102 protein-coding genes and 1 pseudogene (2 of these 103 running past the window's edge) are annotated in these 115,343 nt (G+C 43.5%); 48 read left to right on the top strand and 55 right to left on the bottom strand.

Annotation, left to right across the window (positions count from 1 at the left end):
* Both tpiA and BSQ33_RS10130 read left to right on the top strand, forming a co-directional pair.
* Positions 1-36: the end of a triose-phosphate isomerase gene (gene tpiA / locus BSQ33_RS10135; protein ID WP_088134052.1), read on the top strand. 735 nt of this gene lie to the left of the window's left edge; only the last 36 of its 771 coding nucleotides appear in the window; its start codon lies beyond the left edge, outside the window; its stop codon occupies positions 34-36.
* 132 nt (positions 37-168) lie between these two features.
* Positions 169-1,548 carry an MATE family efflux transporter gene (locus tag BSQ33_RS10130; protein ID WP_088134051.1) on the top strand — a complete coding sequence of 460 codons (1,380 nt, stop codon included), beginning with the start codon at positions 169-171 and terminating at the stop codon, positions 1,546-1,548.
* 44 nt (positions 1,549-1,592) lie between these two features.
* On the opposite strand, the gene rraA is transcribed toward BSQ33_RS10130, so the two are convergent.
* The 7 genes from rraA to priA form a co-directional block, all read right to left on the bottom strand.
* A complete protein-coding gene (rraA, locus tag BSQ33_RS10125; protein WP_088134572.1) occupies positions 1,593-2,156 on the bottom strand; it encodes a ribonuclease E activity regulator RraA in 564 nt (187 codons plus the stop codon).
* 75 nt (positions 2,157-2,231) lie between these two features.
* Positions 2,232-3,149, bottom strand: a complete 918-nt coding sequence (locus BSQ33_RS10120; RefSeq protein ID WP_088134050.1) for a 1,4-dihydroxy-2-naphthoate polyprenyltransferase — start codon at positions 3,147-3,149, stop codon at positions 2,232-2,234.
* A 183-nt stretch (positions 3,150-3,332) separates the two neighbouring features.
* Positions 3,333-4,664 carry an HslU--HslV peptidase ATPase subunit gene (gene hslU / locus BSQ33_RS10115; RefSeq protein ID WP_088134049.1) on the bottom strand — a complete coding sequence of 444 codons (1,332 nt, stop codon included), beginning with the start codon at positions 4,662-4,664 and terminating at the stop codon, positions 3,333-3,335.
* A gap of 44 nt (positions 4,665-4,708) precedes the next feature.
* Positions 4,709-5,248 carry an ATP-dependent protease subunit HslV gene (hslV, locus tag BSQ33_RS10110; RefSeq protein WP_038178732.1) on the bottom strand — a complete coding sequence of 180 codons (540 nt, stop codon included), beginning with the start codon at positions 5,246-5,248 and terminating at the stop codon, positions 4,709-4,711.
* A gap of 142 nt (positions 5,249-5,390) precedes the next feature.
* The gene (locus BSQ33_RS10105; protein ID WP_088134048.1) at positions 5,391-5,939 is read right to left on the bottom strand and encodes an SPOR domain-containing protein; all 549 of its coding nucleotides are present in this window, start codon (positions 5,937-5,939) and stop codon (positions 5,391-5,393) included.
* 117 nt (positions 5,940-6,056) lie between these two features.
* Positions 6,057-7,061, bottom strand: coding sequence for a DNA-binding transcriptional regulator CytR (cytR, locus tag BSQ33_RS10100; RefSeq protein ID WP_088134047.1), 1,005 nt, complete (start codon positions 7,059-7,061; stop codon positions 6,057-6,059).
* Positions 7,062-7,310: 249 nt separating this feature from the next.
* The gene (gene priA / locus BSQ33_RS10095; RefSeq protein ID WP_088134046.1) at positions 7,311-9,515 is read right to left on the bottom strand and encodes a primosomal protein N'; all 2,205 of its coding nucleotides are present in this window, start codon (positions 9,513-9,515) and stop codon (positions 7,311-7,313) included.
* A 249-nt stretch (positions 9,516-9,764) separates the two neighbouring features.
* Here priA and rpmE point away from each other — a divergent pair, with 249 nt between their 5' ends.
* Together rpmE and BSQ33_RS10085 are read left to right on the top strand one after the other, a co-directional pair.
* A complete protein-coding gene (gene rpmE / locus BSQ33_RS10090) occupies positions 9,765-9,986 on the top strand; it encodes a 50S ribosomal protein L31 (RefSeq protein WP_072960545.1) in 222 nt (73 codons plus the stop codon).
* A 305-nt stretch (positions 9,987-10,291) separates the two neighbouring features.
* On the top strand, positions 10,292-11,569 hold the full coding sequence (locus BSQ33_RS10085; protein WP_088134045.1) for a malic enzyme-like NAD(P)-binding protein: 1,278 nt from the start codon (positions 10,292-10,294) through the stop codon (positions 11,567-11,569).
* Between the two features lie 87 nt (positions 11,570-11,656).
* Here the strand turns inward: BSQ33_RS10085 and BSQ33_RS10080 are convergent, their stop codons facing one another.
* Both BSQ33_RS10080 and metJ read right to left on the bottom strand, forming a co-directional pair.
* Positions 11,657-12,307, bottom strand: coding sequence for a glutathione S-transferase (locus BSQ33_RS10080; RefSeq protein WP_088134044.1), 651 nt, complete (start codon positions 12,305-12,307; stop codon positions 11,657-11,659).
* 160 nt (positions 12,308-12,467) lie between these two features.
* Positions 12,468-12,785, bottom strand: a complete 318-nt coding sequence (metJ, locus tag BSQ33_RS10075) for a met regulon transcriptional regulator MetJ (protein WP_072960538.1) — start codon at positions 12,783-12,785, stop codon at positions 12,468-12,470.
* Between the two features lie 213 nt (positions 12,786-12,998).
* Here metJ and BSQ33_RS10070 point away from each other — a divergent pair, with 213 nt between their 5' ends.
* The 3 genes from BSQ33_RS10070 (at position 12,999) to metF (ending at position 17,692) form a co-directional block, all read left to right on the top strand.
* Positions 12,999-14,165: an O-succinylhomoserine (thiol)-lyase gene (locus BSQ33_RS10070; protein ID WP_088134043.1), complete on the top strand. Its 1,167-nt coding sequence runs from the start codon at positions 12,999-13,001 to the stop codon at positions 14,163-14,165.
* Positions 14,165-16,570, top strand: coding sequence for a bifunctional aspartate kinase/homoserine dehydrogenase II (locus BSQ33_RS10065; RefSeq protein WP_088134042.1), 2,406 nt, complete (start codon positions 14,165-14,167; stop codon positions 16,568-16,570). The genes BSQ33_RS10070 and BSQ33_RS10065 overlap by 1 nt, the downstream gene beginning before the upstream one ends.
* Positions 16,571-16,801: 231 nt before the next feature.
* The gene (gene metF, locus BSQ33_RS10060) at positions 16,802-17,692 is read left to right on the top strand and encodes a methylenetetrahydrofolate reductase (protein WP_088134041.1); all 891 of its coding nucleotides are present in this window, start codon (positions 16,802-16,804) and stop codon (positions 17,690-17,692) included.
* 115 nt (positions 17,693-17,807) lie between these two features.
* Here metF and zapB read toward each other — a convergent pair whose 3' ends face one another.
* Positions 17,808-18,050, bottom strand: coding sequence for a cell division protein ZapB (gene zapB / locus BSQ33_RS10055; RefSeq protein WP_088134040.1), 243 nt, complete (start codon positions 18,048-18,050; stop codon positions 17,808-17,810).
* Positions 18,051-18,368: 318 nt separating this feature from the next.
* Here zapB and glpX point away from each other — a divergent pair, with 318 nt between their 5' ends.
* On the top strand, positions 18,369-19,376 hold the full coding sequence (gene glpX, locus BSQ33_RS10050) for a class II fructose-bisphosphatase (protein ID WP_088134039.1): 1,008 nt from the start codon (positions 18,369-18,371) through the stop codon (positions 19,374-19,376).
* A 145-nt stretch (positions 19,377-19,521) separates the two neighbouring features.
* Here glpX and pfkA read toward each other — a convergent pair whose 3' ends face one another.
* The gene (gene pfkA, locus BSQ33_RS10045) at positions 19,522-20,484 is read right to left on the bottom strand and encodes a 6-phosphofructokinase (RefSeq protein WP_088134038.1); all 963 of its coding nucleotides are present in this window, start codon (positions 20,482-20,484) and stop codon (positions 19,522-19,524) included.
* A gap of 538 nt (positions 20,485-21,022) precedes the next feature.
* Here pfkA and BSQ33_RS10040 point away from each other — a divergent pair.
* Positions 21,023-22,552, top strand: a complete 1,530-nt coding sequence (locus tag BSQ33_RS10040) for a M28 family metallopeptidase (RefSeq protein WP_088134037.1) — start codon at positions 21,023-21,025, stop codon at positions 22,550-22,552.
* 132 nt (positions 22,553-22,684) lie between these two features.
* Here the strand turns inward: BSQ33_RS10040 and fieF are convergent, their stop codons facing one another.
* Both fieF and BSQ33_RS10030 read right to left on the bottom strand, forming a co-directional pair.
* The gene (gene fieF, locus BSQ33_RS10035; protein ID WP_088134036.1) at positions 22,685-23,596 is read right to left on the bottom strand and encodes a CDF family cation-efflux transporter FieF; all 912 of its coding nucleotides are present in this window, start codon (positions 23,594-23,596) and stop codon (positions 22,685-22,687) included.
* Positions 23,597-23,864: 268 nt separating this feature from the next.
* Complete coding sequence (locus BSQ33_RS10030; RefSeq protein WP_088134035.1) at positions 23,865-24,365, bottom strand: Spy/CpxP family protein refolding chaperone; 501 nt, start codon at positions 24,363-24,365, stop codon at positions 23,865-23,867.
* A 218-nt stretch (positions 24,366-24,583) separates the two neighbouring features.
* On the opposite strand from BSQ33_RS10030, the gene BSQ33_RS10025 reads away from it, so the two are divergent.
* Complete coding sequence (locus BSQ33_RS10025; RefSeq protein WP_088134571.1) at positions 24,584-25,279, top strand: response regulator; 696 nt, start codon at positions 24,584-24,586, stop codon at positions 25,277-25,279.
* Positions 25,279-26,700, top strand: a complete 1,422-nt coding sequence (cpxA, locus tag BSQ33_RS10020) for an envelope stress sensor histidine kinase CpxA (RefSeq protein ID WP_088134034.1) — start codon at positions 25,279-25,281, stop codon at positions 26,698-26,700. The genes BSQ33_RS10025 and cpxA overlap by 1 nt, the downstream gene beginning before the upstream one ends.
* A gap of 106 nt (positions 26,701-26,806) precedes the next feature.
* Here cpxA and BSQ33_RS10015 read toward each other — a convergent pair whose 3' ends face one another.
* Positions 26,807-27,271, bottom strand: coding sequence for a tRNA (cytidine(34)-2'-O)-methyltransferase (locus BSQ33_RS10015; RefSeq protein ID WP_088134033.1), 465 nt, complete (start codon positions 27,269-27,271; stop codon positions 26,807-26,809).
* Positions 27,272-27,325: 54 nt separating this feature from the next.
* Positions 27,326-27,805, bottom strand: a complete 480-nt coding sequence (locus tag BSQ33_RS10010; protein WP_088134032.1) for an FxsA family protein — start codon at positions 27,803-27,805, stop codon at positions 27,326-27,328.
* A gap of 328 nt (positions 27,806-28,133) precedes the next feature.
* Here BSQ33_RS10010 and BSQ33_RS10005 point away from each other — a divergent pair, with 328 nt between their 5' ends.
* The 6 genes from BSQ33_RS10005 to BSQ33_RS09975 all read left to right on the top strand — a co-directional run bounded on the left by BSQ33_RS10005 (position 28,134) and on the right by BSQ33_RS09975 (position 36,860).
* A complete protein-coding gene (locus BSQ33_RS10005) occupies positions 28,134-30,005 on the top strand; it encodes a sensor domain-containing diguanylate cyclase (protein ID WP_232471918.1) in 1,872 nt (623 codons plus the stop codon).
* A gap of 189 nt (positions 30,006-30,194) precedes the next feature.
* A complete protein-coding gene (gene aspA / locus BSQ33_RS10000) occupies positions 30,195-31,640 on the top strand; it encodes an aspartate ammonia-lyase (RefSeq protein WP_088134030.1) in 1,446 nt (481 codons plus the stop codon).
* Between the two features lie 267 nt (positions 31,641-31,907).
* Positions 31,908-33,704 carry a protein-disulfide reductase DsbD gene (locus BSQ33_RS09990; RefSeq protein ID WP_088134028.1) on the top strand — a complete coding sequence of 599 codons (1,797 nt, stop codon included), beginning with the start codon at positions 31,908-31,910 and terminating at the stop codon, positions 33,702-33,704.
* 210 nt (positions 33,705-33,914) lie between these two features.
* Positions 33,915-34,544, top strand: a complete 630-nt coding sequence (locus tag BSQ33_RS09985) for a response regulator transcription factor (RefSeq protein WP_088134027.1) — start codon at positions 33,915-33,917, stop codon at positions 34,542-34,544.
* Between the two features lie 331 nt (positions 34,545-34,875).
* The gene (locus BSQ33_RS09980) at positions 34,876-35,142 is read left to right on the top strand and encodes a DUF4212 domain-containing protein (protein WP_088134026.1); all 267 of its coding nucleotides are present in this window, start codon (positions 34,876-34,878) and stop codon (positions 35,140-35,142) included.
* Positions 35,143-35,156: 14 nt separating this feature from the next.
* Positions 35,157-36,860, top strand: coding sequence for a sodium:solute symporter family protein (locus tag BSQ33_RS09975; protein ID WP_088134025.1), 1,704 nt, complete (start codon positions 35,157-35,159; stop codon positions 36,858-36,860).
* 139 nt (positions 36,861-36,999) lie between these two features.
* Here the strand turns inward: BSQ33_RS09975 and BSQ33_RS09970 are convergent, their stop codons facing one another.
* Together BSQ33_RS09970 and BSQ33_RS09965 are read right to left on the bottom strand one after the other, a co-directional pair.
* A complete protein-coding gene (locus BSQ33_RS09970; protein WP_088134024.1) occupies positions 37,000-37,671 on the bottom strand; it encodes a 7-cyano-7-deazaguanine/7-aminomethyl-7-deazaguanine transporter in 672 nt (223 codons plus the stop codon).
* A gap of 326 nt (positions 37,672-37,997) precedes the next feature.
* The gene (locus BSQ33_RS09965; protein WP_088134023.1) at positions 37,998-39,281 is read right to left on the bottom strand and encodes a dicarboxylate/amino acid:cation symporter; all 1,284 of its coding nucleotides are present in this window, start codon (positions 39,279-39,281) and stop codon (positions 37,998-38,000) included.
* A 434-nt stretch (positions 39,282-39,715) separates the two neighbouring features.
* Between BSQ33_RS09965 and gmk the strand changes: the two genes are divergently transcribed.
* The 9 genes from gmk to BSQ33_RS09925 all read left to right on the top strand — a co-directional run bounded on the left by gmk (position 39,716) and on the right by BSQ33_RS09925 (position 50,061).
* Positions 39,716-40,354: a guanylate kinase gene (gmk, locus tag BSQ33_RS09960; RefSeq protein WP_072960596.1), complete on the top strand. Its 639-nt coding sequence runs from the start codon at positions 39,716-39,718 to the stop codon at positions 40,352-40,354.
* 96 nt (positions 40,355-40,450) lie between these two features.
* Positions 40,451-40,723, top strand: a complete 273-nt coding sequence (gene rpoZ, locus BSQ33_RS09955) for a DNA-directed RNA polymerase subunit omega (protein WP_072960479.1) — start codon at positions 40,451-40,453, stop codon at positions 40,721-40,723.
* A 34-nt stretch (positions 40,724-40,757) separates the two neighbouring features.
* Positions 40,758-42,872: a bifunctional GTP diphosphokinase/guanosine-3',5'-bis pyrophosphate 3'-pyrophosphohydrolase gene (gene spoT, locus BSQ33_RS09950; RefSeq protein ID WP_088134022.1), complete on the top strand. Its 2,115-nt coding sequence runs from the start codon at positions 40,758-40,760 to the stop codon at positions 42,870-42,872.
* 202 nt (positions 42,873-43,074) lie between these two features.
* Positions 43,075-45,153 carry an ATP-dependent DNA helicase RecG gene (recG, locus tag BSQ33_RS09945; RefSeq protein ID WP_088134570.1) on the top strand — a complete coding sequence of 693 codons (2,079 nt, stop codon included), beginning with the start codon at positions 43,075-43,077 and terminating at the stop codon, positions 45,151-45,153.
* A gap of 275 nt (positions 45,154-45,428) precedes the next feature.
* Complete coding sequence (locus tag BSQ33_RS09940) at positions 45,429-45,893, top strand: MarR family winged helix-turn-helix transcriptional regulator (protein WP_072960474.1); 465 nt, start codon at positions 45,429-45,431, stop codon at positions 45,891-45,893.
* On the top strand, positions 45,890-47,338 hold the full coding sequence (locus BSQ33_RS09935; RefSeq protein WP_088134021.1) for an efflux transporter outer membrane subunit: 1,449 nt from the start codon (positions 45,890-45,892) through the stop codon (positions 47,336-47,338). Before BSQ33_RS09940 ends, BSQ33_RS09935 begins: the two co-directional genes overlap by 4 nt.
* 21 nt (positions 47,339-47,359) lie before the next feature.
* Positions 47,360-47,521 carry a hypothetical protein gene (locus tag BSQ33_RS21815; protein ID WP_198298093.1) on the top strand — a complete coding sequence of 54 codons (162 nt, stop codon included), beginning with the start codon at positions 47,360-47,362 and terminating at the stop codon, positions 47,519-47,521.
* Positions 47,518-48,549 carry an efflux RND transporter periplasmic adaptor subunit gene (locus BSQ33_RS09930; protein WP_198298092.1) on the top strand — a complete coding sequence of 344 codons (1,032 nt, stop codon included), beginning with the start codon at positions 47,518-47,520 and terminating at the stop codon, positions 48,547-48,549. Before BSQ33_RS21815 ends, BSQ33_RS09930 begins: the two co-directional genes overlap by 4 nt.
* A 12-nt stretch (positions 48,550-48,561) precedes the next feature.
* Positions 48,562-50,061, top strand: coding sequence for a DHA2 family efflux MFS transporter permease subunit (locus BSQ33_RS09925; protein WP_088134020.1), 1,500 nt, complete (start codon positions 48,562-48,564; stop codon positions 50,059-50,061).
* A 23-nt stretch (positions 50,062-50,084) separates the two neighbouring features.
* On the opposite strand, the gene envZ is transcribed toward BSQ33_RS09925, so the two are convergent.
* Together envZ and ompR are read right to left on the bottom strand one after the other, a co-directional pair.
* The gene (gene envZ, locus BSQ33_RS09920) at positions 50,085-51,404 is read right to left on the bottom strand and encodes a two-component system sensor histidine kinase EnvZ (protein ID WP_088134019.1); all 1,320 of its coding nucleotides are present in this window, start codon (positions 51,402-51,404) and stop codon (positions 50,085-50,087) included.
* Positions 51,405-51,474: 70 nt separating this feature from the next.
* Positions 51,475-52,194: a two-component system response regulator OmpR gene (gene ompR / locus BSQ33_RS09915; protein WP_088134018.1), complete on the bottom strand. Its 720-nt coding sequence runs from the start codon at positions 52,192-52,194 to the stop codon at positions 51,475-51,477.
* Between the two features lie 195 nt (positions 52,195-52,389).
* On the opposite strand from ompR, the gene BSQ33_RS09910 reads away from it, so the two are divergent.
* Together BSQ33_RS09910 and BSQ33_RS09905 are read left to right on the top strand one after the other, a co-directional pair.
* Complete coding sequence (locus tag BSQ33_RS09910) at positions 52,390-53,733, top strand: PLP-dependent aminotransferase family protein (protein ID WP_088134017.1); 1,344 nt, start codon at positions 52,390-52,392, stop codon at positions 53,731-53,733.
* A 335-nt stretch (positions 53,734-54,068) separates the two neighbouring features.
* On the top strand, positions 54,069-55,715 hold the full coding sequence (locus tag BSQ33_RS09905) for an RICIN domain-containing protein (protein WP_088134016.1): 1,647 nt from the start codon (positions 54,069-54,071) through the stop codon (positions 55,713-55,715).
* 179 nt (positions 55,716-55,894) lie between these two features.
* Here BSQ33_RS09905 and BSQ33_RS09900 read toward each other — a convergent pair whose 3' ends face one another.
* From BSQ33_RS09900 to BSQ33_RS09885, 4 genes are all read right to left on the bottom strand, one after another.
* Entirely contained in the window at positions 55,895-56,599 is a 705-nt protein-coding gene (locus tag BSQ33_RS09900; RefSeq protein WP_088134015.1) for a DUF1481 domain-containing protein, read from the bottom strand.
* A gap of 48 nt (positions 56,600-56,647) precedes the next feature.
* The gene (gene hupA, locus BSQ33_RS09895; protein ID WP_072960454.1) at positions 56,648-56,920 is read right to left on the bottom strand and encodes a nucleoid-associated protein HU-alpha; all 273 of its coding nucleotides are present in this window, start codon (positions 56,918-56,920) and stop codon (positions 56,648-56,650) included.
* A 238-nt stretch (positions 56,921-57,158) separates the two neighbouring features.
* Positions 57,159-57,734, bottom strand: coding sequence for a uracil-DNA glycosylase family protein (locus tag BSQ33_RS09890; protein WP_088134014.1), 576 nt, complete (start codon positions 57,732-57,734; stop codon positions 57,159-57,161).
* An 18-nt stretch (positions 57,735-57,752) separates the two neighbouring features.
* Positions 57,753-58,670: a D-2-hydroxyacid dehydrogenase gene (locus BSQ33_RS09885; RefSeq protein ID WP_088134013.1), complete on the bottom strand. Its 918-nt coding sequence runs from the start codon at positions 58,668-58,670 to the stop codon at positions 57,753-57,755.
* Between the two features lie 185 nt (positions 58,671-58,855).
* On the opposite strand from BSQ33_RS09885, the gene BSQ33_RS09880 reads away from it, so the two are divergent.
* Positions 58,856-59,443, top strand: a complete 588-nt coding sequence (locus BSQ33_RS09880; RefSeq protein ID WP_088134012.1) for a YjaG family protein — start codon at positions 58,856-58,858, stop codon at positions 59,441-59,443.
* Positions 59,444-59,487: 44 nt separating this feature from the next.
* Here BSQ33_RS09880 and wbaP read toward each other — a convergent pair whose 3' ends face one another.
* The 20 genes from wbaP to BSQ33_RS09780 form a co-directional block, all read right to left on the bottom strand.
* Positions 59,488-60,945 carry an undecaprenyl-phosphate galactose phosphotransferase WbaP gene (gene wbaP, locus BSQ33_RS09875; protein WP_198298091.1) on the bottom strand — a complete coding sequence of 486 codons (1,458 nt, stop codon included), beginning with the start codon at positions 60,943-60,945 and terminating at the stop codon, positions 59,488-59,490.
* A gap of 345 nt (positions 60,946-61,290) precedes the next feature.
* Positions 61,291-62,655, bottom strand: coding sequence for a phosphomannomutase (locus tag BSQ33_RS09870; RefSeq protein WP_088134011.1), 1,365 nt, complete (start codon positions 62,653-62,655; stop codon positions 61,291-61,293).
* Positions 62,655-64,061: a mannose-1-phosphate guanylyltransferase/mannose-6-phosphate isomerase gene (locus tag BSQ33_RS09865; RefSeq protein WP_088134010.1), complete on the bottom strand. Its 1,407-nt coding sequence runs from the start codon at positions 64,059-64,061 to the stop codon at positions 62,655-62,657. Before BSQ33_RS09865 ends, BSQ33_RS09870 begins: the two co-directional genes overlap by 1 nt.
* Before the next feature lie 24 nt (positions 64,062-64,085).
* The gene (locus tag BSQ33_RS09860; protein WP_088134009.1) at positions 64,086-65,177 is read right to left on the bottom strand and encodes a glycosyltransferase; all 1,092 of its coding nucleotides are present in this window, start codon (positions 65,175-65,177) and stop codon (positions 64,086-64,088) included.
* Between the two features lie 8 nt (positions 65,178-65,185).
* The gene (locus BSQ33_RS09855; RefSeq protein WP_198298090.1) at positions 65,186-66,223 is read right to left on the bottom strand and encodes a glycosyltransferase family 4 protein; all 1,038 of its coding nucleotides are present in this window, start codon (positions 66,221-66,223) and stop codon (positions 65,186-65,188) included.
* Complete coding sequence (locus BSQ33_RS09850) at positions 66,220-67,518, bottom strand: oligosaccharide repeat unit polymerase (RefSeq protein WP_088134007.1); 1,299 nt, start codon at positions 67,516-67,518, stop codon at positions 66,220-66,222. Before BSQ33_RS09850 ends, BSQ33_RS09855 begins: the two co-directional genes overlap by 4 nt.
* Positions 67,519-68,424 (bottom strand): glycosyltransferase family 2 protein, encoded by a 906-nt coding sequence (locus tag BSQ33_RS09845; protein WP_088134006.1) that lies wholly within the window; start codon positions 68,422-68,424, stop codon positions 67,519-67,521.
* Positions 68,425-69,399 (bottom strand): GDP-L-fucose synthase, encoded by a 975-nt coding sequence (gene fcl, locus BSQ33_RS09840; RefSeq protein WP_088134005.1) that lies wholly within the window; start codon positions 69,397-69,399, stop codon positions 68,425-68,427. It lies immediately after the preceding gene.
* A 1-nt stretch (position 69,400) separates the two neighbouring features.
* On the bottom strand, positions 69,401-70,519 hold the full coding sequence (gene gmd / locus BSQ33_RS09835; RefSeq protein WP_420070630.1) for a GDP-mannose 4,6-dehydratase: 1,119 nt from the start codon (positions 70,517-70,519) through the stop codon (positions 69,401-69,403).
* An 11-nt stretch (positions 70,520-70,530) separates the two neighbouring features.
* Positions 70,531-71,697 (bottom strand): glycosyltransferase family 9 protein, encoded by a 1,167-nt coding sequence (locus BSQ33_RS09830; protein WP_088134003.1) that lies wholly within the window; start codon positions 71,695-71,697, stop codon positions 70,531-70,533.
* Between the two features lie 7 nt (positions 71,698-71,704).
* Positions 71,705-72,658, bottom strand: coding sequence for a class I SAM-dependent methyltransferase (locus BSQ33_RS09825; RefSeq protein ID WP_088134002.1), 954 nt, complete (start codon positions 72,656-72,658; stop codon positions 71,705-71,707).
* 413 nt (positions 72,659-73,071) lie between these two features.
* Positions 73,072-74,010, bottom strand: a complete 939-nt coding sequence (locus BSQ33_RS09820) for a glycosyltransferase family 2 protein (protein WP_088134001.1) — start codon at positions 74,008-74,010, stop codon at positions 73,072-73,074.
* Between the two features lies 1 nt (position 74,011).
* Entirely contained in the window at positions 74,012-75,277 is a 1,266-nt protein-coding gene (locus tag BSQ33_RS09815) for a flippase (RefSeq protein WP_157721380.1), read from the bottom strand.
* Positions 75,274-76,125 carry an NAD-dependent epimerase/dehydratase family protein gene (locus BSQ33_RS09810; protein WP_088133999.1) on the bottom strand — a complete coding sequence of 284 codons (852 nt, stop codon included), beginning with the start codon at positions 76,123-76,125 and terminating at the stop codon, positions 75,274-75,276. The genes BSQ33_RS09815 and BSQ33_RS09810 overlap by 4 nt, the downstream gene beginning before the upstream one ends.
* Positions 76,126-76,129: 4 nt before the next feature.
* Positions 76,130-77,446 (bottom strand): lipopolysaccharide biosynthesis protein RfbH, encoded by a 1,317-nt coding sequence (gene rfbH, locus BSQ33_RS09805; protein WP_088133998.1) that lies wholly within the window; start codon positions 77,444-77,446, stop codon positions 76,130-76,132.
* Positions 77,447-77,448: 2 nt separating this feature from the next.
* Complete coding sequence (rfbG, locus tag BSQ33_RS09800) at positions 77,449-78,528, bottom strand: CDP-glucose 4,6-dehydratase (RefSeq protein ID WP_088133997.1); 1,080 nt, start codon at positions 78,526-78,528, stop codon at positions 77,449-77,451.
* Positions 78,529-78,532: 4 nt separating this feature from the next.
* Positions 78,533-79,306, bottom strand: a complete 774-nt coding sequence (rfbF, locus tag BSQ33_RS09795; RefSeq protein ID WP_088133996.1) for a glucose-1-phosphate cytidylyltransferase — start codon at positions 79,304-79,306, stop codon at positions 78,533-78,535.
* A 118-nt stretch (positions 79,307-79,424) separates the two neighbouring features.
* Entirely contained in the window at positions 79,425-80,426 is a 1,002-nt protein-coding gene (locus BSQ33_RS09790) for a Wzz/FepE/Etk N-terminal domain-containing protein (RefSeq protein ID WP_088133995.1), read from the bottom strand.
* An 82-nt stretch (positions 80,427-80,508) separates the two neighbouring features.
* Entirely contained in the window at positions 80,509-83,190 is a 2,682-nt protein-coding gene (locus BSQ33_RS09785; RefSeq protein ID WP_198298089.1) for an SLBB domain-containing protein, read from the bottom strand.
* A gap of 39 nt (positions 83,191-83,229) precedes the next feature.
* Complete coding sequence (locus BSQ33_RS09780; protein ID WP_157721379.1) at positions 83,230-84,603, bottom strand: capsule assembly Wzi family protein; 1,374 nt, start codon at positions 84,601-84,603, stop codon at positions 83,230-83,232.
* 844 nt (positions 84,604-85,447) lie between these two features.
* Between BSQ33_RS09780 and BSQ33_RS21580 the strand changes: the two genes are divergently transcribed.
* From BSQ33_RS21580 to BSQ33_RS09755, 5 genes are all read left to right on the top strand, one after another.
* Complete coding sequence (locus tag BSQ33_RS21580; protein WP_157721378.1) at positions 85,448-85,747, top strand: hypothetical protein; 300 nt, start codon at positions 85,448-85,450, stop codon at positions 85,745-85,747.
* 81 nt (positions 85,748-85,828) lie between these two features.
* Entirely contained in the window at positions 85,829-86,539 is a 711-nt protein-coding gene (locus BSQ33_RS09770; RefSeq protein WP_088133991.1) for a YjbF family lipoprotein, read from the top strand.
* On the top strand, positions 86,536-87,318 hold the full coding sequence (locus BSQ33_RS09765) for a capsule biosynthesis GfcC family protein (RefSeq protein ID WP_088133990.1): 783 nt from the start codon (positions 86,536-86,538) through the stop codon (positions 87,316-87,318). The genes BSQ33_RS09770 and BSQ33_RS09765 overlap by 4 nt, the downstream gene beginning before the upstream one ends.
* Entirely contained in the window at positions 87,315-89,525 is a 2,211-nt protein-coding gene (locus BSQ33_RS09760; protein ID WP_420070611.1) for a YjbH domain-containing protein, read from the top strand. Before BSQ33_RS09765 ends, BSQ33_RS09760 begins: the two co-directional genes overlap by 4 nt.
* Before the next feature lie 84 nt (positions 89,526-89,609).
* The gene (locus tag BSQ33_RS09755) at positions 89,610-90,578 is read left to right on the top strand and encodes an acetyltransferase (protein ID WP_088133989.1); all 969 of its coding nucleotides are present in this window, start codon (positions 89,610-89,612) and stop codon (positions 90,576-90,578) included.
* Positions 90,579-90,624: 46 nt separating this feature from the next.
* Here BSQ33_RS09755 and BSQ33_RS09750 read toward each other — a convergent pair whose 3' ends face one another.
* Positions 90,625-91,170: a sugar transferase gene (locus BSQ33_RS09750; protein ID WP_088133988.1), complete on the bottom strand. Its 546-nt coding sequence runs from the start codon at positions 91,168-91,170 to the stop codon at positions 90,625-90,627.
* Positions 91,167-92,117 (bottom strand): NAD-dependent epimerase/dehydratase family protein, encoded by a 951-nt coding sequence (locus tag BSQ33_RS09745; protein ID WP_088133987.1) that lies wholly within the window; start codon positions 92,115-92,117, stop codon positions 91,167-91,169. Before BSQ33_RS09745 ends, BSQ33_RS09750 begins: the two co-directional genes overlap by 4 nt.
* 196 nt (positions 92,118-92,313) lie before the next feature.
* On the opposite strand from BSQ33_RS09745, the gene BSQ33_RS09740 reads away from it, so the two are divergent.
* From BSQ33_RS09740 to waaA, 10 genes and pseudogenes are all read left to right on the top strand, one after another.
* Entirely contained in the window at positions 92,314-94,188 is a 1,875-nt protein-coding gene (locus tag BSQ33_RS09740) for a polysaccharide biosynthesis protein (protein WP_088133986.1), read from the top strand.
* 2 nt (positions 94,189-94,190) lie between these two features.
* Positions 94,191-94,949 carry a glycosyltransferase gene (locus BSQ33_RS09735; protein WP_088133985.1) on the top strand — a complete coding sequence of 253 codons (759 nt, stop codon included), beginning with the start codon at positions 94,191-94,193 and terminating at the stop codon, positions 94,947-94,949.
* Positions 94,950-95,503: 554 nt separating this feature from the next.
* Entirely contained in the window at positions 95,504-96,445 is a 942-nt protein-coding gene (gene rfaD / locus BSQ33_RS09730; RefSeq protein WP_088133984.1) for an ADP-glyceromanno-heptose 6-epimerase, read from the top strand.
* Positions 96,446-96,602: 157 nt separating this feature from the next.
* Positions 96,603-96,965, top strand: a pseudogene (locus BSQ33_RS09725) (UDP binding domain-containing protein); the annotation flags it as partial.
* 176 nt (positions 96,966-97,141) lie between these two features.
* The gene (locus BSQ33_RS09720) at positions 97,142-98,197 is read left to right on the top strand and encodes a glycosyltransferase (protein ID WP_088133983.1); all 1,056 of its coding nucleotides are present in this window, start codon (positions 97,142-97,144) and stop codon (positions 98,195-98,197) included.
* 78 nt (positions 98,198-98,275) lie between these two features.
* Entirely contained in the window at positions 98,276-99,298 is a 1,023-nt protein-coding gene (gene waaF, locus BSQ33_RS09715; RefSeq protein WP_088134567.1) for a lipopolysaccharide heptosyltransferase II, read from the top strand.
* A 17-nt stretch (positions 99,299-99,315) separates the two neighbouring features.
* Complete coding sequence (locus BSQ33_RS09710; RefSeq protein ID WP_088133982.1) at positions 99,316-100,338, top strand: glycosyltransferase family 9 protein; 1,023 nt, start codon at positions 99,316-99,318, stop codon at positions 100,336-100,338.
* A gap of 2 nt (positions 100,339-100,340) precedes the next feature.
* Positions 100,341-101,567 carry an O-antigen ligase family protein gene (locus BSQ33_RS09705; RefSeq protein WP_157721377.1) on the top strand — a complete coding sequence of 409 codons (1,227 nt, stop codon included), beginning with the start codon at positions 100,341-100,343 and terminating at the stop codon, positions 101,565-101,567.
* A gap of 9 nt (positions 101,568-101,576) precedes the next feature.
* Positions 101,577-102,356, top strand: coding sequence for a glycosyltransferase family 32 protein (locus BSQ33_RS09700; RefSeq protein WP_088133980.1), 780 nt, complete (start codon positions 101,577-101,579; stop codon positions 102,354-102,356).
* 1 nt (position 102,357) lies between these two features.
* On the top strand, positions 102,358-103,638 hold the full coding sequence (gene waaA, locus BSQ33_RS09695) for a lipid IV(A) 3-deoxy-D-manno-octulosonic acid transferase (RefSeq protein WP_088133979.1): 1,281 nt from the start codon (positions 102,358-102,360) through the stop codon (positions 103,636-103,638).
* Here waaA and BSQ33_RS09690 read toward each other — a convergent pair.
* From BSQ33_RS09690 to BSQ33_RS09680, 3 genes are all read right to left on the bottom strand, one after another.
* A complete protein-coding gene (locus BSQ33_RS09690; protein WP_088133978.1) occupies positions 103,616-104,596 on the bottom strand; it encodes a hypothetical protein in 981 nt (326 codons plus the stop codon). The genes waaA and BSQ33_RS09690 overlap by 23 nt on opposite strands.
* Before the next feature lie 97 nt (positions 104,597-104,693).
* Entirely contained in the window at positions 104,694-105,767 is a 1,074-nt protein-coding gene (locus BSQ33_RS09685) for a glycosyltransferase family 9 protein (protein ID WP_088133977.1), read from the bottom strand.
* A 3-nt stretch (positions 105,768-105,770) separates the two neighbouring features.
* Entirely contained in the window at positions 105,771-106,427 is a 657-nt protein-coding gene (locus BSQ33_RS09680) for a 3-deoxy-D-manno-octulosonic acid kinase (protein WP_088134566.1), read from the bottom strand.
* A 146-nt stretch (positions 106,428-106,573) separates the two neighbouring features.
* Here BSQ33_RS09680 and BSQ33_RS09675 point away from each other — a divergent pair, with 146 nt between their 5' ends.
* On the top strand, positions 106,574-107,626 hold the full coding sequence (locus tag BSQ33_RS09675) for a glycosyltransferase family 9 protein (protein ID WP_088133976.1): 1,053 nt from the start codon (positions 106,574-106,576) through the stop codon (positions 107,624-107,626).
* Between the two features lie 117 nt (positions 107,627-107,743).
* A complete protein-coding gene (locus BSQ33_RS09670) occupies positions 107,744-108,523 on the top strand; it encodes a glycosyltransferase family 2 protein (RefSeq protein WP_088133975.1) in 780 nt (259 codons plus the stop codon).
* Here BSQ33_RS09670 and BSQ33_RS09665 read toward each other — a convergent pair.
* The gene (locus BSQ33_RS09665; RefSeq protein WP_088133974.1) at positions 108,462-109,526 is read right to left on the bottom strand and encodes a glycosyltransferase family 9 protein; all 1,065 of its coding nucleotides are present in this window, start codon (positions 109,524-109,526) and stop codon (positions 108,462-108,464) included. The two genes, BSQ33_RS09670 and BSQ33_RS09665, sit on opposite strands and share 62 nt — an antisense overlap.
* 169 nt (positions 109,527-109,695) lie before the next feature.
* On the opposite strand from BSQ33_RS09665, the gene coaD reads away from it, so the two are divergent.
* Positions 109,696-110,190 carry a pantetheine-phosphate adenylyltransferase gene (gene coaD, locus BSQ33_RS09660; protein ID WP_088133973.1) on the top strand — a complete coding sequence of 165 codons (495 nt, stop codon included), beginning with the start codon at positions 109,696-109,698 and terminating at the stop codon, positions 110,188-110,190.
* Between the two features lie 12 nt (positions 110,191-110,202).
* Here the strand turns inward: coaD and mutM are convergent, their stop codons facing one another.
* The 6 genes from mutM to BSQ33_RS09630 all read right to left on the bottom strand — a co-directional run bounded on the left by mutM (position 110,203) and on the right by BSQ33_RS09630 (position 114,897).
* Positions 110,203-111,012: a bifunctional DNA-formamidopyrimidine glycosylase/DNA-(apurinic or apyrimidinic site) lyase gene (mutM, locus tag BSQ33_RS09655; RefSeq protein WP_088133972.1), complete on the bottom strand. Its 810-nt coding sequence runs from the start codon at positions 111,010-111,012 to the stop codon at positions 110,203-110,205.
* Positions 111,013-111,022: 10 nt separating this feature from the next.
* Entirely contained in the window at positions 111,023-111,517 is a 495-nt protein-coding gene (locus BSQ33_RS09650; protein WP_088133971.1) for a hypothetical protein, read from the bottom strand.
* Between the two features lie 138 nt (positions 111,518-111,655).
* Positions 111,656-111,823: a 50S ribosomal protein L33 gene (rpmG, locus tag BSQ33_RS09645; RefSeq protein WP_004728408.1), complete on the bottom strand. Its 168-nt coding sequence runs from the start codon at positions 111,821-111,823 to the stop codon at positions 111,656-111,658.
* Between the two features lie 13 nt (positions 111,824-111,836).
* Complete coding sequence (rpmB, locus tag BSQ33_RS09640) at positions 111,837-112,073, bottom strand: 50S ribosomal protein L28 (protein WP_072960344.1); 237 nt, start codon at positions 112,071-112,073, stop codon at positions 111,837-111,839.
* A gap of 360 nt (positions 112,074-112,433) precedes the next feature.
* Positions 112,434-113,108 carry a RadC family protein gene (gene radC, locus BSQ33_RS09635; protein WP_088133970.1) on the bottom strand — a complete coding sequence of 225 codons (675 nt, stop codon included), beginning with the start codon at positions 113,106-113,108 and terminating at the stop codon, positions 112,434-112,436.
* A 109-nt stretch (positions 113,109-113,217) separates the two neighbouring features.
* Positions 113,218-114,897 carry a methyl-accepting chemotaxis protein gene (locus tag BSQ33_RS09630; protein WP_088133969.1) on the bottom strand — a complete coding sequence of 560 codons (1,680 nt, stop codon included), beginning with the start codon at positions 114,895-114,897 and terminating at the stop codon, positions 113,218-113,220.
* Between the two features lie 194 nt (positions 114,898-115,091).
* Between BSQ33_RS09630 and coaBC the strand changes: the two genes are divergently transcribed.
* Positions 115,092-115,343, top strand: the 5' end (the start) of a protein-coding gene (coaBC, locus tag BSQ33_RS09625) for a bifunctional phosphopantothenoylcysteine decarboxylase/phosphopantothenate--cysteine ligase CoaBC (RefSeq protein WP_088133968.1). Its footprint extends 951 nt past the window's final position; only the first 252 of its 1,203 coding nucleotides appear in the window; it begins with the start codon at positions 115,092-115,094; its stop codon lies beyond the right edge, outside the window.

The following is a 115,343-nucleotide window of genomic DNA, read 5'->3' as shown; positions in this document are numbered from 1 at the left end:
GCAATTGCGAAAGCAGCAGCGGCAGCCAAAGCATAACGATCAAAGATTGACGTATTTTCAAGGCCGGCATTTGTCGGCCTTTTTATCACTCCGGGACTAAACTGGCTGTTTTAACCAGAATCAAGTATGCTGTCATCCCGGTTCCTCCGATAGACATCCTTCTTTTCTATGCATGATAAACACGGGCTGCTTTCGGCACCAATTCCCGTCGTACTCCGCCGGATGACAATCCCAATGACCTTCGGCATGATATCGGTGCTGATGTTCAACTTAGTCGATACCTATTTTATTTCTCTGCTCGGGACCCACGCTCTGGCTGCCGTCAGCTATACATTCCCTGTAACTTTTGCTGTGAACTGCATCACGATGGGGATTGGTATTGGTTTATCGACCAGTATTGCGCATTCATTGGGTCAAAAATCGATACATAATGCGGCTCGCCTGACAATTCATGGTTTGTTGCTGGCCGTGGTTTTAGTCAGTATTGCTTCTGGCGTTGGTTTGTTAACGATCTCACCTCTTTTTACCTTACTCGGTGCCCAGCCCGCATTACTGCCTTTGATACAGCAGTATATGTCCGTTTGGTATCTTGCCATACCATTACTGGTCATTCCTATGGCTGGGAATAGTGCTATCCGGGCAACCGGAGATACCAGAACACCGGCACTACTCATGATCCTATCTGGCAGTATCAACGGTATTTTAGATCCATTACTCATCTTCGGTTACGGACCTTTTCCGGAACTTGGGATTCAAGGTGCAGCGATTGCCAGTGCGATTAGCTGGTGTACAGCCTTGGTTGGCACGTTATATATTCTATTTTATCGGAAACGGCTAGTTACACGACCTGACTGGCGCTCATTATGGCAAGACTGGAAACAGGTTTTACGGATTGGTACACCCGCTGCCTTGTCCAACGCGATGAACCCGATTTCCGGTGCATTGTTGATGATACTACTCTCCCAACATGGCACCGTAGCGGTCGCCGCATATGGTGCAGCACAACGTGTTGAATCGATTCTGATTCTGGTGCTGATGTCGTTAACGTCAACACTCACACCTTTCTTAGCGCAGAATTTTAGTGCCGATAACCCACAAAGAGGCTTTGCCGGACTTTTCTTGAGCATCCGGTTTTCGGTGGTATTCCAAGGCCTTATTTTCTTAATGATGGTCCCGCTAAGCATCCCTCTTTCTGCGCTGTTCTCACAGGAAACACAGGTTCGAGAAATACTCTGGCATTATTTATTAATTGTGCCATTGAGTTATGGATTTCAGGGGATTGTGATGATGATTGTTTCAGCATTGAACGCGCTCAACCAACCACTGAAAGCCTTTAGTTGGAACTTTATGCGTCTGTTTCTTTTTACGCTACCTTCAGCCTGGATCGGCTCACAACTCTGGCAAATCAATGGATTATTTGCAGGGATTGCTATCGGCAATATTCTTGGTGGGGTATTCGGATATTTTCAGGCTTTATCTTTACGACGACAAAGCCTGAGATCCAGTGGCAAGAAAGCCAGTCACAGGAGACAAGACAACGAGCCGTAAGCAATAAACGGCTCTTACATCAGACAAACGCTTATATCAGGCGATTAAATCCGCTCTTCGTCTTCTGCTGCAATGACATCATCGTCATCATCGAGCTCTTCCTCATCCAACTCAGCCTCTTCAAGGTCAGTATTCAAAGGTTCCTGAGAAAGAATGATACCGGTACTGTCTGCATAAAGGTAGTCTTCAGGTAAGAAGGTAACACCGCCAAAATTCACGGGGATATCGATCTCACCGATACTTTGTGCAGCAGCGCCAACAGGAATTGATGTCATGGCCTGAATACCAATATTCATTTCTTCCAGTTCGTCCACTTCACGGACACACCCGTAAACAACCAGTCCTTCCCACTCATTTTCTTCAGCAAGTACAGCTAATTCAGAGTCAATCAGGGCACGACGTAAAGAACCACCGCCATCAATCAATAGCACCCGTCCCAAACCGTCTTGCTCAAGCACTTCTCGGATCAAACCATTATCTTCAAAACATTTGACCGTTGTTATCTGGCCGGCAAAAGAGGCTCGTCCACCAAAATTACTGAACATCGGTTCTACAACATCAACCTGATCGAAATAAATATCACAAAGTGCAGATGTATTGTATTCCATGGCAACCATTCTCACAGCGAAAGTATCTTAAACGAGTATATCGACTATGTAAGTCATTGCAATGACAAAGCTCAATTAACTGATCAGTGTTTGAGCAACGACCACCCCGACAAACAATAAATTTGTCACAATAGAACATCGGACGACGGCAGGTAACATCGGAGCGATATGCACTGGTTGTTCAGCTTCCCAAATGGCAACCGCATGTTTGACCATCGCCACCAAACTGAGTAGAAAAGGAAGAGCAAGCCAGAGCGGATCGGTCTGTAACCACAAATATAAACTAAACGTGAAAACAGCCCCTGCTAACAGAATAAAGTGATATTTTTTTGCCAGAATCGGGCCTAAACGAACCGCGATTGTCCGCTTGCCACAGATTTCATCATTTTCGATATCCCGCATATTATTGACATTCAATACTGCGACAGCCAATAAACCACAAGCGATCGATGGCAGGAGTAGCGTCGAATTCAAGTGACCGGTATAGAGAAAATAAGTCCCGGAAACCCCCAACAAGCCAAAGAAGATAAACACGGAGACATCACCAAGCCCGACATAACCATAAGGCTTATTCCCCATGGTATAAGCAACCGCAGCGATCATCGCCATAACGCCAAGACCTATAAAAACCAAAATATTGTCAAGCGAATCGAGGGCATACAGAATCAATGCCATGCCAGAAACAACCGTGAGCAGCACATTGATCATCATGGCATATTTCATGTCTTTCAATGTCACAGCACCCGACTGAATGGCTCGCATAGGACCTAATCGAGCGTCATTATCGGTTCCTTTCACCGCATCGCCATAATCATTGGCAAGGTTAGACAAAATTTGCAGTAAGATAGCCGTGACCAAAGCTAAAATTGCTATCGGCCACGAAAAATGCTTTTCAGAAAAAGCTAGGGCACTTCCTGTGAGGATCGAAATCAATGCCAAAGGCAAGGTTTTCGGTCTAGCCGCATCCATCCAAATCGAAATAGAGTTCATCATGATTACAGCCTAGTGGACGTCAAGGGCCCTAGTATACGATGAAATCATTGATAATAAAAAGCCCGCATAAAAATGCGAGCTTTTATATTCGGATGACATCAAAGTGACCAGTAAACAAATGATACCGAACCGGTAATGGAGAGCACGGATATCATTGTCTCTGTCACCTATCGAATGCCATGCTTACAGAATAAAGCGGCTGAGGTCTTCATCGCCAACCAACTCACCGAGACGCTCTTTCACATAGTCAGCATTAATGGTGAATGATGAGCCTGCTTTATCGGTCGCATCGAAGGAAATCTCATCCATCAAGCGTTCCATCACCGTATGCAAACGGCGAGCCCCGATATTCTCAGTCGTTTCATTCACCTGCCAAGCGGCATCCGCAATCTGCGCAATCCCATCTTCAGAGAAATCAATCGACACATTTTCTGTGGCCATCAACGCCTGATATTGCTCTGTCAGCGACGCTTTCGGTTCAGTCAGGATACGTTTGAAATCATCACTACTCAGCGCTTCCAGTTCAACTCGAATGGGTAAACGCCCTTGTAATTCAGGAATCAGATCCGACGGTTTAGCAACCTGAAATGCTCCGGAAGCAATGAATAGAATATGATCCGTTCTGACCATACCGTGCTTGGTCGATACCGTACTACCTTCGATCAATGGCAGCAGATCGCGCTGCACCCCTTCTCGCGACACATCAGGGCCGGAGACTTCACCACGCTTACAGATTTTGTCGATCTCATCGACGAACACAATACCGTGGTTCTCAACATTAAAGATGGCTTGTTCTTTCAGTTCATCCTGATTGACCAGTTTCGCAGCTTCTTCTTCCGTTAACGCCTTAAACGCATCTTTAATCTTCAGCTTACGTTTCTTTTGCGTGTTTCCGGCCAGGTTTTGGAACATGCCCTGTAACTGGTTGGTCATTTCTTCCATACCCGGAGGTGCCATAATTTCAACACCCATTTGCGGTGCTGCGACATCGATTTCAATTTCTTTATCATCGAGCTGACCTTCACGTAATTTCTTACGGAATACCTGTCTGGTATGGGAATTATCTTCAGCTCGTTCTTCTTCACCCCAGGAGTCACGCGGTGGTGGCAGCAATACATCAAGAATGCGTTCTTCAGCTAACTCTTCGGCTCGGAACTGCACCTTTTCCATCGCTTGCTGATGGGTCATTTTTACCGCGACATCGGTCAGGTCCCGGATGATCGATTCAACTTCTTTACCGACATAACCAACTTCAGTAAATTTTGTGGCTTCAATTTTCATAAATGGAGCATTTGCTAACTTTGCCAAACGCCGAGCAATTTCAGTTTTACCTACCCCAGTAGGACCAATCATCAAAATATTTTTGGGCGTCACTTCGACACGCAGACTTTCTTCCAACTGCATGCGGCGCCAGCGATTCCTTAAAGCAATCGCGACCGCTCTTTTCGCTTTGTCCTGACCGATAATATGACGATTGAGTTCATGAACAATTTCACGAGGAGTCATTTCAGACATGCTTATTTCCTTTGTTCTGTATTGCAGAGGCTATCGAATAGTTTCTATGATTCACTTTGAGGAATATCAAGCACTTCGATAGTCTGGAAATGGTTAGTGAACACACAGATATCCCCTGCAATTTGCAGCGCTTTTTCAGCGATTTCCTGCGCGTCCAGATCGGTATTTTCTAGTAAAGCTGTCGCAGCGGCCTGTGCATAATTACCACCAGAACCAATTGCGATCAGATCATGTTCTGGCTGAACAACATCACCATTACCGGTAATAATGAGTGAAGCGGTCTCATCAGCAACGGCTAAAATCGCTTCCAAACGGCGCAGGGCGCGATCACTTCGCCAATCTTTGGCAAGTTCAACAGCCGCCTTGACCAGATGTCCTTGATGCATTTGCAACTTGCTTTCAAAACGCTCAAATAATGTAAATGCATCCGCTGTACCGCCAGCGAATCCAGCCAGTATCTTATCGTTATACAGGCGGCGCACCTTGCGGGCATTTCCTTTCATCACGGTATTACCCAGAGAAACTTGACCATCTCCGGCAATAACAACTTTATTATCACGACGGACGGATACGATTGTAGTCACGAGTGGACCTCTTCCATTTTATAAAGTGTGTTAGAAAACTATATAAGGACAAGCTTGTTTGAATTCAAGTCAAAAGGCGGGATATCGTCGTTATTTCCTCCGGAATGCTGTAACCAGCACCGGAGGATAGGGAGAAATGTGTCTATTGTTTCTCTTTCCAAATCGCGCAGGGTTCAATCTTCGCGCGCTGAAGTTTATGCCGATCGCGTTCAGCATCACGTTTAAATTTGTAAGGGCCGATCACCACGCGATACCAGCTACTATCTTCCCTCTTGCGGATTTTACTTTTAATGCCTTGAAAAGCGATGTCCAGTTTCCGCTTTTCTGCCTGAGCCATCGTCTTGTATGCACCACACTGCATTATGTACGGAATTTTTGATACTTTCAGCGCCTTCGGGGTGACCTCAATCTCACGCTGAGGCAAGGTATCGACATAATCCCACTTTTCAGTCGGAGGGGGAGGAAGGATCTTTTGCTTGTCATGCGTCGATTGTTTCACTTTGGGTTTCTGAACCACAGGTGCATGCTTGACTGACGGAGACGGCTGTACACTCAGTGTATACAAGCCATATCCAAACACAGCTACCACAATCACAGCAAGCGTACCACTCAACCAAGGGCGCTTCTTCGGTGTTTTACGCGCAGTTTTCTTTGCTGCACTACCCCGTTTCACATAGTCTTTATTAGCCACTAAATTATGCTTACCTTACAAACAATGACTGTATGTTAAAGAAGACCATTCGGAAGCACAACTCTGAGCACAATACACACCAGTATATTGCGGTTCACCAATGTCATCCACGAAGAGTCATCCGCGAGGAGCAGCCACACTTTCACGAATGACCAATTTTGTTTCGAGCAAACGAGAGCCAGCCCGAACATCGTGACCCCGAAGCACCTCTAACATCATCAGCATCGCCTGACGGCCAATTTCATACCGAGGCTGAGAGACTGTTGTTAACGGTGGATCACAATACTGAGCAAAGTTGATATCGTCGAAACCAACCACTGATAGATCCTGAGGCACTCTGACACCTAAGCGTTTGGCTTCTTGAATGGCACCGATAGCCATCATGTCATTGTGGCAGAAAACAGCCCCCGGAGGCTCAGACAGCCCGAGCAGGAGCCGAATCGCTTTCACACCCGCTTCAAAGCTGAAATCACCTTTGTAATGATAAGCAGGGTTCATCGTAATGCCGGCACGTCTTAAAGCCTGCATATAGCCCTGATGACGAAAATGACACAAAGCCGCTGAATCGGGGCCGGCAATCTCGCCAATCTTTTTATGCCCCATCTGAGTGAGATAATTGACTACTTCAAATGCAGACGTCAGATTATCAATATGGACGGTCGGTAATTCCAGCTCCGGTGCATATTCGCAAGCCATCACCATCGGTGGTAGATTTTTCTGCTCTGACTTACTGGCATCAAACGGTAAATCGGTGCCAAGCAGTAGCATACCGTCGGCTTGCTTGGTAAAGACCAGATTCACAAAAGAACTTTCACGTTTCTTCTGTTGGCCGCTATCCCCAAGTAACACTAAATAACCATGTTCGACAGCAGCATCCTCAATACCTCGGATAATTTCAGTGAAGTACGGATCACAGATATCAGGAACAATCGCAACAATCGTCTTTGATTCGTTACGTCTTAAATTTCGTGCCAGTGAATTCGGAGAGTATCCGGCTTCAAGAACTGCATCTTCAACCCGTTTTCTTGTCGTAGGCGACACTTTTTCGGGATTCATCAATGCCCTAGATACGGTCGCGGTTGACACTCCCGCTAGTTGAGCAACATCCTTCATTGTCGCCATACATAAAAACCCTCTTTCAAAATGGTATTTGCTATAAAACTAATTGATGCACATACTTTTGATATATCTATCAAGAGCTTGATGTATGCGCTTCCATAGTTTAAGCATTTCTACGAATAAAGTTACGTTCTATTTAACACTTCTTACATCATAAACGAGAAATAGATCACGATACATAGGTTTTATCTCGTGACAAAAATACCAATCCACGCCGATAAGCTTCTGAAAGACCGGATAGAAAACGAGGGGTTATGACAGATCATGTGGTTCAACATCGAGCGACCAACGAACTTTCCCTGCGAGTGGTAAACTTTGAATAACAGGTTTAGCACTCATCAACAGTTTTTGCATCACCGGCCGACTCATCGTTTGAAGCAATAACTGCCAACGATATTTCCCAGCTCGTTTCGCCATGGGTGCCGGAGATGGCCCTAAGACCGTACAGGTTGCATGATCAAACAACGGATGAACCTCCAACGTCTGCCTGACCTGTCTGAGAAAATCTTCCCCAAGCTCAGCTTGATTTGACTCGGCCTTAAATAAAGTCAAGTAACTAAAAGGAGGTAACAATGCCAGTTTCCGCTCATGTAACGCGCTCATGGCAAAGTGACGGTAATCCTTTTTAAGCAATGCCTGAAGTAAGCTATGCTCTGGATGATGCGTCTGAAGAATCACTTCACCGGGCTGGCTGGCGCGTCCGGCACGACCTGCAACCTGAATAAATAACTGTGCCAGTCGCTCCGATGCCCGAAAATCATGACTGTACAACGCACTGTCAACATCCAGCAATCCAACCAGTGTCACGCGTGGAAAATGATGGCCTTTTGCCAGCATCTGCGTCCCGATTAAAATATGATACTCCCCCCGATGAACGGCATTGAGAGCCGACTCCAGCGTGCCTTTTCTTCGGGTGCTGTCCCGGTCAATCCGAATGGTACGATATTGGGGGAAGAGCGCTGCCAGTTGTGTTTCCAACTGCTCAGTTCCGACACCAACCGTTGCCATCTGTGTCGAGCCACAATCCTGACATTGATGCATGACCGGACGCTGGGAACCACAATGGTGACAGCGAAGTTCCTGTGTGACCTGATGATAGGTATAACGTGCATCACAGCGCTGACAATGAGCAACCCAGCCGCATTCATGACACATCAGCACAGGGGCGTATCCCCGCCGATTGAGAAATAGCAAAACCTGATTCCCGACCTGTAAATGCTTTCTCATTTCAGCAATCAGTGGCGCTGACAATCCGCCTTCAAGATAAAGTCCTTTAACATCCAAAACCCGATTGGTTGCCGGAACCGCATCACCAGCCCGTTGTGTCAAAGTTAAATGGTGGTATTTACCACTGAGTGCATTCTGTAGGGTCTCAAGTGCAGGCGTCGCCGAGCCTAGTACAATCGGAATCTGCTCAAGGTTGGCGCGCATAACGGCGACATCCCGTGCATGATACCGTAAGCTATCTTGCTGTTTATATGAGGTATCATGTTCTTCATCAACAATGATGATTCCCAAATCAGAAAACGGTGTAAACAGCGCAGAACGTGTGCCAATGATCACTCCCGCATGACCATCGCGGGCAGACAACCATGCATTGAGTCTTTCCGTTTCATTGAGCCCGGAATGCATCACGACCACAGGCACCATAAAGCGTGAGCGAAAACGCTGAATCGTCTGTGGCGTTAAACCAATTTCGGGCACCAGAACCAAAGCTTGCTTTCCTTGCTTCAAGACCGGAGCAATCAAGTTCAGGTAAACTTCCGTTTTTCCCGAGCCAGTCACACCTTCCAATAAGTAGCAACCAAATTCGTGCTGGCTGTTGATTGTTGCAATCGCAACGGACTGTTCCATATTGAGTTGCGGCTTTTCATCTTCGTCTTCCAGTAACTGAGGCCACGGTTGACGATCTGGTTTTCTGTCAATCGCTTCAATCCACCCTTTGTCCTCAAGCGTGTTCAAGACCTGACGACTAATCTCTTCATCGATGAAGACTTGATGACTTTGTGTACCGTTTTCGAGCAAACGCAGCACCTTAGCCTGCTGAACGGCACGGCCAAGCCCCTGCATCAGCTTATCTCGTCCGGCCGATGTCAGGCTCCACTCTCGCAAAGTCGCAAAATCAGCGGCTTTCCCTTTTCTCAATGCCGCGGGTAACGCATTTGACAAGGTATCGCCGAGTGGATATTGATAATATTGACTGCACCAAGTAAAGAGTCGAAATAGACTGGCTGGCCAGATCGGCTGCTCATCCAACACAGAGCGAATCGGTTTCAGCACATCAGGACTCATCTCAGAGTCATCGCCAAGTGCGACCACAATACCAATCAATGTCTGTCGCCCAAACGGCACGGATACCCGCCCACCGATCACAGGCTGACAATGCGCTGGTATCAGATAGTCGAACTGCTTATCTAAAGGGACAGGTAATGCCACTCGGGCAATGGATGGATGCATATCACTGAACATCAGATGTAAAAATAATGGACAACAGTCTAATCGAAGCTATCGTGAAATTCGAGACAGCAATAAGAATGGTGAAAATAACAGCAAAACTAGTTGATCACCGCTCATGGATTCTTTAATATAGCGCGCCTTGATGATACGGAGCCCGTATCACAACCGATGTAAGACGATATGATTAACTGACATGTGGTGTCCGGCAACGATCCGGATAGCGACATGGCCCGATTTTGAGGTTCTCCCATGAAAACTGGTATCCATCCAGAATACAAAGTTGTAAGCGCAACATGTTCTTGCGGCAACGCTTTCGAATTCAAAACAACACTGAACAAAGATTCTCTGCACTTGGATGTTTGTGACAAATGTCACCCATTCTATACTGGTAAACAACGTATCGTTGATACCGGTGGTCGTGTAGATCGCTTCAACAAGCGTTTCGGTGCGCTTAGCAGCGGCAAAAAATAATCTCTCTTCGCTGAGAATTTCAAAAAGGACACCATTGCGTGTCCTTTTTATTTTCCCAAACGCCTATGATTTCCCCCGACGCAAGACACACCAAGCGATTCCTGACTCTCTATTGATAGACTGGCATCTTTGTGACATCAACGTGATTGTTGCATAAAACAGAATATATCAGCATAAACTCCTCCTACCTCTACATATTTATGCAATTTTTAAACACATAATACCATGAACGCCTAGGCAGCTTCCCAGACATCCATTAGAATACAGTTTCTTTCCCTATCAACATGACAACGAGACACGACCCTATGTCTGAAGACAACCACCAAGATTTAACTCCCGAACAAGCATTTCGCCAGAAAGCTTTGGATTATCACGCCATTCCAACCGCAGGAAAAATCGCGATCACACTCACCAAACCAGCCGACACGGCTACGGATCTCGCTTTAGCCTATAGTCCTGGTGTTGCCGAGCCTGTCCGTGAGATTGCGCAGGATGTCGATAATATTTACAAATATACAGCGAAAGGAAACACCGTCGCCGTTATCTCTAACGGGACAGCTATCCTTGGGTTAGGTAATCTAGGGCCGATGGCATCCAAACCAGTCATGGAAGGAAAAGCATTGCTTTTCAAACGATTCGCAGGTCTGGACTCGTTCGACATTCAAGTGAAACACCGTACCATTGATGAGTTCGTCGAGACGGTTGCAAATATTGCTGATACTTTTGGTGGCATTAATCTGGAAGATATCAAAGCACCGGATTGCTTTGATATCGAACGACGTCTTATCGAACGTTGTGACGTCCCCGTATTTCATGATGATCAACATGGTACAGCAATCGTCACTGCGGCAGGCATGCTCAATGCAATTGAGCTACAGGGAAAGGACCTGAAGGAGTGTACGATCGTTTGTCTGGGCGCTGGTGCAGCAGCCGTAGCCTGTATGGAACTGTTGATCAAATGCGGTGCCATGCGTGAGAAGATCTATATGCTGGACCGCAAAGGTGTGATTCACACCCGTCGTACAGATCTGAATGAGCACAAACAGTTATTTGCTAATAATACAGATAAGAGAACCTTAGAAGATGTCATTCAAGATGCTGACCTATTCCTTGGTGTTTCCGGCCCGAACCTCCTGCCACCGGAAGCATTAGCATTGATGGCTGAAAAACCAATCGTATTTGCTTGCTCAAACCCAGACCCAGAAATCAAACCAGAACTGGCTTACCAAGTCCGCAACGATTTAATCATGGGAACAGGGCGTTCTGACTACCCAAATCAGGTCAACAATGTTCTCTGCTTCCCGTTCATTTTCCGTGGCGCACTGGATATTCGAGCCAGCGAAATTAACGATGAAATGAAAATTGCAGCAGTTGAAGCGATCCGCCAACTTGCCAAAGAAGATGTGCCGGCAGAAGTGCTGACAGCAGCTGGTATCGACAGCCTCTCATTCGGTCCCGAGTACATTATTCCTAAACCGATGGATCCACGGCTGTTGCCACGAGTCGCCAGAGCTGTTGCGCAAGCCGCTGTTGATTCAGGCGTTGCTCGGATTTCAATGCCTGAAGGCTATATGCAAGATTAATCGAACAAACAGGCAGAACATCACAGATACAAAAAGAGGATACACGATGTGTATCCTCTTTTTATCACTTGCATTTAAATTTTTGATTCAATCAGGGATCTTTTGCAGTGCTTGCTGATAGCTCGCCAGTTGAACAACCTGTTGATGATAGCGTTGAATATTGGGATAGGCAGACAAATCCGCCCGCATATCAGCAAGCTGTAAGACCAGATGCATCTGAAAGTCGGCACCACTGAGCTGCTCTCCGGCAAACCATGAACGTTGCGCAAGCGTATCATCAATATAACGCAAGAAAGTAGAGACTCGAGGCTCAATCACTATCTGATCCATCTTGTTGAGAAAAGAACCTATCAATGGACGTAACAAAAATGGCAGTTTTTCTCTCGATTTGATAAAGATCAGCCGCATCACCAGCCACATCATGAAAGAACCTTCAGCGGCATGCAACCAATAGCGATAATCCAGTAAAGCTTGCCCTGATTCTGGCCGGAAACGGCGTTGGTGGTCATAGGTATCGAGCAGATACTCGATAATAGCGCCTGACTCGGCAATCGTGTGTTCGCCATCAACAATCATCGGAGACTTGCCTAACGGATGAACCGCCTTCAAAGATTCCGGGGCCCCCCAAGTCTTTGGGTCCCGGCTATAATGAACCACTTCATATTCGAGTTCGAGCGCTTCCAACAACCAAACCACACGTAATGCCCGAGATTGTTCAAGGTAGTGCACATAGATCATATCAGACGTCCCTTATCTGCAAAGGAAACAACCAACCTGATGTATTGTTTCCTTTGTTGAAGAAATTGATTTCATATTCTCTGAGGTTAAAGCAATACGTCCAAATCAGCCAGCATGACGGAAAACACTTTATCAACCTGAGAAGTCCGCCCCCTGTGAATTAATCATCATAAGATTCAAATTCAATACCCATTTCGGTCATGATTGCTTTTGCTTCAGTGGGAATATCATCCGGGCGATCTTTACGCAGATCTTCATCCGTCGGCAAAGGCTGACCAGTATATGCATGTAAAAACGCCTCACACAAAAGCTCACTATTTGTTGCATGACGTAAATTATTGATCTGGCGTCTTGTCCGTTCATCAGTCAATACTTTGAGAACTTTCAATGGGATAGAAACCGTAATTTTCTTGACCTGCTCGTTTTTCTTACCATGTTCAGCATAAGGACTTATGTATTCACCATTCCAATCAGCCATTGCTTCCCCTCATTGCCGGAATTCGTCATTATTATCAAAAAAAGTAGGTGTTAATTTTAGCTTTATTTACTGCTACAAGCAAAGACATATAGACGTCTAGAAGTATTGACGTCTTATTAAAAAATCAGTAAAGTGAGCAGCCATGTCCAATCCGTATCGACTGAGATCTACAGTCATGAACGACATCTGTCATCAAGTAGAAAGGAATCACATATGAGCACTCATAAACCTGCAACCATCGCCGTTCGAACGGGTATTGAGTCAGACACGCAGTACCATGCTGTCGTTCCACCGATTTACCTCTCAACGAATTATGGATTTCCGGCATTCGGTGAAGTCCCTCAGTACGATTATACCCGTTCCGGTAATCCGAACCGCGGACTGCTGGAACAAACACTTTACGAACTGGAAGGCGGTCAGGGCGCCGTGATAACCAACTGTGGTACATCAGCGCTTAATCTATGGGTTTCTGCCTTTATCGGCCCCGATGATCTCATCATCGCACCGAATGACTGCTATGGCGGCACATATCGTTTATTCAATTCCCGCGCCAATAAAGGTGACTTCCGAGTGTCATTCGTTGATCAATGCGACGATGCAGCGCTCGCGGAAGCTTTCGCCCAGAAACCGAAACTTATCTTGCTGGAAACACCATCCAACCCGCTCGTTCGCATCGTTGATATCAAAAAAATCTGTCAGCAGGCAAAACAGGTCGGTACTTTAGTCGCTGTTGATAATACCTTCCTGACCCCAGTCTACCAACAACCTTTATCGCTGGGTGCTGACTTTGTGATCCATTCGACGACAAAGTATATCAATGGCCACTCAGATGTGATTGGCGGTGTAATCATCAGCAAAACCGAAGCGCATGCTGAACAGCTTTCTTGGTGGGCAAACTGTATCGGCGCCTCCGGTACCCCATTCGATAGTTATATGACACTCAGAGGGCTGCGCACCTTGAGCGCAAGAATGCGCTGCCATGAAGAAAGCTCACTGAAGATTCTCACTTACTTGCAGTCTCAAGCACTGATTGGAACCATTTATCATCCGAGTTTACCCAACCATCCCGGTCATGACATTGCGAAAAAACAGCAAAGCGGATTTGGTTCGATGCTCAGCTTTGAGTTCGCGGGAAGCTATGAAGCGCTGCAACAATTTGTAAGCCGACTCAATCTGTTTTCATTAGCTGAGTCACTCGGTGGTGTCGAAAGTTTAATTTGTCATCCGGCAACAATGACCCATCGTGCGATGGGTGAGGAAGCGCTCAACAAGGCCGGTATTTCGCTCCAACTATTACGGCTCTCGGTCGGCTTAGAAGATGCCGATGACTTGATTGCCGATCTGGATCAATCCCTAAACTGGGTAAAGGAGAATTGTTGATGACCACCGTACGCCACCTCCATAAATTCGGAGGAAGTAGTCTGGCTGATCCGGCATGTTATCGCCGCGTTGCTCAAATTCTCAAAGAGTATTCGCAAAGTCACGATCTAGTTGTGGTTTCTGCAGCGGGCAAAACAACCAATCAACTCATTGCTTTTATTGAAAATCTCACCGTCGAGCCACAACAGGCCCAAGAAATTTTGGGGCAGATTCAACACTTTCAACACCAGTTGATTGCAGACTTGCTCGAAGGAGAAGCCGCTCAAGCACTGACAAACCGGCTGACGGATGAGTGCATGACCCTCGCAGAACTCCGTGCACCACTGGATGACGCTCAACAGGCGTTCGTATTGGCTCATGGTGAGATTTGGTCATCCCGTTTAATGGCCGCATTACTCAATCAGCAAGGATTAATGGCAATTGCACAAGACGCCAGAGCATTTTTACGCGCTCACCGAGAGACCCAACCGGAAATCGACCGTGCTCAGTCGTACCCGCTGCTGAAAGAAATTCTGGCTCAACACGGTCATCAACGGATCGTGATGACAGGCTTCATCGCTCAAGACGAAGCCGGAGAAACCGTTTTGCTGGGGCGTAATGGTTCCGATTACTCAGCAACCATTATTGGCGCACTGGCCGAAGTCGAGCGGGTGACCATTTGGAGTGATGTCGCCGGTGTATACAGTGCAGACCCGAGACTCGTCACTGATGCCTGCCTGCTGCCGCTGCTCCGTCTGGATGAAGCCAGCGAACTGGCTCGTCTCGCGGCCCCCGTCTTACACAGCCGGACATTACAGCCCGTGGCGCAAAGTGCGATTGATCTGCATCTCCGGTGTAGCTATGACCCAGAAGCCGGCTCAACTCATATTGAACGGGTACTTGCTTCAGGACGGGGTGCCAAAATCATCACGTCTCTGGATGAAGTCTTGCTGATTGAACTGAGTTTCTCACGCGGACATGATTTTCAACGCCAATACAAACAGGTGATAGAACAACTCAAGCGAGCCCAGCTCACACCGCTTGCTTATGATAAACAAGAAGACCAGTATCGCATCCAGCTTGCTTACACGGCTGAAATTGCTGCTGGCGCTTTGTCCTATTTGCAAGATGCCGCGATTGAAGCGGAGATTCGCCTCAAAGAAGGCTATTCACTGGTTGCTGCTGTGGGGGCTGGCGTGACCAAAAATGCCAACCACTGTTTCGGTTTTTATCAACAGCTCAAACAAGCTCCGATTGAATTTCTCTGTGAATCAGAGCTGAGTCTGGTCGCGATACTACGTCATACATCCATCGACACATTAGTCAACCAACTGCACAATCACCTTTTTCAGGCACAGAAACGTGTGGCACTCGCACTCTGCGGCAAAGGTAATATTGGCTCAAGTTGGCTCAAGCTCTTTGCGGAACAGAAAGCCGAACTGGAAAAGCGCCGGGGAATGAATTTTGAACTGGTGGCGATCATCGATAGTCAGACCTACTGGTTTGATGAACGGGGGATTGACCCAACACAGGTCGAACAGCATTTTCTTGAAGAATCCACGCCTAACGATGGTCAAGGATGGCTGCTCAAACTCGGGCAGATCCGCGGCTATGATGATGTCATTGTACTGGATGTGACTGCCAGTGCTGAACTCGCCGGGCAATATATTCAAATCGCAGAACAGGGAATGCACCTTATTTCTGCGAACAAGGTCGCAGGCTCATCAAGCAGCGAATACTACTATCAGGTCAAAGACTCTTTTGCAAAGATCAGCCGTCACTGGTTCTACAATGCAACGGTCGGGGCTGGTCTGCCAATCAACCATACGGTGAGAGATCTGCGGGAAAGCGGAGATGAGATTGTCGCTCTGTCCGGGATTTTCTCAGGAACATTGTCTTGGTTATTCCAACAATATGACGGGACGGTTCCATTTAGTGAATTGGTTGATCTGGCTTGGCAACAAGGCTTAACCGAACCCGATCCGAGAAATGATTTAGATGGCTCCGACGTGATGAGAAAATTGGTCATTCTGGCGCGGGAGTCCGGTCTGGATATTGAACCCAATCAAGTCACTGTCGAATCACTGGTACCGGAAGAACTACAATGCCTCTCTTTGGATGACTTTCTTGACCAAAGTGCTCAACTCGACATTCAGCTTGCTGAACGGCTGGCAAAAGCACAGAGAGAGGATAAAGTGCTGCGTTATGTCGCTCGTTTGGAGAAATCAGGAAAGGCCTCCGTCGGAGTAGAAGCCTTACATCGGGAGCATCCATTAGCCAATCTTCTGCCGTGCGACAATATCTTTGCCATCGAAAGTAAATGGTATAAAGACAATCCTTTAGTGATTCGCGGTCCGGGTGCCGGGCGAGACGTCACTGCGGGGGCGATCCAGTCAGATATTAATCTACTTTCCAGCTTGTTATAACAAATCCATTCTCGATCACATATTTCATCGTTCAGGAGCCGAAAGGCTCCTGATTTGTTTCTAAACTAAATGAGTTGAGACACAAATAGATGTGAAAACCTTCATATCAACATGAATAATATTCATACTTATATTGTTGACATTAAAAACAATTCAATAGAATATCTAGACATATAGACGTCTAAACGTCGATTTGGATTCGATTAACCATCATTCACGGAGAGAGAAAAGATGGGATACTCATATGCTGGACATATTGATGCACTGAATCAGAACATTAGTGAATTATCCGGGGACCTTAATGTCTCTTTTGAGTTTTTCCCACCCAGTACTCCGCAAATGGAAGAAACGCTCTGGAACTCCGTTCATCGCTTGAAAACCTTACAGCCCAAATTTGTCTCGGTTACCTACGGAGCGAATTCCGGAGAGCGGGACAGAACCCATACCATTATTAAAGAAATTAAATCCCAGACTGGATTAGTAGCAGCACCTCACCTCACTTGTATTGATGCCAGTCGCGAAGAGTTGAGTCAGATTGCCGATGACTACTGGAACAACGGCATCAAGAACATAGTTGCGCTCCGGGGTGACATTCCTCCGGGCAGAGGTAAACCGGAAATGTACGCTTCTGATTTGGTGGCCTTACTCAAATCCCGGCATGACTTTGATATTTCTGTCGCAGCCTTTCCTGAAGTTCATCCTGAAGCCAAGAGTGCTCAGGCTGATTTGCTGAATCTCAAACGTAAAGCGGATGCGGGCGCGAACCGTGCCATCACTCAGTTTTTCTTTGATGTTGAATGTTATCTGCGATTTCGGGACCGCTGTGTCAGCGCTGGTATCGAGGTCGAAATCGTACCGGGCATACTCCCAGTATCCAACTTTAATCAGGCATCTCGCTTTGCCGCACAGAACCATGTCAAAGTACCGGGATGGATGAGTAAACAATTCGACGGATTAGACAATGACCCCGTGACGCGCCAGCTTGTCGGTGCGAGCCAAGCCATCGACATGGTCCGGATACTCTGTCGTGAAGGCGTGAAAGACTTCCATTTTTATACACTGAACCGGGCAGAGATGACCTATGCACTATGCCATACGCTGGGCATCCGGCCACAAGCATAAATCGTATATGGGCGCTCTCATGAAAAATGCCGACAGACATGTCGGCATTTTTCATATCGTGTTTGTGAGATAGAAAGCTTGGACCAGATCGCTTTGATATAGAAAGCCTCGCGACTTACTCCATCTCTTCCATCTTACCAAGTAAATTGCGAATACGTTCCTGCCATGCAGTCTGCTCTTGCTGCATGTCCTGTACGCGCTGTTCCAGTTCATCACGACTCGTTTTCATCTGAGTCGCTTCTTCAATCAATTTCTGTTTTTCTTCTTTTAATTCTTCAACTTCCATTTGAAGGAGTGTGATTGTATCAACGGCAGTTTGAATTTTGGCTTCTAATTTTTCTAACACTTCAAAAGACATGCTTATACCCTTTACGATTCTGCGCTTGCAATGATGATTGTACCTAGTTGTTCATTCTACTCAGCCATGGCTGGAGAAACACGCTCTATATTGAATATTTTCACTATTCGATTAAAAAACCGACGTCAATTGACACAATTCTTACTTTTGTTGTTCTTCGTGGCGGGTTTCATCACACTTGAGCACTAAAATACGGTTGAAGATCTGAGGATCGCTTGATCAAGTGCAATTATCCATAAGCATTTCAGCAAACGTTTTCGTCGGGATATGCTAAAATTCGACGCAAATTTCTCAGTTTTCCGTCAAGATGGAGTTCACATGAAACGTGATTTAGCAATGGCCTTTTCCCGAGTGACCGAAGGTGCAGCTTTAGCCGGGTATAAATGGCTTGGGCGCGGTGATAAAAATGCAGCGGATGGTGCTGCTGTCGAAGTCATGCGAAGCCTGTTGAATAAAACAGAAATCACGGGTGAGATAGTGATTGGCGAAGGGGAAATAGATGATGCCCCGATGCTCTATATTGGCGAAAAGGTTGGGTTGGGCGGCGATGAAGTCGATATCGCTGTCGATCCAATAGAAGGAACTCGCATGACCGCCATGGGACAGTCTAACGCGCTCTCTGTATTGGCGGCTGCGGAGAAAGGGAGCTTTTTGAAAGCACCCGATATGTACATGGAAAAATTGGTTGTCGGCCCGGGAGCCAAAGGATGTATCGATCTCAATCAACCCCTCAAACAGAATCTCGAACATGTCGCACAAGCACTAGGTAAATCACTGGATACACTGGTCGTGATTACATTGGCGAAGCCTCGTCACGATCAAATCATTGCCGAGATGCAACAGTGGGGCGTCCGCGTCTTTGCCGTTCCCGACGGTGACGTAGCCGCTTCAATTTTAACCTGTATGCCCAATAGTGAAGTGGATGTGATGTATTGTATCGGTGGCGCACCGGAAGGTGTGGTCTCTGCTGCCGTGATTCGTGCGCTAGACGGTGATATGCATGGCCGCCTTCTGCCTCGTCACGAAGTCAAGGGGGATAGCGATGAAAACCGACAGATCGGTCAGCAAGAGATCGAACGTTGTCAGATCATGGGCGTAGAAGCCGGTAAAGTGCTGAAGATGGAAGACATGGTCCGCAGTGATAATGTGATTTTCTCAGCAACAGGCATCACCAAAGGTGACTTGCTCGATGGTGTTACGCGTCAAGGTAATATTGCCGTCACTGAAACGCTGCTCATTCGCGGTAAGTGCCGGACGATCCGTCGGATTCAATCCACGCATTACCTGAACAGAAAAGATCCGGAAGAACGGATGTGGATCGTCTGATATAAGTGACAGCCCTCTCGATGCTACATATTGGGAGGCGCTTGTCAGCACAGACACAGTCCTAAAAAAAATCACTTTACTTAATATCCAATACAAAAAAAGACCGCTCTCTGCGGTCTTTATTAATATGTGCTACGAAAAAACCTTAAAACAGTTCTTCAGCAACTTTGTATAGATCTTGGCGAACAGGACGCTTCAAATTCTCGATCGCATCGATGATGTCGTGGTGAACCAGATCTTCTTTCTGAATACCGACACAACGACCACCATGACCTTCCAGCAGAAGGTGAACCGCGTAGTTCCCCATCCGAGACGCTAAAACCCGATCAAATGCTGTCGGACGACCACCACGCTGAATGTGACCAAGCACAGTCGCTCGTGTTTCACGTTTCGTTGCTTCTTCAATCTTCTTCGCCAGAACATTGGCATCCATCATCAGCTCAGTCAGCGCAATAATGGCATGTTTCTTCCCTTTCGCGATGCCATCTTTCAGATTGGAAATCAACTCATCCATATTCAATCCCGTCTCCGGGGTAATAATATATTCACATCCACCAGCAATCGCTGACATCAGTGTTAAATCACCACAATGACGTCCCATGATTTCAACAATAGAAATCCGTTGGTGAGATGATGAAGTATCACGCAAGCGGTCGATCGCATCAATCACGGTATTCAAAGCTGTCAAATAACCGATGGTATAATCGGTACCGGCGATATCATTATCAATGGTGCCCGGCAGACCGATACATGGATATCCCATTTCTGTCAGCTTCTTCGCACCCATATAAGAACCATCACCACCGATCACAACCAGAGCTTCGATACCATGCTTTTGTAGGTTCTCAATCGCTTTTTCACGAACGTGAACCTCTTTAAATTCAGGGAAACGCGCTGACCCCAGAAATGTGCCACCCCGGTTAATCACGTCCGAAACACTCGAACGATCTAACTGGACGATCCGGTCTTCATAAAGCCCCAGATAGCCATCATAGATGCCAAAAACTTCTAAACCAGCGCCTAATGCAGTGCGTACAACGCCACGAATCGCAGCGTTCATCCCTGGAGCATCACCGCCACTTGTTAATATCCCGATCTTTTTAATCATGCTCACCCTCTAAAATATTGGGAATGTCATTCTAATAGATAGTTGTATCCGGTTGTTGATGTCAAAACAAACCGATCTTCTCAGCACATCATGTCACTTTTTTTGCAATGTTACCCGATCTTTTTTTGCACCGAAGATTAAGTGTTCATATTGTGAATGAGTATTGCAACTTTGTCATTACTCTTTGTTGATTCACATCAGGGTATAGTTTTTTTCTTATGCGAATCAACAATAGTAAAGGGCAATATTGAATACAAAATAGTCTAAAAAATTGCACTCCCCCGACTCTTACAATAAGCAGTCTCGATGGCAACAAGAAATACGGACGGCTGTCACACATTCACAATTTTACACAAATATAAACAATATAAATATTTATTAACATTCTTATGCTCACTGTTGTTTACATTCTGATTATGAATTAATTTGCATTGATTCATTCCCTTATCTTGCTTGGGTTTGCTAGTTTAGTAACGCTGGCCTTTAACGCCTTTTTACCACTCAGATCAAGAGCCTACGATAGGGAGATCAGAACAATATGAAATACACAAAAACCGGTCTGGCGGTCATACTGACACTGTTCAGTACATCACTGCTCGCGGCAGAAGACTCGCAGACTGACGCCAACAAAGTCTGGATATCGATAGGTGCAGATGCAAAAGGCACGTTGCTGGAATCCGTCACTCAACCGATTCAGGCTCAGTCTGTGGTCGATAATCCACTTGTCTGGGTTGGACAGGTTGATCCACAGGATTTGGCCGAGCTATCGCACAACATGCATGAAGAACATCACCGCTGCGGTGGTTATATTGTTCATGATTCTAAGCAAAGTGCGGTTGAAGCGAGCCGGGTGCCATTAACCAGCAGTTCATTTGCTGCGGTTGGCATTGGTCAGCAAGATATTGTCAAACCGTTGATTCCATTGATCAGCGCGAATCAAATTACGGATACAATCACTAGCTTATCGGACTTTACGAATCGCTTCTATACGACCCTCAGCGGCGCACAGGCTTCGAACTGGATTGCCAGTGAATGGCGGGATTTATCCGCTTCATGGCGCAATGCTTCCGTGCAACAAGTCAGCCACTCCGGTTATCAGCAGAAATCCGTCATTCTCACCATTCGAGGGACGGAAAAACCCGACGAAATTGTTGTGATTGGCGGTCACTTGGATTCCACGATTGGTTCAAGAACCAACGCTCAGAGTGTTGCCCCCGGGGCGGATGATGATGCATCGGGCATCGCGAGTGTGACTGAAATCATCAGGGTACTGGCAGAAAACAACTTTAAACCGAAACGAACAGTTGCTTTCATGGCTTATGCAGCAGAAGAAGTCGGGTTACGCGGCTCTCAAGATATCGCCAGCCAATATAAGAATGAAGGCAAAAACGTACTTTCCGCCCTTCAGTTGGACATGACAAACTACCCCGGTTCTGCTGAAGACATTGTCTTCATGACCGACTATACCGATAGCAATCTGAATTCATTTCTGGCAAAACTGCTGGATGAGTATCTCCCAAATCTGAAATATGGCTTTGACCGATGCGGTTATGGCTGCTCGGATCATGCATCGTGGCATGGTGCCGGATATCCTGCATCAATGCCTTTTGAAGCCCGATTCTCTGAATACAATCCGCATATTCATACCTCACGGGATACACTCTCCAATTCTGATCGCGAAGGAAAACACGCGCAAAAATTTGCTCGGCTCGGCCTCGCCTACATTGTCGAAATGGCAAACTCAACGGTAGCAGATCAACAGGAACCGGTGTTGAAGGTTGGCAAACCACTGACCGGATTAAGTGGTCAGGCATCAGGTCAAAGCTGGTATACATTCGAACTGCCTGAATCTCGTTCTTTTAAGATCTCGATGTCGGGAGGCCGGGGGGATGCCGATCTTTATGTGAAGTATGGCGCGAAAGCGGGAACCCGTTCTTATGACTGTCGTCCTTACAAATCGGGAAATAACGAGTCATGCTCGTTTGATCGTGCCGCTGCGGGCACTTACTCAATCATGCTACGCGGTTATTCTGACTACTCTGGCGTCACGCTAGAAGCGAAGTTCTGATATAAGAAAGAGCGTCACGGATAACCTGAAATACCATTTTCAGGTTATCCGTTGTATTCAAATCACTGGTGCTGATACCACGTAAACCATCATCCGAATCAGAACCAATCGTCAGTCAAGTATTGACCGTCCTCACGACCATTCTGCCATTTTCTGCTCATATTCTGATTGTAGAATCACAGAATAAGGGTCTTGGTGAACCAGCACATCAGAACCGGGAAACTCCGCCAGCAATAGCGCTTCAACCTGATCAGAAATCTCATGTGCCTGAATCAACGGTAAATGATCATCTAGCTCCAGATGAAGCTGAATAAAACGCACCGGTCCCGACATTCGCGTCCGTAAACCATGAATCCCTAAAACGCCCTCAACCGATAAACTCAACTGACGGATGTGACTGATTTCTTCATCCGGCAGTTTGCGATCCAATAACGTCTGAATCGCTTCATGAATAATCTGGTACGCGCTATATAAAATATAAATCCCGATCCCGACGGCGAAGATTGCATCGGCTTGGGTCACCCCTTTCCAACTCATCGCTAATGCGATCATAATTGCAATGTTCATCCATAAATCAGACTGATAGTGCAAAGAGTCCGCTGCAATCGCCTGACTCCCGGTTTTTTTCACCACATACTTCTGATACCGAACCAACAGGAAGGTCACCACGATAGCCAGCGCACTCACGTAGATCCCCAGCTCCGGTGTTTGTAGCGGCTGAGGACGGAAGAAACGGTCAACCCCGTTCAGAAACAAGAAGCAGGCCGATCCCGAAATAAACATCGCTTGTGCCAGTGCAGCGAGAGATTCTGCTTTCCCATGACCAAATGTATGTTCCCGATCTGCCGGCTGAAGTGCATAGCGGACCACCCACAGGTTAACCACCGATGCGGCAATATCGAGCAAAGAGTCAATCACCGACGCAAGTAAGCTGACTGAACCGGTATGCCACCAAGCAAACATTTTAATGATCAGCAACGTAACCGCGACAATGGTCGCACTCCATGCTGCTGATTTCACTAAGCGAATATAATTTGAGTGCATCAAAAACTCTGAATGAATGTCATCAATAATGGTTAACTATATAACGAAATCAGCGCTATTGCAGGTGATTTATTTATCACCCATAAATATAATTATCTGATTTTAAACATGAAAATGATAATAATTATTGATCATGTAAACAAGAAAGAGGTGCATCCCTGTCACCCCTTTCGTCACCAACGCCATATGACTTCACAGACATTATTTTATTTCACGGACATCTTGCTTTCACCATACTCAACATTCCCTCAAAAACGCCAATGCGCTTCTACCATTGGTTCATCATGATGCGAGGACCACCGCCTTGACCCTGTCCTGCCATACGACCGAATGATCTTTCTTGAAACATCTTCCGCCATTGTTTTTGTTGCTCGGGGGTCAAAATATTCAACATCTCATGCCGTTGGCGCATCATCTCTACGCGCCGGTCAATGCGCACGTTTTCCATTTTGCCAGCCAATGTCTGAGCGGCTTTCTCATCAAAACTTTTTGCCAGTAAAATAGGCGTCATCTCTTGATGATAATTTTGCATCCGAGTCTGCCTTTGCTCCCAATGCTTTTGTCGGAGTGCTGTCAGTTGATTTTGCTGCTCTGGCGTCAGGTTGAGTGTCCGAAACATCCCACGGTGATCATAACGCTGACATTCGGAACATTGATTCCCCCATTGACCACCGCCATGATGGTTCTGATATCCGGCAAAAACATTCATACTGCCGAGCGTGAACGGGAGCACAACAGCAGCCAATATTACTTTTGTTAAAGTGTTCATCTCTGTTACCTCTTGGTGGGTAGACTGATCGACATCAGCCTTTCGTGTATCTGTAAATTAAGCTTACATTCTGTAAGGTCAACGGGTGTATAGCGTAGGTAAAAGAGTGTAAATGAGGGACCAAACGATCTTTATCCGTGAAATTTAAAGGTAAACTATTGGTAAGCTCACCGGCTGACAAAGATACAACGTTCACAGAACTCTGCGGAGAACCACTGATGCCCCATATCCTAATCATTGATGATGACACTGAGTTAACCGCACTACTCAAGGAAGTGCTCAGCCTTGAAGGATTCAGTGTTACAGAAGCCCACGATGGGGAAGCCGGCCTACATATGCTTGATGAACGGACAGATATCATCTTATTGGATGTAATGATGCCCAAGCTGAACGGGATGGAAACGCTGAAAAGAATTCGTTCCGCTTCTCAATATGCTCAAACACCTGTGCTGATGCTGACAGCCAAAGGGGAAGAAATTGATCGGGTGATTGGTCTTGAGCTTGGTGCTGATGATTATCTGCCAAAACCGTTCAGTGACCGGGAACTGCTGGCCCGAATCCGTGCCATTCTCCGTCGCACCCAATACGCACCGACACATCAATCAAATGAAGAGATCAAAAGTGAGGACTTACGTCTTTACCCGAAAAGACAAGAAGCATACTGCAACGATCAACTGCTTGAGTTAACCACAACAGAATTTGCACTGCTGACTCACTTTGTCCAGCACCTGGGAGAAACACTCACGAAAGAAACGCTGAGTCTGGATGTGCTCGGGAAACGACTGGCAGCATTTGACCGGGCCATTGATATGCATGTCTCCAACCTGAGGAAAAAACTCCCACCCCGCAGTGATGGCCGGGAAAGAATCAAAACATTGCGTGGCCGCGGCTACCTGATGATTGCGGAGGACTGATGCATCTTCCTAAGTTAAACAGCCTCTATGGTCGAATCTTTGCCATGTTCTGGCTCACCATGTTCCTGATTTTGATCGTCGTGCTTTTGTTGCCAAACCTTGACCCGAGAAAAGCCAGAGACTTACCGAGTTCGGAACGGCAACGTCTGACGGCAATCAAAGAGAATCTTGAAACCCGATTTGCCGGAGAACAAGCGCTCACTCCCATTCTCAGAGCATTATCCGCCCAGTTCACCAGACAACCCAGACGCAATATGCACCATCGCCTGCTCAGGGAGAATCAAGACAAACCCCATCTGTTTCTAACCGATATGGCAGGTAACATTTTGATGATCAATGGCAATCAGATGATCAGCAACCGGATTCTCCAAAACTTTATCACTGGGATTGATTCAGTCGAGCAGCCGCAGCAACGGCTGTACGGCCATTTTCTGATGACAGGGCCGATGCCAATTCATCTTGCCCGACAACCATTACTACTCTACGTCGCCTTCCCCGACAATCAACTGCCTCCCCTTTTTATTCGCTTGCTCGATCATCCAGTGTCTCTGCTACTGGTGGTCATGTTGATTAGTACACCATTACTGCTTTGGCTGGCATGGGCATTAAGTCAACCGGCTCAAAAACTCGCGCTGGCATCACAACGTGTTGCGCAAGGCGAGTTTCAGATTGATCGCTCTCTGGAACAGGGAACCACCGAATTTCGTCAAGCCGGTCAGAGCTTTAACCACATGGTCGGTGCCGTCAATGAGATGATTTCAGGGCAACAACGGCTTTTATCCGATATTTCGCATGAACTGCGCTCACCGCTCACCCGTTTAAGGATGGCAACCGCACTCGCGACCCGTAAACAGGGAGCCGGCCCTGAACTGGAAAGAATCGATACCGAAGCTCAACGTTTAGAACAGATGATCGGCGAACTGTTGGAACTGTCCAGAATGCAGCTCAACAGCCACTCCGACCAAGAAACACAACCCCTGTCCAGTTTATGGGAAACCTTACTTGAAGATGCAGCCTTCGAAGCAGAACAGATGGCAAAGACGCTCACCTATTCAACGATTCCGGAGCGATGTATCTCAGGCAACCCCCAGCAACTGATGAGTGCCGTCGAAAATATAGTGCGTAATGCGATTTACTACGGCAAAGATCAAATTCGAATCACGTTCAGTGATACACCACAACAGTTGACACTCTGTGTTGAAGATAACGGTGAAGGCGTTCCAGATGATGAATTGGCGAATATCTTTCGCCCATTTTATCGCGTCTCAACCACCAGAGAACGCCATAGCGGAGGCACCGGACTGGGGCTTGCGATTACCGAGAATGCCATCCGCCAGCATCGAGGCACGATTCAAGCCAGCCGAAGCACTATGGGCGGACTGATGATTAGCATCACCCTGCCGCTGGATATGACAGATTGATCTCTCAATTCAATCGGTGAGCTCGAGTGACCATAACGCGAGAAAGGATTATACAGAAAAAAGCCAGCCGAGAGGGCTGGCTTAAAGGGCATAGATTCAGTCGCGATTACTTCCCGCCGGGAAAACCAAGCTGACGCCACGCTTCGTAGCTCACAACCGCCACAGAATTCGAGAGGTTCATGCTACGCGCATTGGGCAGCATCGGGATCCGAATTCTGCGCTCTTCAGGGAAACCATTGCGGATGTCATCAGGTAACCCCGCTGTTTCAGACCCAAATAGCAACACATCACCGGCTTGATAAGTTGGCTCATCATGAGGTCTGGAACCTTTGGTCGTCAGTGCGAAGATCCGTTGCTCGCCAATCGCCGCTAAGAATGCTTCGTAGTTAGGATGGACACTGACCTTCGCCATGTCTCTGTAATCAAGGGCGGCACGACGCAGATTTTTTTCTTCAAGATCAAAACCTAATGGCTCGATCAAATGAAGATGACAGCCATTGTTGGTCGACAACCGAATGATATTACCGGTATTCTGGGCAATATTCGGACAATATAATGCAATGTGAAACATAGAATTGACGCCTATTCTTATTTTTAGTGGTTATTTCTAAAATGCAGTTTTACATTAATTCAATTTATCATGATCATCATCATCGTCTTTGCGATCATATTCACCTTCGTAAGTGTTACCGCGATGAGATTCCCGATCATGAGGGGCTCTGGGGCCAAATGGTTGTTGGACATTCCCTTGAATGACGACTTTGTCCATCAGCTTACGTGCCAGCATTGCACGTGGTCCCGGCAGCAGAACAAACATCCCCATCAGATCCGTCATAAAACCCGGCGTCAATAACAGTACCCCGGCAACCGCCAGTAATACCCCTTCCAGAATCTGTTGTGCCGGTAGTTCACCATCCTGTAGTCGCTGTTGCATCGTCAGCAGGGTCTGTAATCCCTGACTTCGCACCAAAGATGCTCCGACAAATGCAGTGATCAAAACCAGACCGATAGTCGGCCACAATCCCAAATATCCACCGACCTGAATAAATAACCCAATTTCGATGATTGGAACTGCAATAAATAAAAATAAGATAATGGGAAACACAGCGCCTCCTGTTATAGGTCTGCAAACCTGTCGAGTGTAACGAAATCTATCCATAAAACCGACCCCTGTGTTTCACTTCTTTACTATTTTGATAACAGTCCTTGCTTAAAATCAGTTCACAGACAGACTTTCCAAGAAAAAAAGAAATATCGCCTCGTTGTGCTGTTTTCCACTGGACTGTTTTATCAACGAAATTAATCGAAGTGGTGAGATAATCAGCCCAAATAGCCCATTCTCTCTGGTATCCTCGCGGATCTTGATCTACGTTTTAAGAAATAAATAGTCAGTTAGTCGCATAATGAAAAGAGCAAAAAGAACCATCACAAAGATGCTATTCATATGGCTGTGTCTATCCGTGATCCCTTTCGGATACTATCTCCATCTCAGCAATGAAGCCCATCGTTTCTTTGTTCAACAGCTCGAAACACAAAGTAAACAATATCTTGGACATATTGAAACCAAAGCGACTCAGGTGAGTAAGCTCATCCAACAGAATTTTGCACAACTGAGCCACTCTCCCTTACTGCTCGACTTTGCAAGAACGGGAAACCCGACCTACCGTAATTATCTTAAAAATCAATGGTATCTGACAGCAGCAAATGTCGAGTTTTTCTACCAGTTGCGCTACATCGATCATCAAGGGAAAGAAATCATTCGTATCGATTATACGCCGCAGATGAGTCAACCCTATGTCGTGCCGGACAATGCGTTACAGAATAAAGGCAAACGTGATTATTTTTATTATGCACAAAGACTTGCTCCAGGCGAGCAGGGGTATTTTGGGATCGATCTGGAGCGAGAATTCGGCCAAATTGTGACCCCATACAAACCGGGATTTCGCATAATCTATCCAATTGTTCATGACCAACAACGCTTGGGATATTTCATTGCGAATCTTGAAGTCTTAGGCATTATCAAAAACATCACATCCAACGATCTAGGCTACTCAGTTGATTTTATTGATAAAAGTGGTTATTACATTCTCAGTAGTAATAAAAATAAGCTCTTTGGCCGATTGATCAAAGCGCGGGAAAACATCAACCTTGCTTATGAGCACCCCAAACTATGGGAGTATATTCATCATACCCCCTATCAATCCGGTAGCCTCCTGACCGATGACGGTTTATACGTGTTTCAACCATTTCAGACGCCGCTATTCGGTAATAACCATGACATGACGTTGATGACCATGTATCCACATCACCTCATCGAGCAAGGGTTTGCTCAGAGAAATAAAGAGATCCAGATGACCGTCATCATGCTGTTGCTCTTCTTTGGCATTATTGCCGGTTTCTTTGCCCTATTATGGGAAAGTTATCTCATTAATCGATTAGAACAAACATTCAATCAGGTCGTACTCGACAACAGTGTTGCTGTCGCACTCACGAATGCAAACCATATCATTCTGCGAGCCAATCTACGTTTCTGTAAACTTTTCGGCACCGAGCAGTTTGATATTCAAGGAAAAAACATCCTCGATTTACAACCTGCCACAGCAAAATATAAAAATATTCTCAGACAACTCCAAACAAGCGGAGAATGGCAGGGACAAGTACAGATTGGTAATGAGGATCCACCACATGTCTGTAAAGTGGAAGTTCGGGCGCTTGAAGGTTCCATCAAACAGATTAGCCACTATGTTTATTCATTCAGTGATATCTCTGAACACTATAATGCGATTTTAGAGCTCAAAGAGAAGAATGAACGGGACATGATGACCGGGCTCTGGAATAAGAAAAAATTTAACCAAACGTTATTGCACTATTCAAGATTGCAGGAACGGTATAGCAATCAACCCAAAAGCAGTCTGGCAATCATTGATGTCGATGACTTCAAACGGATCAATGATACTTACGGACACTCAGTCGGTGATCAGGTTCTGCTACGTTTAGCCAATCAAATGTTGTCGATCCTGCGTGATACTGATTTTATCTCGCGCATCGGTGGCGATGAATTTGCGGTTATCATTCAACATGCCGATGTAAAAACATCGCAGAAATTGATGGAACGGATCTGTCTTGCTATCGAGTCATGGCAAGAATACGACACCACGATCAGTGTCGGAATTGCAGAAATCACATCCAATCATCATCAGTCCTTCGTCAACGCAGATAAAGCACTCTATCGTTCTAAGAAAAAAGGAAAAAATTGTGTTTCCGCTCATGGAATCGAACAATTGACCGTTGTGCAAAGTAGCTAAAGACAATAAAGTTATTGTCGGTAGTGAAAAAGGTGATCAAGTTACTTTTTTTATCCAGTAGACTTTGTATGATGTTCTACGCGTTTCGGTCGGATTTCCAAACGTTAACACTACCAGAATGGATTCTTTGAAGAATTAATCCCTATAAATTGATAACTACGAAGTTGAGTTACCTAAGGATCCTATACTATGACTACCCTCTCTGAAGCAGTTGCTGAAACCGCTACCCGTCTGGAAGAAGATTTACTCGGTCAACGTCATGTCCCTGCTGATGCATATTACGGCATCCACACTTTACGAGCTGTAGAAAACTTCAATATCTCCAATGTCACCATTTCAGATGTCCCTGAATTTGTTCGTGGCATGGTCATGACCAAAAAAGCGGCAGCCCTTGCTAACAAAGAACTAGGCGTGATTCCAAAAGAGATTGCATCTTATATTATCCAAGCATGTGATGTTATTCTCGAAACAGGGAAGTGTATGGATCAATTCCCGTCAGATGTATTTCAGGGCGGTGCAGGGACTTCGGTCAATATGAACACCAACGAAGTCATTGCCAACCTTGCGCTAGAACTGATGGGGAAAGAAAAAGGACAATACGATGTGATCAACCCCAATGATCATGTCAACAAGAGTCAATCAACAAACTGTGCTTACCCAACCGGGTTCCGCATTGCTGTGTTTAACAGTGTACAAAAACTAGTGAGTTCAGTTGGTTATCTTAAAGAAGCATTTGAAATTAAGAGCCATGAATTTAGCAATATCCTCAAAATGGGTCGGACTCAGCTCCAAGATGCTGTACCGATGACCGTTGGTCAGGAATTCCATGCTTGGGCGGTGACATTGAATGAAGAGATCCGTGCGCTGGAATATACGTCCAAGCTTCTGCTTGAAGTCAACTTAGGTGCAACCGCTATCGGTACCGGTCTGAATGCTGCTGAAGGCTATCAGGCGCTGGCTGTGAAACATCTGGCAGCAGTTACTGGTGTCGATGTTGTTCCGGCAGAAGACTTAATTGAAGCGACATCTGACTGTGGTGCTTATGTGATGACACATGGTGCGCTCAAACGTCTGGCAGTGAAACTTTCTAAAATCTGTAACGATTTACGTCTGCTTTCTTCCGGACCAAGAGCAGGACTGAATGAACTGAACCTGCCAGAACTTCAAGCTGGTTCGTCCATTATGCCGGCGAAAGTGAACCCAGTGGTTCCTGAAGTCGTCAATCAGGTGTGCTTTAAAGTGTTGGGTAACGACAATACCATCTCTTTTGCCGCTGAAGGAGGACAACTCCAACTGAACGTCATGGAACCCGTTATCGGTCAGGCAATGTTTGAGTCAATCTCAATTCTGTCTAATGCATGTATCAATCTACGCGATAAGTGTATTGACGGCATTACAGTTAACAAAGAAGTTTGTGAGAACTATGTGTTCAACTCAATCGGCATTGTGACTTACCTGAACCCATATATCGGTCACCATGAGGGTGATATTGTTGGCAAAATCTGTGCTCAAACCGGTAAGAGTGTCCGCGAAGTTGTTCTGGAACGCGGTTTGCTCACTGAAACTGAAGTAGACGATATTCTATCCGTCGAAAACCTGAGACATCCTCAATATAAAGCGAAACGCTACGAATAAGTCATTATTTTGCGTTGAACATACGGCGATATCCCTCCGGATATCGCCGTATGTATTTCTACCCCTGTCAACTCAAATACCGGCCTTGCTGCACAAATTCCTCTCTACATCCTGAGCATATCGTCAGAGATTTATCGGCTTTTTTGGCTTTTGGTCGAATACTTGGATCGAACTGCCCAAGACTGACTTCTATCTCTCGCATTTGTCGGAAAACTTGCGTTATGATGAGTTCATTCAAGTCAAACATATCTTTTAATACGTACAATTATGCGTTCAATCTTTCTCATTTTGACAGTGCTGGTATCGGCCTTATTACCACTTCAGGCACAACAGTTTGATTCACCGTTGTCCTCAGCTTTTACGCCGAATCAATCACGATTTGTGACCGTCGATCAGGCATTCCCTTTTCTTGCTTATCAACAAGGAAATCAATTAACGCTAAGTTGGGATATTCAACCTGACTACTATCTGTATCAGCATAAATTGAGTTTTAACCCGCAACAGGTCCGTATTGTCTCGACTCACATGCGTCAAGGAGAGTCGCACCATGACGAATTTTTCGGTGATGTCAATATCTATACCACCCCACTTCAAATTACTTTAGAACTGGCTGATGCGGGAGAAAATGCCGAGATTCAAGTCGGCTATCAAGGCTGCGCCGCACAGGGATTTTGTTACCCGCCAGAAGTGCGCACAGTTCCGATTGCACCGCTTCCGACAGCAACTCGCGATTCAGAGAGTTCCGCATCAAACGGTGTCGAATCTCAGTCCGGTCAGCAATTGCAACAACAAAGCGTCCAGCCACCGCAGGCTGAACAAAATCGGTTAGCAGATGCACTGGGAGAAAACTTATGGACGGTTATGCTATTCCTGTTTCTCGGCATTGGATTAGCCTTCACACCTTGTGTTTTCCCTATGTATCCGATTGTCACCAGTATTGTGCTTGGCCAGAACAACCTCAATAAGAAACAAGCTTTCGGGCTGGCCGTTATTTATGTTCAGGGCATGGCCCTCACCTATACATTACTCGGACTTGTCGTCGCCTCTGCGGGATTACAATTTCAGGCAGCGCTGCAAAGCCCAGCCATCCTGATTACTTTCAGCCTGCTTTTCATTTTGCTGTCACTCTCCATGTTTGGTCTCTATACCATTCAAATGCCGGCGACCTTGCAAACAGCCCTGAATAATCTCAGTCAGAAACAATCAGGTGGCCGTCAGGTTGGCGTTTTCATCATGGGCGCTATCTCAGGACTGATCTGTTCCCCTTGCACCACCGCGCCACTCTCTGGTGCTTTACTGTATGTGGCACAAACCGGGGACTTGATGCTCGGTGGTATCGCGCTTTATCTGTTAGGGCTTGGGATGGGGATACCTTTGATTATGATTGCGGTCTTCGGTCAGCGTTTTCTGCCGAAGTCAGGGCCATGGATGGAAAAAATTAAAACGCTGTTCGGCTTCATCCTCCTTGCTGCACCCATTTTCCTTCTGGAACGAATCATTCCCGAATTATGGTCAGCCAGCTTATGGACGCTGCTTGGTGTGAGTCTTTTCCTATGGATATTGATGACCAGCCTCCGTTCTGTGACCAATCAGTTCAGAAAGACGTTACTCCTCGTCTTGTCTTTGGCCGGCGTCGGGCTTTCTCTGACACCAGTAGCGTTGTATTCCGGCATCCTCACTTCCCCAGCAAATGCTGAGTCATTGTCTTTTGTTCAGGTTCAGACTGTCGATGAACTGGCACAACAACTCGCCTTAGCAAAAGCGAATCAACAACCCGTCATGATCGACTTTTATGCCGACTGGTGTGTCGCCTGTAAAGAGTTCGAAAAATATACGTTCTCAAAGCATGCCGTACAGCAAAAACTCGCCAATTATCGTCTCATTCAAGCAGATGTCACGGCAAACAATGCGCAAAATAAAGCATTGCTGAACCACTTAGGCGTGCTCGGATTACCCACGCTCAGCTTCTGGAATTCGACAGGAACGCGTATTCCTCAAGCCCGAATCACTGGTTTTCTGGACGCAGATGACTTCTTAGCCCACCTTCACCAATATGCGTTATAACCGAGCCGAACGGTAAGAACAGCGCCAGCCGCCATGCTCAGCGCGCTGCATCTTGAGGTTACTTGGGTATATCAACATACAATTAGGGAACAATGCGCACAGATGTATACAAAAAAGGGGATAGAGTTCAGAGTTTTCGAGCTTCGATATTGTTCAAAACTATAAACGGAACAATAATTTGGTTAATAACTTGTAAACATATGAATTGTAATGGACGCCAACTACACCATTATCATTGCAGATGATCATCCCCTCTTCCGTAATGCACTCTTTCAATCGGTGCATATGGCCGTGAGCGGTGCCAATCTACAAGAAGCAGATACGCTCGATGCACTGCTTACCCTTCTGGCAAGAGAAGCCGAACCCGATCTGGTTTTGCTCGATCTAAAAATGCCGGGTAGTAATGGTATCTCGGGTTTAATTCAGCTCAAAAATACCTATCCGGATTTACCGATTGTTGTGGTATCGGCCAGTGAAGAACCTGCGGTTGTTGCCCAAGTGAAAAAGCATGGTGCTTTCGGCTTTATTCCCAAATCCAGTGATATGCGAACGCTCGTCAATGCACTCAATAAAGTGCTCAATGGTGACCCATACTTCCCCGAAGCTCTGGTTGTGACCAATCAGCCCGGCAACGATTTGGCTGAAAAAATTGCGGCATTGACACCACAACAATATAAAGTTTTAGGGATGCTATCGGATGGCTTACTCAATAAACAGATCGCTTATGAATTGAATGTTTCCGAAGCCACCATCAAAGCCCATATGACCGCGATTTTTCGCAAACTCGGTGTCAAAAACCGCACGCAAGCCGTGATTCTGCTAAACGAAATTCACGACTGATTCACCTTATGCCATCGTTCTCACCTGTGTCTCTGTGACATTCTTGCCCAACGCCCCTTCTATCCGAATCTGATGTGCAGTGGCTCTCAGATTCAATCCAATTCAATGTCAACACAGCTCCGATGAGGCGAGCTGTATATACTTTTGGCTAACAATTCTATCATTTAACATACTATTTACATCTTCTGCTTCAATAAAAATCTACCAATCCATTCATACTAATAAAAGTCAGAACACGACTAAAGTTGCAAAGATCAAACCGCGATGAGCTGCTACTTTATAAATGTAACATTATATTAACAAATATACCGATAACAGAAAGGAGACAGCTATGGCGTTTGAATCATCAGGACACGCACAAGCTTACTGGAAAGAGAATTTGGGAATCATGGGAATCCTGCTAGCAATTTGGTTTCTGGTTTCTTACGGTGCCGGGGTTTTATTTGTAGACACGCTGAACACCATTCAATTCGGTGGTTTCAAACTCGGCTTTTGGTTTTCCCAGCAGGGGTCAATCTATGTCTTTGTTGCCCTCATTTTCATCTATGTCTGGCGAATGAACGCACTCGACAAGAAATATAACGTCCACGAAGACTAATGAAGGAGTGACGTATGGATATTCAAACTTGGACATTTATTCTTGTGGGGGTGACTTTTGCCTTGTATATCGGAATTGCGATCTGGGCAAGAGCGGCTTCAACCAGTGAGTTTTATGTTGCCGGCGGCGGTGTACATCCAGTAGCAAACGGGATGGCAACCGCGGCTGACTGGATGTCTGCGGCATCATTTATCTCTATGGCGGGGATCATTTCTTTTATTGGCTATGACGGCGGTGTCTACCTGATGGGTTGGACCGGTGGCTATGTCTTACTTGCACTTTGCCTCGCTCCCTATCTCAGAAAATTCGGTAAATTTACTGTCCCGGATTTTATCGGTGATCGATATTATTCCAGAACGGCACGCATGGTTGCTGTATTCTGTGCCATTTTCGTTTCTTTCACCTATGTTGCCGGCCAGATGCGTGGCGTTGGCGTCGTTTTCGCGCGCTTTCTTGAAGTCGATATCAACATGGGTATTATTATCGGGATGGCAATTGTGTTCTTCTATGCGGTCATGGGCGGCATGAAAGGCATCACGTATACGCAAGTTGCCCAATATTGTGTGCTGATTTTTGCATTCTTGGTTCCAGCGATATTCACCTCCCTCATGATGACAGGAACACCGATTCCACAACTGGGATTCGGTTCTACTATCTCAGGGACCGATACTTACCTCTTGGATCGATTAGATGGTTTAACCCAAGAACTGGGCTTTACCGCATATACTGACGGTTCGAAAAGTATGGTGGATGTCTTCTTTATCTGTGCCGCCTTGATGGTTGGAACAGCTGGTCTCCCCCACGTTATCATCCGCTTCTTTACTGTACCGAAAGTCTCCGATGCACGGATTTCAGCCGGATGGGCTCTGGTGTTCATCGCCCTGCTCTATACAACAGCACCTGCGGTTGCAGCATTTGCCCGGGTCAACATGATCGATACGATTAATGGACCGGACATGAAGGGCGTTCAGTCTGCTGATGCACCAAGTTGGTTTAAAAACTGGGAAAGTACCGGACTGGTCTCATGGGACGATAAAAATGGTGATGGTCGCATGTTCTATGCGGGAGATGCACGCAATGAAGTGAAGATTAACCGAGATATCATCGTACTGGCGTCTCCAGAGTTAGCCAAACTGCCAAACTGGGTCGTTGCCTTACTGGCAGCCGGTGGTCTGGCAGCCGCACTCTCGACAGCTGCCGGTCTACTACTGGTCATCTCCACCTCTATCTCACATGACTTACTCAAAAAAGGCTTCAAGCCAGACATGACCGACAGGCAAGAATTACTCGCCGCGAGGATCGGTGCCGCACTGGCGGTTATCGGTGCCGGCTATTTGGGAATCAACCCACCGGGGTTCGTGGCGCAGGTGGTCGCCTTTGCCTTCGGCCTTGCTGCTGCATCCTTCTTCCCAGCAATTATCATGGGGATTTTCTATAAGAAAATGAATAAAGAAGGGGCAATTGCAGGGATGCTCTCCGGGATTCTTTTCACTGCCGCATACATCATCTACTTTAAGTTCGTCAATCCGGCAGACAATACACCGGATAACTGGTGGTTCGGTATCAGCCCGGAAGGTATCGGAACATTAGGGATGTGTCTGAATTTTGTGGTCGCCATTGTGGTCAACAAATTTACAGCGGAAGTCCCAGATGATGTGCAGGAAATGGTGGAGTCTATCCGCTATCCGAAAGGAGCCGGGACAGCCCATAACCATTAATCACCATAACATGGAGGCGATTCGAAGCGAATCGGGTCGGCTCTTGCAGTCTGGCACCGAGTGAATCCTGATTCACCGGTGCCTTATCTGTCATCCTGAGAGCGGTAACAATATCTCTCAGTCCCTCATCACAGAGACTTTAAGCTTTCGCACTGGTCAGTGAAAAATTTGGATTAATTGCGGTAATCCGACTCACCAGATAGTTCAGTAAGACCCCATACATCGGCACGAATAGTCCTAAACTAATCACCAATTTAAAACCATAATCCACCAGCGCAATTTCCTGCCAGTGTTGTGCCATAAACGGATCGGGACTTTGGTAGAAGGCAATGCCAAAAAAGGCTACGGTATCAAGCGCATTGCCAAACAGTGTTGAACATGTAGGGGCAACCCACCACTGTTTGAGTTGACGTAAACGGTTAAAGACCTGAACATCCAGCACTTGCCCTAACAAGTAAGCCATAAAGCTGGCAATCGCAATCCGAGCCACAAACCAGTTAATCTGACCGAGGGGTTCAACGCCTTGAAAATGACCTTGAAAAAACAAGACCGACAAGAGATATGAAACGGCCAAAGCTGGGAGCATGACTAAAAAGATAATTCGCCGGGCCAGTGACGCGCCAAAAATTCTGACCGTCAAATCTGTCGCGAGAAAAATAAACGGGAATGTAAATGCTCCCCAAGTCGTGTGATACCCCATCACGGTAAAGGGGATCTGCACTAAATAATTACTGGAAGCAATAATCAATAAGTGAAATAAAACAAGGAAACTCAGCGCTTTGCGCTGCTGTGCAATGGTAAAAATACTCATGTTCTACCTTTTTCTTTTGGTTTGGGGTGAGGGAACCCAAATACAAATATATTCATTTGAGGCAAATCGCCCCAGTCCTGTGCTCTTTTTGAACTGAACAGCTCAAAAAGAGGGCGGATTATACAGCAACACTCTATGAGTGCAAGATAGATAAATGACGTCAAAAAGAAAGAAAGGCATGCCAAGATGAGAGAAGAATATTCCGGCTTGTCCGTTAGGATGAGCCGGAATATTTTTAAGAAAAGCAGGCAAAGACGGGCGATGTCTTGACTGTAGCAATCAGCCCCTGCGCAGGTAGGTCTATGCAGGGGACAGAGATAAGATAATTATGAAAGTGAGGTTGCTGACTCCACTTCCTGTTCTTGTTCTCTTCCTTGTTTAGATGTTTGCTCTTGTCCTTGAGGATTATGAATTTCTTTTTCTGAAGCGCCAACCACAATCGATGCAGCCAGATCGCCAATCACGTTAATCGATGTTCTTGCCATATCCAGTATGCGATCGATTCCCGCGATAAGAGTTAAGCCTTCTAACGGCAGTCCCACTGACGTTAAAACGATGGATAGCATAATTAAACCACCACCGGGAACACCTGCGGTCCCAATCGCGCCTAACGTTGCCGTTAGAATGATGGTCCCCATTTGTGCGAAGGTTAAATCGATGCCATAAACCTGAGCAATAAAGAGTGCACATACCCCTTGGTAAAGAGATGTCCCCCCCATATTGATGGTTGCCCCTAATGGCAGAACAAAACTTGCTATTTTGTCCGATACACCGAAACTTTCCTTAATCGTCCGGATACTGACAGGCAACGTGCCAGAACTGCTAGACGTACTAAACGCCGTGGCCGCCGCCGGTAGAATACCTTTCATAAACCGTAATGGCGAAATGCCTGCAAATCCTTTAACGGTCACGGCATAGACCAGCGCCATTTGTATAATGCAGCCAACATATACCGCTGCAATCACCTTAATCAAAGGAATCAGGACAGAGGCACCATTTGAGGCAACAACAGGGACAATCAAGCCAAATACACCATAAGGTGCTAATGACATAATAAAGCCGGTAATTTTATACATAATTTCAGCCACGCTTTCGAAAAACGAAATAAATGGCTGTGCTTTATTTTCCGGAAGAGACGTCGCTCCCATACCAAGAAATAAAGCGAAAGCAATAATCTGTAGCATATTGCCTTCAACAAGTCCTTTTAGTGGGTTCTTAGGGATAATATTTAAAAATGTATCCACTAGACTGACACTTTCTACGGCTTTACTCGTACCACTGACCGGAATGCTTAATCCTGCACCCGGTGTGAAGACTGTTGCCAAAAATAGACCAATCGTCACAGCAAAAGCGGTTGTTAACAGATAGTAACTAAGTGTTTTTCCTCCGATTCTTCCCAGTGTTTTAATATCACCAATACTGGCAGCACCAACAATTAACGATGAAAATACTAAAGGGACGATTAGCATTTTGATCAAGTTGATGAATAACGTTCCGATGGGTTTAATATAAGTATTCGCAATATCCGGTGACCCTTGCAGAAGCAATCCAACTGCGACCCCGGCAGCAAGACCAATGAAGATTTTTGTGGTCAACTTCATTTTTTTCATGATGTTCCTCATTGTTTTCTATAGATGACATCGCCCGTATTATCGTCTATGACTGCTCTTTTATATGTCTATTCAAATGGAACGATAGACCTTGTTTATTGTATAGTTTGTGCTACACAAACTCGCGCGACATTATCACATTAATCAATAGCAAACTACGACAGACTGTGATGAAAAGGGCGGTTTTACACATTATTCTGCTTCGCCTCACACATGTACTCAGAATAATCAACCAAACGTCAGCAGCCAGACTTGAGCGATGAGAACGGTTTGTGATACGCTTCGCCTCCATTTTTCTGCCCATGTTTTTACTCATCATAAACCTCGGTATTCGCCTCATGATCGGTTTAAACTGAGTCACATGGGTTCAAAAGATCCTGAGCATCCCGCTTGGTGATCTCGTGTTAACTGATAGTGAGAGTAGAATAGACATGATGGGTCAAGGTACGCTTTACATCGTTTCAGCCCCGAGTGGTGCAGGAAAATCAAGCCTGATCGCGGCCTTATTGGAAAAGAATCCGACCTATGCCATGAAAGTCTCCGTGTCGCACACGACCCGCCAGCCCAGACCGGGTGAGCAGGATGGTATCCATTATCACTTTGTCGATAAAGCACATTTTGAAGCACTGATTGCCAAAGGGGAGTTTCTCGAATATGCCGAAGTCTTCGGTAACTACTACGGTACCTCCCAAGTCTGGATCGAAAACACATTAAAGAAAGGGATCGACATTTTCCTTGATATCGACTGGCAAGGAGCACGGCAGATTCGGCAGAAAATGCCGGCAGCCCGGAGTATCTTTATTCTTCCGCCTTCAAAAGAAGAGCTGGAAAGACGCCTGAACGCCCGCGGGCAAGACAATCAGGAAGTCATCGAGAAGAGAATGAGTGAAGCTCAGTCAGAAACCTCGCACTATCCCGAATATGACTATCTCATCATCAATGACGAATTTGATGCTGCATTGATGGACTTTAAAGCAATCATTCGCGCAGAAAGATTGAAGCAAGACAAGCAAGCTGCTAAATATAGCAGTATGCTATCGGAATTGTTGTCCACAGGAACGACCGGGCAATAAATGCCGACGTGATACCTCATGAAGTTTACAATTCATGCTGTTCAGTTGTATAATTTCTGGTCATTTATAGATTTTTATTAACAAGTTGGAGTTCTCATGGCACGCGTAACTGTTCAAGACGCAGTTGAAAAAGTTGGTAACCGTTTCGATTTGGTTCTTATTGCGGCCCGCCGCGCTCGTCAAATGCAAACAGGTGGAAAAGATTCACTGGTGCCAGAAGAAAACGATAAAACGACCGTTATCGCACTACGCGAAATTGAAGATGGTCTGATCACAAAAGACGTGCTTGATGCTCGTGAGCGTCAAGAACAACAAGAACAAGAAGCCGCTGAATTGGCAGCTGTGAGCAGTATCGCTCATAACCGTTAATTTTTGCGGGTAACACAACATACGGGCCTAAAATTTGTATCTATTCGATAGCCTCAAAGCCGTTGCCCAGGAATATCTGACAGAGCCTCAAATTGAGGCTCTACGTCACTCTTATGTCGTCGCGAGAGATGCGCACGAGGGTCAGACTCGTTCCAGCGGAGAACCTTATATTATCCATCCGGTCGCAGTTGCCCGAATTCTGGCAGAAATGCGTTTGGATTTAGAAACATTGCAAGCGGCACTCCTCCACGATGTCATCGAAGATACAGAAGCCACGAAAGAAGAATTGGAGACCAAATTCGGAACCGCAGTAGCCGAACTTGTTGACGGGGTTTCAAAGCTCGACAAACTAAAATTTCGTGATCGCAAAGAAGCACAAGCGGAAAACTTCCGCAAAATGGTGCTGGCCATGGTTCAGGATATCCGAGTTATCCTGATCAAACTGTCTGACCGGACCCACAACATGCGAACTCTTGGTGCGCTTCGTCCGGATAAGAAACGCCGAATCGCCAGAGAAACGCTAGAAATCTATGCACCACTCGCCCATCGCCTCGGGATTCACAATATCAAAGTAGAGCTTGAAGAGCTTGGCTTTGAAGCACTTTACCCCAATCGCTATCGCGTGCTGAAAAATGTAGTCAAATCAGCACGAGGCAATCGTAAAGAAATGATCCAGCGAATCCACACCGAAATCGAAGGTCGCCTGAAAGACGTTGGCCTGACAGCTAAAGTGGTGGGACGCGAAAAAAATCTGTTTTCTATCTATAACAAGATGAAAACTAAAGAGCAGCGCTTCCATAGTATTATGGATATCTACGCCTTCCGGATTATTGTCGATACTGCGGACACTTGTTATCGGGTTCTGGGTCAGGTGCATAGCCTGTACAAACCTCGCCCGGGACGTATCAAAGATTATATCGCTGTACCGAAAGCCAACGGCTATCAGTCGATTCACACGTCAATGGTCGGCCCGCATGGGGTACCGGTGGAAGTTCAAATCCGAACCGACGACATGGATCAAATGGCCGACAAAGGTGTAGCAGCACACTGGTCTTATAAAGGCAACGGTGAACGCACCGGCACCACCGCTCAAGTCAAAGCACAACGGTGGATGCAAAGTCTGTTGGAGCTCCAACAAAGCGCAGGAAATTCATTTGAGTTTATTGAAAACGTCAAATCTGATTTATTTCCGGATGAGATTTACGTATTCACGCCGAAAGGACGGATTGTTGAACTCCCGGCAGATGCAACCGCAGTTGACTTTGCCTATGCAGTACACACCGATGTCGGTAATACCTGTGTCGGTGCCCGGGTAGACCGGAATCCATACCCGCTGAGTAAATCGCTAAAGAATGGTCAAACCGTCGAAATCATCAGTGCTCCGGGCGCACGTCCAAACGCAGCATGGCTTAATTATGTCGTCACCTCCCGGGCTCGGACGAAGATCCGTCAGGTGCTAAAAACGATGCGCCGGGAAGAGTCAGTCACCTTAGGGCGACGTTTGCTCAACCATGCCTTGGGCGACCAGACCATCAATAGTATTGATCCGGACATTATCCACAAAGTTCTTACTGAGCTGAAAATGGAACAGCTGGACGATATGCTGGCAGCAATTGGTTTAGGTGAGCTGATGAGTATTGTGATTGCCCGACGCTTACTGGGCAATACTGATGGCATGACCGTCAATGAGAACAACAGACCGAAACGAAAACTGCCAATTCGGGGCGCTGACGGTATTCTGCTGAATTTTGCCAACTGCTGTCACCCGATTCCAGATGACCATATTGTGGCGCATATTTCTCCGGGAAGAGGGCTTGTCGTTCACCGTGAAACCTGTGCCAATGTCCGAGGTTATCAACGTGAACCTGAACGATACATGGCTGTCGAGTGGTCAAATGACTACGATCAGGAATTCATTACCGAACTGAAAATCGACATGCAGAATCATCAGGGAGCACTGGCCGAACTGACCAATGTTATTTCCCATACGGGCTCTAATATTCACGGAATCTCAACCGAAGAAAGAGACGGCCGCCTGTATACCATCACGGTACTCCTGACTACCAAAGATCGGGTTCATCTTGCAGGGATTATGCGAAAAATCCGCGTGATGCCTCACGCACTGAAAGTCCGGCGCAAACGCAGCTAATTCATTCCCAGAAACAAGACCAGATATCAACAACGATGTCTGGTTTTCATTCTTTCCGCCCCCACGTTGTTTATCAATGGATCATCCGACCGATAAACGCACACAATGCGACCCACCTTAAAAATAAAAGCACAAAAACCTGTACAAAAAAACAGTTCGATGGTTGAATATTTGATACCTCATGTATGATAAACAACCGATCATGTCGCAACTGCTTTCAGCTATTCCGTTAACATCACTTTCAGGCGTCGGAGCCAAAGTCGCTGAAAAACTCAGTCGGATCGGTTTGAATACCGTACAGGATCTGCTGTTTCATCTTCCCCTCCGCTATGAGGACAGAACCCGCGTTTACCCCATTGCACAACTCCATCCCGGATTGTGGTGTGCGACTCAGGGTGAAGTCATGCAAACCAGTACCGTTTTCGGCCGAAAAAAAATGCTGACCGTCAAAATTAGCGATGGACATGGTTCACTAACGCTACGATTTTTCAATTTCACGGCAGCGATGAAAAATAATTTCTCCGAAGGTAAGTTTGTTCATGCATACGGAGAAATTAAACGTGGTAGTACCGGGCTTGAGATCATTCATCCGGAATATAAGTTTTACACCCCACAACAGCCGATTGACACGGAAGCCAGCCTGACCCCCGTTTACCCAACAACGGATGGTCTCAGACAACTCACACTCCGCCAGTTGACCGATCAGGCCCTTGCACTACTTGATAAGGCCGCCGTGGAAGACCTCTTACCCGACGGGTTGTATCATCATCAAATCTCTTTATCACAAGCACTACACACGATTCATCGCCCTGCGGCAGATATCGAGCTGGCATTATTTGATCAGGGCCGCCACCCGGCCCAACTGCGTCTTATTATGGAAGAGCTACTTGCGCAAAATCTCTCCATGCTGGCAGTTCGACACCGAGGTCAGCAAGACTTAGCGTTACCGCTGCCGCATGTCGAACAATATAAACAACAGTTTTTGTCTCAACTGCCGTTCCGGCCGACGGGGGCACAAGAGCGTGTGGTTCGCGAAATCGAATCGGATCTGGTCAAGGAATATCCGATGATGCGCTTAGTACAAGGCGATGTCGGATCAGGAAAAACGCTAGTCGCAGCGATGGCAGCACTTCAGGCCATTGAACATGGCTATCAGGTTGCCCTGATGGCGCCAACAGAATTGCTGGCGGAACAACATACGCTCAATTTCAACAACTGGTTTGCCAGTATGGGATTGCGCGTCGGCTGGCTGGCAGGAAAACTGAAAGGAAAAGCAAAAGAGCAAGCTTTGGCTGATATTGCATCCGGCGCCATTCACATGGTCGTCGGTACTCATGCTTTATTTCAGGAGCAAGTCACGTTCCATCACCTTGCATTGATCATCATTGACGAACAGCACCGGTTTGGTGTTCATCAGCGCCTCGAGCTACGAGAAAAAGGGGCTAAAAACGGTCGCTTTCCCCATCAACTGATTATGACCGCCACCCCGATTCCCCGCACATTGGCAATGACAGCCTATGCCGATCTGGAAACCTCCATTATCGATGAGCTACCACCGGGACGCACACCGATTCAAACGGTTGCCATTCCAGATACCAAACGAGATGATGTCATTGAACGGGTGCGGCACGCATGTCTGACGGAAGGCAAACAAGCTTACTGGGTTTGTACCCTCATCGATGAATCTGAAATACTCGAAGCTCAAGCGGCTGAAGAAGTCTGCCAGTTACTGCAACAACAATTACCCGGTGTTCGGATCGGCCTAGTACACGGACGCATGAAGTCGGCAGAGAAACAGCAAGTCATGCAAGATTTTAAAGAGAATCAGATCCATCTTCTGGTTGCAACAACCGTGATTGAAGTTGGTGTTGATGTGCCTAACGCAAGCCTGATGATCATCGAAAACCCAGAACGACTCGGACTGGCTCAGCTCCACCAGCTGAGAGGCCGTGTTGGGCGAGGCTCAGTCGCCAGTCACTGCGTACTTCTCTATCACCCGCCACTCTCGAAAACAGCTCAGAAACGCTTGGGCGTGATGCGCGAGAGCAATGATGGTTTTATGATTGCTCAGCGCGATCTGGAAATCCGTGGCCCCGGAGAACTCCTCGGCACCAAACAGACGGGACTCGCTGATTTTAAGATCGCTGATCTGGTGCGGGACCAACAACTGATACCAGAAGTACAACGAATCGCACGACATATTCACCAACGTTACCCAGACAATGCGACCGCAATCATTGATCGCTGGCTTGGTGAACGAGATGTTTACGCAAAAGCCTAGCGTATATTGAGCCGGCACAGTTCAACACCCGCTATCCATCCATCTTAAAAATCATTGCTTCAACATCCATCATGTTGTCACGCTGAATGACGGACAAAGTCACATTAGGTGTTGACTCCTGCCATCACGCACTCAATAATAGATGCCTAGTCAATTAATGCCATGACAATAAATGACACAACAACAAATTATATGTCAGTGAGCAATATAATCACCACCCCATACAAAACCAGACACATAGTTACATTGGGGCAGATATTAAGGTAGCGGGCGTCATGATAGAAAGAAAACCAGAATATATATTTGAGAACCTCGGGTTTCTATTAACCAAGGCTGGGCAAATCAAAGATCGAATTCTTGATGCCCACTTAATGCCGGAAGACATCACATCAACCCAATGTAAGGTTCTGTTTAAAATATCCCTCTTTGACTGTGACCGCCCTTCACTCATTGGCAAATCGTTAAATGTTGATAACAGTGCCATTACCCGAACATTGGATCGGTTGGCGAAAAAAGACCTGATTCAGCGTTTACCGGATCCCAATGATCGACGCTCGATACGGGTCGCCTTAACGAAAAAAGGAGATGAAGTGGTGCAACGCGCCCTGCCACTGGCGATGAATTCTCTCGACGAGCTCACCCAATCGCTCACCCAGGAAGAGCTTGACCAACTGCATCACTGTCTGAAGAAAATTGTCCTGTCAGGTTGCAAAGATAAGCTTATCGAGGAAGATGCATGAAGAAGTTACTCAAGCGCTCAGCCATTGCGATCACCTTGATTTTATGTGGTTGTGCTGCACCAAATAGTATTCAGCCCAAAAATCACCTCATAGATCAAGCGGTTCTGGCCCATAGCCATCAATTGAATCAACCCAAACTGTCGCCAGCCAACTGGCCTGCTCAAACGTGGTGGCAATCATTGGGTGATACTCAGTTGGATCATCTGATCCAGACAGCCTTAAACCATAGTCCGACAATGCAATTGGCGGATGCAAATCTGGTCAATGCCTCTGCAATGGTCATGGCAGCCAACGCACAATTCGACCCGACCTTATCTGCAACCGCAGGTGCAACACGCTCCAGACTGTCCCGTTCTGAAGATCCCACACTACAAGGAAACCGTTATGGCACACTTTATACCCTTGGCCTGAGCGGGAACTATGCGCTCGATCTGTGGGGGGGAAATCGTGATGCTTGGGAAGCCTCGGTGAATCATCAACGAGCTGCTGAAATTGATCATCAGGCAGCGAGAATTACGCTCTCCAGTGCCATTGTTCAAACCTATATTCAGTTGTCTAATGCTTATGCGCTACAAGATTTAGCCCAACAAGATCTGCAACGCACCCAACGCATCGTTGATATCACCCAGCGTCTGTTGAAGAATGGGTTAACCTCAGAAGATCGCCTATACACAGCTCAAAGCAGTACGGCAGCAGCAAAACAAATCCTGAAAAAACGTGCTCTGACGATTAGCCAACTGAAAAATGCATTGGCGACATTGGTCGGACAAGGACCGGATATTGCGACCACGATTCAACGCCCTTCGATACTGATGGAAACAGCACTCACACTGCCATCCAACCTCCCAGCGAGCCTGCTCTCTCATCGCCCTGATATTGTCGCCGCCAAATGGCGAGTGGAAGCAATGAGTAAAGAAATCGATGCGGCGAAAACACGTTTTTATCCAAATGTGAATTTAAGCTTCTGGGCTGGATTCAAAGCCATGCTTGGAGATGCCGTATTTGAAGATGTCAGCCGTTCATGGCGCGTGGGACCAGCGATTTCTCTCCCCTTATTTACCCGAGATTTAAAAGCCAACCTGATAGAGAAGACCGCAGGCTATGATCGTGCTGTCGCACAATACAATGACGCATTGATAAGGGCTCTGGGCGAAGTGAGTGATAACATTCTGATCATCAAATCAATTGCGTTACAACTCAATGATGCCCAGCAAAGTATGCGTCTGGCAGACAAAAGCTACCATATTACAGAAAAGCGCTATGAAGCCGGGATGGGTAGCCATCTTGAGGTCCTCATGGCTGAACAACAACTGATTCAAGCAGAATCATCGTTTACACAGTTGAAAAACCAGCAACAGGAACAACAAGTTCACTTAATACGTTCATTAGGAGGCGGTTTCCATAATACATCTCCAAGCGATCATCTTTCGACCACAGCAAATTAATCATGATGAAGGTTTATGAATATGCAAGATCATACAAATGAAACGGTTGATTCACCCCGTAAAGGGCAGCGCAAAAAAGGCTTAACGATTTTGCTGGTCGTCATTCTGATTGCAGCAATCGGGGGGGATTTTATTACACGCACTATGTGGTGGGTCACCAAGAGACCGAAGATGCTTATGTGAAAGGTAACTTGGTCCAAATTACACCGGAGATTAGCGGCACAGTCACACAGATAGCCGCTGAAGATGGCGATTATGTTAAACAAGGGCAAGTGCTCGTTCGTCTCGATGACGCTGATGCGAAGTTAGCATTCGAAAATGCAACGGCAAATCTCGCTCAGACGGTGCGTAAAGTTCGCGGTTTGTTCAATAATGTTCAACAAGCCGAAGCGGTGGTAGCAGAAAGAAAAATTGCCCTGAATAAGGCAAAAACTGACTTTGACCGACGTAAAAATATGGTGGCAGTCGGTGGCCTGTCTCAGGAAGAACTCAGTCACGCGCAAGATATGATGAACTCGGCGGAGAAAGCATTGGCCGTCGCAGAGCAACAACTCAAGTCTCAACAAGCCATGATCCACAATACCACCGTCGAGACCCACCCTTTGGTTAAAACAGCCATTGCGAAACTCAAACAAACCTATCTCGAAGAACAACGCACTCAGTTAGTCGCCCCAGTGTCGGGTTACATTGCCCGGCGCAATGTACAGGTTGGACAACGGATCAACCAAAGCTCAATCCTGATGGCGGTCGTCCCCTTAGAGAGCGTGTGGGTTGATGCCAATTTCAAAGAAACTCAGTTGACGGACATGCGTATCGGTCAGCCAGTTATCCTCACATCCGATCTATACGGTGATGACGTGGTATTTCACGGCACGGTCGAAAGTCTGGGCATCGGAACAGGCAGCGCCTTTTCTATTCTGCCGGCCCAAAACGCAACCGGAAACTGGATCAAAGTCGTCCAACGCCTCCCTGTTCGTATCCAGTTAGATAAACAAGATGTACAAAAACATCCACTCAGAATTGGTTTATCAATGAAGGTTGATGTGGATATTTCAAATACAACCGGGCAGTTACTCTCACAGAGCTCGCCTGAAACGCCACGTTATCAGACGACCGTTTATGACCAAACGCTCGATGGTGTTGATCAGTTGATCGACCAGATCATTACCGAAAATGATATTGCGACCAAACAATCCATAGCGAATCAGTAAGCAGGTGACGAGATGAGTCAATCGCAGGAATTTCAGCCCGCCAACATGGCGCTGTGTGTCTTAGCAATCTCACTGGGTGTATTCATGCAAGTGCTGGATACAACCATTGCTAACGTCTCACTGCCAACCATTGCCGGGAATATGGGCGTCAGTCTCAATCAGGGGACATGGGTCATCACGTCATTCACGGTCAGTAATGCGATCGGTTTACCGATTACTGCCTGGTTGAGCCGTCGTATCGGTGAAGTTCATCTTTATGTCGGTGCACTCATTGCTTTCAGCATCACATCATTTCTTTGTGGTATCTCCCAGAGCATGGGAGAACTGGTTGTATTCCGCACGCTACAAGGACTTGCCGCTGCCCCATTATTTCCGATGAGTCAGGTTTTGTTGATGTCGATTTTCCCGAAAGAAAAACGAAGTATGGCGCTGGCTCTCATCGGTATGGTTGCGGTGGTTGGGCCAATTGTCGGGCCGATTCTCGGTGGCTGGCTAACCTATGACTATAGCTGGCCTTGGATTTTCTTCATTAACATTCCGATTGGGGTCTTCTCGGTGATGGTGATCCTCACTCAGTTAAAAGAGCGTCCGCATCAACCGATGAAAACAAAACTGGATATTGTTGGTTTAATGACCATGGCGTTAGGGGTCGGAGCCTTGCAAATTGTGCTCGATAAAGGCAATGATTTAGACTGGTTCGCCAATAACTGGATTATCGGTGGGACGATTTTCTCAGTCATCATGCTGGTATTTATGGTGATTTGGGAACTGACCGATGAAAACCCGATCATTAATTTGCGTCTGTTTGCGAATCGCAATTTCTGTATAGGGACGATCATCCTGACCTTGGGATTCGCCGGCTTTTTCAGTATCAACCTGATCTTGCCGCAGTGGTTACAGAGTCAAATGGATTACACTGCGCTCTGGGCAGGTTTAGCAGCGGCACCGATGGGCATTATTCCCCTGTTCATGACCCCGCTCCTTGGCCGTTTTGGCAGCCATCTCGATATGCGAAAACTCGCGTCGTTATCATTTGTCGTGATTGGCCTGAGTTGCTATGCACGTGCCAAATTTAACAGCGATGTGGACTTTACCACCATTGCACTAGTACAGCTGTTTATGGGCATCGGCATTGCACTGTTCTTTATGCCAATGACAACGATTCTGCTCTCTGATCTCAATGGTCCGGAAATTGCGGACGCGACGTCACTCTCGACATTCATCCGCACGATCGGTGCCAGTTTTGCATCCTCACTCACCAGTTGGATTTGGTCGAGAAATGCCGGGGTACATCATTCAATCATGGCAGAGCAAATTTCACCGTATAACCCACAAATTGCCCCCTCTTTACAGCATGGGGATACATTGAGCACCCTGGCTCAGTGGAACGGCATCATTACATCTCAGTCATTTATGATGTCCACAATCAATCTCTTTTCCATTCTGACGATTCTCTTTGCCGTCTTAGTCCCACTGATATTCTTAACCCGTAAAGCTGTGAAAACGGCATAACGCGTGATCAGCGGTCTCACGTGTCAGACTTGTTTCAGCTTCCCATTAACTGGGAAGCTGAGCTGCACCTTGAGCCCACCATCGGAACGGTTATGCATGGAAACGCGCCCTTGATGCTGGCTGACAATTCGTTTGACAATCGCCAATCCGAGTCCGGATCCCTCGCTCCCTCGCGCTGAATCCCCTCGGGTAAAAGGTTCAAACACTTTCCCCATCTGCTCTTCCATGATACCGGGACCATTATCTTCCACACAGATCCACACTAACCGATTGTCAGCCGTCATGCCCGAACTCACTTTGATCCAACCGTGTCCATAACGGCTGGCATTCACAATTAAGTTAGTCAGTGCTCGCTTGATTGCAATGGCATGACCAAATGCGGGTTTCAACTCCGTCGCTAATTCTGTTTCAACGGCGACAGTCCGCTCTCCGGAACGGGCAACTTCCAGAATCAAGTCGTTGATCACAACAGGCTGAAAAGTCTGAGCATTGACCGGTTTGAGATAGTCCATGAACTGGCTAATAATTTCATTACACTCTTCTGTATCACTGATAATCCCTTCAGCCAGATAGCGATCATCGGCAGACATCATCTCAGTCGCCAAGCGAATGCGCGTCAGAGGAGTGCGTAAATCATGACTAATCCCGGCCATCAGTAATGCTCGGTCCTCTTCCAGCGCCTGAATCCCTTTCGCCATCTGATTGAAAGCATAGGTGACCGAACGAATTTCAGAAGAACCTTTCGCCTCAAGCGGTGGTGGGATCTCCCCTTTCCCTACAGCCTTTGCTGCTTTTTCCAGCCGGATCAGCGGGCGGTTCTGCCAGCGGATAAATAACCACCCTCCAAACAGAATGAAGCAAGCCATCATGAGGCTATTCCAAAACAGCGGTAAGAAATCGTCTTCCTGTAATTCCGAGAGCGGTATCCGCAGCAGTACATCCGGCAATGCCTCGATTTTCATCCACAGTACATAACTCGTTTCCCCGAGACTCATCCGAACATCGGTCGGAGAGCCGAGTTCCTCGGTCATTTCTTGACTCATCAGATCAATCGATGTGGCGTGCTGATATGCGGTTCCCGCCTGACTATGTAATGGATGGATCGTCACACCCAACTTCTCCAGTACCTGTCGGCGCATGGGGGCATCCAATGGGATATCATGATGTTCATCCATCGTGTCATCCAGCATCAGATGAATTTCATGGCTTAATATCTTGTTAAACTGCTGCAAACTGGGCAGTAAAGCATAGTGAAAGACGGCGTAATAAGAATAAAGCTGGTTGGCAACCAGTAAGACGAGAAAAAGTAAAATGGTTTGGCTAAAAGCGCTGCGGGCACGCATCATGGAACTCCTGAATCATTGGGCAGCCCAAATCAATGACTCCCCAATGTAAACAATCGCGTTGAGTGGGTTAATTGAGCTGACCATCAGGCACGAAAACATAGCCTAATCCCCAAACGGTCTGAATGTAACGGGGTTTTGCCGGATCGACTTCAAGCATTCGACGCAAGCGAGAAATTTGCACATCGATAGAACGCTCCATCGCGGAATATTCACGTCCTCTTGCCATATTCATCAGCTTATCCCGCGACATCGGTTCACGCGGATTCGATACCAAAACTTTCAGAACCGCAAATTCACCCGAGGTCAGTGGCATCACCTCATCCCCGCGGAACATTTCACGGGTCCCGAGATTGAGCCGGAACTCACCGAATTCAATGAGGGTTTCTTCGGCACTTGGCGCTCCCGGTAGTTCATTCACCTGACGGCGTAAAACAGCTTTGATCCGCGCCAGTAATTCCCGGGGGTTGAACGGTTTGGGCAGGTAATCATCCGCACCTTGTTCAAGGCCGGTGATCCGATCCTCTTCATCCCCTTTTGCCGTCAACATCAGAATCGGTAATTGATTATTTGACTGGCGTAAGCGATGACAGATAGATAAACCATCTTCCCCGGGTAACATCAGATCCAGAACCATGAGATGAAAATTCTCACGAGCCAACAAGCGATCCATTTGCTCACTATTGGCAACACTCCGGACATGATAGCCTTGATCGGTCAGATAACGCTCCAGCAATGACCGGAGCCGAGCATCATCATCAACCACTAAAATCTTTTCACTTTCCTGCACGCATCACCTCTGTTCATCTGATACGAATTCTCTGATTTTAATGTATCACCATTTCCCGGCAAAGAACGAAAAGAATTGTTAACGTTTATGTCTTATCGCCCCCCAAACCACACAACCGATACGCCTGATATTTCCATCCCCCGAAGAGTCCAGTACACTAAGCTACAGAGAATAAGCACGAGAAATAGGTACGTTGTGAGTGAGGCCAAGTTTAAACAGATAGCCCAGACGATCATCTCCAGAATCACTGAAGGCTATTACCCCCCCAATTCGAAACTGCCCCCTCACAGGGTACTGGCCGATGAGCTCCATACAACACCGGTGACGGTGGCGAAGGCTTACAAGCTACTGGCGGAACAACATCGTGTCGAATCTTTTGTCGGTCGGGGCACGTTTGTCTGTGGTGAATCACAGTTGTCTCAGGTGATTCATGCCTCGGAAGATGAAACTGAATTCAACTTTTCGATTCTCCAACCTTGCCTGAACCATAACATCATTGCCTTGCAAGATGGATTTCAAAAAGCAGCAACCCAAATCACGCCTCAATTAATCGGTTATGCCGAATATTCAGGCCACCAGCAGCACAGACAAGTGGGTGTTGAATGGGCTGCCCGCTACGGCCTCACCGGAGGAACTCCCGAAAATACGCTTTTGACCGACGGTGCCCAAAATGCACTGGCTTTGTTGATTGAAGCCCTGACCAAACCGGGAGATGCCATCGCGGTTGAGTCACTGACTTATCCGGGAATTCTTGCGATTGCCAGTCTTATGAGACGAGAAGTGATCGGGATTGAGATGGATGAGCATGGCATCACGCCCGATGGTCTACAACACGTGCTGCAAACTGCGAAGCCGAAAGTGGTCATCGTGGTGCCTTCACATCAGAACCCCACCGGTGTCAGCATGCCCGCGGCACGACGAGAAATCATTGCCCAACTGATTCGTGATTCGCACACTTGGCTGATTGAAGATGATATCTATGGATTTCTCAATCCTGCGCCGCTCCCTGCCATTTGTAACTGGCTTCCCGAGCAAGGGTTCCACGTAACAAGTTTATCCAAAGCAATCAGTCCGGCATTGCGGTGTGGGTTTATCAAAGTCCCGGATGCACAAGTCAGCACCATGAATGCCCATATCCGCGCGAATATTTGGCTTTCTTCACCATTTAATTACCAAGTTGCTGCTGAGTTAGTTTCATCAGGAATGGCTTTTGAACTGGCTCAGCGACAACAACAACTCGCCCAACAACGCCAGTTGATCGCTCAGGAAATCCTCGCCCTGAAGACACCACATCAGCATGGCTATCATATCTGGCTCGAACTGCCACCGTATTGGCAGCCAGAGCGCTTTGTCTTAGAAGCCGCCAAGCGACATCTTTTAGTGAGTAGCGGCAGCTATTTTGCCGTTCAGCAGCCGACCAATCATATTCGCTTATCCTTGATGTCGATTAACTCAGAAGCTCATTTTCGGGAAGGATTACACCTGATAAAGGACTTGATGGGTACATGTACGACAAGCACGCTCCCCTTTCAGGTTTGAAATGAGGGATTGAGACGCTGTATACCGTCATCGGCACCTTAGTATTGTTTCATAAAAAATAAAACATCATGTTATAAAAATAATTTTATCAAATATAAAGTCACTATTTTATATGTTAATTCACACCCTGAATCATTCGACTGTTTTTCAACCACTTATGACTACTTTTTAATCATAATGTCGATTATTTTTCAAACACGACGCGCCTATATACCAACAACGCATCACCACGCCACATCGGTGATGAATCTGTGGGCTTTCAACCCGAAATCTTCACTCAATTTGTTGTTGATGGCGTGGCTCAATCGATATAAACAGAGAAGGATTTTCGAACGATGCGACATACTAAAACCATAGGTTCTCACCTAGTAGGACTACTTTTTACAACCATATTACCTCTCGGACTACCTCAGTCGGCAAACGCAGCAACGGTCCCGAATGGCACCATTTCACCGATCGTCGATGTGAATTCAGGATTGTGTCTGGGGGTCAAAGGTTCGTCGAACAGTGCCGGTGCCCAGTTACAGATTCAGAACTGTAGCGGGTCTGACTACCAAAAATGGCAAGTCAGCCTTGACTCATCAAACTGGGCCACGATCAAAAACATGGGCAGTGGTCAGTGTATTGATGTCACCAATAATTCAGCCGAACCGGCAACCAACTTGCAACAGTGGGGCTGTAGCGGTGCCGAGAATCAGGCTTGGAATATTAGTGCCCAAGGTAATGGTCAATATGCGATTATTTCTAAATACAGCGGATTGGCAGTCGATGTTTATGGCGCACGAAAAGCGAATGGCTCACGGGTCGTCCAATACACCTGGACCGGTGCAGATAATCAGCGTTGGACATTTCCTTCATCTTCATCATCTTCCGGCTCAACCAATACCACCAATACACCGTTTGGTTTCGCCACTGGCACAACTGGTGGTGCAGGCGGTCAGGTCGTTACAGTCTCGACACCAAGCCAGCTTGAGAATGCGATTCGTGGCAATACTCCCAGAATTATCCGAGTCAATGGCATCATTGATTTTCGAGGGAACAGAACGACATCAGCGGGCTGTACCTATTCTGAAAACAACTGTCGCTATAATGGCAAACAAGAAAAAATTCTTGCCCGTCTAGGCTACTGTGATGGCCGTAGCACCTATAACATTACCTACGATGCCGCCGGAGTAGAACCAATGCGCGTTGGTTCAAACAAAACAATTATCGGTATCGGCTCTCGCTCCGGCATTAAAGGTAAAGGTTTTTATCTCCGGGATGGCGTCTCTAACATTATCATCCGTAACCTGTCGATTACGGATATCAATGATGGGCTAGTATGGGGTGGCGATGCCGTATCGCTCGATAATGCCAGCCGTATCTGGATTGACCACAATTATATCGCTCGAATCGGACGTCAGATGCTGGTGACCGGATTGGGAACGGCTAGACAGGTCACGATCTCAAATAACTACTTAGATGGCACGACCGATTACGGACACTATTGTAATGCCAAGCATTACTGGACCATGCTGCTGATTGCTGAAAATCAAACGATTACGATAGCAAACAACCGCATCCGAAATTCATCCGGAAGAGCGCCAAAAGTGGATGGAGGCATCGTGCATATGGTCAACAATTACTTTGATGGTAACTACGCGGGCGGGTTACAGGGCGGTAATGCCTATATGGTGATGGAAGGGAACTACTACACGCGTGGTAATAACTTCTCTCCAATTAGTTCGGTCAAATCAGGCACACTCTTCGCGCCGCTCAGTGCAACCCTCGGACAGGCAAATTCAAGTTGCTTCAATGTACTCGGCCGCGCCTGTGTTGAAAACTATGATGAGAACGGACAACGCAACTTTGCCATCAGTGGGAATGTCATGAATGCTGTCAGCTCGAATGGTAACTGGCGCTCTGGTCTTCAGGCAACAAAACCAGTCAGTACGTCAACGGTTCGTAGCTTCAACTTCGGCCCACAAGGCAATATTAATTAAGTGAAAATATCAATGAAGTGAACATGACTCAAGCAGGTGGCGTATCTCCACCTGTTTGAGTCTATAAATCAGAATAAGGCGATGAAAAGCTAACTGAGAGCACAATGCTATTCTCTGCATGAGCTGCCAAAAGTCTCGGGGTTAAAGACCAATAACTTTAAAGATCAGACTTTTAAATATTAAGGTTTTTCAATCAAATTCGGTCGGGAAATACACTCATGTTCATCGTCAGCAAGTATGAGTAACTCTTGAATATAAACGCGGCCATTGCGGATCTTGCCCAAAAAAGCCAGATAATTATCCAGACTGGAAAGCCGTTGAATCACAAAGCTCGGCAGCGTTTTATTAAACTCTACTTTTTCGTATTCCTGCCCGCTACAAGTCTCAAACGTCTCGCCGTCCCAAACGCCCTGAATGAGCATCTGATCTTGTTTGTCCTGTTTTTTAACTGTCTCAACAATCGCCCCGGCTTGAGATTTATAATGTTCCAGTGTTTCTGAAGTTAATGGGAAAACTTTATCATCAACCCGATACTGTTGATAAACCGCATCCCCGTTTTTATCAAAACGGATATGGACCTGAAAAGGCACCAATTCTTGTTTACCGGAGGAGTCAGAGACTTGTTCACCTTCACGGACAAGTTCTTTTAAGACACTGTTTTCCCAGCGGTAGCTGGTTTGATACCAACCATCATGACGGGACTGAATATAGTCATCGGCAGTATAGGGGCGGTTAGATTGTTCAGTATACCAATACAGACTCGTCGCATCACCCATCCGCTCACCACCGGAATAATTTTCTAATGATACAGACGTTGGTTTCTGAGAGGAGGAACAACCGAGCATGAGCCCGGAAAGGAGACAGGGAATAACAAACTTTTTCATAAAAAAACTACGCCAAGAACACAAAACTGCCTTGGCGTAGAGTATAAATTAATTTACTGATTCTTTCAGCGCTTTTCCGGCAACAAATGCTGGAACGTTTGCCGCTGCAATTTGGATTTCATCACCAGTTTTTGGATTACGTCCAGTGCGAGCAGCACGATGATTGACTTTAAATGTACCAAAACCAATTAGTTGAACTTGGTCACCTGATTTCAGTGCCTCTTCAACTGCACCTAGAGTCGCTTCTAGAGCAGACTTTGCTTGCGCCTTAGAGAGATCTGCTTTTTCTGCAATAAAGTCGATTAATTGGGTCTTGTTCATTCGGTTTCCCTTCTAATATGTTATCGAACCTGACCAACTCTAAAGCATAAAGCCCCCGTCTGGCAAAGGTTTGTCGATGTTCTTTTGCTTATTTGATGAAAATTTAACTATAAACTGAGCAACAACTCACAATTTTTCATTATCTGGCGAGACATTTTACGGCTAAAACTGACATGACAAGCCCCACTCATCAGGTCTGAGCGCTGTTCTGCCCTGATATTCCAACCCCAAAATTTGCTCACATTGCCAACAACTCATGAACCCGATTTCTTATAAAAGGGACCACATCACTTTCAAACCACGGGTGTTTTTTCAACCACAAGGTGTTCCTTGGCGAAGGGTGTGGTAGCGGTACAGCATCAGGCAACCAATGAGACCAGTTTTGTACCGTTTCAGTTAGCGTTTTGGGTTTATTCGGCAAATAGTAGTTTTGGGCGTACTGACCAATGAGCAATGTCAGCGCAATATTGGGTAATTCATCCAAAACTCGCTGATGCCACTGTGGCGCACATTCTTTGCGTGGTGGCAGATCACCAGAACGCCCTTTCCCCGGATAGCACAACCCCATCGGCATAATGGCAATTTGCCGCGCATCATAGAATGTCTCCCGCTCAATGTTCAGCCAGGCTCTGAGTCGATCACCACTTGGATCATTCCACGGAATCGATGTCTGATGAACCCGAATACCGGGCGCTTGCCCGACAATGAGAATCCGGGCATCCCGATGTGCACGAATGACCGGATTTGCACCGAGTGGTAACTCAGGTTCACAAAGCCGACACTGACTGATTTGTTGCAAAATGATATCTAACATTCGTCACCTGTACTCAAATCAGTAACCTTTATTAAAATCAACAATATATTGTAAATCCTTCCCTTGCATCCATCGCATCAAGTTGTCGATAAAAATGTCGACAATCTGTTCAGGAAAACTGATTGCCGCAATATGGGGAGTCAGGGTGATTTGTGGATGTAACCAAAAGGGATGAGACGTCTGTAGAGGTTCAGTGACAAAAACATCCAAAAATGCATGTTGTATTGCACCGGCTTCTATCGCTGCCGGCAAATCCTCTTCTTGCAAGGTATTTCCCCGCCCGACATTGAATAATAATGCCTGACGACAGTTTTTCAGCATCTCAAGATTCAACAATGATTCCGTCGCCTGAGTATTCGGTAAAGTGCTGACCACCGCATCAGCTAGCGCCAACGCTTTCTCAATATCATCTATCGCATAGACGTCATGAAATAGGCTTTGTTCAGGTGGCTTGCCCGTTCGATTCACACCAATCACGATCAGTCCCATATGACGAGCTGCCTGAGCAAGAAAAGTTGCAATATTCCCAGTACCGAGAATGACCATCGTCTTCCCGCTCAGCCGTTCATAAGGGTGTGGCAGCCAAGACTGCTGCTGTTGCTGCTGCCGATAGCAGTTAAAATGTCGATAGTGGGCAATCATATAACCAAGCACATACTCGGCAATGGCCTGACCAAAAATCCCTTTCACATTTGTCAGTTGGTAATCCTGTCGTTTGCCTGACTGAATGAGCGAATCAACACCGGCAAATGTTGACTGTAACCAGCGGAGCGCAGGAAAGTCATCGATCACTTTGGCAGCCAACGGTGGGGCTGCCAGTAAAATCGTCGCGTCCTGTGGCTGTTGCGTTAATCGTAGCTCTGGGATTTGTTTTGCTTCAATCAGAGTCCGGTATGTTTCATCCTGTCCGGTGAGCAGATAAAGATTATGTGTCATGTGCTCATTCACTGCCTTGTGATCATTTCAGGGTGATTCATCATACATAATATTCAAACACGAATCATTGCCATGCACCGCTCGTTTGAGAGGGAAATGGCGCAGTGGCAATAAGTAAGTCAGGCTAGCCTGTACCTGCATTATCAAGTACACTGCCGCTGTCTTATTTCGGAGCACCAGTCAACATGCTACAAAACCCAGTTCAGCTACGTCTGCAGAAGCTTACCCCTTGGCAACAAATCACTTTTATGGCTTGCCTGTGTGAACGTATGTACCCCAATTACGCAATGTTTTGCGAGCACACCGCGTTTGCTGCTCATGCGACATATCGACAAATTCTGGATACGGTGTGGGAGTCGCTCACGGTCAAAAGCGCCAAGATAGACTTCGAGCGTCAACTCGAGAAATTGGAAGAACTGATTCCATCACAGAACACATTCGATATTTATGCGGTTTATCCGGCAATCGATGCCTGTGAAGCCATGGCAACACTCTTGCACGGCCTGTTAGACAGAGATCAACTCACAGAAGCACTCCAACAAGTCAGTATCATTTCTGTGAACACTGTGGTGCAACTGGAAGAAGCGCAAACAGATTTAGCAATCACCAATGAGAATCAAAAGCAAAATGAAGCGGTTTGTGCAGAGTGGGATGTGCAATGGGCCATTTTCAGAGCCCTGAAAGAAGCGGAAGAGCGGGATATTGAGCTGATAAAATCCCTCAGAGATGAATTGAGAGAAGAACGGGTATCCAATATCGGGGTGAGTCTGTAACCCCCATATTTGATCATCTGATATATTTAACGGTCAGGGATGAGTTAGTAGGCACCATCACGACGAAGCACAACGTTGACAGTTTTAAATAAGATGACAATATCGTTCCAAAGCGACCAGTTTTTGACATACCAACAATCTAAGTAAACCCGGGTTTTATAATCGATGTCGCTCCGTCCGCTGACCTGCCAAAGCCCGGATATCCCCGGTTTGGCGCACAGGTAATAGTCCACATCATCCCCATAACGTTGCAGCTCTTCATCAATAATCGGTCTCGGTCCAACAAGGCTCATTTCGCCTTTTAAAACATTCCATAACTGTGGCAGTTCATCCAGACTGGTCTCACGTAAAAAACGGCCAATCGAGGTAATCCGTGGATCGTGTTTTAATTTAAACCATTGCTCCCACTCTGCTTTCGCTGCCTGATCTGTTGCCAACAATTCATCCAGTAATTCTTGAGCATTCATTACCATAGAGCGAAATTTAAGACAGTTGAATTTTTTACCGTTCAGTCCGATACGCTCATGCCCGTAAGTCACGGAACCACCGTCACGTGAAACTCTCCAGGCAATAAATAAGAAAAATGGTGCGAGTAACACGAGTAATGTTGCAGAACCCACAATATCGAATAAACGTTTCACAAAGCGTGACGATTTACGCGGCAGATTATTCTTCAACCTTAACATCATGACTTCATGGCTAAAGAAATGGGAGATATCCGTGCCATAGAGAGGAATACCACGCAGGGCCGGGACGATGGAAATATCACGAATACCTCTTTTATACAATTCACGAATCCAGCACTCTCTCAACCCACTTTGGTCTTTTTCCAGTGCAATAAAGACCTTGTGGAACTCATTCGAACTCTGGAAAAAATCAGCTCGACTAATATAAGAAATTCCAAAAACTTCATCAGTTCTAGCTTCCCCAGAAGGCTCAACCACGGCGAGAACTTCAAACCCAGTTGAGAGTTCACTTTCTATCGCCAAGAGCACATCCTTCGCATTTTCAGCATCACCAATAATGACACAAGGCATTTTCCAGAAATTGGCTTTATTCAATAAGAATTTCGCTAAATAGCGTAAAGAAGGAAGCAAAATGAAAACAAATAGCCATGTCATCCACCACTGTCTCACAGAATAGTTTTGGCCAAAAATCGCACTAATGGAAATAGAGACCAGTGCCATAACCGACAACGTCACCAATACGTCTTTTAACTCATCCCAAAAAGGTTTTCGATAACTATAATGACGTTTGCTTCCCCAAAACCAAAGAATCGACATCAACCCTAACAAAAGAAATGTAGCAACCTGCCATCCAAACATTCCTGTTTTCTGAACAAAAATAACCTGATTTTTCTCAAGAAAACTCACCAACAAGGTTGAAGTAAAAAATGCGAATACGTCAGATGCAATAAGCGTTAGCTTATTCACTTTCATTTTCATTGAAAAGTGGGCTTGCTTTACAAGTAACTCTCGATCCGGTGATGTAATATGTTCCATAGACTGATACTAATCCTGTAAGACAAGCAGCATAAAAATCATATGCTTTAAACAAAATGATTGCTGTTAGTCGGGTTGATTTCAATTCAACCCGACTAACAGATACTCAAAGATATCCATAGTTATTAACATAACCTATCTAAGAGTAAGTATAGGATTATTTTCATAATGACAATAATGTCATATAATGAGTAAAAGATGACAATAATCACACTTAAACAAACAAGATATAATTTGTAGTGCGGTAATTTGGATAGAGAGTTGATCACTCTAATTATAAAGCTATAAAGATGGTTCCCCTCTTTATGGCATAACAATTAAAACAATAACTTATTAATCAATTACTTAACCTTCCAACAAGGTAAGTATTTCTGTGGTCTTACTTCTCATCAAAGCAATATTAGCTTTTGATTCAACGTTTAAACGAATAACGGGTTCAGTATTTGAAGATCTTAAATTAAAACGCCAATCAATAAAGTCCATACTAATACCATCTGTTTCATCAACAACTTGAGCCTCATCTTCAAAAGCATTTCTGATTCGAGCAATGGCTTCAATAGGATTGTCTAATTTAGAATTAATTTCCCCTGAAGAGGGATAAGCCAAAATTCTTTCCTGTACAGTTTGAGAGAGTCTCATTTCTTTTACACAAAGTAATTCAGCAATTAACAACCACGGTATCATGCCGCTATCACAATAAGCAAAGGTCTTAAAATAGTGATGAGCACTCATTTCCCCGCCATAAATGGCATCTTCACGACGCATCCGCTCTTTAATAAAAGCATGACCGGTTTTAGAAAGTATCGGGACTCCCTCAGCACGCTGGACAATATCAATGGTATTCCAGAATAATCGAGGATCATGAATGATCTTACTACCGGGCTGCTTCTTCAGGAATGCTTCAGCCAGTAAACCGACAATATAATACCCTTCGATAAATGCCCCAGTTTCATCAAACAGAAAGCAGCGGTCAAAATCCCCATCCCATGCAATCCCAAAATCAGCCTGGTGCTCAACCACAGCCTTTGATGTATCTGCTCGACACTCAGGTAAAAGGGGATTCGGAATGCCATTCGGGAAATTGCCGTCAGCTTCATGATGTACTTTGACAAAAGTCACCGGAATATTTAAATCCTGAAACCGTCTCTCAATTTCATCAATCACATGTCCAGCAGCACCGTTGCCGGAGTTGACCACAATCTTCAGTGGTCGAAAGTTTTCAGGGATGATATAAGTCATCAAATGATCAACATAAACAGACAGATGATCTTGTTTACGATAAATCCCACGCTTTACCACCGGAGAAAACTCATTCTGTTCCGCCAACTGCTGGATTTCTCTTAAGCCACTATCACCGCTAATCGGTCTGGCACCTTCACGAACCAGCTTCATCCCGTTGTAATCCATCGGATTGTGACTCGCTGTCACTTCAATGCCACCATCAACTGACAATGACTGAGCTGCAAAGTAAATTTCCTCCGTTCCGGTCATGCCGATATCGATCACATTGACACCACCATCTTGCAGACCATTGGCTAAAGCCATTTTCAGTGATTCAGAACTTAAACGGGCATCGCCACCAACGACAATACATTGAGGATGGAGGTGTTTGGCATAGGCTCTGCCTATGCGATAAGCAATATCTTCATTCAGTTCATCCCCTAACCGACCTCGAATATCGTATGCTTTAAAACACTTAAGTAATCTCATTAATACCCCACCTCATCTGAATCTAAACGCAAGATATCGTCTTCTCCCAGATAACTCCCACTGCGCACTTCGATGATTTCCAAAGGAACTTTACCAGGATTTTCAAATGCATGTGGGGCACCAATCGGAATATAGGTCGATTCATTTTCACTGACGAGATAGCTTTTATCACCGTTATATACTTTGGCAGTACCGGAAACGACAATCCAATGCTCCGCCCGGTGATAATGCATTTGTGTTGCAGTACGCTGGCCAGGTTTTACCATTACTTTTTTGACCAGATAGCGCTCACCTTCAGCAATCTCATCATGGGATCCCCATGGACGAAGCACTTCCCGATGGCGCAGGTGTTCGCAACGGTCCATATCTTTCAATTGCTCAACGATCTGCTTAACCAGTTGAACCTTCTCTTTATTGGCAACCAGAACTGCATCTTTTGTCTCAACAATAACCACCCCATCGACACCAACAGCTGCGACTAATCGATCTTCGGAGTAGATATAACTATTACTTGTCTGTTCAATCAGGACATCACCGCGCGACGTATTACCGTCCTGATCTTTACGATTCACTTCCCAAAGCGATGACCAACTGCCGATATCACTCCAACCGGCATCCATAGGAATAACAGCGGCACTTTGCGTATTTTCCATCACCGCGTAATCAATTGACTCGTCTGGACAGCTCATGAATTCATCTGCATTGATTCTAATAAAATCGAGGTCAAGACGACTTTGCATAAACGCAGTTTCGCAAGCTGTGAAAATATCTGGTCGAAAACGGCGCAATTCTTCAAGATAGCAGGATGCCTTAAACAAGAACATGCCACTATTCCATAGATAACCACCAACCTGCAGATAGTGTTCAGCGGTTGATAAATCGGGTTTCTCGATAAATTCTGCGACGTCAAATCCAGCTGTTGGCAGAGGCTTCCCTTGCAGGATGTAACCGTACCCAGTATGAGGTTCTGTGGGAACAATGCCAAAGGTCACCAATCTCCCTTGTTCTGTCAGCGGTACAGCTCTCTCAACTGTATCGACAAACCGTTTTGAATCCTGAATCACGTGATCTGCTGCAAGAATCAGCAGTAACGGGTCATCACCATTTTGCAATGCTTTCAGTGCAGCAAGTGCAATCGCAGGAGCCGTGTTTCTCCCCACGGGTTCTAATATGATCCCGCTATGTGACATTTCACAACTCCGCAATTGCTCAGCAACAATAAAACGATGTGCCTCATTACATATGAATAGAGGGTCGGATTTGGCGAGTGTATCCAGACGATGCACCGTATCTTGCAACATGGTATGTTCAGATATGAGTGACAGAAATTGTTTTGGGTAAGCCGTCCGAGAGAGTGGCCAGAGTCTACTCCCCGACCCACCACACATAATGACAGGAAGGATCATCTATTCATAACCTTAATCAATAGATCACAGGATAATTTTATTGACATAATCAGAAAATTGCTTTTTGAAGTTTTCCTTACTAAAACGTTCTGAGTAATTTCTTATCATATCGCTATCAAATGAGGATTGATTGGCTTCAAATCGCTCCAACACCTCATTCAATGATTGCTCCGTCTGTTGCTCAAAAAACATTCCGGATAGGTGTTCTTGAACAGTTTCCAACACGCCACCGGCTTTATAAGCAATCACCGGGCGTCCCGAGGCCATTGCTTCTAACGGAACGATGCCAAAATCTTCAACACCAGGGAATATCAATGCCTGACAATTCGCCAATAGCCTTTTGATTTCACCAAAAGACTGACGCCCCATAATTTCAATATTTGGCTGAGCAATCTGACGCAACAACTCAAGTTGTTCTCCATCACCTACAACTTTCAGTTTTCGGCCAGTTTGATTAAAAGCTTTCACCGCTAAATCAGCTTTTTTATAAGGAACCAGTTGCCCGAGAATTAAATAATAATCTTCCGGAGGAGCCCCGGTTGGAGAAAATTCATCAAAACTGACTGGAGGATGGATCACATCAGCATCACGGTGATAAAAACTATGAATTCGTCCGGAGACAAAGTGGCTATTGGCAATAAAATGACTGACCGACATCGAACTCAGTTGATCCCAGCGGCGAATATAGTGCAACAATGGCACCATAAGCTGTCGTTTTAACCAACCACATCGCTTTCTATATTCATGATACATATCCCAAGCATAGCGCATAGGAGAATGACAATAGCAAATATGTGGTTTTCCAGGTGCGGGGATAATACCTTTTGCGGGTCCAGACTCACTCGAAATAATCAAATCATAATCAGAAAGATCGAATTGTTCTAATGCTAATGGCATCAATGGTAAATAACTCTGATACCACTTTCTGGCTCTGGGCAACTTGCTGATAAAACTTTGATAGACATTATGTCTTGAAATAATACTGTCCTTAAATACCTCAGCATGATAAACATGAGTGTAAATATCAGCTTGTGGATATAATTCACACAGAGCCTCCAACACTTTCTCACCACCACGAAGATTGACTAACCAATAATGGATAATTGCTACTTTCAAAAGTTACCTCATGTGTGATTCATTAATACTGAATAAGTTTCTTCTGCTGTGCTCTTCCATGAGAACTTATTAGATTGCTCATATCCTTTTCTAGCATACTCATTTCTTAAATGACGATCACTTAATATAGATTTCAACCCTTGAGCTATCTCATCAATACAATAGGGATTGACTAATAGTGCTGAGTTACCCACGACTTCTGGTAATGATGTGCAATTACTTGTTATAACTGGTGAGCCATGAGACATCGCTTCTAACGGAGGCAAACCAAAACCTTCATAGAAAGGGACATAAATAAAAGCCTCGGAAAACTTATAAAGAAAAGGTAACCACCGATCTTCTACGAAACCAACAAAATTAACTCTTTTAGGAATGTTCTTTATGCCAATATCAGAAAAAATATGAGGGTTAGCTTTTCCAACAAACACTAACCAAATATCATCATCAATGAAATCAACTATTTTTGACCAGGCAGCTAAAATACCTTTAATGTTCTTTCTTGGTTCAATAGATGAAACTGATAAAACATACCTTCTTTTATCTATTCCTAATCTAATTTTTTCTTCAGAAAAAGTATCAGCGTCATAGTTTATAAGTTCACCCCCATAAACACCATTATATATAACACTTATTTTACTTTCATTAACACCTGCATGTTCTATTATTCTAGATTTTGTAAAGTTCGAAATGGTAATTATATGATCAACTTTTTTTAGCAACCTTGGTAATAGCAATGAATAGTATGTTCGAAACTTGAATGATGTCCACTCAGGATTATCTAGTGGAGCAAGATCATGTATTGTAACCACATGTCTACTTTTTATATATAAAGGTCCAGTATTACTCGGACTCCATAATAATGAACCGGTATCTAATGATTTAGGTAGGAGTAGTTGCTCCCATAAATGGCCTTTAACGCCTCTACAATCGGAGTCACAAGTTATATATGGATGATTATCATCTAGTTCACTTAAAATATTTTTCAAATATCGTGACACACCACTAAATGGCCCACTCAATACTCGACTGTTAACATAAATATTCATAATTTCATTCTTTGAGAAACATTTGCTAGAAGATAATAAATTGCCCATGAGATAAATATATAAACAGTTAAAAATATAAATCTATTTATCCACTCATATCCAGATAAGAAAATATCGTATGGAGCAAAAACAATCGCGACTACAAATATTATTGAAAATGTATTAATACTTTTACTCAAAACAAGCTTTCTCATAAAAAGAAAAGCAGAGACTTCAATAATAAAGAAAATACTACCAAGAATAATCCCACTAGTAAGCAGACATTCTAAGATCAGATTAGAATTTGGATAAGCATGGGGGCTAGAATATGTTTGTCCATATAATTTATATATAATAAATTCACCAATAGAATTATACTCAACTGACATACCAGAAATAGACTTATAATAAGACAGAAACTGATATTGTATTAAATTCAGTCCAATCTGAGAATCAGGCATATATTGATTATTCAATAAATCAAGTTGCGAGGCTGGTATCAATTGATCAAATGCATAAAAAAATCTTATTAATAGTTTAACTATAATAGTTCTTATTACCTCATCACTACCATGACCAACACCAATTTTAACAAGATATATAGGAATAACTAACATCGTTAAAATTATGATCAGATAAGATATTTTTTTATGATATCTAAATCTTTTCACATCATTTCTAGCTTTAGATACAAAAAGAACCAGTATTTCCATAATAACAAACGAGAGAATAGCGCCTTTTGAGGCCATCATCAAAGATATAATAAATGCCACAATAAAAGAGAAAAAAGCAAAAAGACGAACTCTCCGATAACTACTAATTGCAAATAAAACTAGTGGGATAGTGTTTACAGACAAATTCATCCAGTATAAAACTCGACTATTTTGAGTGGCTAAAAATCTATTTTCAACTCCTTGAGTAGAGAACAGAGGTATATTTCCCGAAAGATAAACATTAATATAAAAATTAGAGATAGTTATCATAAGAAAAAAAAACAAAAGAATAAATTGAAAATCTTTTGGTAAGTTATCTTCCAGATTAACATCCCGCACAGGTCTAAATAATAAAATAATAATCACATATACAAATATAAGTGAACATATTAAAAAGTATGTAAACGTCCCCCAAAAAATACCACTTAAAAATAATCCAAAAATTGCTGGAATCAGAAAAATAACGAAAAAATAAAACAATGGATCATATATATTAACTGCACTTTTTTTTACAATAAAAATAAAAAAAATGCAAAGAAAGAGACAAGTGAAAAATTGTAAAACAAGAGTTATCGATATTGAATTAAGTATATTAACCATCATCTATTTTACTGTCCACTTGCGACGCCTTCCACAAAAAAATCTTGCAACGTCCATCATATTTAAAAAAAATCGCCGTCCTAAAACTTTGAATATTATATATTTAGAGAATTCTTTAATAGAACACCATATATAAGAAAAACCATCCTGACTAATATTTAAATCTTGACAGATAGAAACCAGTTCTTTTCTCACCAATAAAGAATGGGAAATATCTGTAGACACCCCGCCAAAAGGCATTCGAACAATATCTCTATCAACAAATACAATATTATCGTTATTAATAACTTCCAATAATAGCTTTGAATCAGCTGCTATTTTATATTTTTCGTCAAATTCATGACCATTTATAAAGATGGAAGCTTTATGAAATACTTCAGGGTGCACGGGGAGTGCGGGTCTAAAACCCTGCCATTGAAACCTCAACGAACTCCAAGACTCTCCAATCCTTTCGATATATCTCCTACTTTCATAGCTAATGATCTCAATAGAACCATAGATAAGATCATATTGATTAACATAGTTCCTTAGTTCAACAGAAATATTTTGATAGACAGAGCTATCTGTCAACTCATCTCCTGCTCCAAGAAACTGAACCCACTCACCTTTTATGTACGGAAGAGCTTTATTCCACGCATGATATATACCTTTATCCGGCTCACTAAACCAATAATCTATAATATCTTCATTTTGCTGAAGAATTTCAACAGTCCCATCCGTTGAGGCACCATCGGCAATGATCCACTGAATATTCGGATAATTCTGAGCCCGAATAGACTCTATCGTCCAATGTAAGTCCTTTGCCGCATTAAACGTTGAGGTAATAATAGTAATCAGCGGCTGTTCAGGAGTCCCTTGCTTGACGCCATCAGTCAACTCCCGCCCACCTTCAATACGAGTCTGTAACACCTAGATACCTCTTAACTCTTGCTGATGCTCAACAAACCATTGATAAGCATTGCTTAAACCACTTTCAAGATCGATTTGAGCCTGCCACCCCAGTGCTTTCAAGCGTTCAACACTCATGAGTTTACGAGGCGTTCCATCCGGTTTAGTCGGATCAGTTGTAATTTGTCCCTGAAATCCAACAACTTTTGCAATCTTCTGAGCAAGTTCCAGAATTGTACAATCCAGCCCGGTTCCCACATTAATATGACTGAGCATTGGCTGGGTGTTTTCTTGATAAATAGTGTCATCCAAATTCATGACAAAGACACAGGCCTCAGCCATATCATCGACATGCAGGAACTCTCTCTTCGGTGTTCCGGTGCCCCAAATCACAACTTCTTCTAATCCAGATAGTTTTGCTTCATGAATACGACGAATCAGTGCAGGAACAACATGACTGTTCTCCGGATGATAATTATCTCCCGGGCCATAAAGATTCGTTGGCATCACACTACGATAATCCACACCATATTGACGATTATACGACTCACACAACTTGATACCGGTAATTTTGGCAATTGCATAAGGCTCATTTGTCGGTTCAAGATACCCATTCAAAAGCTCTGACTCGTGCATCGGCTGCTCTGCCAGTTTCGGGTAAATACAGGAAGAACCGAGAAACAGCAGCTTCTTGACACCATTCACGTAGGCTTGATGGATAACATTCGTTTCAATCATCAAATTATCGTAAATAAAATCAGCAGGATATGTGTTATTCGCATGGATTCCACCGACTTTAGCCGCGGCAAGGTAGACTTCATCGATCTGCTGCCCAGCAAAAAAAGCTGCAACTTGAGCCTGATTTCTTAGATCCAATTCTGTAGAAGAACGAGTCACAATGTGTTGATACCCTTGACGCTGTAATTGACGAACAATAGCATTTCCAACCATACCATTGTGGCCGGCTACAAAGATCCGGGCATTTAAATTTTTCATTTCAGTTCTCCAGAGAAACAGGGACTTCAAATCCGTTTGCTTTCATAAACGCATGTTGCTGAGCAATTTTTAGGTCTTCAGCAATCATCTCTGAGCACATTTCCTGAACCGTTGTTGTTGGCTCCCAGCCTAATTTCTGTTTTGCATAACTCGGATCACCCAGCAATGTTTCAACCTCTGCAGGGCGGAAGTAACGAGGGTCAACACGAACAATAACATCACCAACTTTAACCGATGGAGCCTTATCACCTTGAATTGATTTGATGACTCCAACCTCTTCCGTACCATTACCTTGAAACTCAAGTTCAATACCAAGCTCAGCAGCACTCCATGAAATAAACTGACGCACAGAATATTGAACGCCTGTTGCAATCACAAAATCTTCTGGCTGCTCCTGTTGAAGCATCAACCATTGCATTTCAACATAATCTTTCGCATGGCCCCAGTCGCGTAAAGCATCCATATTGCCCATATAAAGATACGTTTCTAATCCCTGAGCGATGTTTGCAAGGCCTCGTGTGATCTTTCGGGTAACAAATGTTTCACCCCGCCGAGGAGACTCGTGATTAAATAAAATGCCATTACAAGCGTACATACCGTAGCTTTCCCGGTAGTTGACGGTAATCCAATAAGCATACAGTTTAGCCACAGCGTAAGGAGAACGAGGATAGAAAGAAGTTGTTTCTCTTTGAGGAATTTCTTGCACTAAACCATATAACTCGGATGTTGAAGCCTGATAAAAACGCGTTGTTTTTTCCAGCCCAAGAAAACGAATAGCTTCTAATAAACGTAATGTTCCCATAGCATCAACATCTGCAGTATATTCTGGGGACTCAAATGATACTGCAACATGAGACTGTGCGCCGAGATTGTAGACTTCATCAGGACGAATTTGCTCTAGAATTCGAGTTAAATTCGAGCTATCTGTCAAATCACCGTAGTGAAGTTTCAGTTTTGGATCTACGTCATGCGGATCCTGATATAAATGATCGATTCGTTGCGTATTAAATGATGAAGCACGTCTTTTAAGACCATGAACTTCATATCCTTTTTTCAGTAATAATTCTGCGAGATAAGAACCATCCTGACCGGTAATACCGGTAATTAATGCTTTTTTCATCATAAAATATCTTATAGTTTAATATATTCGGAGATTTTCTTAATGACACTCTTCGACGTAACTCTTTGTATATCAAGTAAGCTTCCACGGCCAAATCTTGCAATCTTCTCTTTTTCATCGCTAATCTCCTCCAGTTCTGGGGGATAGATTGCAAAATATCGATCACATAAGTCATTTGGGTATGGTGTGAAGCGACCATAATGATTTCCATTGGAAACGACGAAGATATTCGGATGTTGTAAAGACACAGCAATATGCGGAATAGCAGTTTCATTCGATAAAATCAGTGTTGAACGAGCAATGAGTTCAACCAATTCCACCTGCGTTGTTTTTCCTACATAGTTGACACACGGGCATGTGGTATATAATAGGTTTTCTAAATGCTTCCCTAAAATAATGTCGTTAGGAGAGCCGCCCAAAATAATCTCAAATCCGTATTTATGGTAGATATATTTTGCCACTTCAGCATACTTTTCAACCGACCACTGCCGAAATGTCGCACTAGCACCAATAAAAATAAATGCATATCGTTTAGGTAAAGTCAAAGAAGACTCCACTAGAGCATCTAGATAAGGCCGTACATGTGTGAGTTCCCTTTCTAAAAACCGAGTAAAAAACTGACGATTTCTTTCAAATTCAAAAACAATATCATCATCATGATACAGTTTGGTATACAAAGACTGAGTTTTTTCACGACGTTTCTGATTCTGATTTAAGAGATCACCAAACCATGCTATCTTGCTGGATGCCGGAATAGCTTTAACGATGTCTTCAAGGGGATATCCTTCTCTGCTATAGCAAGGATACAAAACCGTCTCTACATTATTTAACATTCCTAACTGAGATAATATTTTGGTTCTATATAAAAAATTTCTTATAAATTTTTTACGATTTAATGGAAAAAATTGGTCAATAAAAACAGAATCACAATATTGTGCAATTTCCATCCAAGAATCATTTCCAATTAAAACTATTTTATAATTGATTTTTTCAAGATGATATAAAAAGTTCCTTAATAGTACATAATCCCCCATAGCATCCGGCTTAAAAACAACCAGAGAATTTTTCTTGGGTATGCTCTTTTTTAGAAAAAAAATACTGACTACTACATACAGTTTTGATATATAAAAAGCTAAAGAGTAATATATTTTTAAACTACACCTTTTTAATCTAATCATACATCCACTATTTAGATATTATTTTATTATAATCACTTTGTAAGAGACTTCTTGACTTAGATATTCTTTCACAAAAGATATGAATAATTTTTCTAGCCATTTTATTTTTTATAAGAAATAGTTTCGCCGAGCTTATTGTATCTCTAGAAAAAAGATGATAATAATCATTAATCATATAGTATTTTAAGTTAAACTCATTTGCGAGCATAGCAAGTGATTTCTGTTGATAAAAGATGACATGCTGCCCTGTATGAAATGAGTAATACCACCAATTTAAAGGAGGGTTATCAACAAAAGTCTGAGTCGAAAATATCAACAAATCCGGATTATATTTATCTATGTTCTCACTCAAAAATTCTATTGGGTTTGATAAATGTTCCATCACCTCAAAAGCTAATAATACATTTATATTCTCGACGTGATCACCACAAAAGTCACTCGAAAACAGATTTTCACAATACTTATCTGAAGAGTAACAATGAATACCTCGATCTCGCAGCAATCTTGTTAAAATGCCATATCCCCCGGCACTATCAACGACTCTCTCATGAATACGATTTAAAATACTTAAAATTGTCAAAACCATTTTAGCATTATAATTATTTCTGTCTAACAGACCGATATCCGAGTTAGCAATTGCATCACTGTATGCTTCATCAAGCCAATAAGGCGTCTCTGTTTTTATAATTCCACAATGGCTACATTTGTAATAATTCACATCGTATTTCCCCAAAATTTTCTTTTGGAAAATAAAATTCACCTCGTTAGAATCGATTGGACATTTACACATATATTCCCTTAAAAATAAATCCTCTAACCAATTAGATAAATCCTTTCTAATGATTGCCTCAAGCTTATGAATATCACTTTTATAATAATCAATCAGATAATTTTTATCTTCAGACTTTATAGATTCTCGAATTAGATTTGCATCACTTACTTTTCTTTTAATTCTATTCATTAACGATTTATAAATTAAGAATTTAACAACAAGATTAATTGTATTAACAAAATTACTCTACCATTTGAAAAATTATGAATAAACTTAGATCAAGGTTTATCTGATTCATTAAAATTCTCCACACCACGACTTTTCATCGACATTCAAAAATGAACAGATATCATTCAGTAGCCAATCTAAATTACGCCTAAATTACGAAGGTGCTCATAAGTGTATATTTTTATATTCTCAAATTTATCAATATATCCTGTTATAGATTGACTATATGAACCCGCTCTTTTGAAATCTTTATCTAGTTTAGAAAAAATGGCACTCTTTTACATCTGGGATAAAAATATCCGGATGATCATTCAAATAGTGACATAAAGAAGTCGTTCCCGATTTAGTAGCACCAACAACAATAAAGTCAATTTTCATAGATTAACAATTCTAGTAAGAACAAGTAATTTAAATATAGCATAAGAAAGTAGCTTCTTCACTTTAAAAACAAGTGAGTTATCATTATTATTGGTATATTTCATCTGCGATATAGCTACACCTCTTTTTTGTAACCCACATAAAAATCGGATACTAGAATTACTTTCCTTATACTGTCTATATGCTTCTAATACAGCGTCTTTTCCTTCCTCAGAGTTAATACTATTTATTAATTCAACAAAAAATAGATTAACATCATTAAAAATAACATCCACTAAATTATAACTTTTTTCAGCTGCTCTCAGATTAACGCAGACATTACCACTTTGATATGTAATTTTTCTTGGTGTATCATTGTTTAGCAGCTCAATCCAAAAACAACCATAAGCATGTGACGTATTATATAATTTTTTAAAATTATTATCAGAAAATAGTGACTTTCTTATCAGAAGAGCACCATAAGTGCATTTATTATAAAGATGTAGGTATTTTTCATACTTCGACAGACCTTCAATATTCACAGGTTCTGAATGTACTGGTGAAATTAATTTCCCCTTACCATCTATCCAGTTTGCATTAACGACAGCTAAATCAATATCATCATGAATAAGTTTATCTAAAATAATAAAAGCATTTTTTTTGAAATAATCATCATCACCTAATAAGTAGACATAATCGCCTTCTGACATATTGATCACAAAGTGCATATGTTTATCTAAAGATAGTCGTTCTTCTTGTTTGACGTATTTTATATTTCTATGTTTTTCATTGAGTTGTTGTATATATAGTTCTACTTCGGTGTAATCATAATCTGAAAAATTGTTAGATATACATATTTCAAAAGGTATTATACTTTCTTCCTGATGATAGATAGAGTAAAGTGCTTTAAATAAATAATAGGGTCTGTTCAAAGTAGGAATACAAATGCTTAACATATCATCTCCACAGAAGTGAACGGAAAGTAAATACAAATAAATCTTTACAGAAAAAATAATTAACAACAAATGATTGAACAATCTGGGCAATTAATATTGCAATTGGAGCACCAATAACCCCCATAGACTGAACAAGGTAAATATTTAAAACCAAAGCTAATAAAGCTCCTACTATAGTTTGAATTAATATTATCTTAGGTTTTTTCTCATTGATAACCCAAATCGTTTGGCAACACCCTATACACACAGGTAAAAAAGATAATAGATGAACGATAAATATATATTTACTTAAATAAAAATCAGCACCATATAAAAAAGGAATCAGATAGTACAATAAACTTCCATAGAGCAAAATACTAAAAAAGCTGCCCCACCAAAAAACAAACATTAACCGTTGATATAATAAAAAATATCGTTCTTTATTGTTTTTAGACAAACTTGCTAGAATAGGGGAAAAGCTTATCACTATAATACTTGGAACAAAAAATATCATTTCAGCAAGATTTGCCCCAACAGAGTATAATCCAACAGCTCGATTTCCTAAAAAATATTCTACGGTCATAATCCCAGAACGCATAAATGTTATCACTGCAAGGTTAGAGATCATTAAAGGGAAAGATTCTCTTAATATTTCTAGATAATAACTATTATATCGAAATTTAGGTAAGTGTATTACAAATACTAATTTATATTTACGATAGAGTAGATATATCAAAATAAAGCTTATCGTTATAATTTCTAGAGGGACAGCAATTAAGTAAAAAGAAACTGAACCACCATACCATATAATAAAAACCTTAAATAATGCAGAAAAAACATAAGCAATCATTTTAGCAATTACTGTATATTTGCTTTTAATCTCACTTTGAAAAAACAAATCACAAACATTACCTAATGAAAATATTAAACCACAAGATACTATAGCAATTGCTAAGATATTTTTTCCAAGATAAAATGCAAAAAGAATACTCAGTAAAAAACTTAAAAATGCAGAAATAAGTCTTAGAGATACAGTAACATTCAATATAAACTTTTTATTATCTTTGAACTGACTTAACTCTCTAACAACAATTTGATCTAACCCAAGAAGATTGATTGCATCAAAAAAAGCAACAAAAGCAATAGCGTAGCTAACTTCACCATAATACTCTGCTCCCATTTCCCTTGCCAAATATATATTTACAAGGACACCAATTATCAATCTAACAAATTTATCCAGAACAAGCCATCCTGAATTAAATACAGATAAAATTATTTTATCTTTCAAAAAAATCCCTTAAATTCATTCAAGTATAGTTCAGATAACCCACTATCTATATTATATGATGCTTCCCACCCTAGACTAGACAATGTACTGATATCAGCACAGCTTTTCATTAGCTCATGATCTCTATATTTCAATGCACCATACAAAGGTTCTTTATTATAACCTGTCAGATTACATATTTTCTCTACTAGTTTCTTTATTTGTATTGAATTACCTGTACCTATGTCTATTTTATCATATCCACTAAATTGATGAATGTGTTGTATCACTGCTTCAATTGCGGTCAATAAGTCTTCTATATATATATAATCCCTATATTGTTCCCCGAGTGTTAATTTAATTTCATCACCACGCATACATAGTTGAAAAATATGATTAATAAATGAATTATGACACTGAACCCCATAAAACCCTTCCAGGTTAAGATTAATATAATCCATATTGTGTAGGTATGCATAATGAATAAAAATTTCGTTGAGATGATGTTTTGTTAGAGAATACAAGTTTATATTTTTGGGTAAACTACTCCCACAATTAATAATCCTGAAATTTTTATTTTCTTCAAGTATGCTATCGATGATTTTTATAGGGAACGTAACATTCGCCTCTAAAATTTCATTGATTGACTCTCCATTTCTTCCATAGCATGTTACTGTATTAATAATTAAATCTGGATTGAAATTTAAAATAGATTGTTTCCATTCAGGATGATTTATATTGACAACTTGACAATATTCACTAGAAAATGGATGTCTAACCAACCCAACTATAGAATTGTTTTTTTTTGATAAATACTGGGCTAATTTTATCCCCAAGTAGCCATTTACCCCTAGGATTATAATTCTCATATTATTATGAATAACTCAGCCCAAAAAACTCTTCAAATTTATGAGCAATATAGTCAAAATGAATTATATCTAGTCCAGGATACAAACCAATCCAGAATGTTTGATTCATAATCCTGTCAGTGTTGATTAACTCGCCAACGACTCTATAATTTACATCCGAAAAATAAGGTTGACGAGTCAAATTCCCAGCAAATAATAGTCGTGTCCCTATCTTGGCTTCATCTAAAAATTCAATCAACTCTACACGATTTACTCCTGCACTTTCTTTTAATGTAATAGGAAATCCGAACCAAGACGGTTCTGAATTATTTGTAGCCTCGGGTAATTCAATAAAATCAATACAACCCTGTAATTTTTCCTTTAAATAGATAAAGTTTTCTTTCCGTTTTCGAATAAATCCCGGCAATTTGTCAAGTTGAGCTAATCCGCAAGCAGCTTGCATATCTGTAATTTTAAGATTGTAACCTAAATGCGAATAAGTGTACTTATGGTCATAACCATAAGGTAGCGTTCCCAATCGCTGGCAAAAACGTTGTCCACAAGTATTGTCACACCCTGGGTCACAGTAGCAGTCTCTTCCCCAGTCTCTAAATGATTCGATAATTCGTCTTAATTTACCTGACTGAGTAAAAATTGCACCACCTTCACCCATAGTAATATGGTGAGCTGGGTAAAAACTTACCGTTGCTATATCACCAAAAGTACCAACATGCTTGCCATCATAAAGTGTTCCTAAAGCATCGCAGCAGTCTTCAATAAGCCACAAGTTATATTTGACCGCAATCTGCTTAATTTCCTTGAGATTAAATGGATTTCCTAATGTGTGTGCAATCATGATTGCTTTGGTTTTTTCTGTTACAGCAGCGTCAACTAACCGCACATCCACATTATAAGTTGGTATATCTACGTCAACAAAGACGGGAATTAATCCATTCTGAATAATGGGGTTCACAGTTGTTGGGAATCCTGCAGCCACAGTAATCACTTCGTCCCCTGGTTTGAGGGCACGCTCCTTTAGCTTTGGTGATGTCAGTGCTGTCATTGCTAATAAATTCGCAGAAGAGCCTGACGTCGTTGTCAATACATGTCCCCCACCAAAGAATTCGCCTAATTTTTTCTCAAAAGCTCGATTAAACCGACCTGTTGTCAACCAGCCATCTAAGGATGCTTCAACCATATATTGAAGCTCTTCTTTACCAAGAACTTTACCAGAAGGAGGGATAACATCTGTACCCGAGTTAAAAGCCTTATGTTGATATTTTTGTTCAGCATATTGGCTCACTAATTCTGCAATTTGAGTTCGTAGTTCTTGCTCAGTCATGCTTAATCTCTGCTCTCGATATAATTTTTAATTTCATTCAAACCATAATCTTGCATATTTTCACCACCTAACCATGCATGGTGCCAATTCACAATATCTTTTAAACTTTTGGATAAATTCCAACGAGGATGCCAATCAAGTAGTTGAGCTGCTTTAGAGCAATCTAATTTTAAGTAATGAGCCTCATGAGGATGTTCGCCTTTTGTCACTCTCCATGATGCGCCATTCCCCCAGAACTGAGCGAGTTTATCAACAATATATTGAACGGGACGGACATCGGCACTATAAGGGCCAAAATTCCACCCGCCGCTATAGTCAGCCCCTTGCTCATATAACTTTTCCGCTAATGTCAAATATCCGGATAAAGGTTCAAGGACATGCTGCCAAGGCCGGATCGCATTCGGGCTACGAATCTCAACTTCTTGTCGTTGTGCAAATGCCTTTAACACATCAGGGATTAACCGATCTGATGCCCAGTCTCCTCCACCGATGACATTACCAGCTCTGGCTGAGGCAATTGCAACACCATGTCTGGCATAATTATCAGGATTAAAATAAGAATTACGGTATGCGCTGATAACTAACTCGGAGCATCCCTTACTATTAGAATAAGGGTCATATCCTCCCATAGAGTCAACTTCACGATATCCCCACACCCATTCACGGTTCTCATAACATTTATCACTGGTTACACAGACAATCGCACGGACAGAATCAATTTGCCGAACCGCATCCAGTAGATGAACCGTCCCCATCACATTACTTTGATATGTTTCAATGGGATTTTCATAGGAATATCGTACCAACGGCTGAGCAGCCATATGAATCACAATATCAGGACGAAAGGTTTTGATGGCCTGACAGAGTTGCTGGTAATTACGGATATCACCAATCTGGTGCTCTGAGCACAACTCATCAAGCTTTGCAACATGGAATAGGCTTGGTGTCGTAGGCGCTTCAAGAGAAAAGCCTTTGACTTGCGCTCCCATCAAAGCCAGCCATGATGTCAACCAGCTCCCTTTGAAACCGGTATGGCCCGTTATAAATACTTTCTTTCCTTTCCAGAATAATGGATTTGCCATATCACTACTCCCACAGTTTCCATGGAGCTTGGCGTGTCTCCCATAATTCCTCGAGTTTCATTTTGTCACGCAGCGTATCCATAGGTTGCCAGAAACCGTCATGTCGATAGGCCATTAATTCCCCATCCGCAGCCAGCTGATTCAATGGGTTTTGTTCCCAAGTGGTTTGATCGTCATCAATCAAGTCAATAACTTTAGGGGAGAGGACAAAGAAACCACCATTAATCATAGCCCCGTCCCCTTTCGGTTTTTCCTGAAATGAACGCACTGAATCTTGCTCTATCGTAAGAACACCGAAACGCCCGGGAGGATAAGTGGCTGTCAGTGTCGCAAGCTTGCCGTGGGAACGATGAAAATCCAATGTCTTGGCAATATTGACATCGGCAACACCATCACCATAGGTAAAGAAAAAGTCAGACTCATCCTTAATATACTCTCGAACACGTTTCAACCGTCCCCCGGTCATTGATTCCTCACCGGTATCCACTAATGTAACTTTCCAAGGATCAGCCCGTTTATGATGGACATGCATATGATTTTTTGCCATATCAAAAGTAATATCCGACATGTGCATAAAGTAATTCGCAAAATATTCTTTAATCACATACCCTTTATAACCGCAGCAAATAATAAACTCATTTACACCATAAAAAGAATATATTTTCATGATATGCCAAAGAATAGGCTTCCCACCAATTTCAACCATTGGTTTCGGCTTGATCACTGTTTCTTCACTTAGCCGAGTACCTAATCCACCAGCTAAAATAACAGCCTTCATAAATCACTCCAATAGTTATTATTCTACGGACATCAAAGAAATTTATTACATAGAAATATCATTCTGAAAAAATAAACACCTTACAGAATTATATGAACTAACCGTGCTATAACCCATATTACTGTTGAGAATTATTATTTATTTTATTGTTAATAATTAACTGTCTAACGAAAACAATGAATACAGCAATAAATCCACCCAGTACACATGCAATTGCTATAATTAATAATCGTCTTGGTTTAACTGGGCCAGTAGCAACTACCGCCGGATCTACAGTTTTAAGAACGTATTCTTGGTGGACTTCGGTTAACATTAATTTCTTTATCTGTTGCTCAACCAGCTGATATAACATTGAACGAGTATCAGCCAAACTTGTCTGAAGAATCTGCTGATTTAAATAATTGATACTATTCTGAGCATCAGTCATATCCTGAAGGCGAATCTCATGATTTAAATCTTCTACTAACCAATTCACCCACTGCTGAGATATGTACGGAGAATAAAAGTCAACACTAATTGTGATCATTTTTGTCTCAGTATCAATATCAATCTGTAATATTTCTCGATTAAAATAATGGATGGCGACAAGCAATTTCGGCTTGATGACGCTTCCTTCTTCACTCACCCATTGACTGCTCTTTACATCGTATATATCGGGATTATATATTAGCTTCTCACTCTCTTTATTCCATCCTTCTGCAGCCATTAAAGGAACTAATAAATTATGTTTCAGAATAAAGTTTCCGATAAATTTTCGAGATTGAAGTACTTGTATAGCATACAACGCTTTTTGTACTCCTGAATAACCATTACCAACATTAATACCAGCTAGCGATGCCAAGCCTCCAAATCGACTTGCAACAGATTCGAGCTGAGACGTTGTATCATCTGTCGTTGGCGTGAGCAGAACATCAGCCCGATAAATATCAGGCTTCATAAATGCATAAATGCCCCCGACAATTGCGAAAAATAAGGTACAGCTGATAATGAACCATTTGGCGTGCCACAATACAGCAAACAACACGCTGAAATCTATCTCATCATTCATTTCTTTTGACTGTGATATCGGAGACCTAGCTTCCGGAAGATCGATAATTCGTTGGCTTTTATGTTCAGTCATAAATAGTCATTGCCCTTCTGATTCCCAAACGTCTATCGTCACTGACTCACAATGTATATTGATTACTATTAAAAAAAATCAATCATTTAATTGCATTCCATGCGACACCTATCTGATACATCATTTGTGTTGCAGTACTAAATGTACTTAAACCGTCCAGATAATCTGTATCTATCGGAACAACAATCGTGTCTCCGGGCTCTAAAGATTTCTCAGCGCGAACGAACCAGTGAGACTGATTCGGTAACATCACTGCACCATTGGCTCGAATCACATACACACGATCAGTATCCGCTTGTTTTTTCTCCCCACCGGCTAAGCCAATGTATTTCTCGACAGAAAGACCAGGTTTGAATGTAAAGTTACTTGCGATTTGTACCTGACCAAGTACCGAGATCGTATTTCTTCTTGGAGGAATATAAAGCTTATCACCATCTTCAAGCATGACGTCGTCTTGAGCATTGCCCAATAAAATATTAGGTAGATCAATAACTAAACGTCCAATCGCAGGAATATCCAACAAATCATCGACAACTTTCATCGCTTCTGTCGGAGATGAGGTATATGTTGCAGCACTACTTTGACGTCGGAGTGTCAGTGAAGCGATCTCTTGTCGGAGATTATTGGTCACCATTTTCATCCGCTGCTCTTCTTGTAAACGGAGAACCTCACGACTAAAGACAGCACCTTGTGGATAGGCAAATTGGGAAAGCCCTCCAGAACGCCTCACTAAATCTTGAATCGTCTCTCCTTGATTGATTGTATAGCTTCCGGGATGCATGACTTCTCCCTGAATCTCAACAATATTATTGGTCTTCCAGTTCGTTTTGCGTTGTACAACAACCCGATCTTTCGATTCGAGTAGAAAATTTTCATGGGGATTAGTCAGCGCTTTGATTAAATCAAATGTCTGGTGATGAATCGCAATCGTACCTGGCATCGAAATAACGCGAGATAATTCTGCCTCATCTTTAGCAGCAGACTCCAGTAATCCACCCGCGGCCATAATGGCATCTTTTAGACTTCCGTTTTCAACGAGTGGATATACGCCCGGGTAACGAACAGCACCGCTAATTTCATAAATTTTCGCTCTTTCACCATTGACAGCCTGTAGCTGTAAACGACTAATCAAAGGTTCTAATAATCGCGAGCGAGATGCAGGATCGCTGTTTTGCATTTCCTGCACATCTTTATCGCTGTCTTGTACCGCTAATTTAGGTTTTTCACTATCAACCAGTTCAATCCCTGTCAATGCATCTCGTTTTTTGGAGGAATCTTTCTGCATCCCCTCCTTTTCTTTCTGCTCTTCTGAATGAGTAAATAAATCACCCGATGTCGTTGGTTGTTGTTTTACGGATTCAGTTTTCCATTCATTCAAGGAGAGATCCGTGGCAAAAACAAATAATTGGTCATTGGCCTGTAGTACAAGATCATCGGATGAGTTCGCCATATTGATGGCATTATTCAGACTGAATTGTAAAACTTTAATGCCATGTTTATGCCCCGTTTCACGCACAATGAGCGCATAATCCAGATCAGCATTCGGTGCAAGATCATCCGCTGAAGAGAATAAATCTGAAATTCTCATGCCCTGAGAATATGCATACGCGCCTTGCCGAATAGCAGCCCCTCTCACAATTACTGCATTTTTCAAGACGTCACTAATTGGATTCACCGTAATATCGTCACCATCTTGCAAGACAAATTGCTTATCTTTACCATTGGTTAAATCAAGCGTATGGATATGAATCCCATTTTTCTGATAACGCTTCACCTGAAGCTGAGGCAAGTAAGCACTCGCTTTACTTCCTCCGGCAAGCTTCATCAGTTGCTTCATGGTCGTTCCCGACTTTATTTCATAAACGGCAGGACGACGAATCTCTCCCCGAATGCTGACAGAGGGACCTTTGGCTGCAACAAATACAGTGTCACCCGACTGTAGACGAATATCACTCAGATTATTGCCTTGCAAAAGTAAGTTATATAAATCTAACTGGGCGATCACTTTATTCTCTCGACGAACCGTGACATTTCGCAACGAACCACTTTTGCTAAATCCACCAGCAGCAATTAGAGCCTGAGTCACGGTTGCCAAACTCGGAATATTGTAGGCGCCCGGTTGATATACATCCCCTGCCACATAAACTTGCATGATCCGTAATGAACCAAGAGAAATAGCTACATCAATGCCCAATATTTGTTTTTTGATGCGTTCAGTCAGATTCGCTTTTAACTCACTAAATGTCTGTCCAGCAACATGAATCGGACCTAAATTGGGGAATTGAATACTTCCATCCCGAGAGACATTGAGACTGTAACTATTATTTTGACTTCCGAACAGTTGCACATTAATTTCGTCACCGGCAGCAATCAGATAGTTATTCGGAACCGGTAAATCATCAACAGGAGTATGGCTTGAAGGCTGACCCGAGAATAAATCATAACCAAAGTTAACTAACTGTTCAGCCGCATCATCCTCTCCTTCTTTCGCTGTTTTTTGAGTGTCACCCTCTGTTGTTTTTTGTTGTTCATCGATGTATCTCGGCTGTATCGTCTGTACTGGCTGAGATATATCTTCAGCTTTATCCGACGCCATTAAGATTGATAGATCAACACCATATTGCCGGGCCAATGCCTGCTGCTGTGCTGGTGATAGCTGCTTGAACTGGGCAAGTTGTGAGGCGGTGAAATTGGCAGACCAAGAAGAAAAACTACTAAAGGAAACAAAAAAAACTATGATTAATCTGAATAGAATATATCTCATCAAGTTCATCCAATGTTCAAACAATTGATAGTGAATCGATTAAAAACGAAAGTCCCAGTGAACCCAGTAATTCCATTTATCGGTTTGATTATTTTTGGTATCCGGCATGAAATCAGAGCCCAATGTCAGACGACTATTTACCAACGGTAAACGCACATAAGCCGTTAGTTTTTTCAGAGCATCATCATCATCATCAATCTGATGGTAACTCTGTCCTTGTAATGTCAATTCCCAGCTATCAGGCGTGATCCAAAGGAGTTTTAATGATTTTGCTTCCCCGACATCCATGCCACTGACAGACTGATAGTTATGTTGCCCAATCAGGGTTGTGCGATCAGACAGCATGTCTCGCCATTGTTGCTTGGCATCATTGGTTAACTGCTTTACCTCAGCAACCCAACGCAGCGACTGTCCACCAAGATCGAACTGACTTTGCCAGCCAATAACCAGTGCCCCCAGTGATCGCTCATTCACCAAACTGGCTCCCTGTGCATAAAGACTCTGAGTCACGACTGTTCCCACGTTCAAGACAGGTAAACTCAGGCGGATATCAGCGCTGTATTGCTCTTGTTCACCGTCCTGTGGTTGAACTGAGCCAGTTATATATCCATCCCAGTCGGGTTTATCAAACCACTTCTGATATACCAAACCAACATTCAGTCGGTTGAAAGGGCTGAACTCAAATCGATTCGACCACTGCTTATCATTTCGGTTTGAGGTCTTATTGAATCCCCAGAATGTTTCAACATGCCAGTTACCAAATATCGGCCAGTCATAGCCATCATAGGCCAAGTTGAAACCGGGCACGGTGCGACGCGTATGTCCCCAAGCCAGATTATAAATCGACGTCGGGCCCCACCAATGTTGCAGACTGCCGAAAGTCGCACTCAGATTTCCCCAATTCAATGCGAGATAGCTATCATCCAGCCCATAATCGGAGTCTTCACTACCGGATTTATCCGGAGAGCGCTGATAGTTTGCAGCGACACGAAAAGCATAGTCGTGCTCCACAAGTTCATAACTCGATTTTACCTGCCAGTGTGCGGTCAATGGAGCTGCAAAACTCCTGTCGTCCCGAGACGCATGGGCATACCCAAAAGCAACATGCTTGCGGCCACTCCCTATAGAATCTTGGCTTAATGCGTAACTGAGATGTTGATAGGCTTGCTCAAGCGACGGAGAGAGCGGAACCATATGCATCAGTTGTAGATCGGTATCAAGGCGAGACCAACGGATTGGATAAGAATTGATAGGCACAGAAATAAGACCGGCATCCGCCAGCATCTGTAGATCAGACTTAAGGTAGGCATCATCCATGGATAACCAAGGCGCAGCTTCACTTTCCAAAGAAAAAAGCAGCATTAAACCAATAAGATAAGATGAAAATAATTTTAGAATTATATTTCTAGCCAAGAGAATACTCACATCACAATAAACTGACAATGATTAAAAGAAAGAGGATTTGTTCAAGCACGCTACCGCCCTTGGGTCGGCTTCCCAGAAAGCATGCTAAGAGCCCATCCTTGTACTCAAAACAAATACCCACACATGAGTAAATATAATCAAAACATTATCAATATCAGGGGATTAAAAATGTAGATAAAGGCCTGACACTTGTATTTTTCCGACTAAATAAAAAATAGTTTAAAAGTATCGACATACGGTTAAAACTGGTGTTATTCACCTCTCAGCCCTATAAAACAAGTTGTAACACCAAGAATAAATTTACAGTCAAACACAGGAGGTCCATATATTTATACCTATGTTTCATAGTTTTAGTAGAGAAAATCAAATTTAGCAAATGATGGATGAAGCAATTGGTATATAAAACCCATACCTTGCCCCACCAGACGTGCTACCAAAAAAACAATAAATTTTAAATAGTTTAAATCACAAGGATATTGGTACGTATGTGGGGTTATATTTATTACACTCATTTGATAATAACATTTGAGATACAGCCCCCCTTTTTCAATCACTGAGGATGTATATCAGAGCTTGTTACCCTACATGTCAAAAATCAAACAAAAACAATGAAATAACTCCCTGAATTCGGTTACTTTTGAAAATATTAATGTAACGCTATGTATTTATTTATATGACAAAAATAAACGATGATTTTTTATAACAGCACAATATATATTGATAATTTCACACCATGTAGTTTACATAACCTTTAAACATGTATTATGTTTAATAAGCTCCTGTACATTTTGTGAGCAACATCGATGTTAATGTTATTTCCTAGGAGATAAGTATGAAGAAAACTGCAATTACTTTGCTGGCAATGTTTGCTTTCAGTGGTATTGCAAGTGCTGCCCCAGCCGCGGGCGTTATTTCCGGTGGTACTGGTTCTGGCGGTGCTGGAGCAGGGGCTGCTGGAGCAGGTGCTGGCGCTGGAGCAGGCGCAGCTGGTAGTGTCGCAGCAGCGACTGGTACCGCGATTGGTGGTATAAGTGCAACGATTGCAGCAACAACTGCAGCGGTTGTTGCAGCGACTGCTGTTGCGGTCAGCGCTTCGAATGACACAACCACAACAGTAACAACGCCTCAATAATCAATAGTTATTGACTGTTAATTCAATAAAAACAACAGCCGTCTTCGGCGGTTGTTGTTTATTTGGTTTAATTATACCTCTATGACAAAATTCTTGCGTTTTTCTCATTATTGTTACTTATTATCTTTCACATCATTACTCTTACTTGTCGGATGCTCTCAAAATGCTCAGGATCTGTCTGATACCATCCAATCTGCTTTATGGGGACCGGATGATCATTCAATTACGCCCGACAAAGTTGCCCAAATTCCTTATGCAAGTGTGTACGTCAGGATGGGAGAAAATCCACTTGCGTTGATGATTCTCACATGGGTCGAAACAACACACTCACCAGAACATCCGACGATTTTCAAATGGCTATCGACCGATCGTGAGATGCTGGTAACACAAGCGGGTAGAGTAATTAAAACTGTCAGTCTAAAAGGAGGGAATCTCATTCATATTGAGTCGAACCATACTGATCCTCTGGTATTAGGACTACAAAAAGACACAACCCCTCGCACGTGGCAATATAAAATAACTTGGTCTCCGGGATATCACACAGGTTATCAAGCACTATCTACCTTTACGGTGGGAGATGTAGAAAACAAACATCTGCCCAATGGGGCCCAAGCTCTGCTTCATGTTGTTGAACAGGTCGATATTCCCCAGATAAAACAGCGATATCAAAATAACTATTGGATCAGTCCTCACTCGGGTGAGGTGATTGCCAGTGAGCAGTACATTTTCCCGGGTTCAGAAAAACTGACTCTTTCTCTCGGCAAGCGTTACGTGGGAGACAATCACGGATGAAGCCATGGACAATTATCTTTTCTTTAACCCTATACATCAGCACTGGATTGGCATCCGTTTCATTTGCCGCATCAACTGATGTAGAAATTCACTTTGAATCGTCACCACCAAGCCACCTCACCGACCATGATTATCCCCGTCTCGATGAAGTCGTTTTACGAGCGCTGAATCAAACGGGAGCTGATTGGCGTATGATCGACTGGTTCACATCTGCCCTCTATGACATCAACGTCGAATTTAAGTTGAAACAACAAGTTTTCGGGGTCATCGCAAAACAGAAAACCATCGCCAGCAAACGCTATCATAAGTCTTGGTTCTACTGGTCACAACTCAGACGTTCTCTTGAATCTTTACATTATGCTAAACGCATTTTTCAAACAATTGACCCGGATGCAACTCGTCTCCATCTGTCCCTGAATCCCAAATTAAGCGGAAACTGGCTCATTACCCTAAAATACACACCTAAAAATGTGCTGGTTTTGGGGGGCGTCACTAAACCGGGAAAACAAACGTGGCAGCCTCGTCTGGATGCGAAAAATTATGCGCAAACTGCCGGGCTATTTGACCAAACGATGTCAAAGGTTATGGTGATCCAACCCGACGGCAAAGTAGAAGAACATCCGATAGGGTACTGGAACCAAACCTTTGCAGAAATCGCTCCAGGAGCGATTATTTATGTCCCGCTTCCGGTTGAAGAACTCCCTGTCATTTATCCCAATGATCGCAGCCAGAATCCCAACGACCTTGTTGTCGAGTTACTCAGAAACAGATTGCCATGATGAAACATTTATCCGGTTCTTTAACCTGGCCAACTTATACCTCCATGACACTTGCAACGATTGTCTTTGGCCTGACACCGCTAAGTGCCTATTCAGACGAGTTTAGCCCACCATCACTGACTCATTCCCAATCCGATTTCGGTGGCGTGGGATTAATCCAGATGCCGAGTGGGAGAATGATGCCGGAAGGGGCGCTTGAACTGAACGTCACTAATAATGATGACTATATTAACTATTCGCTGTCTCTCCAGTTATTTCCTTGGCTGGAAACAACCATCCGCTATACCCAGATCCATGATTTACTTTATAGTGACGATGCGTCTTTTAGCGGCGACACAAAATATACCGACAAATCAGCCGATGTAAAACTCAGCCTTATGGAAGAAAGCTTTTGGCTTCCCCAAATTGCCGTCGGATTCCGAGATATTGGCGGTACTGGCCTATTTGATGGCGAATATATTGCAGCCAATAAACAGTTCGGTCCGCTTGATTTTACGCTCGGTGTGGGTTGGGGATATATCGGTAACCGAGGCAATTTATCCGGTGATCACCAAACCTCTTCCGATTGTGGCAGAAGTACCGGCTATCAGGCCACCACTGGCAGCGTTTCTCTTGATAGTATGTTCACCGGATGTGCTTCAGTCTATGGCGGCATCGAATATCAGACACCATTTGATCCCCTTGTGTTCAAACTGGAATATGATGGCAATAACTACCAAAGTGATTTTCCTGTCACTCAAGGGAAGAAAGCCATGCCTGTCTCCACCCCATGGAACATTGGTCTGGTCTATTCATTCACAGATTGGGCTCGTTTGAGACTGAGCTATGAACGTGGTAACACATTCACGGCAGGCATTTCTCTCAATACCAATCTGGCACAACTCAGACCCGTCTGGATTGACGAGCCCCGTCCGGATTACCATCCGCAACCCAAGAAAAGTACGTTGTCAGAAGAAGAGTGGCAACAACTCGTCGCTGATGTGCAAAAAATTGCTGGCTACCAACAAGTATCATTCCGGCAAGATCAAGCTAACAAGACTGTAACACTCACTGGGACTCAGCAACAATATCGTCACAAAAAAGAAGCTGAAGAACGTGCTGCATTGTTGATTGCAAACAGTGGTCTGGATGCCGATACCTATAAGATTGTTGAAACCGCAAATGGACAGCCGCTGACAGAAACACAGATCAACGCTTATGCATTTGAGCGAGTGGCGAAGAATGATTACCCGGGAGCGGATTTCGATGATGCCAAAACAACCAACCAACCCTCCGTTATCTCTGGAGAGGTGAAGGCTCAAAGCACCAGAAACTGGCAGTTTGGTCTCACACCAGCTTTACAACAATCTTTCGGCGGATCTGAGAATTTCTACCTCTATGCCATTGGGGTAAAAGCCAATAGTAGCTATCGGATGGGACAACATGTCATCCTCTCCAGTAGCTTATATGGCAACATCACCGATAACTACGATAAGTATAAGTACACCGTGCCACCAGATGGAACCGATTTAAAAAGGGTCAGAACGCTGGCACGCCAATATTATGATCACACTTTCCGTATGGACAGTCTTCAACTGACCTACTTTGATCATTACGGAGACAACATCTACGGGCAAGCCTATGGCGGTTATCTGGAATCCATGTTTGCCGGCGCCGGTGGTGAAATCATCTATCGTCCACTCAATCAGAACTGGGCTTTCGGGATTGACGGTAATTATGTCAAACAGCGCGATCCCGATAGCGTATTGGGCTTATATAAAGAAGAGCGACATTTTGATGCTCAAACCGCCCGTTACTACCGCGTTCAAACAGGAACATTTACCGGCCACGCAACTCTTTATTGGCAGCCGCAATTCTGGTCGCTCTTCAATCATACCTTGCTCAAGATCAGCGCGGGTCAGTACCTCACCGAAGATAAAGGGGTTACGGTTGATTTCTCAAAACAGTTTGATAGTGGCGTGATTGCCGGCGTATTCGCAGCGAAAACAAATCTATCTGCGTCAGAATATGGGGAAGGAAGCTTTACCAAAGGCGTGTATATTTCGATTCCGCTGGATCTGATGACCATCAAACCAAGTGTTCAGCGTGCCAATATCTCTTGGTTGCCATTGATGCGGGACGGGGGACAAAAACTCAATCGGCAGTATGAGCTTTACAATATGACCGATGCTCGCTCACCTTGGTTTACAAAATCAATTACAGAATAAACACAATGCATTATGATACCTATCTCGTTGATAACGGGGTAAGTATCATACATCTTGTATACTGTCGCAGAGGAGAAAAACGGCATGCACTATGACGTATTTAACGGTGATGCGGATGGTATTATTGCGTTGCTGCAATTGCGTCTGAGTACACCAAAAGAACATCGGTTGATTACTGGTGTTAAGAGAGATATCAAACTGTTAGAACAAGTCGTCACACGAAGAGATGCCACTTCGGTGACCGTACTCGATATCTCAATGATGAAGAACATTGAGCCATTACAACAACTTCTCACACAACGCATCCCTGTTTTCTACTGTGACCATCACCAAAGCGGTACTATCCCTGATTCAGAATATCTGGAAACACTGATCAATTTAGATGCTGAAACGTGTACCAGCTTGCTCATTAATCAACAACTCAAAGGAAAATTTGTTCATTGGGCAATTGCCGGGGCTTTCGGTGACAATCTTCATCACCACGCTCGATCAATCGCAAATCGTGAAGGGTTATCACCGGAAGATACCGATTTTCTCTGTGAACTCGGGACATTAATCAACTACAACGGTTATGGTGCAACCTTAGATGATCTTCATATGCCACCAGCAGAGCTTTTTCAACAACTGCTCAACTATCCCAGCCCGTTCATGCTAAGAGAAGATCCGGAATCTCCTTATTATCTCTTGCAGCAAGGCTATGCGGATGACTATGCTCAGGTGACGCGTCTCATCCCATTAACTGAAAATCAGTCATGTCGAATCTTTGAACTTCCCAGTGCAGCTTGGGCACGACGGATTAGTGGCGTGTTTGGCAATGAATTGGCAAATCAGCGCCCCGAGCTGGCACACGCAGTATTAACCCTCAATGAAAACCAGCAGGATTATACCGTCAGTGTTCGGGCACCTTTAAAAAACCGGACCGGTGCTGATGATGTGTGTAGTTTGTTTGCAACAGGCGGCGGACGCAAAGCCGCAGCCGGTATCAATGCCCTGCCCTGCGACCAAAAATCTCACTTTATTGATGCGCTGACCCAGTATTATCAGTCACTGTAATGGCAGGACGTTGTCGTTGAAGCGTGTTATCACGGGAAGAGGCTCCTCAGACCCTATCCCCGCTTCCTTTACCAGAAACTGTCTGGATAATGTATAAGAAATAGTGCCGGATATTCATGGTCTGAATCATGTTCTGGTCCATCTCAGCCAGCAATTCAGGTGTAGACATGTCAACCTCATTGACTTGCGCTAATCCGGTAATGCCAGGAAGCACATTAAACACACCCCGATTTTCCCTTGCTTCAATCAGTTGAGTCTGATTAAACAAGCAAGGTCTTGGACCGACCAAACTCATCTCCCCTTTCAGCACATTGATGAGCTGCGGTAACTCGTCGATCTTGGTTTTTCTTAAAAATGAACCGAACTTTGTTACCGAAGCGGAACCGACCAGATGTGTCGCAACAGACTGAGTATCAGGCGGCATGGTCCTAAACTTAATCAGTGTAAATGGCTTTTGATACCGACCAACCCGAGTTTGGGTAAAAATCGGACTCTTGGTATCAAAATATCCCGCAATACAAACACACAACATGACTGGCCACAGAATCGCAAGCCCAAGTAGTGCAAAAATAAAATCTAGTAATCTAATCATTGTTGCTCTTTCTGCTGTTGATATGCCAGAACCGTTTGTTTAAGACCGTCTTCCAGCGAGACTGGCGGCGCCCAACCCAACGTCTCTTTGGTTGCACAAATATCAAGTTGCAAAGGATAACATAACCGTTGACCCACTGCCCGTTTCCCGAATAATGATAGTCCCCACAACAAAAACTGAGGGGGAATCGGTATTAGCCGGGACGGCACATTCATGACTTTCGCGAGAAGACGTAAGAGCTGGGAAATGGCGATATCGTGGTCATCAGAAACAAGAAAGGTACGCCCTGTCGCAGCCTGATGCGTACAACACGTGATGATGAGATCAGCCAGATTATCGAGATAAACCAAGCTTCTTTGTGCTGCAATCCCCCCGAACGGGAGTGGTATCGCTTTCTCGACCCAATTCATCATCGCTAAAAAATTGGCTTTGACCCCAGGCCCGTAAACCAGTGGCGGACGAATCACAACGACTTCCAGTCCGGTTTCATCGGCTAACTGCCATAAACCGACTTCGGCCTGATATTTACTGATACCGTAGGGGTCTTCAGGCTTCCCATCTAATATCGGTAAAAAAGGGTGCCCTTCTTTCGTCCACTCACCGTTGACCTTAATTGAACTAATAAATACCAACCGCTTTACACCCGCCTTTGCAGCCTGACGGGCCAGATTAAGTGTCCCCAGCACATTGGCATCATGATAAGCATGTTGCGCTTCTTCGGGAGATTCATGCATTTGATGCACTCTGGCAGCACAGTGCACCACACAATCAACACCATCAAGAACCGGACTCCAATCAGTCTCTGATCCTAGTGAACAAACTATTGACGGTTGCTGCACATGATTTGCAGTTCTGCCGTGCGTTAACACATCCCACCCTTGAGCATGAGCCATTTGTGTGACACGTCTTCCAACAAAACCAGAGCTACCAGTAACAAAGATTTTCACGCGATACCCTACAATATATAGATGCTCAAAAAGCGACCTAACAATATCGATTACTTACAATAATCCGAAGTTTACAATTGATTCAGATGAAGTGTAAGACTTAAACTAGACCATCGGTGCTCAAGAACAAAAATATATAACCGATAATAAGACATCAACCTTTCATATCTCTGTGAGATCAATTGGGCATAAAGCAATGTTTACTCCGATTCAACTACTTTTCCGAACCCGACGTCGCAATAAACGTTTCATTACAATTGGTTATGATATCCTTGCCGTCCTGACATCGTTAGTCTTTGCAATGGTTCTCCGTCTTGATGGTTTCCATTTCATCCTAGGATATAGAGAAGGGTTTTGTGTTTTAGCAACAGTTTTGGTAACACTGATAACTTTTGTGCGGTTCGGCATGTATCGCGCTGTACTTCGTTATATGATGCTCCCCGCAATCGGGCATATATTCTTAGCGGTTTTTCTATCCTCTTTAACACTTGCACTCAGTGGTTTTTTCTTTCAGGCATTTATTCCCAGAAGCGTTCCATTTATCTACGCTGGTTTGGCGATTCTGACTCTGGGCGGGCCTCGAATCCTAATTCGGACAATTTATTACTACGATTACAAACGCCATAAACCCAATGTATTCATATACGGAGCTGGCGCAACTGGCCGAGATCTGACCTATGCGCTCATACAGGGTGATGAATATCATCCGGTGATTCTGCTCGATGATGATCCAACCAAAACCGGACAGATTATGTTTGGTATCCGAGTCCATAACAGTGATGAATTCGAACAACTAAAATCTCTCTATCAACCAGTGAAATTGCTACTTGCTATCAATAACATCAGCAAAGGTGAACGGCTGCGATTACTTGAAAAACTCTCTCACTGGCCGATAGAAGTACAATCCGTTCCCAGTGTGGAAGATATAGCCACTGGTAAAGCAAGAGCTACCGATGTCAGAGATCTGGATCTGTTCGATCTACTCGGTCGGGCACCGGTTGATCCCGTTGCGACTTTATTATCGAAAAATATCACAGATAAAAGTGTTATGGTCACGGGCGCGGGTGGGTCTATAGGTTCAGAGCTTTGCCGACAAATACTGTCACAAAGTCCAACAACACTCGTCTTATTCGAACTTAATGAGTATAACTTATATAAGATTGATCAAGAGCTTCAATCGATAAAGACCCGAAATCATTTACAAACAACCATCATTACGGCTCTTGGCTCCGTACAGAGAGAAAACCGTGTTCTCAAGCTGATGCAGGCTCACAACGTAGAAACGGTTTATCATGCTGCGGCCTATAAGCATGTCCCGCTCGTTGAAGACAATATTGTCGAAGGAATCCGTAACAATGTCTTCGGAACATTATCCTGTGCCAATGCGGCCATTCAGGCTGGCGTCAAAAACTTCACACTGATATCGACAGACAAAGCTGTTCGCCCGACCAATGTCATGGGAGCGAGCAAACGAATGGCCGAGCTTGTACTTCAGGCACTTACCGATAAAGAGACGGACACAACATTTACAATGGTTCGGTTTGGCAATGTATTGGGCTCTTCAGGATCTGTCGTCCCATTGTTTAAAAAGCAAATTCGTCAAGGGGGCCCAGTCACCGTTACGCATCCAGATATCATTCGTTATTTTATGCTAATCCCTGAAGCCGCACAGCTCGTCATTCAAGCAGGAGCCATGGGACATAACGGTCAGGTATTTGTGTTAGACATGGGAGATCCAGTAAAAATACTAGATCTGGCAAAACGGATGATTCACTTAATGGGTATGAAAGAATACTACGACGGAAAAGTAGATGAAGGGGATATCGAAATCCGTTTTACAGGGTTACGTCCCGGTGAGAAATTATATGAAGAACTATTGATTGGGGAAAATGTCGAAGGGACGAGCCATCAAAAGATCATGACTGCGTCTGAAGACAAACTTTCGTGGGAAGAAATGGAAATACTTCTAAATCAACTGGATATATGTTGTCATGATTTTAATGTAGACTGCATCAAGCAAATTTTACTTGATTCGCCTACCGGATATAATCCCAAGCAAGAAGATCTTTAGCTATGTCTTTATTTATTTCGGTTGTCAGTCATAATCATGATACTCTCATTGCAAATAACGAAACACTGAGAAAACTAGCTACAGAATATAAAGTCATTATCAAATCGAATACTCAAGCAACAGAAATCTTGAAGACTTATTGTAAAGAATCTAATATTTACTTACTCCAAGGAGCAGAAAGGAAAGGGTTTGGAGAAAATAATAATGAGATATTTCATTATGCTGAAACACATTTAGGTATGACACATAATGATTTTTTCCTTGTTCTTAATCCTGATGTAACAGTTAATCTAGATACAATTAACAAACTGTTAATAGAAGCAAAAAAAAATAACTTTGAAATTTCAACAATCAATTTATACCGTGATAAAGAGATGACAGAATTTGATAATTCAATTAGACGATTTCCCTCTCTTTTAAATCCGATTAAAACGATCCTAGGTATAAAAAGAACAGATTATTATGATAAGAATAAAATCAAAAACACGACTATCATTGACTGGGCGGCAGGCTCTTTTCTAATGTTTAAAACGGATATCTACAAGGAACTCAATGGATTTAATGAAAGTTATTTTATGTATTTTGAAGATGTAGATATATGTCTTAGAGCGAAGAAGAAAGGCTATCATGTCCACTATCATCCTGAATTTTATGCTATTCATGATGCAGCATTTGCAAACAGGAAATTATTCTCTATAAATTCAGTATATTATTTCAAAAGTTTTATTTATTATTTTATTCAAAAATATTTTTCAAAATAGACAAACCAAATAATTAACTCAGTGGTCATCTAAGAAAATAGATAAGCACATTACAACCCCACATACTAATCAGTCTCAGTTCGCGCTAAGATCAAATATCCAACTTTAAGGAAATCAGTGGCGATTCAATTAAGTGCCAAACGATCACAAATATCAACTTTCTCAAATGAATAACGTGGGCTTGTCGTGACGTCATAGATAACGATTCCAAGTTTTCTGCATAAGTTAATTTATCAACATTAACAATATCATCGTTATATCTCGAATCATATCACGAACAATCTCGGAGCTAATGAACCCTGAGCCGTCAGCGACCAAAATTTTCATTCAATAACTTCCTAACTCACTGTATGAATCGTATATAGGCGACTACCTCTGGGTAAAGCTCTCAAATGCTTATCTGCTGAGGAACAATATTTGGTAGGTAATACATGTATCTTTAACTTGAGGCGAGGTTAACCCATGCTTAACCCTGATTTTGTGATTACATCACCATACCAACTCGCTATAATGGGCGACAATTATACACATGCATACTTTTCACAGGAAAACCTATGATCATCGTAACCGGCGGCGCTGGCATGATTGGCAGCAATATCGTAAAAGCCCTCAATGACAAAGGATTTGACGATATCCTTGTCGTTGACCATCTCAAAAACGGCAAAAAGTTCAAAAACCTCGTTGACCTAAGCATAGCCGACTACATGGATCGTGATGACTTTTTAGCACAGATTATGGCTGGTGATGATTTCGGCCCGATTGAAGCGGTTTTTCACGAAGGCGCTTGCTCAGCAACAACTGAGTGGGATGGCAAATACATGATGCTCAATAACTATGAGTATTCAAAAGAGCTGCTCCATTACTGTTTAGACAGAGAGATTCCCTTTCTCTATGCTTCGTCTGCAGCCACTTACGGCGAAACCAAAACGTTCATTGAATCACCTGAGTACGAAGGTGCATTGAATGTATATGGTTACTCCAAACAACAGTTTGATAACTATGTTCGCCGTCTCTGGGAAGATGCAGAAGCAAATGGTGAACAGCTTTCACAAATTACGGGGTTCCGCTACTTCAATGTTTATGGCCCTCGAGAAGATCATAAAGGCTCAATGGCATCTGTTGCTTTTCACCTCAACAACCAGATGAAAGCCGGAGAAAATCCCAAGCTATTTGAAGGTAGTCACCATTTTATCCGTGATTTTGTGTATGTCGGTGATGTATGCCAGGTGAATTTATGGTTCTGGGAACATGGGATTTCCGGAATTTTCAACTGTGGGACAGGCAAAGCCGAGTCATTTGAAGAAGTTGCCAAAGCTGTCATTAACCACCATGGTCGTGGTCGTGTCGAAACCATTCCGTTTCCTGAACACCTGAAAGGCGCTTATCAAGAGTTTACCCAAGCCGATTTGACCAAGCTACGGTCAGCAGGATGTGACATTGTGTTCAAAACCGTTGCTGAAGGTGTTTCAGAATATTTACACATTATTAATCGATAACGTTTAGCCATTCCCAATCAGAGACAGGCTTGTATGATAACCAAAACCAAGTGTCTCATTTTGAATACGTTAGGTTGGGAGTCGTTATAAAAATTGCTGTTGCAGGAACTGGGGATGCCGGGTTGTTGAATGTCATCCTGCTTACCCAGTACCATATCCTAATAATATTATTGTCGCGATTATCGATGCGAACAGAACCCGTAAAGACTTCATTGCAGAAAGCATTCTGAAGAAGAAGCCATAAACTGTCGGCATTTATCGACTAAGTATGAAATCCGGTTCGGATAACTTCCGGGCATCATCCGTTCAGGGCATCATGAAACGCCTGAAAGCCAAAGGATTAGAAATCGTCATTTACGAACCCGCAATGAAAGAAGATCAGTTCTTTAATTCCCGAGTGATACGTGATCTGGATGAATTTAAACAGATGGCCGATGTCATTATTTCAAATCGGATGTCAGATGAATTGTCAGAAGTTGCAGAAAAAGCCTATACTCGAGATCTATTCGGTTCCGATTAATCACACCTTATAAAAAGAGTTTTGATAAAACATTCAGAACTCTTTTTTCTCAATCAATTAACCTGTTTTCTCCGAATGTTGTAGAATGTATATATCACTTTTATCAATAGGAGAGAATAGTGAGACATCCCGTAATATTACATATATGCCTGTCAAAAGGATGGGGGGGCTTGGAAATGTACCCAATCAGAATGGGTCAACAGTTCCTCTCCGCAGGCTATCAGATATTCGGTTTATGTCTGGCTAACACACAGGTTGAGTCAGGAATGAGAGAAAATCAATTTCCCTTATATACTGCGAGAAGCAAATCTCAATTGCTCAGTGTCAAACTATTCTCTCTCATTCAATGGGTCAAACAACATCAAATCAATGTTATTCACTGTCATAAATCCGGAGATCTCTTAGTTGCAGCGCTGATTAAACAATTTGTTTCAGTGAAAATCATATTCACTGAACATATGGGGGTCACCAGAAGTAAAAAAGATCTCTTCCACAGTTGGGTATACCAACAGGTTGATCAAGTTTTGTCGATCAGTGATGAAACATACCGGAGAAATCTTAACTCGCTTCCGATTTCACCAGAGAAAATAACACGACTGTGGTTAGGGACAGAGATTCCTGACAAAACAGAGTTGCTTCCCGACGAAATCGCAATACTCAAACAATCAATTTCACTCTCGGAGAAAGATTTTGTGATCGGGACTCTCGGGCGTATTAGCCCAGGAAAAGGACAAATAGAACTCGTTAAAGCTTTTGCGCGCGTTCAGCAAAGCCTTCCTCTGAGTAAACTGGTTATCGTTGGCGGATTGGACGCTTCACAAGGATGCGATTTAGCTTATCTTGCTCAAGTCAGGCAAACCATTCAATCTTTAGATTTAAGCGACCATGTCATCTTCACCGGATTTCGTCAGGACACCCATAAACTGTTATCCATCATGGATATCGTGTGCCTGCCTTATGCCAATGAAGCATTCGGCTTAACGGCCATCGAGACCATGGCAGCGCAGCGTCCTATAGTGGCAGCCAATACCGGCGCTCTTCCGGAAATACTGGAAAATTACGCTCAATATTGTACCCCAACCAATGATACATCCATCGCAGAAGCGATTCTGAACAGCTATGAGCATTATGAAGAGGCCAAAAATAATGCAATATCGGCCAGAATGAGAGCATGTAAAGAGTTTTCAATACAGACACATACTCAAAATCTGCTACATTACTATCAGGAATAATCGAGTGCTGCTTACTATACCATCATGCTGATGGTACTATGCCCTCTAATTTAGATGAGTCGTTCTAAAATCATGCCAATGAAAATCCTGATTATCGGCCCTTCATGGGTTGGAGACATGGTGATGTCGCAGAGTTTATATCGCGAACTGAAAAGCCGTCATCCAAACGCAACAATTGATGTTTTAGCACCGGCTTGGTGTGGTCCGATTCTGGAACGAATGCCTGAAGTTGATCAGGCCATCGAGATGCCAATCGGCCATGGTGATGTCAGTTTCATCAAGCGATGGAAAATCGGCCGCCAATTAGCTGCAAATCGTTACACGCATGCTTTCGTTCTCCCCAATTCAGCCAAATCGGCATTAATCCCCTTATTTGCAGGCATTCCTGTCCGAACAGGATGGAAAGGTGAGATGCGCTATGGTCTGTTGAACGACTTAAGGGCTGATAGAAAAGTCTTCCAATACATGGTGGAACGCTATGTTGCCTTAGCCGCCCCCAAAAGCACAATGATTGATGAAGTGTCACTGGATAAATGCCTCAGACCACAACTGAGTGTTGACTCAAATCAGCAAAAGCGTTTACGCCAACATTTTTCTTTAATATCTGACCGAGAAGTCGTTGGTTTATGTCCCGGAGCAGAGTTTGGCCCAGCCAAAAGATGGCCAGCTCAGTATTATGCAGAATTAGCATCAGCCCTGATACAGGATGGGAAACAGATCTGGCTATTTGGATCACAAAAAGATCAGGAAGTCACGCAACATATTCGCAGCTTACTCCCTCTGGAACACCAGTCACACTGTTTTGATTTGGCAGGAAAAACAACTCTCGTCGAGGTAGTCGATTTACTCGCCTGTTGCCATACTGTCGTCAGTAATGATTCTGGTTTGATGCATGTTGCCGCAGCGGTCCATTGCCATATTGTTGCGATCTACGGCTCCAGCTCACCACAATACACACCACCATTATCGGAAAATGTGATTACATTAAGTACTGATATAGAATGTAGACCTTGTTTTCAAAGGGAGTGTCCATACGGACACCTCAACTGCCTTAAACAGCTGACGCCAGATCAAGTCATCCGTCAGATTAGACATCAATAACTCAGATAAGAATTATTATGAAATATCAATGGTTTGAGCGTGGAGCTTTCGCAACTAAAAAAGCCAGAAAATATTTGAGCGAAACTTTTTCGCCACAGAATATCAAGAAAATTGCCGTCATCAGACATGCGGCCCTCGGTGATCAAGTGATCACTCGCCCTTTCCTGATCGAGGCAAGAAAATTTTTCCCCAATGCGCAGATTACTCTCGTTGCTGTCTCAAACTATCAATATGGTATGCCAGACGATCTGGTTGACCGTGTTCATATCATGCCCGGCAAAGATAAAAAGCAAGAAACATCCGTGTCCGATAAAATCAAGAACATCAAGGCACTCGGAGAGCAAGATATCATTTTTGACTTGGCGAGTACCAACCGCTCACACTGGATGATGGCATTGAGCCAGGCCAAACTGAAAATCGGTTTTCCATACAAGAACTATCTTCGCGGTGTATTGTACAATCTTTGTGTACCACGTTCAGATTTCCAACCGGAAGTCGAATGCATGTTAGATATGTTAAAAATACTGGGACATCATCCAAGTTACCCGCTCGATTTTAACTATCCAGATCATCGGGTCGAACAAGATAAAGTTAATCCATTTATCTTATTCTTTAATGGCGCTTCTCAAACTTCAAAAATTCTGAGTCAGCAGCAAGTGAAAGAACTCATTGAGCTGTCTTTATCCAGTCATCCCGAGATTAAGCATATTTTTCTTGAAGGTAAAAACCCGTTTGAGAAAGGTGATTTCCTGAAAGATCTCAAGCAATACTCAAATTTCGCAATTCAGGCTTGCCTCCCTCTAGAACAGCTTATTGAACTGACCGCGAAAGCCTCTCTTATGGTGAGCCCTGATACAGGAGTCAGAAATGTGGCGATTGCGACCCATACACCGACCGTTGGTATTTTTTATTCAACAGTCCCTTTTCGGTATACACCACTGTATGAGAAGCATCATGTCGTTATGAACGCTGATGGCAGCATTCCGAGTCCGCAAAAAATATACCAAACAATTAAAAGTGAAGTCTCATCATGGTCGTAGATATGGAAAATACATACTACAAAAAAATACTGAATGGCTGCCTGTTTTTAGTCCCAGCACTGTTGCTATGTACTAAAAATTTCAGCATTGGTGCTATCTTAATTTTACTGTTGACTTCACTATGGTATTTCATCAAAGAGAAGAAAAGTTATACTTTAGATAAATTAGACTGGATGGTCATTACGGTTCTCTCTGCTTATTTCATCGCCAACATTCCTGTGTATCTATCGGATATGGAAACAACAAGATACTTTAAAGGGGCTTCGCGTTATTTATTCATCATCCCAATCTATTTTTTCATTCGACACATCCTCAATGAGACGACAACACCAAGAAAGTATCTCGATTGGGGAATCGTTTTCGGTTCGATCGGTACAATTATTATTTCGGTCTATCAGTTTTATATCAAAGGCATGCCCAGAGTAGATGGCTATTTATATAGTATTAACTTTGGTTATCTAGCCTGCTCCCTTGCCTTTTTAGCTTTCACACTGGCGTACAGTAGCCATATAAAGAAAACATTATGGTTATCTTCCTTAATTTGCTGCTTTGCTACCATACTGACATTAACCCGAGGGGCTATATTTGCTATTCCGATTCTAATAATCTTTAGTATTTTAATTCAATACAAAGAGAATAGATTAAAAAATATTTCCAAGCTAATAATCGTTATGTTAGTTATTTTCGGATGCACCTATTTTTTTTCCTCTCAATTTCAAGATAGGATTAAGTTCACTTCAGTAGAGTTTCACCAAATTTTATCAGGTGATATCGGTGATTCTCAATCCTCAGGTGGTCGAATTCAACTATGGTACTCTGCAACGCAATCCTTTATGAAGAGCCCATTTATCGGTCAAACATACACTGAAAGAGAACAAACCATCCAACAGCTGTACCAAAAAGGAAAAATAAGTAGCTGGCCGACAAGCGTTACAAGAGCCCATGCACATAACCAATATTTTGAAATGTTAGCGAGCAATGGCATACTCGGTATTTTGGCATTTATCGCGCTAATATTCGTGCCTCTCTTTTTCTTTTTAAAACATATCAAGCAATCTACACATGCATTCTGTGGATTCATTTTTGTCTTAGGCTTTTCCATATTCTGCTTCACCGAAGTACCTCTGGAACAAAATTTAATCAGTAGTTTCTACGGCTTCATGCTTGCTGTACTAATTAATTTCACTCGGAATGATCTTGAGAATATCCCCAAAAATGCAACATCGTAGGATAAGACAATGAATTTAATCATCATCACCAATCGTTTAATTCGACTGATAGGGAATTTATTTAAACTATTCTCTTACCTCTTTCATGCGGTTTTACCGAAGACTCGTTTTACCATACCTATCGAATCTAAGCATAAGTTGGATTGGGAAAATACCAGCGCGATTCCAAGAGTTATCTGGCAAACTAATTATTCTAATCGCAGCACGTTGCCTGTTTATCTCAATTATTTATTTAATCGCCTAATGTCCCTGGATTATGATTATCGCTATGTCAGTACCGAAGAGCGCGAACAGTTCATGAGAGAGCAAGCTCCTGAACATGTGTATAAAGCCTATCAAAAACTGACTGATGGTGCGGCTCAAGCCGATTTATGGCGGATTACAGTGTTGTATCAGCAAGGCGGCATCTATATGGATATTGATGCCACTTTGGTATGGCCGCTCCGTAGAACCTTAAAAAATGAACAAGAAGCGTTATATATTAAGTTTAAGAAAGGGGATACAGATTATACAAATTTCTTCCTAGCCACAGTGCCTAATAACCCTGACTATCAAAAAATTATGGATACCATCGTTGACAACATTGAGAACTACGATGTCAATAAAGGTGTTTATGGGACAACAGGACCAGAAGTATTAAATCGCGTTCTACAGGGAAAAAATGTTCATGCCCTAGGTCGAAAGTATGTTTGTATTCAGGGAACGTTCACCAATGAGCACTTTCAATATCTAGATAAACCCCGAGGAAAATGGACCCATCAGGATCCGAACGATTTAGTCAAAAAATAATATGAATTACTTTATCCGACTAATTTATACGCTAATTCTAACCATTATTGCGCCTTTTTACCTCTTGAAGCTATTCAAGAAGAAAGTGGGGAAACCTTGTGTTGACTCTCGCTGGACTGAACATTTTGGTTTTACACCGTCTTTATCCACATCAGAAAATCAAGAAGTGATTTGGATTCATGCTGTATCTGTCGGTGAAACTCTCAGTGTAATCCCATTAATCAAACAATTACATGCCGATTCTCCTGAGAAAAAAATTATCATAACAACAACCACACCAACCGGGGCAGAACAAGCGCAAAAAATCAGTGCTATTGCAGAGCATCGATATATGCCCCTTGATTTCCCTTTTGCTATTCGTGGTTTTCTTCAATCAATAAAACCAAGCCATTTAATTATTATGGAGACTGAACTCTGGCCTAATTTATTGTATATAGTGAAAAAGAGTCATATACGAATCTCCATTATTAATGCTCGATTATCAGAAAAATCATATCGAAACTATCAGAAAGTAAAACCTTTAATCAATTTATGCCTCCCCCTAATTGATCATATTTATTGCCAACATGAAGAAGATAGTAACCGATTCCAGCGATTAGGCGCTCAAACCTCACAATTATCAGTTACAGGTTCAATTAAGTATGATATTGAAATTTCAAAAGAAATTGAAAGAAAGTCAGTATCTTTACGACATAACATCGGTTCAAAAAGGCCTGTATGGATTGCAGCCAGTACTCATTTAGGAGAAGACGAATTACTACTTGAAAATCACAAACGGATTTTGAAAGAGTACCCCGATGCACTCCTTATACTTGTCCCCCGCCACCCTGAGAGATTTAACTCGGTATATGATCTCTGTGTAAAAGAAGGTCTGAGTACTCAAAGACGAACTCAAGAAAACACCCATGATCAACCATATCAAGTATACCTTGGAGATACGATGGGAGAGATGCTGACCCTGATGGGGGCAGCTGATATCTGTGTTATGGGAGGAAGTTTCATCGGAAAGGCTGTTGGAGGACATAATGTCTTAGAGCCTGCGTCTCTAGGAATACCGACAATCACTGGCCCAAGTTATTATAACTTTCGTGACATCACTTTATCTCTACACGAATCTAGCGCTCTCCTTATTTTGGATAGTGCAGATAAGATTGCTCCCAACATTATGACATTATTAAAAAACCCTAATCAATTGAAGCACATGTCATCTCAGGCCAGAAACCTCGTCATGAATAACGCTGGAGCATTAAAGAAAACGGTTAATATGTTACTCTACTCATGATATTTTTAACCCACTGCTCCAATGTATACTTACATATTACATCATTATCTATCGGTTCATATGGCTTATTAAAAAAATCACTTGAAATGCTGTATCCATCTCTAATTATGGCGATATTATTAGGGTTGTATATATCATAGTCTTTAATATGGGGGTTTGTCGTAACTAGTTTTCGCTGATAACCAATAGACTCATAGATTCTAAATGATAATCCTGATTGTTCACCTTGTAATACATCTAAAATACCTTTTGACCCACTAATACAATGCGCTAAATCTTCACCTAGAATTAGTCTATCTGTCGCTTTTATTCGATGATCTTTTATATATTTTATTTTACGAGGATGATCACAATAAAATATAATATTAGGGTTCAACCAAGGATTCGCATCAAGAATTTTTCTTACATGTTGATACCGTGCCTTCGTAAAATGCATAATGGAGAATAAATCATATTTACATTCATCATAATCGCAGAAAGCATGCCATTTTGGATCTAAATAATTGTTTATCTTTATAAAACCATTCTCTTCACAATCTAGATAATCATAACTAAATACAAAGTCAAACATATCTAAGTTATCAGCATTATCAGGAGATTTTCTTAAACTGTCCCACAATGTTGCAACCAATACAGTTGCATTGGATTTTAATATTTCTAAATGATGGCGATTAAATAGGTTAGGTTCGGTCATCATAACCATATCATATTTATCCCGACCAATAAAAAAACCAGTCAAAATCTGCTCTATCTGAATATCGGTCTGCTTATATTTATAATTTACGCCTGAAATTTTGCTATAGAATTTCGACATAATACGGTGATAAATATCAATATATTTAAATTTAGACAAATCCGAATGATCAAGATGAGTAACATGATGCCCTTGTCGAGACATTTCTTCAATGATTGGTGTTGCTAATCCAGCCCAATTTGGACAAATAAAAAGAACATTCATCAACAATATAATCCACTCTGATTAATTTCCATGTACTGTACCCACAGTATATTCACTTATCTAGTCGCTTGATATCTATGAATGAATAAAAATGCCACTAAACGAGTCGTGATTTCACTCTTGATAGATCATCAAATTGAGATAAATCAATTTCATTAATATCATTTTCTGATGTAAACACGGATTGAGCTGTCTCTGAGTTCGGGCCCCAATTCCTATAATTTTCCGCATCATCTTTATAAATAGCAATTTGTTTTTTACCCAACCCTGAAGCAATATGAACAATTGATGTATCCACAGTAACGACTAACTCAGCATGAGCTACTATAGAAATAGCATCATAAATTGACTCACTATCCTCAAAATGGAAAACTTTCTTATTATCATGAACTTTCATTCGATTAATTTCATCCCGAGTTCCAGGAGATGACAATAAAATAAACTGACAGCTAGGATAATGTATACTTAGAATATGAATTATGTTGATTATATTTATTCTGTCTAATTTTCGGGTGCTACCACTACCAAAAGGATTAAATAATATATACTTACTAATATTGCACGTGGCAATAAATTGCTCAATTTTAGATTCTGAATTTTTATCTAATGGCACAACATAAGGCTCTAACGGTTTATCTATTCCTATGCATTTGGCAATAAAATCAAATTTCAAAGAGTAATGCTTGTCATTTATATCATCAGATATATTTTTATTAATCAATTTAACTTTTGAATCAAGGCCGATATTTATTTTTGATTTGATACATCGGTGTAAATAAATATCCTTCATTTTCATATTATGATTTAATGATACAGAAACATCAATTTCACCCAGTTCTTGACACACTTTCCTAATTTCAGAATAAGTTGGTCGTTTATTAAGATATATAAAATCATTAACACCAAAACCACTTTCAAATAACTCTCTCATACTTGGATTTGTCATAACAATGATTCTGATATCTGGTCGAAATTTCTTAATTTTACTAATCACACCAGATGAAACAATTGCATCACCAATTTTAGCATCATTGCGAATAAATAGGATGCTCTTAGTCTTCGTCAAATCAAAATGTGTTTCTTTTTCTCTATCGAATAGAAACAATCCTAGCTTTTGACGAATAGCATCTCTAAATGTCTGAAATTTAACAACAAAAATATTCTTCTTCATGACTTATTCGCTATATGTTCGATACAAACAATCAAATGATGAAAGTGTCCAACAAATATTCCGCTTCTGCTGCTCCTTCAAGAATGAGCGTTTCAGGCGAGATATATTATCCTCCTTCCAACCACCATCAGACTGAATCATACACTTATCAAAATCAATAATCCAAACTCGTTCTTGCTCATCAACCAAAATATTGTGAATATTCAAGTCGGTATGATTGACTTGCGCATCATGCATCTTACGAATCTCTCGACCGATTTTCACATACATTTCATCATGTAATGCATTTTCTTGAAGAATCGTCACCAAATCACGAGCATTGGGTATCTTCTCCGTGATTAAATCAGCTTGATAGCATACATGCTTTTTCACCGCTCTGGCCGCAATAGGACGCGGCACATTCACGCCGGCACCTCTCAGATGGTTTAATATCTGAAATTCTTGATAACTTCTGGTTTTGTCCCATTGGGAAAAAAGATAATGATCACGAACGAGCTGCCCAAACAGACCGCCCCGCCGGTAATGCCGCAATGCCCCCTGAAGGTTATCGAGTTGGATAAACCACGTCGTCCCTCTGCCATAGGCCTGACCGACAATCTTATCCTGTTGTTGCCAGAAACTGACATCAAAACATTGCTCTGGAGACGCTGATAATAACATCTCATCATACCACACGCGTAACTTACCCTTTTCGAACGTTTTCACGGTTTACCCAATGCTTAAATCTTCACTCAATCAAGCATTTTACATTTTCTTCCGCTCTCTGCATAATTCCGAACAACTCTCATTGCTTTATAGTGATCATTATGGCGTTATTTGATTCCGCCCCCCGCTCGATATGTATCCTGCGTCTGTCTGCCATTGGTGATGTGTGCAATGCCGTTGCAGCGGTTCAAGCCATTCAACACCAGTGGCCTGAAACCAAAATCACTTGGATTACAGGTCGGTTAGAAGCGCAATTACTGGCTGGTCTCGACAATATCAACCTCATTGTGTTTGATAAAAAGCAAGGCTGGCAAGCTTATCGCCAACTCTGGACAACCCTGAAGGGGGAGCGATTTGATGCGCTCCTCCACATGCAGTATGCATTTCGAGCCAGTATTGCCACGTTGGGAATCAAAGCAACCTATAAGTTAGGCTTCGATGCCACACGCAGTCAAGACTGCCAAACTTGGTTTACCAATCTGCATGTCCCTTCTCCGGATAAACCCCATGTTCTGGATGGTCTGCTTGCCTTTGCACAATATATGGGTATTCGGGATATCACACCAAAGTGGACACTCACTTACAGTCACCATGACCAGCAATGGGCAACGCAACAACTCCGTCAAGACAAACGGAACCTTGTGATTGTTCCCGGTGCCAGCAAAGCCTATAAAAACTGGACCGCCGCAGGCTACGCTGAAGTGATGCGATATATTCATGGGCAGGGTTGGCATATCATCCTTGCCGGTTCCCCTGCGCAAGTTGAACTCGATTTAGCCAACCAGATACTTGATCGAGTCGATTTTCCCGTGACTAATCTAGTCGGTCACAGCACCTTGAAACAGATGCTGGCTTTGTTAGATCACAGCGATCTGGTGATCGCACCGGACACCGGCCCGACTCATATGGCCAATGCTATGGGGACACCGGTTATCGGATTGTATGCTCACCATAACCCACAACGAACCGGGCCTTATTGCTATCAGAATTATGTTGTTTCCGCCTATGAAGAGGCAATTCAAGCGGAAACCGGTAAAACCATGACAGCGTTAAACTGGCGTGCCCGCGTCAAAGACAAATCAGCCATGTGTCGGATTCAGGCACCGCAAGTCATTCAAATGTTTGAGAAAGCAGTGAAAGATTTTAATCTGTGAGTCAAATCCCGCCCGAACAGGCGGACAAACGACTTAAAGACAAATAGCTGTATCCTGCTATCATCTGACAACAACCCGACTTGAACCATAACATCATCTCAACGGAGACTTATCATCGTGACACAACCAACCTTAGCCGTGGCCCTTATTGTAAAAAATGAAGCCAAGCATCTGGAAGCCTGTCTAAAAACGGTTCAGGGCTGGGTCGATGAGATTGTTATTCTCGATTCAGGGAGTACCGATGACACCGAACATGTTGCTCGTCAGTTTACCGATAAATTCTTTTTGAATACTGACTGGCCGGGATTTGGGCCACAGCGTCGTCTCGCGCAATCGTACGTCGAATCAGATTATGTCTTATGGTTGGATGCCGATGAACGAATCACACCAGAGCTGCGCCGCAGTATTCAAGACGCGGTGAAAGCAAATCAACCCAATACCATCTATCAAATTTCGCGGTTAAGCTGGGTGTTTGGCCGATTCATCCGTCACTGTGGTTGGTATCCGGATAAAGTCTTGCGTCTCTATCCAACCCAACTGACGCAATACAACGATGCATTGGTTCATGAAAAAGTCGAAGTCACATCATCCATGCGTGTCGAAACGCTGTCCGGTGACGCAATCCACTATACTTATGACGATATGAATCACTACTTGGTCAAGTCAGCCGGATATGCGAAAGCATGGGCAGAGCAGCGCCAACAACGCGGGAAAACAAGCAGTCTCGGGCAAGGCATCATTCATGCACTCGGATGCTTTGTGAAAATGTATGTGATCAAAGCAGGTTTCTTAGACGGAAAGCAGGGATTACTCCTGTCCCTGCTTTCGGCTCATTCTACATTTGTGAAATACGCTGATTTGTGGATAAGGACAAATACGGCGCCACCCAAACATTAATATCACCCAAGAGCGATTCAATTTGAATTTGGCTCATATCTTCCTGTTGTGATTGACCACCGAGTGCCGGGGGGGCAAATGATAAATGACGCCCTTGCGAATTCAACGGATACCAGCGTAATGGTGTTGCCGAACGCTTGGCAGGAAAAAAACCAATCGTCGGAACATCAATGGCAGCAGCAATGTGCAAGGGACCGGTCGAGCCGGCAATGAAAAGGCTCGCACAAGCAATCGATCTGGCGAAATCCACCAACCCGTCATTCTTATGATAGACCACGGCTTTTTCACCGTGTTGATTGATCGATCGTTGAAGTTGATAGGCTTTTTCTTCTTCTCCCGGCCCAGCGGTCAGCACCACCTCAAAGTTACCGTTTATCCCATCGATCAACTGACTATACTGTTCGAGAGACAGGTTATTGGCTGAACCGCCACTTCCCGCATGAACAAACAGCCAGGGTTTGGCAGAACCAATTCCCAGCTGGGCAGCCAGTTTGTCTTTTTGTTTAGCGAGTTCTGATGCGGTGAAAGTCAGGTAAGGTGGCTGCGGCTCAACCACGGGGATCTGATGATCCTGCAAAAAGGCACGAATCAAATCCAGATTATATTCAAATTCAGGTTTCGCGGACTGTGAGCGTTTCTGCTTCACCCGATGATTGTAAAACACTTGTGCCAGTTTCGTCGCCGGAGCCATTCGGTATGGAATTCTCGCCTTCCAGACCAACAACGCATTGTAAGTGGTCGAAAATAAGTTAATCGACGCATCAAAGTGACGCTGGCGGATCGCTTCAATCAGCGCCTGTTGAGAGGCTGCTGAACCCTTTTTAGTCGGGTCTTCAAGCACAGCATCAATCCACGGACATAATTCGGCAAGCGCGATAGTATAACGAGGTACCAACGCAGTAATGTGACAATCAGGAATCGATGCTTTCAGCATTGCGAAACTCGGCCATGCCAACATGAAATCACCGATTTTATCATTACGAATGACAAGTATTTTTTTCATTTCAAACTCTTATTCCGTCACATACCATCGATCAGACGGACATCAATAGGTTATTTTGAGTCTTTTTGTTACTATAATATGCGTGTCAGATGCTCTGACAAACGTTGCATTCTTAGTCGCCTTCGGTATATACCAAAGGAACGCTGTTTAACTGTTGAGATAACGGACTGTGAGCAAAAAAAAATTATCGCGCGTCATCTATCCGGGAACATTCGATCCACTCACCAACGGACACCTTGATATTGTCAACCGCGCTGCTGGTATGTTTGACGAAGTCATTATTGCTGTTGCCGCCAGCCCCAGTAAAAATACCATGTTTACACTGGCGGAAAGAGTCTTTTTTGCCGAACAAGCAACCCAACACCTGACGAATGTCAGTGTACAGGGATTTGCTGGGTTATTGGTTGATTTTGCCAGGCAAGTCAGTGCAAATGTCTTAATTCGCGGCCTGCGAACAACCATGGATTTTGAGTATGAATTCGGCTTGACCAACATGTATCGCAGGCTGATGCCAGAGCTCGAGAGTGTTTTTCTCACGCCGGCAGATGAGTTCGCATTTCTCTCTTCAACGATTGTCCGGGAAGTTGCTATCCACGGGGGAGATGTCGATACATTTGTGCCACCAGTCGTTGCAGAATCACTGCGTAAAAAACGGAATATCTGACGACAGAGGCCACTATTTTTGACAGAGCGGGCAATAGAAAGAATTCCGTTGCCCAATCTTCTGCGCCACGATCGCCTGACCACATTCAGGGCACGGCTCCCCTTCTTTTCCGTAAACACGGAGTTCCTGAGCAAAATACCCGGGCTTCCCATCCGTTTGAGCAAAGTCTTTCAAGGTCGTGCCACCCTGTTGAATCGAGTGGGTCAGCACCGCCTTAATCTCTGTCACCAGCGTCTCCCATTCACGCATTGTCAGTGAACCAGCCTCACGGGTAGGCCGAACGCCAGTGGTAAACAACGACTCATTGGCATAAATATTCCCGACACCAACCACCACTTTATTGTCCATAATGAACTGTTTAACGGTTACTCGTTTGCCCTTCGCTCTCGCGGCCATATACTCAGCAGTCAATTCATCAGAAAGCGGTTCAGGTCCAAGATTATCGAACACCGAATGAGTCATGCCCTTCTCTACCCATAACCACGCACCAAATCGTCTCGGATCGTTATAGCGCAACACTTTCCCGTTCATCATAAACAGATCGACGTGGTCGTGTTTGCCGGGTGGAAGCGAAACATCCAATACGCGCAAAGAGCCTGACATTCCCAAATGAATAATCGCGGTGCCGACATCGGTTTCCAACAAGAGATATTTTGCTCTGCGATGAATCCGCCGAATCACTTGCCCTGTAATCTGCTGTAGCTCAAAAGGGATCGCCCAACGAAGTTTCGGTGTCCGCACACTCACAGATTTCACTTGCTCGCCCACCAAAAAAGGACTAATTCCCAGTCGGCTTACCTCAACTTCCGGTAACTCCGGCATTTCAATTCTCCTACTCCATTGATGATTTGGTGACAACCGATGGAAACAGATAATGATCTTCTACGCTGATAGCAATCCAGTGTTCCTGCCAGTTTTTTAATAACCAAAACTGTGGGAAGCGATAATAGGTAATTCGCTGTGGCTCTTCCTGCTCTTCATACCAGACTTCAACCGTTCCCGGATCATTCAACTTGCCAGACAATGAGTGATAAGTCTTATCATCAACCGGCGTACCAACCAGATTTCGCCACCGTTGTACCAGTTCTAACGCTGAAATATCAAATGACACCGTCGATGTCCAGTCACCATTCGAGTCACGCACCAGCGACCAAGGCTGAGTGTGTATCGACGTCATCGTCAGTTGGGGATTGAGAAGCGATGGATTGCTCTGAGCTTCATGAGGTAAAAGATAATCTTTAATCATGGATGGTAGATTCAAAATGACGATAAATAAAATCACCGCCAGAATCAGATAATTATTCCAACGCCGTTTTCGATCCTTCATCAGGTCACTCTCAACAGATATTGTCGCTTATCGATATATCCGTTCATCCTATGATCTTTCGCAGCAAAAAGGTAGATAGGAGATAATAAAAAACCCAGCCGAAGCTGGGTTTTATAACACTTACAAAAAGCAGTTCAATTACTTGATTTTAGCTTCTTTGTAAACAACGTGCTGGCGAACCACTGGATCAAATTTTTTGATCTCAAATTTGCCTGGCATGTTGCGCTTGTTCTTGTCAGTAGTGTAAAAATGACCAGTACCAGCAGATGATACCAGACGAATTTTTTCACGAATGCCTTTAGCCATTGCTCAATTCCTCTTAAACGTTTTCGCCGCGAGCACGAATATCAGAAAGAACGGCATCGATGCCTTTCTTATCAATGATACGCATGCCTTTCGCAGTCAGGCGCAGTTTAACAAAACGTTTTTCGCTCTCTACCCAGAAACGATGAGTTTGTAGGTTCGGCAGAAAACGACGCTTAGTAGCATTACGTGCGTGCGAACGGTTGTTCCCCGCTACAGGACGCTTACCAGTTACTTGGCATACTCGGGACATGAATGTCTTCTCCAAATCGTTTCAGCTCGATATCAACCTTGGTGGCCGAACCTCTCTCCATGTTGAAGGGTGAGGTTTAAAACCATTATGGAAAATCCATACAAGGCTATCAAAGGTCGCGCATTATACTAACTTGATGTGCATTGCTCAAGACCCGAACAGATCCTTTTTTGCAGATCCTGAGATCTTTTTCATCGCCGAGCTGATAATAGGTTGAAAATTTAGTGGCCGAATGATAACAGAATCTCCTGTTCCCACAACTAAAAACTTTCGTAAAATCCATCAAATTAACCGAAAGCGGCAACTCCCTCGCAAAATCATGATAAGCGATTCAACGCCTGTCACAACGAAGCTTCAATATTAAATCCAGCCTCGCTCAGCAAAAGAAACAATCTCGCCATCACCGATGACAAAATGATCCAAGACACGGATATCCACTAGTGCCAAGGCATCAATAATCCGTCGCGTAATATGTCGATCCGCCTGACTGGGTTCCGCAACACCAGACGGATGATTATGGGCCAGAATCACGGATGCAGCATGATACTGCAGTGCTCGCGCCACAATCTCGCGCGGATAGACACTCGCAGCATTGATCGTGCCTTCAAACAAAATTTCACCACAAATAACCCGATTCTGGTTATCCAGAAACAGTACATAGAACGCTTCACGGCGTCTGTCCCGAAGTATGCCGGATAAATAATGACGCGTGTATTGCGGATTCGTCAGAGCATCCCCTCTTTGGATCGTCTCCGAAAAATAACGCTGAGCCATTTCTAACACCGCCTGCATTTGCACAAACTTCGCTTCCCCCAACCCTTTATGTTGGCAAAACACACTCTTCTGGGCTGAAAATAATGCACGGAGCGAACCGAATTCCTGTAAAAGAAAATCAGCTAATTCGAGAACATTCATCCCGGCAACACCGGTTCGTAAGAAAATAGCCAATAGTTCAGCATCAGACAGGGCATGGGGACCACGGGACAGTAGCTTTTCCCGTGGCATTGACTCTTTAGGAAGGAATTTCAGGCTCATTGTATGGCTCCTCTCGGTTTGCCATACAAATACTGGAGATAAAATCGAATTCAACTTTGTTGATAAGAAATCCGAGAGATATCAACATCTGTTGCAATTGTTATGTCGGTTAAATCTTAAAGTGCCCGACCAAATCTCCCATTTTTTTACCAGATAACGCCAAACGGCTACTGATTGATTCCGACTGTTGCAGATTATCACTCAACTCATTCACAATCTGCTGAATCGCGACCAGATTCTGGTTGATCTCTTCAGAAACCACGCTTTGCTCCTCTGCGGCCGACGCAGTCTGAATCCCCATATCCTGAATGGTCCGAATTGCTTGAGAAATACCAGACAAACTTTCTCTGATACGAACCGATTCTTGTTCAGTGCTTTCGCCCCGCTCACGACTCGTTTTCATACGGCTGACCGCTTTAGTTACCCCTTGGTTCAACGAGCTCAGCATATTACCAATCTCTTGCGTGCTATTCTGAGTCCGACTCGCCAGCGAGCGAACTTCATCGGCAACCACCGCAAATCCTCGCCCTTGTTCCCCGGCTCTTGCTGCTTCTATTGCAGCATTTAATGCCAGTAAGTTCGTCTGTTCAGCAATTTCCCCAATCACATCCAGAACCTGTGTGATTTCTCCGGCTTGTTGGCTCAACTCCGAGATGGCATCAGAGGTCAGGTTCACCTCTTTCACCAAACTGCTAATCCCCTCAATCGCTAAATTCACCTCATCCTGTGCCTCATGAATCTGCTGGTTCGCTGACTCTATCGCTTGGGCGGTAGAATTGGTGTTCAACGCGACTTCACGAGCTGTTGCACTCATTTCTGTGACCGCAGCAACCACTTTATCGGTTTCCTGACAGTGATTATTCATCTTCTGATTTGAATGAGACGTCTGCTGATCCAGATCATTCACAGCCGAGACCACCTCATGCTCGGTTCGGCTGATATCTGAAATCAACGGATGTAACTTATCCATGAAGGAGTTGAAAGCTTCAGCCACCATACCGACTTCATCACGACTTTCCACATGCAAACGAGCGGTCAGGTCACCCCCTCCAGCTGCGACATCCTGCAACGATTTCAGGATATGATGTAGTGGCTCAACACCTTTAGAAACTAACCAACTTACAATAACAATCGTTAATATCAGCCCAGCCACCGATAACCCAATCGCTGACCACATTTGCTGATGTAACAGTTTTTCCCGATTGTTTTGAAAAGCTGCCACCTGACGATCAATATCATCAATGTAAACCCCGGTGCCTAGAATCCAATCCCATTTCGGCAGGTATTCGGCATAACCTAACTTCGGTGCTTGAGCATTCAGAGAAGGTTTATGCCATGAAAAATAGAGAAAACCATCTCCCGATTTCGCTGCTTCAATTAAACCCGCAATCACAGGAACACCATTACTATCTTTCATGTTGTAAAGGTTCTTTCCTTCCAGTTGTGGCTTAATCGCATGCAATGTATTCACACCTTGGGAGTTATAGGCAAAGAAGTAGCCATCATCATCAAAACGCATCGCTTTTAATATTTCTTTTGCCCGAGCCTGATTCTCACCATTTTGATCACTATCATAGAGAGACTTGATAGCCGTTGTTCCCATCATGACATAAGCCTTCAGCTTATTCTTATGGCTGGTTACCAACTCTTGTCGATATTGTGCCAGCTCTTGCTTCAGTGAAGTCATCCCACTCCAGTAATACACCATTGTAATCAGCGCTGTAATAACTATCAGAGGAATGACAGTAATTAAGAGGAGCTTGGTCCTGCTCCGAAGAGAACTAAACATAAGATTCCTTATCTCTATATCGATTGACTATTTATCAATACCCCTCTTATTGCATATATTGGCATAAATATCTGTGAGTTATACTCAAGTCTTTGAATATGACAATCTGAGCGGATGAGTTCCTCTGACACAGTTCTGACATCTTTTCAGGAGTTGTGCTAGCATAGCGCGCAGGGTGATTAAGGAATCAAAACATGCAAACATTGGCAGGAAAGAAAATACTGCTGGGGATCAGTGGTGGCATCGCAGCATACAAATGTGCAGAACTGACACGGCGTCTGATTGAGCACGGCGCAGAAACCAGAATCGTCATGACCGATGCAGCAAAAGCTTTTATTACACCGCTCACCATGCAGGCTGTTTCCGGCCACCCCGTCTCAGATAGCTTGCTCGATCCAGCGGCTGAACGCTCAATGGGTCATATCGAGCTGGCCAAATGGGCTGAT

Origin of the sequence: Vibrio gazogenes (genome assembly GCF_002196515.1) — a bacterium.
GTDB classification, from domain to species: domain Bacteria; phylum Pseudomonadota; class Gammaproteobacteria; order Enterobacterales; family Vibrionaceae; genus Vibrio; species Vibrio gazogenes_A.
Note: the sequence above shows the minus strand (reverse complement) of the source record. Positions and strands in the feature narration are given on the sequence as shown.

Bases quoted from the DNA above. Each gene is read 5' to 3' on its own strand.
- BSQ33_RS10130 (WP_088134051.1), top strand. From the start codon at position 169: ATGCATGATAAACACGGGCTGCTTTCGGCACCAATTCCCGTCGTACTC.
- rraA (WP_088134572.1), bottom strand. From the start codon at position 2,156: ATGGAATACAATACATCTGCACTTTGTGATATTTATTTCGATCAGGTT.
- BSQ33_RS10120 (WP_088134050.1), bottom strand. From the start codon at position 3,149: ATGATGAACTCTATTTCGATTTGGATGGATGCGGCTAGACCGAAAACC.
- hslU (WP_088134049.1), bottom strand. From the start codon at position 4,664: ATGTCTGAAATGACTCCTCGTGAAATTGTTCATGAACTCAATCGTCAT.
- cytR (WP_088134047.1), bottom strand. From the start codon at position 7,061: ATGGCGACAATGAAGGATGTTGCTCAACTAGCGGGAGTGTCAACCGCG.
- priA (WP_088134046.1), bottom strand. From the start codon at position 9,515: ATGCATCCATCCATTGCCCGAGTGGCATTACCTGTCCCTTTAGATAAG.
- rpmE (WP_072960545.1), top strand. From the start codon at position 9,765: ATGAAAACTGGTATCCATCCAGAATACAAAGTTGTAAGCGCAACATGT.
- BSQ33_RS10085 (WP_088134045.1), top strand. From the start codon at position 10,292: ATGTCTGAAGACAACCACCAAGATTTAACTCCCGAACAAGCATTTCGC.
- BSQ33_RS10080 (WP_088134044.1), bottom strand. From the start codon at position 12,307: ATGATCTATGTGCACTACCTTGAACAATCTCGGGCATTACGTGTGGTT.
- metJ (WP_072960538.1), bottom strand. From the start codon at position 12,785: ATGGCTGATTGGAATGGTGAATACATAAGTCCTTATGCTGAACATGGT.
- BSQ33_RS10070 (WP_088134043.1), top strand. From the start codon at position 12,999: ATGAGCACTCATAAACCTGCAACCATCGCCGTTCGAACGGGTATTGAG.
- BSQ33_RS10065 (WP_088134042.1), top strand. From the start codon at position 14,165: ATGACCACCGTACGCCACCTCCATAAATTCGGAGGAAGTAGTCTGGCT.
- metF (WP_088134041.1), top strand. From the start codon at position 16,802: ATGGGATACTCATATGCTGGACATATTGATGCACTGAATCAGAACATT.
- zapB (WP_088134040.1), bottom strand. From the start codon at position 18,050: ATGTCTTTTGAAGTGTTAGAAAAATTAGAAGCCAAAATTCAAACTGCC.
- glpX (WP_088134039.1), top strand. From the start codon at position 18,369: ATGAAACGTGATTTAGCAATGGCCTTTTCCCGAGTGACCGAAGGTGCA.
- pfkA (WP_088134038.1), bottom strand. From the start codon at position 20,484: ATGATTAAAAAGATCGGGATATTAACAAGTGGCGGTGATGCTCCAGGG.
- BSQ33_RS10040 (WP_088134037.1), top strand. From the start codon at position 21,023: ATGAAATACACAAAAACCGGTCTGGCGGTCATACTGACACTGTTCAGT.
- fieF (WP_088134036.1), bottom strand. From the start codon at position 23,596: ATGCACTCAAATTATATTCGCTTAGTGAAATCAGCAGCATGGAGTGCG.
- BSQ33_RS10030 (WP_088134035.1), bottom strand. From the start codon at position 24,365: ATGAACACTTTAACAAAAGTAATATTGGCTGCTGTTGTGCTCCCGTTC.
- BSQ33_RS10025 (WP_088134571.1), top strand. From the start codon at position 24,584: ATGCCCCATATCCTAATCATTGATGATGACACTGAGTTAACCGCACTA.
- cpxA (WP_088134034.1), top strand. From the start codon at position 25,279: ATGCATCTTCCTAAGTTAAACAGCCTCTATGGTCGAATCTTTGCCATG.
- BSQ33_RS10015 (WP_088134033.1), bottom strand. From the start codon at position 27,271: ATGTTTCACATTGCATTATATTGTCCGAATATTGCCCAGAATACCGGT.
- BSQ33_RS10005 (WP_232471918.1), top strand. From the start codon at position 28,134: ATGCTATTCATATGGCTGTGTCTATCCGTGATCCCTTTCGGATACTAT.
- aspA (WP_088134030.1), top strand. From the start codon at position 30,195: ATGACTACCCTCTCTGAAGCAGTTGCTGAAACCGCTACCCGTCTGGAA.
- BSQ33_RS09990 (WP_088134028.1), top strand. From the start codon at position 31,908: ATGCGTTCAATCTTTCTCATTTTGACAGTGCTGGTATCGGCCTTATTA.
- BSQ33_RS09985 (WP_088134027.1), top strand. From the start codon at position 33,915: ATGGACGCCAACTACACCATTATCATTGCAGATGATCATCCCCTCTTC.
- BSQ33_RS09980 (WP_088134026.1), top strand. From the start codon at position 34,876: ATGGCGTTTGAATCATCAGGACACGCACAAGCTTACTGGAAAGAGAAT.
- BSQ33_RS09975 (WP_088134025.1), top strand. From the start codon at position 35,157: ATGGATATTCAAACTTGGACATTTATTCTTGTGGGGGTGACTTTTGCC.
- BSQ33_RS09970 (WP_088134024.1), bottom strand. From the start codon at position 37,671: ATGAGTATTTTTACCATTGCACAGCAGCGCAAAGCGCTGAGTTTCCTT.
- BSQ33_RS09965 (WP_088134023.1), bottom strand. From the start codon at position 39,281: ATGAAAAAAATGAAGTTGACCACAAAAATCTTCATTGGTCTTGCTGCC.
- gmk (WP_072960596.1), top strand. From the start codon at position 39,716: ATGGGTCAAGGTACGCTTTACATCGTTTCAGCCCCGAGTGGTGCAGGA.
- rpoZ (WP_072960479.1), top strand. From the start codon at position 40,451: ATGGCACGCGTAACTGTTCAAGACGCAGTTGAAAAAGTTGGTAACCGT.
- recG (WP_088134570.1), top strand. From the start codon at position 43,075: ATGTCGCAACTGCTTTCAGCTATTCCGTTAACATCACTTTCAGGCGTC.
- BSQ33_RS09940 (WP_072960474.1), top strand. From the start codon at position 45,429: ATGATAGAAAGAAAACCAGAATATATATTTGAGAACCTCGGGTTTCTA.
- BSQ33_RS09935 (WP_088134021.1), top strand. From the start codon at position 45,890: ATGAAGAAGTTACTCAAGCGCTCAGCCATTGCGATCACCTTGATTTTA.
- BSQ33_RS21815 (WP_198298093.1), top strand. From the start codon at position 47,360: ATGCAAGATCATACAAATGAAACGGTTGATTCACCCCGTAAAGGGCAG.
- BSQ33_RS09925 (WP_088134020.1), top strand. From the start codon at position 48,562: ATGAGTCAATCGCAGGAATTTCAGCCCGCCAACATGGCGCTGTGTGTC.
- envZ (WP_088134019.1), bottom strand. From the start codon at position 51,404: ATGCGTGCCCGCAGCGCTTTTAGCCAAACCATTTTACTTTTTCTCGTC.
- BSQ33_RS09905 (WP_088134016.1), top strand. From the start codon at position 54,069: ATGCGACATACTAAAACCATAGGTTCTCACCTAGTAGGACTACTTTTT.
- BSQ33_RS09900 (WP_088134015.1), bottom strand. From the start codon at position 56,599: ATGAAAAAGTTTGTTATTCCCTGTCTCCTTTCCGGGCTCATGCTCGGT.
- hupA (WP_072960454.1), bottom strand. From the start codon at position 56,920: ATGAACAAGACCCAATTAATCGACTTTATTGCAGAAAAAGCAGATCTC.
- BSQ33_RS09890 (WP_088134014.1), bottom strand. From the start codon at position 57,734: ATGTTAGATATCATTTTGCAACAAATCAGTCAGTGTCGGCTTTGTGAA.
- BSQ33_RS09885 (WP_088134013.1), bottom strand. From the start codon at position 58,670: ATGACACATAATCTTTATCTGCTCACCGGACAGGATGAAACATACCGG.
- BSQ33_RS09880 (WP_088134012.1), top strand. From the start codon at position 58,856: ATGCTACAAAACCCAGTTCAGCTACGTCTGCAGAAGCTTACCCCTTGG.
- wbaP (WP_198298091.1), bottom strand. From the start codon at position 60,945: ATGGAACATATTACATCACCGGATCGAGAGTTACTTGTAAAGCAAGCC.
- BSQ33_RS09870 (WP_088134011.1), bottom strand. From the start codon at position 62,655: ATGAGATTACTTAAGTGTTTTAAAGCATACGATATTCGAGGTCGGTTA.
- BSQ33_RS09865 (WP_088134010.1), bottom strand. From the start codon at position 64,061: ATGATCCTTCCTGTCATTATGTGTGGTGGGTCGGGGAGTAGACTCTGG.
- BSQ33_RS09855 (WP_198298090.1), bottom strand. From the start codon at position 66,223: ATGAATATTTATGTTAACAGTCGAGTATTGAGTGGGCCATTTAGTGGT.
- BSQ33_RS09850 (WP_088134007.1), bottom strand. From the start codon at position 67,518: ATGATGGTTAATATACTTAATTCAATATCGATAACTCTTGTTTTACAA.
- fcl (WP_088134005.1), bottom strand. From the start codon at position 69,399: ATGAAAAATTTAAATGCCCGGATCTTTGTAGCCGGCCACAATGGTATG.
- gmd (WP_420070630.1), bottom strand. From the start codon at position 70,519: ATGAAAAAAGCATTAATTACCGGTATTACCGGTCAGGATGGTTCTTAT.
- BSQ33_RS09830 (WP_088134003.1), bottom strand. From the start codon at position 71,697: ATGATTAGATTAAAAAGGTGTAGTTTAAAAATATATTACTCTTTAGCT.
- BSQ33_RS09825 (WP_088134002.1), bottom strand. From the start codon at position 72,658: ATGAATAGAATTAAAAGAAAAGTAAGTGATGCAAATCTAATTCGAGAA.
- BSQ33_RS09820 (WP_088134001.1), bottom strand. From the start codon at position 74,010: ATGTTAAGCATTTGTATTCCTACTTTGAACAGACCCTATTATTTATTT.
- BSQ33_RS09810 (WP_088133999.1), bottom strand. From the start codon at position 76,125: ATGAGAATTATAATCCTAGGGGTAAATGGCTACTTGGGGATAAAATTA.
- rfbH (WP_088133998.1), bottom strand. From the start codon at position 77,446: ATGACTGAGCAAGAACTACGAACTCAAATTGCAGAATTAGTGAGCCAA.
- rfbG (WP_088133997.1), bottom strand. From the start codon at position 78,528: ATGGCAAATCCATTATTCTGGAAAGGAAAGAAAGTATTTATAACGGGC.
- rfbF (WP_088133996.1), bottom strand. From the start codon at position 79,306: ATGAAGGCTGTTATTTTAGCTGGTGGATTAGGTACTCGGCTAAGTGAA.
- BSQ33_RS09790 (WP_088133995.1), bottom strand. From the start codon at position 80,426: ATGACTGAACATAAAAGCCAACGAATTATCGATCTTCCGGAAGCTAGG.
- BSQ33_RS09785 (WP_198298089.1), bottom strand. From the start codon at position 83,190: ATGAGATATATTCTATTCAGATTAATCATAGTTTTTTTTGTTTCCTTT.
- BSQ33_RS21580 (WP_157721378.1), top strand. From the start codon at position 85,448: ATGAAGAAAACTGCAATTACTTTGCTGGCAATGTTTGCTTTCAGTGGT.
- BSQ33_RS09770 (WP_088133991.1), top strand. From the start codon at position 85,829: ATGACAAAATTCTTGCGTTTTTCTCATTATTGTTACTTATTATCTTTC.
- BSQ33_RS09765 (WP_088133990.1), top strand. From the start codon at position 86,536: ATGAAGCCATGGACAATTATCTTTTCTTTAACCCTATACATCAGCACT.
- BSQ33_RS09760 (WP_420070611.1), top strand. From the start codon at position 87,315: ATGATGAAACATTTATCCGGTTCTTTAACCTGGCCAACTTATACCTCC.
- BSQ33_RS09755 (WP_088133989.1), top strand. From the start codon at position 89,610: ATGCACTATGACGTATTTAACGGTGATGCGGATGGTATTATTGCGTTG.
- BSQ33_RS09750 (WP_088133988.1), bottom strand. From the start codon at position 91,170: ATGATTAGATTACTAGATTTTATTTTTGCACTACTTGGGCTTGCGATT.
- BSQ33_RS09740 (WP_088133986.1), top strand. From the start codon at position 92,314: ATGTTTACTCCGATTCAACTACTTTTCCGAACCCGACGTCGCAATAAA.
- BSQ33_RS09735 (WP_088133985.1), top strand. From the start codon at position 94,191: ATGTCTTTATTTATTTCGGTTGTCAGTCATAATCATGATACTCTCATT.
- rfaD (WP_088133984.1), top strand. From the start codon at position 95,504: ATGATCATCGTAACCGGCGGCGCTGGCATGATTGGCAGCAATATCGTA.
- BSQ33_RS09720 (WP_088133983.1), top strand. From the start codon at position 97,142: ATGTACCCAATCAGAATGGGTCAACAGTTCCTCTCCGCAGGCTATCAG.
- waaF (WP_088134567.1), top strand. From the start codon at position 98,276: ATGAAAATCCTGATTATCGGCCCTTCATGGGTTGGAGACATGGTGATG.
- BSQ33_RS09710 (WP_088133982.1), top strand. From the start codon at position 99,316: ATGAAATATCAATGGTTTGAGCGTGGAGCTTTCGCAACTAAAAAAGCC.
- BSQ33_RS09705 (WP_157721377.1), top strand. From the start codon at position 100,341: ATGGAAAATACATACTACAAAAAAATACTGAATGGCTGCCTGTTTTTA.
- BSQ33_RS09700 (WP_088133980.1), top strand. From the start codon at position 101,577: ATGAATTTAATCATCATCACCAATCGTTTAATTCGACTGATAGGGAAT.
- waaA (WP_088133979.1), top strand. From the start codon at position 102,358: ATGAATTACTTTATCCGACTAATTTATACGCTAATTCTAACCATTATT.
- BSQ33_RS09690 (WP_088133978.1), bottom strand. From the start codon at position 104,596: ATGAATGTTCTTTTTATTTGTCCAAATTGGGCTGGATTAGCAACACCA.
- BSQ33_RS09685 (WP_088133977.1), bottom strand. From the start codon at position 105,767: ATGAAGAAGAATATTTTTGTTGTTAAATTTCAGACATTTAGAGATGCT.
- BSQ33_RS09680 (WP_088134566.1), bottom strand. From the start codon at position 106,427: ATGTTATTATCAGCGTCTCCAGAGCAATGTTTTGATGTCAGTTTCTGG.
- BSQ33_RS09675 (WP_088133976.1), top strand. From the start codon at position 106,574: ATGGCGTTATTTGATTCCGCCCCCCGCTCGATATGTATCCTGCGTCTG.
- BSQ33_RS09665 (WP_088133974.1), bottom strand. From the start codon at position 109,526: ATGAAAAAAATACTTGTCATTCGTAATGATAAAATCGGTGATTTCATG.
- mutM (WP_088133972.1), bottom strand. From the start codon at position 111,012: ATGCCGGAGTTACCGGAAGTTGAGGTAAGCCGACTGGGAATTAGTCCT.
- BSQ33_RS09650 (WP_088133971.1), bottom strand. From the start codon at position 111,517: ATGAAGGATCGAAAACGGCGTTGGAATAATTATCTGATTCTGGCGGTG.
- rpmG (WP_004728408.1), bottom strand. From the start codon at position 111,823: ATGGCTAAAGGCATTCGTGAAAAAATTCGTCTGGTATCATCTGCTGGT.
- rpmB (WP_072960344.1), bottom strand. From the start codon at position 112,073: ATGTCCCGAGTATGCCAAGTAACTGGTAAGCGTCCTGTAGCGGGGAAC.
- radC (WP_088133970.1), bottom strand. From the start codon at position 113,108: ATGAGCCTGAAATTCCTTCCTAAAGAGTCAATGCCACGGGAAAAGCTA.
- BSQ33_RS09630 (WP_088133969.1), bottom strand. From the start codon at position 114,897: ATGTTTAGTTCTCTTCGGAGCAGGACCAAGCTCCTCTTAATTACTGTC.